The organism is Anaeromicrobium sediminis, from assembly GCF_002270055.1.
In the GTDB taxonomy this organism is placed as follows: Bacteria; Bacillota; Clostridia; order Peptostreptococcales; family Thermotaleaceae; genus Anaeromicrobium; species Anaeromicrobium sediminis.
In genome coordinates this window covers 57672-173014 of the sequence record NZ_NIBG01000002.1, presented here as the reverse complement: position 1 = coordinate 173014, position 115343 = coordinate 57672, and the positions used below count along the sequence as shown (strand labels likewise).

Below are 115343 nucleotides of genomic sequence, written 5' to 3'. Positions count from 1 at the left end.
AATACTCTCCATGGGCTCCTTCATCTACACAGGCAACTGTGAATGCACATCTAGTTCTAGTAGATGGTTTTTCAAATATAAGAGCAATATTTTTCCCCTTTAATTTTTTCTTTACGGAGCCAGATTTTTTTTCATTTTTAACTTCTTTAGCTAAATCTATTAAATATAAAATCTCTTCCTTTGTATAATCCTTAAGACTAATTAGGTGTTTTCCTTTTAACTTCATAATTACCCTCCTCTACACACTTTATGTATATTTATTATACATTTTTAATAATTATACATACATTTTCAGTTATTTTCAATAGTTTTTTGAATTTTTATGCATTTATATGCATAAAAAAACGCTTGCATATTCTGCAAGCATCTAATTAACTTATATTAACATTAATATCTTTCATTAATATATTTATCTATTAATGACTTTTTCTTTTTATCCTCAAATACCCATTCATTTCTCAACTCATCTGCAAGCCATGGACTTATGGAATGTAGTATCACATTGTCATAATCCTTTAAGACTATTTCAAATAATTTTCCATCTAACTCCTTAGATTTTACTTTTATATAATAGGCCTCCACATTTTCAAATTCTAGATACCTTAATAGTTTTAGTGTAGATTTATCCTTTTGCATATAAAAGTGATTTGCCTTTCTCCTAAACTCCTGAGCCATGGTAGGATGCTTCTCTATGATTTTCTTATCCTTTGATTTCATATAATTATATTTTGCAAGCATATTATAATATTGATAATTATAAAGACCCTTTTCAAAGGAATCTATCCTATATTTAAAGGGCTTTAAGTTTAACCTTTGTATAAAATAAAAGTGTTCTTCTATAAACTCCCTTTTGGTCAAATCTCCCTTTTTAAATTGAGCTATAAGATATTCCCTATTCTCAAAGAATTGCTTAAAGACATTATCTTTTTTATAATATGTCATAATCTCACCTAGTTCCTATTTTTATTTTTCACACTATAATTATATCATATGATAAGACCATAAACAGAACCATCCCAAATCAGTCTAAAAGAACCGTACAAAGTATTTGGTATGTATAATTACATGTGTTTAGGAAAAAAGGTTTCAAATGACATACTACTATTAATAGTAGTATCCTTTAAAGGAATTTTACCTATAATATATCTTCGCTCAATTTTTATATTGTGACTGAACTAGGTATATCTAGTATATTTCCCATCATTTCCAATCCTTCTTTATCTATTTTGTCAAACAGTTTTATTGATCTTATAAATTCTTGGTAAGCTAAATTACTATATCCTTTATTGTAATAAAGCTTTGCAAGTTTTAATGAAGCCTCATCATTATCAATAAGATTTAATAGCTGTCGTGATTTTTCAAATATTTCAGGCGTTGAAACTTTAATAATAAGATTTAATAGAATAAAAATAATATCTAAAAACTCTTTAGATTCTTCTTTGTCGTTGCTTATGATTTCACACTCCTTATCCTCTACCAAGTTTTTAAAAGATTTATACACAATTGTCATATTCTTACTTTCGAAAGTATTTGCAATACCAAGTAACTTTTCAGCATTCTCCATATTATTAGAAAGAATATCACAAAGTATCATTTTATATATCGCCTGTTCATAACGGTCTCCTTCTTCAACTTTTTCAAACCATTTATAGGCTTCTTCATAATTTTTAAGATGCATCTGAGTTAGTCCTAAACAATAATATAAGTTTTTATCTGTATTTACAATTTCTTGGGCCTTCAAGAAATATTCAAGGGAAACATCATATTTTTCAATTCCATAGAATATATCCCCAAGTTTTGCATATGCACCTTCATTTAAACTTTTACCAAAAAATCTCTCTAATCTAGCCTTCATTACATTTATCTCTTTTCCCCTTTTCTCTAAATTTTCAGCAATTCTATAAAGGGGCATATGATAGTTAGACTTTGCTTTAATTGTTTCTATATAATAATTATAAGCTTCATCATAATCTCCAAGTTTAGAGTAAATCTCTGCTAATGCATAATATGCCCTATAACCACCAACATCATTAAGGGTCTTTAGACTTACAGGAGGCTCTCCCATCTTTATACATTTTTTTAATCCTTTAATAGCTAGTGAATATTTCTTTTGTTTATGAAACAAACATGCCCTTTGATACTCTAAATCAGTAAATTTAGGATAATACTTAAGACCAGTATTTAATACTTCCATTTCCTCCTCATACATCTTCAATCTATCTAAAGCCAACATCATCTTTGCTAATAGTTTAGGAGTATAGAAAAGATCTGGGTTAATCTTTTTATATACTTTTTTATAATATTCTAAAGCTTTTTTATATTTTCCAAGTCTAAGATATTCATTTCCCATATTATATAAATGAAAATTATTGTTAGGATCCTTTTCTAAAATATTTTCCAAAATTTTCATATTTCTACTAGGTTTATTTTTTTTCATAGTCATAGTATTCAAATATCCATAATGATAAACTACGATTTTCTCTATTACAAATTTTTTTTGTTCAGCGCTATCCATGCTCTTATATAGTTGTTCATGAATTGCATTCTTATATTTATAGCCTTTATGATTTCTTATTAAGCGAATATTCAAATTGGTAATTGTCTCAATGCCTGAAATATTGTCAGTATAGTTTAATGTCTGAAAAACGTAAACATCTACATCAGAATTATTCAATAATGGTAGAACTTTTTCTCTATCAGTAGCACTCAATTCTTCATCTGCATCCATTCTCATAATCCAATTCCCTTTTGCTTTTTCAAATGCATAATTTCTTGCATCACTAAAATTACCATTCCACTGAAAGTAAAATACTTTTGCTCCATAGCTTTTAGCTATTTTTACCGTATCATCAGTAGAACCTGTATCTACAATGATCATTTCATCTACTATATCTTTTACACTTTCAAGACATCTTTGAAGATTATCTTCTTCGTTTTTTACAATCATACATAAGCTTAACAGCAAGTCTATTCCCTCCTTAATACATATAGACTACCGTAACAAATCCAATAGCCGAATGAGACAGGATTATTAGGCATTACTTTCCTCTTTCCTTGATTTTTCCTACGATTAGTAGTTGTCTACCTAATCATAGTTTATATTATGTAAATTTATTACACTTGTGACAAAACTGGATATGAAAAATATACTGTATTAGAAAGAATACAAAAATCTTATTAGAAGGATTGAGGGTCAATGAAAACAAGTATTATCATATTAACTTTTAATCAATTGAATTATACAAAGCTTTGTATAGATAGTATAAGAAAATATACAGACAAAGACACATATGAGATCATTGTTGTAGATAATCATTCTACTGATGGAACCGTTCAGTGGCTTAAAGAACAAGAAGATATTCAAGCCATATTCAATGAAGAAAATTTAGGATTTCCTAAAGGCTGCAATCAAGGAATAGAAATAGCAAAAGGTGATAACATACTCCTTTTAAATAATGATGTAATCGTTACGCCAAATTGGCTTACAAATTTAAATAAATGTTTATACAGTTCTAATGATATAGGCGCCGTAGGAGCCATTTCAAATTACGCTTCTAATTATCAAACAATCAAAGCTAACTACAAAACTAATGAAGATATGATAGAATTTGCGGAAAGAAATAATGTTTCTAATAAAGATGCATGGGAAGAAAGACTAAGGTTAATTGGATTCTGTATGCTTATTAAAAAAGTAGTAATAGAAAAAGTAGGCCTATTAGATGAAAGATTTTCACCTGGAAATTTTGAAGATGATGATTACTCCTTTAGAATGAAAAAAGCTGGATATAGGTTAATGCTTTGTAAGGATGTATTTATACATCATTTTGGTAGTGTTTCTTTTAATAAGAATAGAGGGGAATTTAATAACCTTCTTTCCCTTAATAAAAAGAAATTTGAAGAAAAATGGGGCTTATCCAACTCTTATTATTTCAATATTCAAATTGATTTAATTAATTTAATGGATCATTTTAAATTTGAAAAAATTAATGTATTAGAAATAGGTTGTGGTTGTGGTGGTACTTTACTTCAAATAAAAAATATTTATAAAAATGCTAATTTATATGGAATAGAATTAAATGAAAAAGCTGCAGAGATTTCAAATACCTTTGCAAATGTCAAATGTATAAATATTGAAAATGATGATCTAGAGTATGAAGAAGAATATTTTGATTATATTATATTTGGAAATGAACTTAAACATTTAAATGCTCCATTGGATGTCTTAAACACTATAAGAAAATATCTTAAAAAAGATGGAAAAATTTTAGCTACCTTTCCTAATATTATGCATTATATAATTATTCGAAATTTAATATATGGAAATTGGAAACATGATACTCAAACATCTATTAAATTCTTTACATTAGATGAAATTCATAATATGTTGAAGAACGCAAATTTTAAAATCGAAAGAATAACTGGAAATACTAAACAACCAACTGAAGATGATAAAAAGTTTATAGACTCATTAAATAATATAACAGAGAAAGATATGACTAACCAATACCAATTTCAAAGATATTTTGTAAGAGCAAAAAATACAGAAATCTTTACAGATACAAATAATGGTAGTAGAAACATCAAATTCTTATTAAGAAGAATTGAAAATGACATATTGGTTGAAGAAAGTCTGAAATCTTTAATAGAAATGATTCATGATGCTAAATTAAATTTAAATACTGCTATAGAACTAATTGATACTAATATCATAAGAAAAGAAAAAGTATTAAATCAATTAGCATTATACCTTTCTAAAAAAAACATGTATGAGTATGCTAATATTTTATCATCTAAAGCATATGAAATTAAGTCTGCAAATATTGAAACTCAAAACCCATTAAAAAACATAGAAGGTGACAATTAATGGCTGATAACAAAAAAGTATGCTTTATAACTTGTGTTCATAATGAAGATATATATAAAGAAACATTATTATATATTAATAACTTAAATGTTTTAGAAGGTTATCAAATTGAAACTTTATGTTTTAGAAATGCAGAAAATATAGCTAAAGCATATAACAAAGCAATGAGAGATTCAGATGCCAAATATAAAGTTTATATTCATGAAGATGTATTTATTACCAATAAAAATTTTATAAAAGATTTTATAAATATATTTGAAAAATACGAGAATATAGGCATGATAGGTGTAGTAGGTTCAAAAAAGATACCTGTTAACGGAATATGGAGCGAATCAACTGACAAATATGGGAAGGTCTACGATAGTCATACTGGAAAAATGCAACTTTTACAGCTTCATGAAGTAGAAAATGAATGTGTAAGCGTAAAAGCTATAGATGGGCTAATCATGATCACCCAGTATGACATTACATGGAGAGAAGACATTTTTGACGGGCAGCATTTTCATGATATTTCTCAATGTGTTGAATTTAGTAAATCAGGATATGATATTGCCATTCCAAAGCAGAATGAACCATGGTGCATACATGACTGTGGAATCGTTACTATTAATAACAACTATGAACACTATAAGAAACTTTTTTTAGATCATTATTTAACAGAATATTCTCCTAAATATAATAAAGAAAAAAATAAAAAAATAAGATTCGTTGTATTATCACCAGAATGTGCAAATCACTATCTAATTAAGGATTATGGAATGATTCCATATGTCATGCATAAATATTTTGGATATGATTCACGTATTGCAGCCTATAAGGGAGAGAATCTTCCTTATTTATATAAAGAAGTCAAAGGCCTAAAAATTGACTATATAGGCAAGTATGCTGATGGTAGCAATTTCTGGCATGATACCAATATAAATGGATATTCTTATCTAGCTCAAAATGCAAAAAAAATAGATATATTACAAATTTATTGGTTAATTCCAAGAACATTTAATTGGATAAAAATTTATAAATATATAAACCCCAAAGGTAAAGTTTACTTAAAATTAGATGAAAATGTAAGAATTAAAAACAAAAACTTTGATAAAATTTTCAATAAAACGAATATAAATATACTAAATCAATGTGATTTAATAAGTGTAGAAACAAAAGAACTATATGAATATATAAATAAAAATTGGTCTTTGAAAGTAGCATACATTCCCAATGGCTTTTTTGCTTATGATTATGAAAATAGAATGGATGTTAAATATGAGGAAAAAGAAAATATTATCTGCACTGTTGGAAGAATTGGAAATAATTTAAAAGCTACAGAAATATTAATGGAAGCTTTTAAAATTGCAAGTACTCATATTCCTAATTGGACACTAAAAATAATAGGTTCAATTGAAAAGGGATTTGAAACCTATATTGAAAATTTTTTTAAAGAAAGCCCCAACCTCAAAGACAAAATAATATTTACTGGCAAAATAATAGATAGAGAAAGACTGAAAAAAGAATATGACAAATCAAAAATATTTTGTTTAACCTCAAGATCAGAATCCTTTTGTATAGCATTAGCTGAGGCTATAAGCTCAGGATGTTATATTATAAGTTCAAATATAGTATCTGCAAATGATATTACAGATAACCAAAAATATGGAGATATATTTGAAATAGATAATATTGAGCAATTATCACAACTCTTAATACATGCTTGCCACAATGAAACAAAATTAAAAAGAGTATGTAATGAAGTACAAAATTATGCATATGAAAAATTTAGTTGGGTAAAAATTTGTGCAAAAATTGATAAATTGCTGTAAATTAATTTACAGCAATTTTAAGAAAAGGGTGAAAATTAATGGCTGATAACAAAAAAATCTGTTTTATAACTTATGTTGATAATGAAGATATATATAAAGAAACATTATTATATATAAAAAATCTAAATGTTCCAGAAGGCTATCAAATTGAAACTCTATGTATTAAAAATGTAGAAAGTATAACTAAAGCGTACAATAAAGGGATACAAGATTCCGATGCCAAATATAAAGTTTATATTCATGAAGATGTATTTATTATTAATAAAAATCTTATAAAAAATTTTATGTCTATTTTTGAAAATAACAATAATGTAGGAATGATTGGGGTATTAGGTTCAAAAACAATACCAACAAGTGGCATCTGGAATAAATCAAAGCATAAGTACGGTAAAGTTTATGATAATCAAACTGGAAAACTTGAACTTTTACAGTTTAATGAAATAGAAGATGAATATGAAAGTGTAAAGGCTATAGATAGCCTTATCATGATCACACAATATGATATTCCATGGAAAGAAACCATTTTTGATGGACACTGCTTTTATGATATTTCTCAAAGCCTTGAATTTACCAAATCAGGATATAAAGTTGTTATTCCTAAACAAGATGAACCATGGTGCATCCATGAATGTGGCGCTACTCATATTAACGATGAAAATGAAAAATATAGAAAAATCTTTCTAGGTAACTATTCTAAGGACATATTTCCATTAGTGAGTATTTTTGTAGAAGCATGTGGTAGGATCAGTTATTTTAAAACTGCTCTTGATAGTGTGGTAAATCAAACTTACAAAAACATTGAAATAATTGTAATTGACAGAAGCTTAAATAATGAATGCAAGGAAATAACGAAACCTTACTTGAAAAAGTATCCTAATATTAAATACTATAAATGTAATATATTCCAAGATACAAATATTTTAAATACCCTTTTAAAATTAAGTTCAGGTGAATATATTAGCTATATATCAGATACTGATATATATCATAAGGATAGAATTAATATAATGATAAATTATTTTCTAGAATGTGACAATGTATCTTTGGTAACATCCTATAGAGAATTAATAGATGCAGAAGGAAAACAATTAAAAAATTCTGATATACCGAGAAAACTATTTGATAAAAGTTCAATAACAAAAGGGAATTTTATGTTTAATCTTATTTTGAAAAAAATATCTGATGTAATTGATGAAATTATCAGCCCCTTATTTAGCCGAAAAATTATAGAAAATATTGAAAAAGATATACAAAATAGTAAGTTTGGTATATATAAAGAAAAACAAGATAAAATTATTGCTAATTTACTTACATGGATTAGTACTATTGATAAAGAAAAAGTCATATATATATCAGATCCTTTAAGTTACTTTAGAGTACATGATATTCGTGATCAAAGAAAAATAAATACCATATTGCATAAAATATTAGAACATTTAATTAATAAGAATGACGAGATAAAAAATGAACAGTACTCTGTATCAATCAAGGAGTGAAATAAATTGGACGATAATAAAGTAATTTGTTTTTCATGCTTAACTGCATATCATATATTTGTATCATATATATTATCTAAAACAGTATATAAAAGTAACTATAAAATCATCATACTTTCTGATTGGCGCAGTGATGTTAGAAAAGCATATGGGAATTTAAAAAAATTAAATATTTGGGATGAAATTATTTTAGCAAAAGAAAATAGTCAAACATTAAATATTGTACTTCAACAAATAAATGAACTAGATTTAAAAAATATTGATGTATTACATTCTTTTTCATGGTGGGGATCTAATTTTAATTATCATTTAATAAATTCTGTATTAGATAAAACAAAAGTTATTTTAACTGATGAAGGATTAGGGACTTACTTTGTAAAAGAATTTGATGAACATTTGAACAAGAAATTTAACTATCATACATTAGATTTTAATAGAGTCTCTGAAATATGGTTGTTTGATAAACAACTTTATATAAGTAAATTAAATAAACCTTTGAGAGATATTCAATTTAAAAAATATATTGATAGTGATTTAAAATTTGAAATATGTGATGAATTAAACATAATATTTGACTATAAACATGAAAAGAAAGATTGGGATATTTTATTTTTAGATCAGTCTCTTACCCCTTCTAATATAACATCTTATATTGAAGAAAAATATTTGTTAATGAGTATAATAAAAGCAGCAAAAGATTATAAAGTACTATTAAAAAAACATCCAATTCATAGTAATCTTAAATTTGTTGGATTAGATGTAAATATTATAGAACATAATATACCATGGGAAGTAATATATTTAAATGAATATATTGAAAATAAACCCCAAAAGCAAAATAAAATAATCATGACATATAATTCATCATCATTTCTTAATACTCGAATTATATTTAAAGATATAAACAATAATTTCATTTCATTAAGTAACTTATTAAATAACTTTGCTAGTAAAACTGAAATGAATGTAATGTTTGAAAAATTTTATGAAAAATTCAAAAAATCATATAGAGAAAATTTTTATGAGGTTAAATCACTTGTAGAACTCCAATATGTTTTAAACAACATATCTAACACTCAAAAAATTATATAGATTTCATGTGTAAACTCATCCATTGGCATAATATGAGTTTACACATTTTATTTTAAACTTTAATTTATCTATACTACTTATTTTATTTTCCTTAATAATCGCTAAAAATATGACAGAGAATCCTTCTCTGTCACTATACTCTTCCATAAATATCTTGATATCTTATAATATCATTTTCTCCAAAGTATTCACCTAGTTGTACTTCCGCAATCATAAGAGACTTCGTTTCAGATGGATTACTTATCTTGTGCTTACAGCCTTTAGGAATAAATATATAACTACCAGTTGATACTTTCTTTTTCGATTCTCCTAAAATTACATCGCCTATATCATAAATTACTATCCAATGCTCTTCTCTATGCTTATGTTCTTGAAGACTTAATTCACCCAATGGGTTTATTTTAATAATTTTGGATTGGGAGTATGGATTTGAGAAAGTAGTTTTATAAAAACCCCAGGGTCTATTATATATCTCATTCTCTAATATAGAATCATCTATAGATAAAAAATTATAGTTTAAATCAAATTTTATATCTTTCATTAATAATTTATGCATATTTTTCTTGGTAATTATGTTTATTAAAATTCTTATTATAAATGTTGATAATACTATCAGTAATATTATTATCACTAATAAATGCTCTTCTTATATCTCCATCAGTTAATGTTCCTAAAACCTTTTTGTTTAAATCTACAATTATTAAGAAACCTTTTTTATTTAGATCTATTTTCTTTAGTGCATTCATTATTGATTCATTTTCTATTATAATGAATTGATTTACACTCATATTAAATTCCCTTCCAATTTTGCTTTTAGTATTAACTCTGCTACTTCTCTTAATGCACCTTGCCCACCTTTAGTTTTGGTTATATATCTAGCAACATTTTTTACTTTTTCCATGCCATCACATATAGAACATCCAAAGCCTACTATTTTTATAGCTTCTAAATCATTTATATCATCTCCAATATAAGCTATTTGACTCAATTCTATATTATGCTTTTTAGCTAATTTCCTAACCAAAGGAGCTTTTTCCTTTATCCCCAGATATATTTCTTCAATATTTAATTTTTTACCTCTTCGTTTAACCATTTCAACATTTTCACCTGTTATAATAATGGTTTTTATCCCATGTTCTCTTAAAAGCTGTACTCCCATACCATCTTTGGTATTAAATTTTTTTAATTCATCACCATTTTCAGAGTAATACATTCCACCATCTGTTAAAACGCCATCACTATCTGTTATCAGTAATTTTATATCTTTCAAAACTTCTTTGAATTCATCTTTGTTTATTTTTCTTTTTTTCAAAAGTTCTTCTACTATAATCCAATCACTTAACTCATCTATTTCAAAATATGTTTCTTCTTTCATTTCAACAATTCCTATGTTACCCGAAATCCTACATTTTGAAGCTAATAATCTTTCTTTTGAAGTTATATAAAATGCACCATTTTCAACTAAGTATCCTTCAAAGTTTTGTCTTAACGGTCTATTCTGAAAATCATAATTCTGAGGATAGTAGTTTTCATCAGTATTCTTTGACCAAATGAACCTTTTTTGTCTTACTGCTGAAAGAATACTATCATATTTTCTATTTAAAAGCATTTCAAATCCTTTATCCAAATCTCCTGTTTCTAAAAGTGGTGAAGTGACTTGAATGAGAACAATATTTTTGAAACTATACTGATTTACAAATTCCAGCATAGCAGATTCGGTAGAAGAATTGTCTTGTGCAGTCTCCTTAGACCTTCCTACTACTGCTATCTTATTAGAATCATAATCTTCTACAACCTTTTTTATTTCTTCACTATCTGTAGAAACAAATACTTTCTCAATATATTTACAAGTTGTAGCAGCATCAAGGGTCCAATAGGCTAGTGGTCTTTCATTTATTATCTTAATATTCTTAAGAGGGATTGATTTGCTTCCTCCTCTTAATGGTATAAATGCTATATTTTCATAGTCCATATCTAAACTCTCCTTGAGCATTCTTAGTCTTTTATAATAAAACAAGGTGTCTCATTAAGGGGTAATTTTTCAATTTTAACATTCTTTCCTATAAAATAGTCATCGACTGCTTTTGTTTCACCTGGAAAAACTCCATAATCATCCAGCATGAGAATTCCACCTTTAACTATTCGTGGATATAAATACTCTAGAATTGTGACAGCAGGCTCATATATATCTGTATCAAGATTCAGTAAAGATATTTTCAATTCTGGATGTTTATCTAGATATTCAGGTATTGTTTTAGTTATATCTCCTTTTATCAATTCAATATTTCTATCTATTCTTTTATATTGTAAAATCGCTTCTAATTGTTCTACAGAAATACTTTCTCCTCCAGCATTTTTTATAAAATGTTCTCTCTTTATTTTATCCTCTTCATATTCTGTTTCAGGAAAACTTCCAAAAATATCAAAACCTATTAATTTTCTTGAGTTTGAATTTTCAATCAGATCTCTAAATGCCCCAAATCTAGTAAAAGATGCACCTTTAAAAACACCACATTCTACTACTTCACCTGGCAGCCCAAGTGTTTTTTTATATATTTCATAATGTGCTAAAAGTTTTCCAATCCTTGATGTAGCACAAGATAGATAAAAGTCATTTTCATAATCAAAACTTTTTTTAAAATCAGGCATTTTAATCATTTCGCTCACCAACTTTATCTGAAATTTTACATATGGCAAATACGGTATCTGATTTACCTTGTTCAATTAGCATGTTTTCATAACTTATTTTAAAATTCGATGTAAATAAATGATTATACATTCCTTGCCCACCTGGAACTTTGTTCTTTAGCCATTGAATATGATTAGAAATATCATACCTTTGTATATAAGGATATAAAAAATGCACTCCACAATTCATACACTTATATACCTTCATATCTTTACTGTCTATACTTCTTATTTTAGCGTCAATCAATTCTATATTTTGATTATCACACAATGTACATTTCATAAAGCATACCTTCTAACCTTTTTATATTTGTTAAATAATGATCATCACAATTACTCATTATTTCTCTATTCATTTAATTATTTATCATTGAAGAAACATTTGTTATTTTTTTCGAAATTTTAATTTCTCTCTTTGTGGTTTTTCTATTTCAAGCAATTCACTGGCCTTATATCGTAATGCTTTATACGCATTATTTAAATCCCTATTTAATCTTCTTAATCCATCAGGCTCTAAAGATGCTGCATGATCTGTTCCTTTCCATGTTCTATTTAATGTAAAATGTCTCTCTATAATAGATGCACCTAATGTGTATGCAGCTATATCCACAGAAATGCCATTATGATGTCCTGAAAATCCAATTTCTTTAACTAAATGCCCATAATTTTCTTTAAGTCTTGTTATTTCTAACAAACATATATCCTTAACAGGAACAGGATATCCTGATGTACAGCTGTAAATAATTAAGTCCTTATTTCTATTCTTTACTTTAAATAAATCAATAATAGATTGTTCTTCTTTGTGTGTTGTCATCCCCAAAGAAACATGAATTTCACCATTGTAATTTTCGCAAAGCCATTCTAGAATCTCATAATTATTATTACATGCAGATGGAATTTTAATATATTTAGGTGTAAGTGATGCAATCTCTTTAGCAGACGTCATATCCCAAACTGAACAACCATATACTAAACCAAACTCCTCACAATAATTTTTCAATTTTTTATGTTGTTCTAAATTAAATTCTAGGTATTCACGGTGTTCACCATAAGTTTTACCATAGGAATTATGTGGGTTAGGATGAGGTGCACCATACTGTTCTGGTGTCAAAAGTTCTCTATTGTTTCTTTTTTGAAATTTTACAGTTTTAACCTCACAAAAAACTGATGCCATTTTTATAAATTGTTTTGCTATTTCCATATCCCCCATATGATTACATCCTATTTCAGCTATAAGTTTAGGTTTTTTATGTTCCAATTTTTTTCTCCTCCTACCATTCTTTATAAAGTCATTAAATATATTGGATCTATGAACTGCCTCTTGAAAGTAGTTCTTTATTTTCCTTATAATACTCATCAATTAACTGACTTAATAAATCCATGTATTGATAAACTTCTGTTTTTTAATAATCTAGCCACATCTAAATCTTCTTTAAAAGTTTTATTTATTGCTCTCTCTATACGCAAACCACCTTCTGTGGCTTCGATAAACTCAATCTCAGAATAATCTTCAATAATACGTTGGAAAAGATATTTCATTCCTAAAAAAGCTGCGCTAGTACTCACATCTTTGCCAAATATATCTACTGCTTTTGTATCTTAATGAATTAACAGTATTTCTATATTAACTTTTCATTTATAGCTAATTCCCTAACTTCATCTTTTAATATGTGCTCCATATTGTGTGAACTATAACTTCCCATATTTTACTTTAGTTAATTCAATATCATATTTTTTACAGCTTTCTTCAATAACTACTTCTGCTAAATCTTTCAGTTTAGCCTCTTGAACCCATAACATCTCTCGACAAGTTCTCTCTACTCTATCGTAATCTCTTACATCTCCTATCAAAAATCTAATGTTTTCTCTATTCCCTATTTCACTGGCCATAATATACTGCTTATACTCATCTCTACTAAGAATTCTAACTACACTAGGGTCTTGCTTTAAAATTTCTTCAATAATTTCTTCACAATAATTCCAGTTATACCCATTATTGATACTTTTTTATTTTATAATTCGCTTTAATCACCTCTTAATCTATAATCAAGATAAGTTTCTTTATGGCTTGTATCAAATATCTTTAACTTCTCTTTCTATAATCATTTATATGTATGCGGCAATAATAGGTGCTACATCTCTTTAAGTAAATTTCCAGTTTTGACCTACTTCTATCATGTAATCGTTTCACACACACGCACATAAAAGTAAAGTAGTAACTATTAAATTATTTAATAAGTAGAACAAAAAAATTATAACTTACTATAATAAATCAAGAAGATAAATACATTGGCTAATAACAGGAAGTAATGTTATGTCTCATACATACACTATATGGCTTACTAGATTAAGCTGTTCAGGTAAAAATATATTAGCAAAAGAAATTGAAAAAATTCTTGTAGAAGAAGGAAAAAAAGTGCAGGTATTAGATAGTGATATTATTAGAAATTCTATCCGAAATATATTTGGATATTCTAAAGAAGAACGCATGAAAATGAATAAAGTTAATAACATGATTGAAGATATTGAGCAAAAATGAGAATATGATTTCATATTAAAGAAACAGTACAAAAAATCAAAGAGGCGATATATAAGATACATATAAAAAAGAAAAAGCCAAATAATCAATACTTTTCTCTTGTTGTAAATGAAAAAACACTTATTGGAGATTTTAAGGAATGTATAAAGTTTTGTGTAAATGGCCAATAATTCCAATTAAGTACTAATTAAGTAGATGACTATTTATTCAAAACTTTATACATTCCTAGAAAAAAGATTAGCTATTTCTGGCTAACCTTTTTTCATTTATTCTCTTAAAGTTCCACTAAATTTTTCTTCTAGAGCTTTTGATATTTTTTCATAAATCCTTGATACTTCTTCATCTATCAAAGTTATGTCCTTTGCACGATAAACTAATGCATATACAACACGCTTATATCCTTAAATTATTTCCTAGAGCTATCCAACAGATTTTCAACTCATAGCTAATTCTTTAATCTTCATATTTTTAAGGTTTTGCATAAATGATATTTCCTTAGAATCTAGTCAGAATTTTATACATTTACATAAAAACCCCTATACATACCCTCTTCTCCCTTTTTCATTTTATAAATAAGGTGCTGCAAATTGATTGAATACTTGTTCAATATAATTTTCTAGTTTCATTACTACACTGTTTTCTATTGCAATTTCAAAAATATTTTCCATCGCAAATTGCTTTGCTCGTGCTAATAAGTCTAGCATCTCTTCATTTTTTTTATTTTTTATTTGTTTTATGATACTAACATTATAAATCAATTTATAACACAGAAATGCATATAAGTTTACTTTAGTGACAAAATCAATTTCTATACCTTTTACTATTTGTGTAAAATCTCTATGTTGCTCTAATCTGGGTTCAAAATCATTAAAGTTCTTACCTTTTAGCTTATCTATATAACTCTCTTTTTCTTGTTCTGCATAAAAGCAAATTGGATTAGCTATGGTATGCACATCTCCTTTTAGACACAATAAAACTTCTACACATAAATTAGGATATGCCTTACATACATATAAATCATTCCATATATTATCAAAATCAATAAGTTCTTTATTGTAAATAGATCCCGAAAAGTAATTTTTCTTAAATGCAAAACCTAATAGTGCTTGTGATCCTTTTTTAAAAAATGAATTTTTATATCTCCAATAATATTTTTGAGACTCCTTAAATTGTATGGACCCCGTTAATATTGATAACCCTTTGTTTGATTTTAATATTTCTAAAATCTTTGGAATAAGTTCAATATTCACAAAATCTTCATCACTCATTAAAAAAACATATTTTCCTTTTGCTTTTTTAAATGTATTTATTACATTTTTTCCGACTCCTAAATTTGAATCATTTCTATAATAGAAAAAACGACTATCAGATATTTTTTTTAAATCCTCATAAGTTGAATCTGGCGAATTATTATCTGAAACAACTACTTCAATTTCATTTCCTTTGTATTTTAAAATTTCATTCACGCACTCACACACGCGATTAGCTCTATTATATGTTGGAATACAAAAACTTAATATTACATTTTCATCCATTAATTATCCTCCTATTCTACTTTCCATAGCAAACTTCTTATATTCATCTCTACTAAATATTCAAACTACTGCTGGCATTCTTTTAAAATTTCCTCAATTATTTTCAATTGTTCTTTATACAATCATTTATATGTATTTGCCATAAAGTTGTGAAAAGCCGATTTTTCCCCTCTGATGGCTTGGTTTTGCCAAAAGTTTTCTCTAACACTCATGATAAAACCTTAAAGATACTTTAAAAATAATTTAAACTGATTCGATACAAATCTTTATTGCCCATAAAAAATTAATCACTACACATTCTATAATTTTTTTGAATATACTAAAGCAGAACGATATAACAATTCAAAAATGGCAGGTGATATTATGAAAGTGGTAATACTCTGTGGTGGCAAGGGCACAAGAATGCGTGAAGAAACTGAATATCGTCCTAAACCTCTCGTCAATATTGGTGGAAAGCCGATCATATGGCATATAATGAAAATATACTCATATTTTGGATTTAATGATTTTATATTATGCTTAGGCTATAAAGGAGAAATGATCAAACAATATTTTATGGGAATGTATTGGAAAAATAATGATTTCACTATAAATACCAGTAATAATAATTTAGAATATCATTATCTTGAAAAAGAAGAATGGAATATCACAATGGTAGATACAGGCTCAGACACCCTTACTGGAGGTAGAATAAAAAAAATAAAAGATTATATTAAAGAAGATAAATTCATGCTAACTTATGGAGATGGATTAAGTAATGTGAATATTAATATGCTTATACAACACCACAATAAAAAAGAAAGGCTTGCAACCCTTACTGGTGTCCATCCCACCTCTCCTTTTGGGATCCTAAAAATAGAAAATGGTATAGTAACCTCCTTTAGTGAAAAACCCGTATTAAAAGACCTAATAAATGGAGGTTTTATGGTTTTAAATAAAGAAATTTTTAATTATTTTCCTGAGAATGATTGTCCATTTGAAAAAGATCCACTAAAAAATTTATGTAAAACTAATGAACTTGCTGTATACGAACACAACGGTTTTTGGACATCAATAGATACTTTTAAAGATGTTCAAAGAGTAAATAAACTTTGTGAGAGTGGTGATACCCCTTGGAAGGTATGGATATAAACAATAAATACTCCCTTAAAGGCTTTTACAGAGGAAAAACAGTTTTAGTTACAGGTCACACAGGATTTAAGGGTTCTTGGCTCTCCATTTGGCTTAAAAAATTAGGTGCAAAAGTAATAGGTTATGGTTTGGACCCTTATACCACTAATGGTAATTTTGTTGTTTGTAATTTAGAAAACAAAATGGTAGATATACGTGCTGATATTAGAGATGAAGAAAAGCTTAAATATATTTTTAATAAATATAAACCTGAAATAGTTTTTCACTTAGCTGCTCAGCCCCTAGTTAGATTATCTTATAAAATTCCAAAAGAAACCTATGACGTAAATGTTATAGGCTCATTTAATGTTTTAGAATGCATTAAAAATACAAACTCTGTTAAAGTTGGAGTTATAATAACAACTGATAAATGTTATAAAAATAAAGAACAAATCTGGGGCTATAGAGAAACTGATCCATTAGGGGGCTATGATCCTTATAGTTCCAGTAAAGCCTGTGCTGAAATTCTTATAGATTCATATAGAAATTCTTTTATTAATCCTAATAAATATAAAGAACATGGTAAAGCTATATCATCTGTTAGAACAGGCAACGTCATCGGAGGTGGTGATTGGTCAAAGAACCGCCTAATTCCTGATTGTATACGCTCATTGTATAGTAATAAAAAAATAGAGATTAGAAATCCAAATTCAATAAGGCCCTGGCAGCATGTACTTGAACCCTTATATGGGTATTTACTTTTAGGTAAACAAATGTATTTCCACGGCGTTAATTATTCCGGTGCCTGGAATTTTGGTCCTGATTTTGAGTCAATTGTTACTGTTGAAACTATAGTAAACACTATAATCGATAAATGGGGAAGTGGTACATGGATAGACTTGTCTCATAAAAAGGAGCCCCATGAAGCTACTCTATTAAATTTAGATTGTACTAAAGCTAAAACTTATCTTCATTGGAAACCAAAATTAAATATTGAAGAAGCATTGGCATATACAGTTTATTGGTATAAAAACTACAAAAATGAAAATATATATAAATTATGTTTAGATCAAATAAACGAATATTCTAAATGATAGATAGAGTTACTGTAAAACCTTACAGAGTAACTTATAGGAGGTTTTTAAACTATGAAGAAGGTTTTAATTACAGGTGCCAGTGGTTTTATTGGGACAAATACTCTAAATTTATTGATTGAAAAAGGATATAAGGTTCATGCAGTAAGTTCAAGAACTTTTAAATCAAAGAACAATAATGTTGTATGGCACTGTGTAGATTTAACAAATTTACATGAAATAGATAAATTATTTAGAGAAGTGATGCCTACACATCTATTACATTTAGCTTGGGATCTTACTCCAAATAAATATAGAAATTCGCCCAATAATTTAATATGGGTTCAATCTAGTATTGAAATTATTAAAAATTTTAATAAATACGGTGGTGAAAGAGCAGTATTTGCAGGAACTTGTTTTGAGTATGATTTAAATTATGGTTATTTGAATGAGCATTTAACACCTCTAAAAGCTTGTTCATTATATGGAACTTGCAAAGCAAGTCTTCATAATATTGTAGGAAGCTATTCTATAAAGAATGGTTTAAGTTTAGCTTGGGGCAGAATTTTTTATTCATATGGCCCACATGACAACTCTAATAGAGTTATATCTTATGTAATAAGTAATCTTTTGAAAGGAGAAGTAGCTCACTGTTCTCACGGCAATCAAATAAGAGATTATTCATATGTTTATGATGTTGCTTCTGCATTAATAGCACTGCTTGAAAGCAGTGTGGAGGGAGCTGTAAATATTGGTACAGGTAATCCTGTGAAATTAAAAGATATATTTATGAAAATTAGTATGAAAATTGGTAAGCAAAATTCAATTTATTTAGGAGATGTTAAGACATTACCAAATGAAGCACCTTTAATTGTAGCAGATATTAAAAGACTTAAAGATGAGGTAGGATGGATTCCATCTTATGATTTAGATAAAGGATTAGATGAAACAATTGAATGGTGGAAAAAAAAGATTAAAGTTTAATTTTGAATTTCTAAATCTTAAATATTTTATTTAATACATCTTAAACAGGATGTAAATAAATTAGAGATTATATATATGATATAGTCAATGCTTATATATGTGCTTATAAAAATTTTACTAAAGATAGTACTTTTTTTGAAGTATAGCTTTATAGGAGGATTCATTACTATGAAAACTGAACAAACAATAAGGAATGAAATAGTTAATAGAGTTGTTGAAATCTACAAAATTAGAAAATCAAAAGAAGGATTTATTCCTGGTAAAACTAAAATTCATTATTCTGGTCGTGTATTTGATGAAAATGAAATGGTTGCATTAATAGATTCAGCCTTAGATTTTTGGCTCACATTAGGTAAAGAAGGTCGTAAGTTTATTAATGATTTTACTAAATATATGAATATGCAATATGGGTTAGTTACAAACTCTGGTTCATCGGCTAATTTAGTTGCATTGAGTGCCTTATGTTCTCCTAATATAGAAAATCCAATCAAACCTGGTGATGAAGTTATAACTACAGCTATGGCTTTTCCCACAACCTTTAACCCTATTATTCAAAATAACTTAACCCCTGTATTGATTGATGTTGAAGAAGGAACCTACAATATAGATGCATCAAAGATTAAAGCAGCTATTTCAGATAAAACTAGAGCAATTGTATTCGCTCACACGCTAGGAAATCCAGCAGAAATGGATAAGATCATTCAAATAGCTAAAAAATATAATCTTTATATAATAGAAGATACTTGTGATGCTCTAGATTCTAAATATGATAATAAACTTTGCGGAACATTTGGTGATTTTTCAACCTATAGCTTTTATGCCGCTCACCATATGACTATGGGAGAAGGTGGAGCTATTCTTACTAATAATATAAATTTATATAAGCAGGCTTTATCTATAAGAGATTGGGGAAGAGCTTGCTATTGTCAAACTGGAGAAAGTAACCCTAACGGTGTTTGTGGCAAACGTTTTAAACACAAATATGAAAATTTACCCTATGGATACGACCATAAATATGTTTATACCAATATAGGATATAATTTAAAACCGCTTGATATTCAATGTGCTATTGGCATAGAGCAATTGAAAAAACTTCCCGCTTTTACTGAAAAACGGAAATATAATTTTAATATTCTATACAACTTTTTTAAGAAATATGAAGATAAATTTATCCTTCCAATAACTTTGCCAAAAGCTGATCCTTCTTGGTTTTCATTCCCTTTAACTATAAGAAAAAATTCTGGTTTTACACGAAAAGATTTGGTTACCTATCTTGAAGATAATATGATAGAAACAAGAATGTTGTTTACAGGTAATATCTTAAAACATCCTGCTTATAAACATATAGATTATAGAATTGCAGATAAATTAAATAATACAGATAATGTATTGACAAATACCTTTTTCCTAGGTATTTATCCTGGATTAACAGAAGATATGCTTCAGTATATAATTGACGTTACGGATAGATTTATGACTAAATTTAATTAAAAACCTAGAAGTCTAATAGACTTCTAGGTTATGTTTTTTTAATATATCTTTTGCTTTTTCTACCGATTCCTTACTTGGTGAGGTTATACCTTTTAATGGATAGTCCATGTTCATACTTTCCCATTTAGATATACCCATTTCGTGATATGGAAGTACCTCTACCCTCTGAATATTACTTAGTGTTCCTAAATATTTCCCTAAATCTTCAATATCCTTTGTATCATCCGTATGCTGGGGAACTAATACGTATCTGATCCATACGGGGATATTTTGTTCTTCTAGGTATTTTGCAAATTGTAAAGTCTTTATATTTTCTACTCCGGTCAATTCTCTATGTTTAATGTTGTCTATCTGCTTAATGTCTAATAAGACTAAATCTGTATTTTCTAAAAGCTCTTTAACATCTTCTATTTCACAATAGCCCGATGTATCTAAACAAGTATGGATTCCTTCTTCCCTACATTGTTTAAACAGTTCTCCTACAAAATCAGCTTGTAGGGTGGGCTCCCCACCAGATACGGTTATACCGCCACCAGAAGCTTGAAAATAACTTTTATATCTTCTCACTTCTTTCATAATCTCATCCACAGACTTTTCTTCTCCGTCCTCATTAATCCATGTATCTGGATTATGGCAGTATTTGCATCTTAGTGGGCATCCTTTTAAAAATAATATATATCTAATTCCTGGTCCATCTACTGTTCCACAAGTCTCTACAGAATGTACATAAGCAGATTTACTCATTTTAATCACTCCTACATTTGGCTATGGAATGTACGGCTAATTACATCTAATTGTTGTTCTCTAGTTAATTTAATAAAGTTTACTGCATATCCTGAAACTCTTACTGTTAATTGAGGATATTCTTCTGGGTGCTCCATAGCATCTAATAATGTTTCCTTATCAAATACGTTAATATTAATATGGTGTCCATCTTGGATAAAGTATCCATCAAGTAAACCTTTTAAGTTGTTAATTCTCTCATCTTCAGACTTTCCAAGAGCTCCTGGAACGATTGAGAATGTATATGAGATTCCATCTTCACTGTGTTCATATGGTAATTTAGCCACAGAGTTCATAGATGCAATGGCACCCTTTTTATCTCTCTTGTGCATTGGGTTAGCTCCTGGTGCAAATGGCTCTCCTGATTTTCTTCCATCTGGAGTGTTACCAGTTTTCTTACCATATACTACATTTGATGTGATAGTTAATATACTCATAGTTGGAGTTGCATTTCTGTAAGTCTTACGCTTTCTAATCTTATCCATGAATATCTTAACTAAGTCTCTAGCTATATCATCTGCTCTATCATCATCGTTACCGAATGCTGGATATTCTCCTTCGATTTCAAAGTCTACAGCTAATCCTTCTTCATTTCTTATAGTCTTAACTTTAGCATGCTTAATTGCAGATAATGAGTCAGCAACTACTGATAATCCAGCAACTCCGCAAGCCATAGTTCTTAATATGTCCCTATCATGTAGAGCCATTTCAAGTTTTTCATAAGAATACTTATCATGCATGTAGTGGATAACGTTAAGAGCATTTACATAAGTCTTAGCTAACCAATCCATTAATTTGTCAAACTTTTCCATTACTTCGTCATAGTTTAAGTACTCAGATTCAATTCTTGCAAACTTAGGTGCAACTTGGATATTTAACTTTTCGTCAACTCCACCGTTAATAGCATAAAGTAATGCTTTAGCTAAGTTAGCACGAGCTCCGAAGAATTGCATTTGCTTTCCTATTCTCATGGCAGATACACAGCATGCAATACCATAGTCATCTCCCCAATATGGTCTCATCAAGTCATCATTTTCGTATTGAATAGATGAAGTATCAATAGAAACCTTAGAACAGAACTTCTTAAATCCTTCTGGCATATCCTTAGACCATAAAACTGTTAAGTTTGGCTCTGGAGCTGGTCCTAGGTTATATAATGTATTTAATATTCTAAAGGAGTTCTTAGTTACTAATGTTCTTCCATCTGTTCCCATACCACCAATAACTTCTGTTACCCAGTTAGGGTCTCCACTGAATAATTGGTTATAAGCTTCTGGTCTTAAGAATCTTACCATTCTTAACTTCATTACGAAATGATCCATCATTTCTTGTAACTCATCTTCATTGTAAATTCCATTATCTAAATCTCTTTCCATGTAAATATCTAGGAAAGTTGCTACTCTACCAATACTCATAGCAGCACCATTTTGCTCTTTAATAGCTGCAAGATATCCAAGATATGTCCACTGGATGGCTTCCTTAGAATCTACTGCTGGTTTAGAAATATCGAATCCATAAGATTTCCCCATTTCTATTAATTCTTTTAAAGAAGCAATTTGTTCTGAAATCTCTTCTCTTAATCTTATTGTATCTTCTAACATGAAGTCTAATTCAAGAGAAGCTAATTGATCTTTTTTATCTTCAATTAATCTATCTACTCCATATAGTGCTACTCTTCTGTAGTCTCCTATGATACGTCCTCTTCCGTATGCATCTGGAAGACCAGTTATAACTCCAGTTTTTCTAGCTAATTTAATCTCTGGTGTATAAGCTTCGAATACTCCTTGGTTATGAGTCTTTCTATACTTAGTAAAAGTTTCTTCTATTGTAGGATCTAATTCATATCCATATTCTTTACAAGCATTAGCCATCATTCTAATTCCACCAAATGGCATAATAGATCTTTTAAGAGGTTCATCCGTTTGAAGACCTACTATAACTTCTAAATCCTTATCTATATATCCAGCCTCATGAGATACGATTGTTGATACTGTTTTTGTATCTATATCTAATGTTCCATTTTTCTTAGTCTCTTCTCTAAATAAATCCCTTACTTTATAAAATAGTCTATCTGTTTTATCAGTTATGCCTACTAAGAAAGAATCATCTCCCTCATATGGCTTATAATTTTTTTGAATAAATTCTCTCACATTAATTTCTTTTTGCCATTTTCCTGTTATAAATCCTTTATATGGGTTCATAATCCATATCCTCCTTTTATCCTCGCGGGAAGGTATATTGTATACAATGTCGAGTTTTTGTATACAGTGTTTTGTTCTTGTATACATGATACTACATATGAGAATTATTCGCAACACATTTTTGTGTTTTTTTTGATATTTTTTTATCAATGCCTTTTCGACCTTTTTCCTTGTTTTTATGTAGTAATTAACTTATATCCCCTTCCGATCTATGATAAATATAATCATTTCTCTATATTATATTTGATATTGTTTAATTTATAACTAACTTTGATTTATTTCTTTCATTTTTTATAGACAAAATTAATAAGGACAGTTGCAAAACCTGCAACTGCCCTTATTAATCTTCATTATAATATTTTAACTGGATTAAAATCCAAATAATCACAAGATGTTAATACATATTCCACATTGTTGTAATTTCCTTTAAGTCCCGTATTATATGAATGTCTTCCGTGAAGATGACCATATATAACTTTCTCTACATTATATTCTTCATATATTTTAGTAAATCCTGAATCTTGTAATTTATCATTAGTTGGAGGATAATGAGTCATAACTATGATCTTATCCCTTTTAGTTGAATCTAGTGATAACTTTAATCTATGTAATTCCCTGTCATATATTTTTTGATCATGATCTGTAAATTTATTATCATTAGGACAAAGCCATCCCCTAGTACCACATATGGCATAATCCTCATATTCAACATGGTTATTTTGTACAAATACCATACTTTCAAATAGGCCATTCATCTTTTTTAGGGATGTCCACCAATAGTCATGATTTCCCCTAAGTAATATTTTCTTCCCAGGTAGCTTATCTATCCACTCTAAATCTATCTTTGCATCTTCTAAACTCATGGCCCAAGATATATCTCCTGGAATCAACACCGTATCTTCATTAGTTATTTTACTTCTCCAGCTTTCCTCTATTTTTATATGATGATCTATCCAATTCTTACCAAATATATCCATTGGTTTTTCAGTGCTAAAACTTAAATGTAAATCTCCTATAGCATATAAAGACATTGCCTCACCTACTTAATCTTTTTTTCAATTCTAACTTATACATTATATTATATCCTAAAAGCTATAACAACCTATCATTAATATTATGTCTATAGATTTGTCAAATTAGAACTTTCCTTATACAGTAATTTGTCTATGAGGGTAAATATATTTTAATTTTTAGGAATCTGGAGCGTCACTATATCCTAAGTATAGTAAACATGATACATGAACCTAATTTTAAAATTCACACTTTCTCATGTGACAGGCGACTTAGATGGATAAAAATTCAAATATATTTTCCTGAAATAGACTCTCATAAAGCTAGCTTAGACATGATAAATCTATAACTTCTTAACAATTCATTAGAAAAAATAAAGTTTGAATTAATTTTTTCAATAATATATAATGTGACTTGAAAAACTAAATAAATGGAGGTAATGTCTCATGAATAAAAGAAGTTTGTTATTTGAACGTCATAGCGTTAGAAAGTTCTCTGAAAAGGAAGTTCCTATGGAGGATATTAAAGAAATAATCAAGTGTGCCACTAGTGCTCCATCTGGTAAGAACATTCAAAACTGGCATTTTGTTGTAGTAAATGATAAGGAAAAAATAGATCATATTGCAAAATTAGTAGAAGAAAGAAATGCTGAAATAGCTGATGAAATGACAGATGAAAAGGCAAAGGCATCCTTTACTAAATTTTTAAGATTTGCAACTTTATTTAGAAAGGCTCCTGCTCTTATATTAGTATATGGAGGACCATATGAGCCAACAGGACTTAATATACTACAAGATATTAATGCACCACAAGAAGAGATAGAGGCTTTAACAAAACCTAATCCAGCTGTTCAAAATATTGGTGCAGCTATTCAAAATTTAATGCTTGCAGCTACTGATATGGGCTATGGTACTTGCTGGATGACTAGTCCAAACTATGCTGTAAGAAAAATAGAAAATTACATAAACTTAGGTAAAGAAGGATTCTCCCTAATGGCTATGACTCCTCTAGGAGTACCTGAGGGTGAAGTGAAATTCCCACCTAGAAAAGATATTGAAGAAGTTATGACTGTACTTTAGGAGTGATATAATTGTCTAAAACTACTTGGAAACCAGGTAATATGATATATCCTGTTCCAGCAGTCATGGTTAGTTGTGGTAATAATGAAGAAAATTATAATATAATTACTATTGCTTGGACAGGAACCATATGTACTAATCCACCTATGGCTTATATATCCATAAGACCTGAAAGACACTCTTATGACATTATAAAAGAAACAGGTGAATTCGTAATAAACTTAACAACAGAACAACTAACTCGTGCCACTGATTATTGTGGTGTAAAATCTGGACGTGACGTAAATAAATTTAAAGAAATGAACTTAACTCCAGAGAAAGCCACCCAAGTATCGGCTCCTCTAATAGGAGAGAGTCCCGTTAATATTGAATGTAAATTAAAAGAAATTGTAAAACTTGGATCCCATGACATGTTTATAGGAGAAGTTGTTGCCGTTAATGTGGATGATTATTATATGGATGAGAAGGGTAAATTCCATCTAGATAAGGCTAGGCCCATCTGTTATTCCCATGGTCAATATTATTCTTTAAAAGAATCTATTGGTCATTTTGGTTATTCCATAAAAAAGAAGAAAACTAAAAAGAAGAAAAAGAAATAAGGGGCAATTATTGTTGCCCCTTATTTTTATTCACAAACTATTCATATTTAAAAGTTGAAATAAATCATCTTATTATGTACACTTATAATTCTATTGCAACCTTAATATCTTCATTTAACTTATTTAAATTTATTAAATTAGTATCTAACCAATACTCATCAAATTTTTCTTGAAAATATTCGGCTTTATCGTGTCTCCCTAAGGTTCTAAGCAATTGAATATTGCTTACTATGGTAGATACGGTATTGGATTTTAATTCAAATAATTTTTGTGCATTTATTACTTCATCTCTAATTTTTAACATTTCTTCATCTAATCTATGGGCTGCCTCAGCAGATTTTTTCAATCTAAGTTTGATGTTTTCTGGAATATCGTTTTTGTACTTATAGTTTACAGAATGTTCAATTGTAGCCCAAAAATTCATTGCTAAAGTACGTATTTGTATTTCTGCTAATATGTTTTTTTCTCCATAGGCAGTTTGAACTGGATATCTAATAATCACATGATAACTTCTATATCCACTATCCTTTTGATTATTAATATAATCCTTCTCATATACTATAGTTAAATCCTTACCATCTCTTGCTTTTATCAATTCTAAAACCCTATAGATATCATCTTCAAATTGGCACATTATTCTTATTCCAGCTATATCTTCAATCTCTTGTTCAATATTCTTTTCATCTATTCCATATTTTTTTGCTTTCTCTATAATACTAGAGACTCTCTTTACCCTTCCTGTCACAAACTCTATAGGTGAATATTCGTTTCGTTTTCTATACTCAGCGCGAATGGCTTTGAACTTAACTTTTAGCTCCCCTATTGCCTGTTCATATGGTATTAATATATTTTTCCACTGTCTCATTCTTAGCTCACCCCTAATTCACTTAATGCAATTTTCCATGTACAACCTATTTATTATATGCCAATTTTTTTAAAATATGTACGTAATTCCTAACCCTAATTCTCAATCTTAATTAGAGCTGACCTAGTTAATTATTTTTTCTATCCAATATCCCCCAATAATTATATCATATTTTTACAATCTATACTCTCATATTTTCCTATTGTCAACTTGACAATCTATTGTATAGGAGATTACCTAGAGCAAATGGAAAAATCCCTTTGTCTCAAGAAGATCATGAAAAATGTAGTCTGGCTCATGTTCTTTTAGTACTTCATATTCATAATTTCCAGTGGCCACTGCAATAGATTTTGTTCCTAATATTTTTGCACATTCAATGTCCCTAGGAGTATCACCAACTATATATATGTTTTCCTTTTCATATTTTGTGTTATAGTGTCTCTCTCCTTCTTCTATGGCCATTTTAATAACTTCCCATCTCTCCATTAATTGGTCTCCAAATCCCCCTGTTGGAAAATATGAATTTAATTCATGGGAGCTCAATTTAATTCTAGCCCCATCAATCATATTTCCAGTTCCCAATACATGATGGATTTTTTTATACTTTACTGCATTTTCTAAGATTTCCCTTATTCCAGGTAGTACTTCCACACTTTCTTTTATCTTTACTACTTCTTTTAGGATTTCTTTATATATAATAAAAAATTCTTCTTTAAGTTCTACTCTATGTTTTTTTAGTGCATCCCCCACTATGGCTGCATCTATTCTTCCTGCCATATCTATATCTAAAAAAGCATCCTCTATTCCATAGACCTGAAAAAAAGCCTTATCTAGAGCCTTTCTTCCACTGCCATGACTTTTTATTAGTGTTCCATCAATGTCCCATACTAATAATATATTATCCATACTAATCCCCCCCAACTATTAGTATACCTTATCTACAGGAGAAAATAAAATAAGTAGATACAAAAGTATCTACTTATTTTAAGGCTTTACCACCTAAGTAATTAAATTTTTTCCCTTGATAAGAATCTTCCTTTTCCATTTTCTCATCTATATAATCTTTAATCTTCCACCAACTGGTGTTCCAATTACAAAATAGAGTTTCTTCCTTAGGAGCCCTTCCTACCAATCTCTGAAGGGCAATGGTAGGATTTAAATATTCTAAGAAGGATACTACCCTATCCACATACTCATCTAGTGGTATTATTTTAAACTCATTATTTTCATACATATTACCCATTACACTATCTCCTACAATATATAGGGAATGTAATTTCACCTGATTTACTCTTAGGGCTGATAATATTTTAGCTCCCTCAATAATATCTGCCTCAGTATCCCAAGGTAAGTTTAATATCATGTGAACACAAACTTCAAAATCATATTTTTTAATCATCCACATGGCATCTATAAACTCAGCAAGAGTATGGCCCCTTTCTATTTTCTCCAATGTTTTATAATTAACACTTTGAAGGCCTAACTCAATGGTTATATTTATATTCTTTTCTTTTTTTATCTCATTTAAAAAACTTAAATACTCATCTTTAATACAATCTGGCCTTGTAGATATGGCTATTTCAACAATATCTTCTCTACACACATCCATTATATACTTTTTGAATTCATCTAATGGTATATAGGTGTTAGTGAAGTTTTGAAAATATGCTATAAACTTCTTGGCTTTATATCTCTTTGATATATATTCTATATTCTGCTTTAATTGATCTTTCACAGGAATGGAGCTTTCTAAATTTTCAAAACCTGCTCCCTTTTCCCCACAAAATATACATCCCCTATTACCGAGTAAACCGTCCCTATTAGGGCATGTTACGGAGAGTTGTATAGGTATTTTATATACCTTCTCACCGTATTTATCCTTAAGATATTGAGAATATACTCTGTATCTATTTTCTAACATGTACTTTAATACCCCTTCGTATCAAGGCTAATTAGCTAGCTACTGGTACTATTTCAATACCAACTCCATCTGGAAGACTTTCTTCTAACATATTAACCATATTCTTTTCTTGCTTATTTTCGTAGGATTCTCCTAATATAATTAAATCAATTTCATTTTTTACTGCTAAATCTCTTAATGTTCCCAATATATCCTGTGCCCTCACTACTGTTAAACTAGCTCCATGAGATTTTGCCACATCAAATAGAAATTCTAAAGCATCTCCATCTTCTTTTTTATTTAAAAAATGACAACCTTCCTTAGCAACATGTATTACAAAAAGATTTCCATCATGTGCGTCTCTAATCTTTACACCTTTTTTTATAAGTCTCTTACAAGTCTTTTGTTGAGTAACACATACCATGATGTTTTTTATAGTATTCATTGCATAACCCCTTTCGAGAAAATAATCTCACTCTAATTATACTATAAAAAGTCTATCATCTACTATAGATTGTACAATAATTAAGGTTTAAATAAGAAAATAATTTTTTCCAAAATTCATAAAAAATGCATAGGCCCTATGGGACCTTATAGTTCCCCCAGGCGTCTGACAAAGCTATATAGATTTATCAAATCAAAGCTTTCATTATACAGTAACTTGCCTACGAAGGTAAATATATTTTAATTTTTAGGAATCTAGAGCGTCACTACATACTAAGCATAGTAAACATGATATATAAACCTAATTTTAAAATTTACATTATATCATGTGACAGGCGACTTAGATGGATAAAAATTCAAATATATTTTCCTGAAGTAGGCTCACATAAAGCAAGTTTTTAATTGACAAATCTATAATTTCCTCACAAGTAAAAAATAGTTTTATAATTTTTTTACTATAAATATGGTATACTAATTATTGTGTATTTATACTATATATACCAACATATGTAGGAGGAATAAAATGAAAAGATATACAAAGGTTATTTCAATGACTGGTTATTATTTTACTAAGGAATTTGTAAAAAAGGGAACTAAAAAGAACAAAGTAAGGGAAGTAACAGAAAATACTGTGGCAAAGTTCTTTTTAGATGGAGATACGGAGGTTTTAGTTTACTTCCTTGAAAGTGACAGAGAAGTCCTTTTGACACCTTTTAGTGATGAGTCAGATATAAAAAAATACCTAGGTTCAAAATTCTTAAAATAATAAAGAAAAATCAAAAGGGTAATAGTAGTAGAATAAAATAAATATATTTTATCTAGTTCCTATTACCCTATATTTTTATATTAACTGGCTAATTCTTTTAAGGATTCTGGTAAATTATCTTCATTACAACTTAAGCTAATAACAAAGTTTGTATCAAACTTCTCACTTAAAGATTTTATGTTATCTATATTATCTAGTATGTCATTCATCTCAATGGATTTTAGTTTTAAAAGACCATCTATAAAGATACTATCTATATCATGGTCTCTACACATGATACCACTTATGAAGCTCATTAAGTTTTCCATGTCATTAACATTATATTCTTTAATATTTACAAATCGAATGTCATGCTTAAGATTATACATATTTTTATTATTCACATCTACAAATACTACATTCCCTAAGGTGCTTTCCACCATTTCATTAGCCATGTCTATCATTTTTTTAGTTTTTCCTGAACCCTTTTCTCCTGCAATTAGCTTTATCATTTTTATCGCCCTCCTAGAAAAGTGTCAATTCTTAGAATTAAGTTAATTTTCTAAAAATTGCGTTATATTTAACATTCTACATCATTCGCTAAATTCCTTCTAGGATTAGGTTATTTTTAAGATTTTTCTTTTAAATATTTTCTTCTCAACTGACCACAAGCAGCGTTAATATCGCCACCTAGTTCTCTTCTTATAGTAGCTTCTATTTTACCTGCTTTTAAGATATCACGAAATTCCTTAGCATTCTTAGAAGTCTCATAGTTCATTTCTTCCACCTTATTAAGGGGAATTAAGTTTACGTGACACATGATACCTCTTAGTAATTTAATCAAACTCTTTCCATGTTCCTTCGTGTCATTCACTCCATGAATTAGAGCATATTCAAAAGTAACTCTTCTCTTAGTCTTTTCAATATAATATTTACATGCATCTATTACTTCTTCAATAGGGTACTTCCTATTTATGGGCATAATCTTACTTCTATCTGAGTTATTAGTAGCATGAAGAGAAATAGCTAAGGTTACAGGCATCTTTTCATTGGCCAGTTCCCTAATTTTAGGCACAATACCACAAGTGGATACTACCACGTTTCTAAGACTTAAATTAAGTCCTTCTTCACTATTTATTAGCTTAAAAAACTTAACTATTTCATCATAATTGTCAAAGGGTTCTCCGCTTCCCATTATAACTATATTAGATACTCTCTCACCGATGTCCCTTTGAATGGAAAGAATCTGATCTAGTATTTCTCCAGCAGATAAGTTTCTAACTACACCTTCTATAGTAGATGCACAAAAGGTACATCCCATTCTACATCCAACTTGTGAAGATACGCATACGGAATTTCCATGTTCATATCTCATTAAAACACTTTCTATTATATTATCATCCCTTAAGCTAAATAGGTATTTTCTAGTACCATCTACTTTAGAAACTAATACCTCTTCTATAGATACATTCTTAATATAAGCATTTTCTTCTAATTTCCTCTTTAAATCCTTTGAAATATTTTTCATTTCATCAAAGGAAGAAACACCCTTATACATCCAATTATACACTTGTTTAGCCCTAAACTTTTTTTCTCCTATTGAAACTATAAATTCTTCTAATTCTGAAAGACTCATATCCTTCAAATTTACCTTTTCCATCTATTAATTGCTCCTTTTAGAATAATGACTCGTATTCTTCTAGCACTCTCTCAAATTCATCATCATCTTCTACACCTTCGTAGCTCTCTTTTCCATCTTCAATAGTCACCCTATATACATAAGCATCATCATCTTCTCCAACTGGAGCAAATAATACATACTCATCGTCTTCAATCTTTAATCTCTCCACTAATTGTAATTCTACAGCCTTTCCATCTTCACCCATAAAAGTTATTATGTTCTTCTCTTCCATTTTATCCATCTCCTTATTTTTTTATTTGGTTTAGATCTTTCCTCTAGCTATAAATTCCCTCAATGAAAATTGTATTTATTATAGAAATTTGGTTAGACGTAAGTCGTTGGTAGTTGTTGGTTTTAACGAAAAACGACTTACGATTAACGTCTAGCCTGATTTTTTAAATAACTAAAGTTTTTATTTAACAAATCTATATAGATTTGTCAGTTGAAAACTATATTTATTAAAATGCAGTAGATCCACCCTATATATATGATTAACCTATTTTACCCTTACAATACTTAATAGGGCCAATAAGATATTATCTTAATGGCCCCTTTAGTAAAATTATGTATTACTTGATTTTTTCTTCGTCAAAATCGATTTCAACTTTTCCTCTTAACGCATCTACATAAGTCTTATATGCTTTTTCTTGCTTAGCAGTTAATAAGTATTGTGCAATTTGATCTTTTACAGCATCAAATTCCATAGTAGATTTTTCTTGCTTCTCTTCAGTTAAGATTATGTGATATCCAAATTGAGTTTTAACTAAATCACTCATTTCACCAACATTTAACTCAAATGCAACCTTTTCAAACTCTGGTACCATTTGTCCACTTTGGAATAATCCTAAGTCTCCACCATTTTGCTTTGAAGGACACTCTGAATACTTGTTTGCAGCTTCTTTAAAGTCTAATCCACCCTTAACTTCTGCTAACACTTCCTTAGCCTTTTCTTCATCTTTAACTAATATATGTCTAGCTCTAACTTGTTCTTGCTTTACAAATTGTTCTGGGTTTTCATCATAATAAGCTTTAACTTCTTCATCAGTCATAGCAATGTTTCCGATTAATTTCTTAACTGCATATTGCTTTAAAAGATTGTCTTTTAAGATCTCTAATTCCTTTAAGAAATCTTCATTTTTGTCAAATCCCTTTTCCTTAGCATCTATGAATAATAACTCTTGAGAAATCATTTCATTAACTAAGTATTTTTTTCCTGCTAATGTTTGAAATTGCATAGCCTGTTGTTGTGGTGCATGGCTAATTGCAAAATCCAATTGTTCTTTAGTTATTTCTCTGTCGCCAACTCTAGCTATTACGTTTTTTTCCATCTTTACATTTCTCCTTTGTAAATAAACTTTCTCATACCTAACTATAATATCATATAGTTTTAATATAGTATAGGTTGTTGAATAATTATAATTACTATAATCCCCTCACATGACTTTCCCACTGTACAAAACTTACTCCCTCAATGAGTTTAATATCTTCAAATAAATTTGTACATTCATACTTATAAGGAAGCTTTATGGCCATATCTATATGAATGTTACCACCTATTTTAATTTCATCAGCCACTGGTGATAACTCAATATGTTTAATTATTATTTTTTCATTTCCTAGTAAGGTTCCTATCTCTCCTATGAGCCCTGGTTTTTCATATCCTATTATATGAAGGGTTTTATAACTACTTTTAAGAACCCTTTTCTCAAAGAAACCTAAAGTCATTAAAGTAAATAGTACTATTAAAAAAGTTACTATTCCACCCATATAATACCCATTTCCTATGGCTAGGCCAATACATGCACATACCCATAAACTAGCAGCTGTAGTTAGTCCATGTATAGATTGTCCTTGTACCAATATGGTTCCTGCTCCTAAAAAACCTATTCCACTTACAACTTGTGCTGCAAGACGTGCTGGATCTCCCCCTAAAAAGCCATCCATTGATATGAGCATTACTAATGCTGCTCCTACAGTAACTAATATATGGGTTCTAAGGCCAGCAGGTCTATTGTTTACTTCCCTCTCCATACCTATGATTCCACCAAGTAGTGCAGACAAAACAAGACGTATTATAACCTCCGTGTTAATGAGCAATCATATCCCCCCTTATATCTTTACCTTATCTTCTTTTTACAACTTTCTTCTCTGATACAACCTTATTTCTTATAACATGAATTGCTTCCACATGGATGTTTAATTTCTTCATCATCTTGTATAATACAAATTTTTCCCTATCTCTTACTATATTTATAACAAGTCCGTCCTTGTCCATTCTTCCTGTTCTACCTGCCCTATGTAAATAATCTACACTATCTAATGGTAAATCCATATTAAATACATGAGTAACATCTTCAAAGTCCATTCCCCTAGTAAATAAATCTGTAGTAACTAATATTTTTATTTTTCCCCTGTTAAATTGACTTATATAAGTTTGTCTTTGTTGATTCTTAGTTCTAGTTTGAATTCCCTCAACTAAATATCCCATTTTTCTTATGCTCTTTACAAATCTCTCCACATTTTCATTTTTATTTATAAAAACTAGAGATTTTTTAGGCTTTATTATTTTTAATAGTTCATCTAAAGTATTAGTCTTAGTTGGCGCTTTGCTCACTATATATTTATGCTCAATGTTTTGTGGTACGGGCTTTGCATGATCTAAGTATAGTCTAGTTGGATTTTCCATAATATCCTCTAAAACCGTCTTGGCCTCTTCTGATAGAGTAGCTGAAAAACTAAGAATTTGTCTATCCTTTAATGTACTTTTCATTATTTTATAAACCTTCTCTTTAGATCCCTTTTCTAGTATTTGATCCACTTCATCTAAAGCTACTATCTTTGTATTATGAATCTTAATATTTTTATCTCCTAATAAATGAATAAGTCTCCCTGGAGTAGCCACTATTAATTGTGGTTTTTCCTTTACTTTCTTGATTTGCTTATTCATATCCTGCCCTTCCACAAAAGAATGACATCTTATATTAGTATCCTTTGTAAGTCTTTTAGCTTCTTGTAATATCTGCATTGCAAGTTCCCTACTAGGTGATAGGACTATCATTTGAACATTCCTGTTATCTTCATCTATTTTTTCTACCATAGGAATTAAATAACTTAAAGTCTTCCCCGTTCCAGTTTTAGCTTTCCCTATTACATCCTTACCTGCTAAGGTAAATGGTAGACTTTTCTCTTGAACCTCCGTAGGCGATTCTATATTCTCAGCTTTTAAATTTTCAATTATAAAATCCTGTAACTTATAGTCTGTAAACTTATTCATATTTATTTCTCCTTCGTTAAAATTTCAATTCAAGTACTACAGGGCAATGGTCTGATCCCATTACATCATTTAATATTTCTGCCCCCAGTATATTATCTTTTAGTTCTTCAGATACAAAATGATAGTCAATTCTCCATCCTGCATTATTTTTTCTAGCATTAAACCTATAACTCCACCAGGAATACTTTATGGTTTCTGGATTCAAATACCTAAAAGTATCTATATATCCATTAGCTACTAGCTTGTCTATCCAATCCCTTTCAATTCTTAAAAATCCAGATCTTTTTTCATTTGATTTTGGATTTTTTAAGTCAATCTCATTATGGGCCGTATTATAATCTCCTGATATTACTACTTTTATGCCCTTTTCCCTTAAATCATTACAATAATCTAGTATGGCATCATAAAATCTAAGTTTGTAATCTAATCTCACATCATCCTTTTGTCCATTTGGGAAATATATATTTAAAAAGGTGAAATTATCATACTCAAGTATAAGTATTCTGCCCTCATTGTCAAACTCTTCTATACCAATACCATATTTCACACTTTTAGGTTTGAATTTAGTATATACGGCCACGCCACTATATCCCTTTCTCTCTCCACTACAAAAAAAAGATTCATATCCATCTATATGTATTAATTCTTCATTTAATTGTTCTATATGGGCTTTAGTCTCTTGAATACCTAGTATATCAGGATTTTCTTTTTTTATCCAATCTATAAAACCCTTTTTTTCAACGGCCCTTATTCCATTTACATTCCAAGAATATATTTTCAATGTTTGATTCCCCCTATTACTATTTTATTTATATAAAATATTTTCACAAACTATATTTTTCTTTTATAAGGTTAAGAGTTAAGGGTTTAGAGTTAAGAGATTTTGCCACTAAACCCTTAACTCTAAACTCTTAACCTTATCTATGAATAACCGTCCCTACTCTTTCATTACTTAATGAACATATATACATTATAACCATAAGTTTCTAACTTAAAAAGTCATTTAAAAATATTGTGGCATTTTTTTTTCACACTCATAAGATGATATTATAAGCAATTAGGTTTTTATTAAATTTATTTTCCAGGGAGATGGTTATTTTTAACCTTCCAACTAATAATCATTTCCTAATATTAAGTGAGGTGAATAGCCTGTGGCATTTTCTGAGAGAGAACTTTTAGCAAGACTAATAAAATGTGAAGCTGAAGGTGAAGGCGAAAATGGAATGAAGGCTGTTGCCACTGTTGTTATGAACAGAGTAAGGGTACCCTTTGGTGAATATCAAAGAGTTAACCAAGGAGATATAAGAAAAGTTATATTTCAAGAGGATCAATTCACCTGCCTAAAGACATCTATAGGTGGTGTTCCTAATCCTCAAAACATCTACAATATGGCACCAGATCAAGTTCATTATGATATTGCAGATTGGGCCCTTGCTGGTAACAGACTATATAATGTAGGGTATTCTTTATGGTATTTTAATCCCTTTAGACCCGTATGTCCTTATCACTTTCCACCAAACAAAGTAGGTAGCTTTCAAGTTCACATAGCTCTACATTGTTTTTACAATCCAACAGCCAAGTATTATGATACTTAAAATATAATTAAGGGGGAAGTTATATGTTTCAAAATAAGTTTTCAAGAAGTTTTAATCCTATGAGCCCAAATATGTATGCAGATTATATGGATATGGCAGATAATAAACAAGCAAAGCGCATGGCCATGTCAAAATATGCAAATCAACCACCTTCTGGTCGTCCAGTGCCTCCTCAAAGGCCAACTGTTCCAGACAGAACCACACCTCCTCAGCCTGAACCCATTCCACTCCCCGGTGCTGATAAGGGTTACTTACAAAATGTTTTAAACCGCTATATAGGTGAACAAGTTAGAGTAGAGTTTCTTATAGGTACTAGTATCATAGTGGATAAGGCTGGTACTCTGTTAGAAGTAGGTATTAATTATATTATACTTCAGCCACCAGAAACAGATGACCTTTTAATATGTGATCTATATTCTATCAAGTTTGTTACAGTCTTTAGATAAAACTCAGCCAATGGCTGAGTTTCTTTTTTGTACCAAATCATTACACATTAGCATATTTATATTATGAAAATACTTTTTTGGAGTTGATAATATGTACGATGACTTAACTTATTCTTCTATGGAAGCCCCATCATATATTCGTTTTTTTCATGCTTCTCCAGGTGCTCCTGCAGTAGACATATATGCCAATGACGTTAAAGTTGCTTCCTCTCTCAAATATGAGGCATTTACTCCTTATAAGAGATTAAAGCCAGACAGATATTATATAACTGTCTATCCGGCAGGCACTAAGACTGATCCTATCCTAAGCTCTTATGTAGACCTAAGACCTAATATGGATTATACGGCAGCTGTTATAGGTACACCAGATGACATAAGTGGCTTAGGAATCCTTGATACTGCTAGAAGAATACCTCCTAATACAACTCAAGTAAAGTTTGTTCACTTGAGTCCTAATGCACCTCCAGTAGATGTATATGCCAATGATAGATTAATTGCCAAGGATGTTCAGTACACTGAAAGGGGTAGAGACCTAATAATTCCTGCAGACACCTATACTATTTCTCTAAATTTAGCAGGAACTCCAACTACAGTTTTAGTAGCTCCCCGCCAAAACTTAAAAGAAGGTAACTACTACACCATATATGCAGTAGGTTTAGCAGGTGAAAAACCACCACTTCAAATCATAAGTGCTCTAGATAAGGCTTCATATTAAAAAAAATGTGACAAAAGGTCTATCGCCTTTTGTCACACTCTTTAATTTTTTGTATAAAGTCTTCTTTACTTATGGGTCTTCCTGTAAAATATCCTTGTATACACTCACACCCATGATTTCTTAAATAGTCTAGCTCCTTTATGCTCTCCACCCCTTCAGCTAGGGATATTAATCCTAATCGCTTTGTCATATCAATTATGGAAAGAACTATTCCTTGACTATTTTTATCTTTAATAATATCCCTTATGAACGATTGGTCAATCTTCAATTTATCAATTGGAAAGTCCTTAAAATATGAAAGGGATGAATATCCTGTTCCAAAATCATCTATGGCAATTCTAACTCCCATTTCCTTTAGTTCTTCTAAAATTCTTAATACTAATTCTGGTCCTGTCATAATATGAGTTTCAGTGATTTCTAGTTCTAAAGATTTAGGAGATAAATCATACTTCCTTAATAATTCTTTTACTCTTGATACAAAGGTCTCATCTCTTAATTGAACTGCTGATATATTAACAGCCATAGTAAACCCATCTTGTGCATCTTTTTCAAATTCCTTAGCATCCTTAATTGCCTGTTCTAATATCCAGTACCCTAGAGGCAGTATAAATCCAGTTTCCTCAGCTAGAGGTATGAACTTCATCGGCCCTATATATCCCATTTCATCATGATACCATCTTATTAAAGCTTCTGCTCCCACAACCTGATTAGTGATAGAATTAACTTGAGGTTGATAGTGCAATGTAAATTCTTTCTTTTCTAAAGCCTTTATCATGTAATTTTCAATTTTAAGTTGCTCAGTAATTTCATGAGACATAGTAGCTTCATATAACTCATAGTTGTTTCTTCCATTTTCTTTAACCCTGTACATGGCCACTTCTGCACTTCTAAGAATATTATCAATTTCATCCCCATCAGATGGGTAAATGCTAATACCCACACTTATGGTCACATATATTTCGTAATCCTTTAATTTAAAAGGATGTCTTAATTCCTTAAATATACTTTCTATGTAGTTTATAACTTCCTTTGGCCCCTTCACATCTTCAAATATTAATACGAATTCATCTCCACCTTGCCTAGCTATAGGCACATCTTCTCCAAAGATATTTTTAAGTCTAGAAGAAAAAACTTGTAATAATTTATCCCCTACATTGTAGCCTAGTGTATCATTTATCCTTTTAAATCTATCTATATCTAAAAATACTATGGCTAACTTTTCATTATTTCTCTTAGCATGGGCCATAAGTAAATCTAATCTATCCTTTAATAAATACCTATTTGGTAATCCAGTTAAGGCATCATAATAGGTTTTGTATTTTAAGTCTTTCTTATTTCTATATTTTTTAGACAAATCCTTAAACAAGGATACATATTTATTTATCTCATTATTTTTGTCTTTAATAGCTTTTATAAGAAGCCATTCTGGATATACTTCTCCACCTTTTCTTCTATTCCATATTTCCCCTTCCCAATATCCCTTTTCTTTTATACGATCCCACATTTCCTTATAAAAATTCCGATTGTGTTTATTTGACTTTAATATTCTCGGATTTTTCCCATATACTTCATGAATACTATATCCTGTAATTTGGCTAAAAGCTTTATTTACCCATAAAACAGAACCTTCATGATCTGCTATTGCGATTCCCTCTGATGTATTCTCTAAGATGGTCTTTGCCACGTCATTTTCGTAAATCATATTATCTATATATATATTATCTAAGCACATATTAGCCCCCCGTAGGAATAATTAAATTCTATTTTCAGTTTAACATAATTATCAAATTCCTACAATATTAGTCAAATTTGAATTGTAAGGATTTTTGTAGCATTAGGAAAAAAATAAGGAATGGGCACAAGACCCATTCCTTTACATACTACATTTTTTCTAATTTTATTCCCGTATCATGTCCGTTAATGTTTTGAATTTCTAACTCTTCATCAACCTTAACTAATTCTTCTGCTAATACTTCTTGCATAATATAGTCTCTGTGAGCTTCTATAGCAGTTGCCACTTCATCATTAGCATTGAAGTAAATTTTTATCTTATCCATCATTTCATATCCATTGTTCTTACGCATTTGTTGAACTTTAGAAATAAACTCTCTAGCATATCCTTCATTTATTAACTCTTCAGTTAAGTGCGTATCTAGGATTACAAATAGGTTGTTCATCATTTCTACTGTAAAACCTTCTTTAGCAGCTATGTTAATTAATACTAATTCCTTGTCTACTTGTAGGGTTTCTCCATCTAAATCTATTTCAATAGCCTCTCCAGCTTCAAGTTTAGGAACTACCACTTGTGAATCTAATTGACTTAAAGCTTTACCGAATAATTTTATATTCTTTCCAAGCTTAGGTCCTGCAACCTTGAAGTTTGGTTTTAAACTAAAGTTCATAAATTCACTTAAGTCCTTTTCAAATGAAACTTCTTTGATATTTAACTCTTCTTTCATAAGAGGAACTAAATCACTTATTAGACTTTCATATTTTCCATCAACTAATGCCTTTTGAATTGGTTGACGTACCTTTATCTTAGATTGAGCCCTTGCAGCACGACCAAGACCTACTAAATCTCTTACTAAGTCCATTCTCTCTTCAACCTTTAAGTCGATTAAACTGTCATTAACTGTTGGATAGAATGCTAAGTGTACAGATTCATCTTCAGTTAACTTTTGATAGATTTCTTCTGTTAAGAATGGTGCAAATGGTGCGGCAAGCTTTGCTACTCCCACTAATATTTCATAAGTAGTATTGTAAACTGCCTTTTTATCATCATTTAATTCAGTAGCCCAAAATCTTCTTCTAGCACGACGAATATACCAATTAGATAAATCTTCATTTACAAACTCTTGGATCTTTCTTACAGTTTTAGTTAAGTCATATACTTCAAGCTCTCCTAGTACGCTCTTAACTACACTGTTAAATTTAGATAATATCCATCTATCTAACTCTGGTCTTTCATCATATGGTACGAAGAAAGATTTTGGATCTATATTATCTGTATTTGCATATAATGTGAAGAAGTTGTATACGTTCTTAATAGTTCCAAAGAACTTAGATTGAACTTCCTTAAGTCCCTCTTCATCAAATCTAGTTGGAGTCCATGCAGGTGATACATATAATAGGTACCATCTTAATACGTCAGCTCCATACTTATCAAATAATTTAAATGGATCTACTGTATTTCCTCTAGACTTAGACATTTTTCTTCCGTCCTTATCTAGTAATAAATCATTTACCAATACATTTTTGTAAGGAGAAACTCCCTTAACAAAAGTAGATATGGCAAGTAATGAATAGAACCATCCACGAGTTTGGTCAATACCTTCACAGATAAAGTCTGCTGGGAATAATCCACCATCAAAATCTTCTTTGTTTTCAAATGGATAATGATGTTGTGCATAAGGCATAGCTCCACTATCAAACCAACAGTCAATAACTTCTGACACTCTAGTCATTGTACCTTCACATTTCTCACACTTTAAATGAACATCATCCACATATGGTCTATGAAGTTCAATAGACTCATCTATATCTTCAATAGCACGCTCTGCAAGTTCGGCACGTGATCCTACTGAATCAATATGTCCACACTCGCATCTCCAAACATTAAGTGGTGTACCCCAATATCTGTTTCTAGATAATGCCCAGTCATTTAAGTTCTCAAGCCAGTTTCCAAATCTCTTTTCTCCTACATAATCTGGATACCAGTTTACTGTATTGTTATTTTCAATAAGCTTGTCTTTAAGCTTAGTCATTTCTATATACCAACTTGGCTTAGCATAGTAAATCAGTGGAGTTGAACATCTCCAGCAATGTGGATAGTTGTGCTCCATTTTTTCTTTTTTGAACAATTTACCTTCAGCATGTAACCACTTTATAATGTCTACGTCACAATCCATTACGAATTTACCTTCCCATGGAGTGGCAGTATATTTACCTTCTTCACTTACAGGGTTTAGTACTGGAAGACCATACTTTCTTCCTACTTGGTAATCATCCTCACCAAAGGCTGGTGCTATATGAACGATACCTGTACCATCTTCTGTAGTTACATAGTCTGCACAAGTTACATAGAATCCTTTTTTATCCACATCTAAAAATGGCATTAATTGTTCATATTCCATGTACTCTAAGTCTTTACCCTTTAATTCTTCAATTACTTCAAACTCTTCCCCTAAGACTCGTTTTGATAGAGATTTTTCCACATAGAATATATTTCCTTGTGAATTAGCTTTAATATAAGTCTCATTAGGATTTACAGCTAATGCTACATTTGACGCTAATGTCCATGGAGTAGTAGTCCATACTAGGAAGTGCTCATCTGCATCTTTTCTTTTAAATGCAGCTATAACTGTGTTAGTCTTTACTTCCTTATATCCTTGAGCAACCTCATGGGATGCAAGACCAGTTCCACATCTAGGGCAGTATGGAAGTATCTTATGTCCTTCATACATATATCCTTCTTGGAAGAACTTATTTAAAATCCACCATACGGACTCAATATAATTGTTATCTAAAGTTATGTATGGGTTATCTAAATCAATGGCATATCCCATTCTTCTAGTCATTTCTCTCCATTGCTTTTCATAAGAGAATACAGACTCTCTACACTTTTCATTGAATTTATCAAGACCATAGGCTTCTATTTCAGGTTTGCTTGATAATTTAAGTTGCTTTTCAACTTCAATCTCAACAGGAAGACCATGAGTATCCCATCCAGCCTTTCTCTTTACTTGGTAACCCTTCATAGTCTTAAATCTACAAACAGAATCCTTTAAAGTTCTTGCCATAACATGGTGTATTCCAGGTCTACCATTGGCAGTTGGAGGCCCTTCGAAGAATACAAAAGATTCTTTATCAGCTCTAGTTGTTATACATTTTTCTAATACATCCGCATTATCCCAAAAGTCTGATATTTGACTTTCATTCTCTGCCACTGGTAGAGGTGATAATGTTTTAAACTTTTCCATTAATATCAATCCTTTCTAAACTATTTTATCCAAAAATAAAATCCCTAAGCAAAAATGCTTAGGGACGATTATTCACCGCGTTACCACCCTTGTTATAAAACAAAAGTTCTATCACTTTATGCATGTAACGTATGCAGACGGAAATCCTTACTAAAATTTTGGGGATTTCAACTCAAAGGTGATCTTCATAAAAAGTTTGGTAATAATCTCTCAACTAATGATTATCTCTCTGTAACCAAGTTTATTTTTACTACTGTCCTTATCACAGTTTTTTACATATTTGTTTACATCCTATTTTAATAAGAAAAGTCCCTTTATGTCAAGGAAATTCTACAAATTCATCCTTTTATTTTTACATTATTGCCACACTTTAGAATTTTAATACGGGACCTTCATTATAATTAGCATATAAAAAATCCTAAAGGATTTTACCCCTTTAGGATTTCTGTATTTATCTAATTATATTCTTAATCTCCTCAGCTAATATTTCAGCCTTTGTTCCTACGATTACTTGCATATTCTTTTTATTAGGTCTAATAACTCCTGATGCTCCTAATGCCTTTAACTTAGAATCATCAACCATAGAGCTATCTGTTAATACTAATCTAAGTCTAGTTATACAAGCATCTATCTCTACTATATTTTTAGCTCCACCTAATCTTTCCACATACTCTGCTGCTAAACCATCTATCCCCTTTTCTTCTATGATAAAATCTTCACTTCCATCAGATTCCTCATCTAATCTACCAGGCGTTGGTAAATCCATCTTCTTTATAACAAATACAAATAAGAAGTAGTAAATCACAAAGAATACAGCTCCTATTGCCACTAACATCCATCCGTTAGTAGCATATTTCATATTTAGGAAAAAGTCTATAGCACCGCCAGAGAAACCAAAACCATGTTTAATTCCCATCACATAACAAATTGCCATAGCCGCACCTGTAAGTAACGCATGAACAAAATACAGTACTGGTGCTAAGAACATGAACATAAATTCGATAGGTTCTGTTATACCTGTTAAGAATGAAGTGAATCCTACTGATATTAAAGCTCCTGCTACTGCCTTTCTATTCTTTGGCTTTGCAGTAGTATACATGGCTAATGCTACAGCAACTAAACCAAACATCATTACTGGGAAGAAACCTGCCATAAATCCACCAGCAGTTGGATCTCCTGCAAAGTATCTATTTAAATCCCCTGTTACTACAGTTCCATCAGCCTTAGTAAATTCACCAAATACAAACCATACTATAGTGTTAAGAACGTGATGTAGGCCTATTGGAATCAATAATCTATTTAAGAATCCAAAGGCAAATACTCCAACAGCTCCTGCCCCTATCATCCAGTTACCAATTCCATCAATTATATTTTGAATAGGTGGCCAAATATAACCAAATATTCCTGCTAATACAATACAGATAAAAGATGTCATAATAGGTACAAATCTTTTTCCACCAAAGAATCCTAACCAATCTGGTAATTTAATATTGTGATACTTATTATACACATTTCCAGCCACAATACCTGCTATGAAACCTGCAAGTACACCCATATTTATCTCTTCATTAATAGTTGTTGCTCCAGCTGTTAGTGTAAAGTAACCTACAGCTCCTGCCAATCCTGCTGCTCCAGTATTTCCCTTAGATAAACCTACGGCAACACCTATAGCAAATAATAGAGCTAGATTAGAGAATATGGCACTTCCTGCTGCTGCCATAAATGGTAGATTAAATACATCCCCTTGGCCTAACCTTAGAAGTAATGCTGCTACAGGCAATACTGCCACAGGTAACATTAAAGCTTTGCCGAGTTTTTGTGCTTTTGAAAATAAATTCATAATTCCTCCTCCTTTATTTTAAGATTGCTAGATATTAAATAGATTTAAAATTCCTCGTTATTACTTATGCTTTCTAGCAATCTTTTAATAGAAATAAAAAAGGCATGAACTAATAGATTTGTATGTTAATACAAAACTAATAGCTCATGCCTAATATACATTAGTAACACGCGAAAAATATTTTATTTGAACTTATTTTATCAAACAGGGAAATCGTTGTCAACACTTAATTTAATGAATGTACTTTCTTCTCATATGACTTAACTCCCCGTTTTAGATCAAAGTTTCCATAATTTTGGAACAATTTCCTTATAAATACATAAAATATTAGTGCAAAGAAAAATTCCGGGAGGTGAAGTCATGAAGGATATGTCTGCTCATGCTTTTGCTTATGTTTTAAATTCTAGTCTATTGTCCCCTGAAGAACAGGAGGAATTTGAAAAGTTTCGTAAGGACTATGAAAATAAAAATAAAAGACAAATTTCTAGAGAAATTCTGAGAATAAAATCTAGAGTTAGCCCAGAGGTAATTGATCAACATATACACAACTTAGATACGCTAGCCCAAATGAAAGGTTTCGTAACGGACGAAACAAAAGCAAATATAGAGTATGTAAAGAGGCTCCTTTCTCAAAATACTAGAGTTAGATCTGCTGGAAAACCCTATCCACCGCAACCACAATATGTAAGTGGTTCAAGTTTACTATTGTGGTTCTTAGTATTAGTTGCCATTTGGTAAAGTAATTTATACAACCATACTTTAATTTTAGAAATATCCTACTTCTGTAATACTAATAGTTTCCTATAGGATACGATCGAACATACCTAAATATAATTTACACAGAAAAATGGTGTAATAAAGACTTCCCTTTATTACACCATTTTAATTTTAGCTATTAACTTCTAAAAGGATGGTGGGCAAGATACCCATATGACCTTTGCAACTCTTTTAAAAGAGTTTTCCAAATAATGATCCTTATCTGCCTTAAAATAAAAACTTTCACCCTTGTTTACTTTGTATTTAGATTTTCCCAATACTACATATACACTTCCTGATAATACATATCCAAACTCTTCCCCTTCATGGGGTTTATCCACATTTGATTGGCCTCCACTTTCAATAGTCATAAGTATAGGCTCCATTACATTTTTTTGTGCATTTGATATTAACCAATCAATAGAATGTTTAAATTTGTCGTTTTCACTGGATATTATTTCTTCCTTAGTATACACTACCTTCTTTTGAATAGGGTTACTAAAAAACTTTTCAATGTCCGTCCCTAGAGCCTCTAGTATATCCATTAAAGTAGCTATAGATGGAGAAGTTAAATCTCTCTCTATCTGAGAAATAAACCCTTTTGTCAGGTCTGACCTTATGGCAAGTTCTTCTTGAGTAAGGCCATTTACAGTCCTTAATGATTTTATTTTTGCACCAATTTCCATACGTACCAATCCCCACAGTTTTTTTTATTCTTTAAATTATTATTTTTTTATCTACTACAGTTTTTTACATTTTTCTAATTATTAATTTGGTATAATCATTCTATGCTAGTATTACAACACAAGGGGGAATTATAATGTCTTTTGAAACACCTTTCACAGACAATATAAAGTCTATCAAATATGACTTAAGCGAGAAGATTTTAACAATAGAGTTTTATGACGGAGAAATGTATAAGCATTATGGAGTCCCCAAATGTATCTATAGTGACTTAACTAAAGCTCCAATTCGTGGATATTTCTTACATAATAGAATTCGTAACAATTATCCTCATAAAAGAGTTACTAATTTTTAGAATAACTAAATGATTATAAAGCAAATATATATTTGCTTTATTTTTTTATTCAATTATTCCCAGCCAGTTATATTCCTATGTTTAATAATACTTAATATTTTTTTCCTTGGCAACAGGAAATTATTATTAAGGGCCTTAACAAACCTTTAAAATCATTCCTTATTATAAAATTATCATCTAATTACATGACTATAATTAAAGTGGTAAGATTAATAATTTTCACAATTTTCATTCTCCTACATAAAATGAATATTATTGGATTATTTATACGGGAGGTAAATTATATGAGAAATATGAAAATAAAACCACCAAAATCTCCTCCATCATTAATACCAACCCCTTCAAAATTACCAGAAAAAATAGATTATAAAGAACTTTGTAACTGCTTTAACACATGTACTTATGTATGGGATAAAAGAGGTTCATCCTTTTGGGCTTGGATAAACTCTATTCAAAATGATTCTGTAAGCTGTCAAATTTGGGAAAAGAATAAATGGTATAACAGGCAACTTCCTAAAGATGCCATAAAGCATTTTGTATCTGTAAAACCAAAATCTTTAGGATCACATGAAAGAAATAGAATTAAGAATACAACTACCGACCAAATGTGGAGGTTCTTTCCCCAGATAGATCCTAATTGGTTCTATGCAGGATTCCCTTCAAAAATAGTAGTTGATGAGACACCTGGATCGCTCCTAGACTATGTTCCTATTAGTGTATATGCTAAAATGAATACTCCTGGTATATTTTTAATATTGCCTAAGTATGAAGATAGACTTGGATACTTAGATATTAATGGAGCCTTTGTGAAAGAATATAATAAACCCGTATCCTTTAAAAGGGGACAGAGAATTTTTACTATACTAATAGATAAAAATTCAGAGATAGCAAGGGATTCTTATCTACTGTGCAACTCCTATTGGAGTCTTTTATCCGAAACTAGTGGTATAGAGCCAGATACCATTACTAGTAAGACTATCAACTTAAACTTTGGCATTAATAAATCAGAGTTTTATAAACTTGGAAATAGTACAGGTATCTATAGCCCTGACCCAGAAAAGGAAAGAGAATACTTTCATGAATTAAGAAAAATCGATTCTACCCTTTATACCCAAGCCTTTAGGAAGAACATAGAAATTCATTCTAAACAGGAATTAAATCTTCACATGGAATTTGAACCTCAGTCAAAGGCACAAAAAATTGCTGCCTATCAATTCTGTCAACAATTTTCCATAAAGCCTGGTAAGAGACTATTAGAATATGTGGATAAATTAAATGATAGAAAATATAACCCCTATGCATCCTTCAGTATTGCCAAATTTGATTGTAATCCATATAGTTATAAAACCAAGTATTGTAAGGAAGCTGTAGTATTGGAACCTTAGAATTTAACTCCTTTTATTTCTTCCAAATAAAAAGGCAACAATAGATTTCAAATCTATTGTTGCCTTTTTTTATAATTTTACTACTTAAGGCATAATAACTATATTATTTACAACAGGTCTTTCATGACCATCTGAAGGTCTATTTAAAAGAGTCCCATTGTAGTACATGGCACTTGAACCACCACCATCTAAGTTATATGCTTCCTTTACTCCTAATTCTAATAACTTATCTTGTAATCTTTCAAGGCTAACACCTTTACTCCACTTTTCCTGTCTTCCGTCTACTACAATCATAATTAAATCATCATTAGAATATTTTCCTATAATAGTTCTAGGTTGATTAGTTTTAGCCCATTTAGAAGGAATTTGTACCTTTTCAAAATCCTTAATTAAAACAGGGGTAAAACTAACTCCCTGATAAGGATCTAGATTCATTATATCATCTTCTGTTTTAGGTACAGTTCCTATAACTTGTCCCTTTTTATTAATTCCTGTAAAGAATAAATCTCCAGGATATCCATTAAAAGGCTCCACTAGTTTTCCATCAATTACTGTATTTCCTATTAACTGAGCATAACTCTTCCCATTTCTATTTTCCGTATAAAAACCGCCACCATTAATAGCTAAAATCCCACCAGTTCTCTCAGCTGCCTTTGATGTAGTCTCTAGTTGACCTAATGTGTCCTTTCCCAATACAACCTTAAATGCATTAGGATCAAATAATTTGACCTTGGCAATATATCCTCTGTAACCTAATTCAGCCAATTTAAATACTTTTATTTCTGTCTTACTACTTATATGTGTCTTCACTGCTGGACCTAACATCTCTAGTATTTTTTGTTCATATATATCATTTGATAATTTTCTTTGATTATCACTTTTATCTGACAACTCTGTTATCAGTTCATTTTGTTCATTAAATACTTCCTTTTGTTCTTCCACTAAAAATCCAAATTCTTCTATAGATTCTTCTAACCTATCTACACTTTTCCCTAAATCTTCCACTGATTCAATAATGCTAGTAGTATTCATAACTAAGTACTTACTCTCATCTACAAATTCTTGACTCACCATAAAAATTCCTATGAAAGGTGCCAATAAAAACAAGAAAAATATATTAATTTTTGACATTCGGTGCCTCCTGAAGTATTTTTAAGCTACTTTCTAATTTCTTTAGCTGAGAGTCAAGAGACTTTAATTTATCATCTATCTCTTCTTGTACTTCCGCAGAATCACTAATAGAATCATCCGTGTCTCTTATGTTACTTCTTAAATCCTTTATTTCACCAGTTAACAATTGTATTTGTTCATTTACTCCTTTTATGTTCAAAGCATTTTCTTGTTGAACCTTTTGTATAGAAGTATCTATATAGTCCTTAGCATATGTGTATCCATAATAAGCAACGGCTGACCAGACACCCGCACTAACTATGAATATTAAAATACTGATCCATATGCTGCTCCCTTTTTTCTTTTCTCTTCTGCTCTCCATAATACCATCCTTTCATATGAGGTCCACATTTTATAATACTATCATAAGGGATTCACATTATCAATTTAATAAAGGTTACAGTTTTCTTAATTTTTTATTACCAAAAATATTTGATATAAACATGTCCCATATTCTAATTATTATGGATAAAACTAGCAAAATCTACGTGGTAACCTCTTGCCTATAATTTGCATAGTATATAGCAAAATATTTCATAAGGAGGATTTTACAAGTGTTGATTATCCCCTTGGAGATTGAAAGCATATTCATTATGTAAAAGGTGCGACTGATGTTTTAAAAAAACATATCCATTGTATTAAAGATCACACTAGCCTAAACATTAATTAAAATGATTCCCATTAAAATAGACCAGAATCTATTCTGGTCTACTTCTATAATCCACTAGAATACAGTGGACCTTTTGTATCTTATGTTATTTTCCTAGGTTTTAGTATCCACCAAAGCCACCAAAGATGCCACAGTTACAGAACAATATTACTAGTAATAGGAAGAAGAATAGTAATTCACTACCAGTATTAAACAATCCAAATCCTCCACATTGTTTATCAGCCATTTAATACACCTCCTTTGTTAGATATGTAAATTTATCATTTATCTGGATGGTATATTTGTCCTCTCTTTAATATAGATTATGCATGGCCAACAATATTTGTTATTAAAAATATAGTTCTATTTCAAATAATTTAATAGGATTGAGAAATTAAGTATGTCTATCCTATAGCTTAGCTAATAATTTCATGAGTAGTGGCCTATGGATCAATATGGCCTTAACAGGACATAATTCTTGACAGCAAAAACATCTTATACATTCATCTAAATTTACTACAGGTTTATTATTAACCATTTCTATAACTCTTGGAGGGCAATTATCTGCACAATCGGAACATCCCACACATTCATCATGGTTAAATACAGGTTTTGGCTGTAATAAATCGTTTAAAATATCCCTTATGAACTTTGGTAGTTTCCCATCTAATAAATCTAGACTCCTAATCTCTGGAATAACAAAATCATTTAATATAAATTTATTTATATCTTCTCCCATAAGCTTAATATCTTCTAGTTTACCACTACATAAATTTCTCTCTACACATCTTTTTATAGTAGGAACCTTTAGCGGACTTAATCCTATAATAGATGTGGCAACCACATCTAACTCATAGGGACTAGTAGAGCCAATTATTGCTCCTACTTCTCTAGGTTCTCCAGCGCTAGGACCTGCTCCTTCCATACCTACAATTCCATCCATGAATGATAAAATAGGCTTTGCCGCTATACATATATCTACTAATGCATTGGAAAAGTCCACGTTATTTGGCATACGCACATGATATTCAGCCTTTTCAAGACCTGCAACTATACCAAACATATTCTTAACAGCTCCTGTAAACATCATCATACCATGGGTCTTTAGCTTAGATACGGATATTACCTTATCCACTTCATTTAGCACTTCTATTCCTACTATCTTCTTTAAAATTAATCCATCTTCATTCTTTATGTCTATTGTATTAGTATTATAATTTAGTTTAGCTCCCACTTCATCTGCTATTTTTTCAATACCACAGGCCCTATATATCCCCTTTAATATGGAAGTATTAAAGGGACCTCCTGGACTGTCACCAATGATCACTTCTGCACCATGGTCTATAAGAACTTTAGCTAATGCCTTTGTGAAAATAGGGTGCGTAGTTGTGGCTTCCTCTGGTTTTTTCTTCATAAGTAAATTTAACTTTAATAAGACCTTATCACCCTTTTTTATATACTTATTGACCCCACCTAAATTACGAAAAGTTTTTATTATACCTTCTTTTACTTTTTCATATTCATAATCTTTACATTCTATTAAAGATACTATTTCCATTTTTATCCTCCTACCTTCAACTCTCATTATATTATACTACTTTTTATATAGTTGAATTATTTAAAAGTAATTTTAATTGATAAGGATTAGAGAATAATGTTAAAATATATTTAGAAGGAGGAATGTAGATGTCAAAGTATTTTCTTATAATTGGTCTTAGTTATTTAATCGGTAGTATACCGTTCTCTTATATTACAGCAAAAGTAATGGGAAATATTGATATAAGAAACTATGGAAGTGGAAACACTGGAGCTACTAACGTTTATAGAACCCTAGGTGCAAAGGCAGGCTTTACAGCCTTTTTCTTAGATTTTTTGAAGGGATTTGTCCCTGCTATATTAGCAAAGAGGTTCTTTGATGTAGACATGGCTGTATTAGCTTCAGTTTTTGCAGTAGTAGGCCATTGTTATTCATTCTGGTTAGGCTTTAAAGGTGGTAAGGGTGTTGCTACTACAGCAGGAACTATATTTGCTTTATCCCCTATATTAGGACTTATTTTACTAGTACTGCAATTTGTACTTATATTCACTACTCGTATAATGTCCTTAGCGTCCATTAGCACAGCATTTTTGTTCCCTATAATGTCCTATTTCATGGCTACAAGCAATGTTTTTGTCTTATATGCAACTGCACTTGGAATTTTTGTAATATATAAGCATAAAGCTAATATAAAAAGACTTTTAAATGGAACTGAATCTAAAATGAGCTTTAAGAAAAAATAAAAAAGAAGTAAAATGGAAAACCCATTTTACTTCTTTTTTATATTTCATCCATTTCTTTGGTAGCTACCACATCTACTCCCAATCCTAGTAAATTCTTTATAATCACATCTCCAATTTTAACAGGAGCCTGAACTTCCACTTTATTTATTTCTTTCATACAATGAAATATTTTGTCCTTAGGAACGGCCTTACTAGTTTTAACGGGAAGTCTCCTTAGAAAAGCTCCCTTTATCTTAACTGTTGTAGGGATTATTCTAGTGGGATTGGTCATTTCTTTTATGCCATAGGCTTCGCCACGTTTACATTGATTTCCACTTACTATTAATTTTCCGTCTATGTTCTTCACAGTAAGTCTACATCCTATAGGGCATGTTATACATATTAACTCTTTATTCATGGTTTTCACCTTCTATTTTTACAGATATTTCTGATATATTCTCACCTATTAAACCCCTTTTTATAGTTACTCTCTCCATTTCACCAGGAGTCATATGAAGTCTTTTTATTTCTTTAATCACTTTATTATTAGATTTTACAACTATCTTTTTATTTTTATACTTATCCTTAACCCTCATAGATAGAATAATATCTTCATCTATGCTATCTATTTTTTCAGGTACTATATAGGAAATTCCATCCTTAGGAATAGTTTTTATATTTAATTTTTTCATTCTTTTATTTTTATTTAGATATTCTGCTGCTCCCTTTCCTGCCCTAATACTCTCCTCTGTAACAAAGTCCACCACATCATGAACATGAACCACATTACCGCAGGCAAAGACACCTTCCACACTAGTTTCTAATTTTTCATTTACTACGGGGCCTCCCGTTTTACCTATTTCTATACCCATTTTTTTAGACAATTCATTTTCAGGTATAAGTCCCACAGATAAAAGTAGTGTGTCACATTCATATTCCTTTTCTGTCCCCTTAATCAATTGTTTATTTTCGTCAACTTCTCCAATTAGCACAGAGTTCACCCTATTCTTCCCCTTAATATCCACCACCGTGTGATTAAAGTATAGAGGAATATTATAATCATCCAAACACTGGGCTATATTCCTATTCAACCCACTAGAATAGGGCATAATCTCAAATACACCTATGACTTCTCCCCCTTCTAGGGTAATTCTTCTAGCCATTATTAAACCTATATCACCAGATCCTAATATGGCTACCTTGTTTCCAACCATATAACCTTCCATATTTATATATCTTTGAGCAGCTCCAGCTGTTAATATGCCCGATGGTCTATATCCTGGTATTTGGATATTTTCTCTGGTTCTTTCCCTACATCCCATGGCCAATATGATAGCCTTTGCCCTTATAGAGAAAATCCCATCCTTACTATTAGTAACTTTAAGTACTTTATCTTTGCTAATATCTAAAACCATAGTATCTAGCACATACTCTATATTCTTATCTTCTATTTTTTTAACATATTTATGAGCATACTCAGGTCCTGTAAGCTCCTCCTTAAATATGTGAATACCAAAGCCATTATGAATACACTGACCAAGTATTCCTCCTAATTCCCTGTCCCTTTCTATTATTAGGATACTACTTATTCCATTCTCCTTTGCACTGAGTGCTGCTCCCAAACCAGCTGGTCCTCCGCCTACAACTACAACATCATACTTCATCATTTTATCACCCCCTCTTTTATAGTTCCTTTGTATGACCTGTCAAAATGTGAGACCCTATATTTTCCTTTAATATTTCTTTCCTATCTACACCCATTTCCCTAGCCAATATTTCAATTACCCTTGGTCCACAAAATCCACCTTGACACCGTCCTGCTCCTGGTCTAGTTCTTCTCTTTACACCATTTAGTGTTGTAGCTCCTGCATTTCTATTTATGCAGTCTACAATTTCTCCTTCTGTTATGGATTCGCATCTACATATTATTCTTCCATATCTATTGTCCTTTTTAATTGTTTCACTCTTCTCTTCATCCGTTAATTCCATGAATCTAATTACCCTTTTTCTCATAGGATTAAAGTCTTCTTTTTCTTTCACAGATCCTATAATATCCCTTAGCAACTTTGACACATATACACTAATAGCCGGTGCAGAAGACAATCCTGGGGATTTTATTCCTGCCACATTTATAAAGCCCTTATTTTTCTTTGACTCCTCTATTATAAAATCCCCTGTAGAAGGTTCTGCCCTAAGGCCTGCAAACATGGTTATGGTCTTATGAAATGGAATTTTTTCGCAAGACTTCATGGCACACTCTTCAATAAACTTAAGTCTGTCCTTTGTTGTAGATATGTCATCCTTATTGAAAATATCCTCTGCATCTGGTCCAACTATTATGTTTCCATCTACAGTAGGAGCTACTAAAACACCCTTTCCAAGTTTTGTAGGACATTGAAATATTACCCTATTTACTAATCCTTCACATTCCTTGTCTAATAAATAATATTGACCTCGTCTTGGTATTATTTCAAAATCACAATCTTCTACCATAGAGCAAATTTTATCCGAATAAACACCAGCACAATTTATAACATATTTAGCCTTTATAGTTTCTAGATTAGTGTTTATCTCATAATATGTCCCATTATTTTCTATACTCTCAACCTGATTATTAAGAAGTAATTCTACCCCATTATCCATGGCATTTTCAGCTGCTCCTATGGCAAGCTCCCAGGGTACTATAATACCAGCAGACTTAGCATGAAGGGCTCCTAATATGTTTGGATTTAAATTAGGTTCCATCTCTAAAACCTTATATCCATCTATAATTTCCATACCCTCTACGCCTACCTTTTGGCCATTTTCATATAAGTCCTTTAGTGTTTTCATATCTTCCTTTTCAAAGGCAATTACCAGGGAGCCTATTCTCTTGAAAGGTACATCTAATTTGAAACATAATTCATCAAACATCCTATTGCCTTCCACATTAAATCGTCCCTTATTCGTCCCATATTTAGAATCATATCCTGCATGAATTATGGCACTGTTAGCTTTAGTGGTTCCATTTGCCACATCATTTTCCTTCTCGATTATCACAGTTTTCAGTTCATACTTAGACAATTCTCTTCCAATTAAACACCCAATCACACCAGCCCCTATAATAGCCACGTCATACATAAAACTCCTCCTTTCTTGACAAATAGATCACTTCAAAATTAACAAGCTATATAAACTACTTTCAAAGTATATCTACATAAACCTATTTCAGCCCACCAAATCAAATTTTCTTTCACCTTATAAGTACAAGAATCTATAGCTACCTACAAGTTTCTATGGATGAAAAATTTTTCACAGGTGGAGCATCAGAACATCCTATGATGCAAACATTTATGAATCTTCTATATTTCCTATAAAATTTACACTCTCTAGTCTGATAGCGACTTACCTACGAAAATATTTTTCATCCATAGAAACGTAGTAGGCTAACATACACTAAGCTTAAATATATCCCATCTATAATTCCATAATATTAAAAAAGGCCATATAAGGTTATGCCTAATTAAAGGCTCCCTTATATGGCTCTCCAAGACTCCTGCCTTAATATTTGATTTTTAAATAACTTCTATTCTTCTTCCACTTTAATTCCTTTTTTATTATCTTTAAATCTTTTTCTCGATTTTTTCTAACCTCTCACCAATATTTTTCAATTCCTTCACTATATCCCCTATTGCATTTTCCATTTTTCTCATTCTTTCATTTTTAAATTTTTCTTTGTCTTTCATACGATCTATACCATATGGATTATTATAACATTTCATAATGTATCCCCCTTTTAACATTATATTAATTAATAACTAATCCTATGAAACATTAGATTACTTAATTCATTTATTTTTCAGTATAGTTTACTAGCCTTTGAATTTCCTTATAGATATCTTTACTAGACATTCCACCAAATAATCTCATCTTTCCATTAATTTGTATATATGGCATACTAAATCCGTCTTTTATCATTCTGCTAACTGTCCAACTTTAAATTGAATTTATTTACTCCAATCCATTGGAAGTTCAAGCCATCTTAGTGTATGTCCTGTAGGTGTAGTATCAAATACAATCACTTCGAAACCTTCTAGATTTGCATATTGGATAAAATTTTAGAAAGCTGCCATTTCTTCTGTACATGATGAATATAATTCTTCTTCCATTGCCATTACTGTTATTTTATCAAACTTTTCTCTAGCATGTGATAATATCATATTTTTATATTCTTCGGTCGCTTTCTTTTGATTAATCTTTACCACATATAAATTATCTGTCTCATCTATTTTTGTGAAATTTCCTCCTAATCTTTTTATTAAATCAAAAAAGGTGAATTGATTATCAATTCACCCTTTTCATTCCTAACCTGCTATTCCTTCTAATGGATTGTGTTTATATTTTCTATCTTTAACTATAAGTGTAGTAGTTGGTGCTTCACTCCACTTGTTAAATAATACATCATGGCCCATACAGAGCCCTACTAACACATTTAACTCTGTATTTCTCTCATTTAATTTGTGCGCCTGGCCAATAGGATTACAAGATGTTTCTCCCTTATCAGCTCTTCTCTTTGGCATGTTAAGTTCTGATTTGTCTACTCCTGCATTTCTACAGCAAATGGAACTCACCTCAAAATGTTCACTTAAAATTTCATGAATTATCTTAGCTTCATTTTTAAAAGCTATACAAAAGGCCACACCAATCTTTTTATAGTTCATAAGCTTTCCAAACTCTATTAATTCTTCTAACCTTCCAGCGTTTTTATTCATTACTCCTGTTACTTGCATCATTTTTAAATTTTCATCTTGATATAATGCTACCTCTTCTTCCCTATCGTTTGTACAATCCTTTCCCTTAAAACATTCTTTGTTTTCACATAATGCACATTTCATATTCCCTCTACTCCTTTTCAAATACTAGTTTATATGCTTTAAAAGCCTTTATTGGATTCAATTCCTCATCTTTTTTAATATATCTTTTTAACCTTGGTTCAATTTTATAAGATGTTATAATGTCTTTTAAAGCTCTGTCATATAAGTTTATATTTATATAAAAACAAGCCCTATTGTAGTATAATACTGCCACATGAGGATTATATTCAATTCCTCTAGATATCACTTCTATGGCATTTTTATAATCCCTATTCTCCTTGTATATTATACTTAAATTTAAATATCCATAGGCATATTCTTCATTTTCCATTATGGATTTTTCATAATAGTCTATTGCCTCATTTATTCTTCCTAGTTTCTTCAATATGACCCCCATATTAAAAAGGGCCATATAGTGATTAGGAATTATTTCTAATGCCCTTTTCATGTGGTAATAGGCCTGCTCGTTTTCATTATCTTCTTCATACATGGAACCTAAATTAGTATGAGACCAAAAATCCTTATTATTAATTTCTATTGCCTTTTTATAGGATTCTTTTGCCTTATTTCTTTCATTTATTTTTTCATAAGAATCTGCTAAGAAAAAATATGCCCTATCATATATAGGGTTTAATTCTATGGCTTTTTTGTAATATTCAATGGCCTTATAATATTCTTCTTGTCTGTCATATATGGTACCTAATCCATAATAGGCTCTACACTCTTCTTTATCCACAGCAAGAACTTCCCAATATTTTTCCTCTGCCATAGCTTCATTTTCAAACTCATCATAATTTATGGCCATATCTAGTAAAAGTTCCACATCGTCCTTTGCCCCTGGCTGTTTATACGCCTTTTCATAGAATCTTAAAGCCTTTATAAGTTGTCCTTCTATTTTAAATTTACGTGCCAAATTTTTATAATTATCTATCATATATTTTTTCATAATTAAATGCCTTTCTAATAAAAATTTCCATTATGATTTTAGCATACTTTTAGTATTAAAACTAGTTTGTGAAAATTATTTATATTTCAGTATAAATTATTGATGAATTTAATTTTAAAAAGGGAACTAGCCTTATAAGACTAATTCCCTTTTTATTTTAATCACTAACTACCTTATCCAAATTTCTACAACGTCTTCTTATTAAGTAAGATGCAGTTGCTCCTACAAGACCAACTCCCATAAGGAAGGTGAAAATATACGTATATCCTCCATTACCGTATTTATCCAACCAAGAACCAAACATGGCAGACATGAATAAATCTGGAGAATAACCTATAATGGACGCTATACCAACTGCCGTAGCAGTAACACTTACAGGTATTTTCGCTTCAGTAATTATGGAGAACAATACACCATAAAGAGCAAGACCAAAGGCCCCTGGTAGAAGAGTAAGTATACTTATGAAGGTTGGATTTACATCTGCTGGAACATTTATTACACCTATAAACAATAGGGCAAGAACTGAAAATGCAACCATAAACCATTTACTTGTGGATTTAAATACTTTATCAGCAAGATATCCGCCAACAGGAGCAAGTAACATAAACAGGTATGTTCTTATGATTGAATATACTCCAGATTGCTCAGGCGAAATGCCTACTACATTTGTAAGATATGGTGTGAAGTATGAAGTACTACTATATACACTGTATCCACAGAATATTACTAAGGAAAATATCCATACAATTGGATTTTTAAGTAATTGTACTACATCTTCCATTTTAAATTTATCTTCTTTTGAAGTTTCAACATTTTCATTTTTATCATCTTTTAGAAATAAGGCAACCATTATTGCTGCAACTCCAGTACAAATTGCATAAACTAATACAACATTAAATAAACTTCCTTTGGCATCACTTGCAAGACCAGCTGCCCATAAGGCTATACCATTACCTACTGCACCTGTTATACCATTACCTGCATAGTAGATACCGAAAATTCTTCCCTGGTCATTTTCATCACCAATCATTCTTAGAGTCTTCATTAAGGCAGACCAGAAAACAAAGGCTGTAGTTATTGCCAGTAACAGCCAAATTACTAATGCTACTGTATAGTTATTAGTAAAACCATATATTAAGGTTAATATGGTTGTACTTATGAGTGAGTATAAGAGACACTTTTTAGGTGAAAATTTATCAGCAACTATACCTCCAGGTACATAAAGCAACATACATCCTATTCCGTACATGGTTAAAAGTAAACCCGATTGTTGATTGGTTATTCCCATGGCTTCAATTTGATAATCATAAAATACATATTTTAGAAATGGAATTAAGTATATGGATCCTCCAGCTATAGACAATGAAAAAATAGCTAAATATTTTCTTGCTTTATCGCTCATATTATTCCCCCATAAAATTTATTTTTTTACAAATAAAGCATCCACTGCACAAATACCCTTTTCATATAGAAAAATAGGATTTATATCCAGTTCTTTCATTGTGTCTTTATGTTCGCAAGCAAGTCTTGATACATTTACTATAGCCTCCACATATGCACCTATGTCTGCAGGCTTATTTCCTCTGTATCCTTCTAATAGCTTTATTCCTTTTAAAGATGTGACCATTTCATATGCTTCATCATAAGAAACAGGAGCAATTCTAATGGCAGTGTCCTTAAATACTTCTACAAATACACCACCTAAACCGCATAATATACATGGTCCAAATTGAGGGTCATTATTTACGCCAATAATCATTTCAATACCACTATCTACCATATTATTTATTTGTACTCCAGAAATTCTAGCATCTGGACAATGTTCTTTTGCATTCCTAATAATATGATTATATGCTGATCTTACCTCTGTCTCACTATTAAGATTTAGTTTAACGCACCCTATATCTGATTTATGAAGAATATCAGGACTGTCTATTTTAGCCACAATAGGGTATCCTACTTCTTCAATTGCCTTAACTGCTTCCTCTTCAGATTTGGCCACTACACACTTAGGAAACGGTATTCCATATTTCCCTACTATCTCCTTGCTTTCAGACTCAGTTAAAACTCCTCCACTACCTTCAATTTCATTAGGGATTTCCACTTTTAGATCATGTTTTGATGGATCATAAGACACAAAGTCTGCAATATTCCTTAGAATTTTGAAAGCGTAATTAGAAGTTGGAAGAACAGGCACACCTATTTTCGCTAGCTTTTCTCTATATTCATCATTTCTAGTATTTTCTGCAAATGGTATCATTACTAATGGCTTTGACTCAGGTTTAGCACAGACTATTTCCATACTTTTAGCCATGTAATGGATAGCAGGATCAGCTATTTCCTGAAGTAAAGTATATCCTACAGCCACAAGACCTACTGAAGGATCTGACATAACTGTTTCAAGGGCCATAGCAAATTTTTCAACATCATAGGAAAGTGTTGCTGTCATATCAAGGGGATTATTTGGTGTGGCATAAGAAGGCAGTAGTTCATTTAGTTTTTCTAATGTTTCACATGAAAAGTCCATAAATTTTACACCGTGTAGTTCTCCTAAGTCAGCACATATTCCTGTCTCTCCCCCAGATAGACTCATAGCTGCAAAATTTGGTATTTGTGGCATTTTCTTAAGTACTGCCATGGCCATTGCCGTTGACATTAATTCTTCTAAATCATCAACCCTAATAACTCCAAATTTCTTAAAGAGTGCATCATATACCTTATCAGCACCTGAAAGACTTCCCGTATGTGATGCAGCTATTTTCTGTCCCTTTTCAGATCGACCTGTTTTTAATACAACAACAGGTTTTCCTTTAATAGCTGCTTTTTTAAGTCCTTTAATAAAATGTTCTGTATCTTTTACACCTTCAAGGAACATGGCTATTACCTTTGTATCTTCATCATCCACAAGGAAATCTAGATAATCTTCCATTTTACATACAATGCTGTTACCTGATGAAATGGCATGGGAAAATTTCATTTTGGGATTATCCATCATGGAAAGAATCAGTTGGCCACTTTGTGAAACGATTCCTACTGCTCCCTTTCTATCCCTTTCCTCTGATATGAAAGCAAAGGATGAAACCCCCTTTATGAAATTAACATAACCTGCACAATTAGGTCCCATAAGGGCAATATCAAGTTCTTTACAAAGGTTAATAAGTGATTCTTCAGCCTCTTTACCTTCTTTTGTTCCCACTTCTGAATACCCACTTGCGTATACAACTGCTGCCTTTGCACCTTTAATAGAAGCTTTTTTAATCAAACCTTCAACGGTACTCTTTGGAGTACATAGAACAACAAGATCTATATTTTCAGGGATTTCATCAATAGAATGATAACATTTTTCCCCTAAAACCATATCCCTTTTAGGATTAACAAAATAATATGAACCTTCCTTCATATAAGTAATTACATTACGGCAGGTATCCCCACCAAAACCATCTTTCTCACTAGCTCCAATAACTGCAATCCTATCAGGACTTAATAATTTTTTTATATCCATCTTCATCCTCCATCTATAGAAATACCTCTTCCAAACTCAATAAACTCTAGCTACTTACAAGGGAATATGAATGAAAAATTTTTATAAGGTGGAACAACAGAACATCCTAAGCTGTAAACAATTGTGAACACTCTATAATCTGATAGTGGCTTACCTTATAAACGTTTTTATTTATATGACCGAAGTAAGTTCACATACATTTAGATTTGACATGGTTAATCTATATTATTACACTTTCAAAACCCTTTATAAAACATTCTCCATTCTTAGGATTATCTTTACCCTTTGAAACAAAAAATTCTTCAATACCCTTTTCCATCGTATCCTTATCGAACAATTCACCTGTTTTTGCTAAAGCTCCAAGCATAACAATATTTGACCCTTTAGGATTTGCCATTTCATCTGCTATAGTTGTAGCATTAACCTCTACAACTCTAATGTCACTTCTAAAATCCCAATCCTTAACAATACTTTTATTAGAGATAATAATGCCTCCTGGTCGTAACATGGGTTCAAACTTTGCAATAGATGGCATGTTCATAGCCACAAGAATATCTATTTCCTTAACAAAGGGACTGGATATCTTACTATCAGATATTTTAACGTTACAGTTGGCCGTACCACCTCTCATTTCTGAACCATAAGATGGTATCCATGTGACATTTTTATTATTGTTCATACCTGTCTTTGCAATTATTAACCCAGCTGTTAAAACCCCTTGACCACCAAAACCTGCACATATAATATTAGGCATTTTTTTCACCTCTCTTTACGAATTCACCTAACTCGTAAGTTTTTATAACATTATTTTCAATGTGCTCCATAGCCTTAAGAGGATCCATCCCCCAATTAGTTGGACATGGAGAAAGTATTTCTACGAATGAATATCCCTCATTATTTTGTTGTGCCTCAAAGGCATTTCTTATGTATTCTTTAGTTTTCATAATATTTCTATTATTACTTACCGACCCACGAGCTAAGTATGCAACATTAAGATTTTCCATCATCTGAATTACATTAAGAGGATGTCCCGTTGTGCCTATATCGCGTCCATAGGGAGAGGTTGTTGTTTTTTGACCTTCTAATGTGGTAGGTGCCATTTGGCCTCCCGTCATACCAAAGTTTCCATTATTCACGAATATAACAGTAATATTCTCATTTCTTATGGCTGCATACATGGTTTCAGAAAATCCAATAGCTAATGCATCACCATCACCCTGATATGAGAATACAGTTTTATCAGGGCGACATCTTTTTATGCCAACAGCAACAGCTGCTGCTCTACCATGTTGTGCTTGAATACAATCTATAGCAAAAGTTTCAGGCATAAGGGAAGAACAACCTACTGCTATAGCACCTATAGCATCTTTGTCAACACCCATTTCTTCAAGAACTTCTCCAACAAGACGGTTTACAGTACCATGTCCGCATCCAGGACAATACTTATTATCTACAAAACAGGCTGCAGGTTTTTTCTTAATCATAATCTAAAATACCTCCTTTGCATTTCCCTCAATTACTTCATTTATTTTTGCATATACGTCAGAGGCTTCATAGATTACCATTCCACCGCCTAGGGAATAAACTGGATTTTTCATTTTACATGCTAAAGCAACATCTTCTGCCATTTGTGCAAGGGCAGTCATTTCTACTGAAATAAAAGACTTTACATTATTTAGTTTTTCAAAGGCTTTAACAGGGAATGGATATAAGGATATGGGCCTTATAAGTCCAACTTTTAAACCATCTTTCCTTGCCATTGATACAGCCTCTTCACAGATTCTTGAAGATATTCCATATGACACTAAAACAATTTCCGCATCTTCCGTTTGAAACTCTTCCCAAAGCTGTTCATTTTCTTCTATCTTTTTATATTTTGAAGCTATATAATCATCATAATTTTCTTGAAAATACATAACTGAAGTTACTCTTCTAAATTCTCCGTCCCCTTTCCCCTTTAATGACCATTGAAATTTATCTGGATCATGTTCTTTCATTGCTGGTAGTTCTACAGGTTCCATCATCTGACCGATAGATGCATCTGATAAAATAGTAACTGGATTTCTATATTTTTCTGCTGTATCAAAACCTGAAATAACAAGTTCTGCAGTTTCTTGAACAGATGCTGGTGCATATACAATAGAACGATAGTCACCATGGCCACCATTTTTAACTGCTTGCCAATAATCACTCTGGCCTACAAATATATCCCCAAGGCCAGACCCATATCTCATTACATTCACAATCAGGCATGGAAGTTCAGCAGACGCAATATAAGAAATCCCTTCTTGAAGTAAGCTATATCCTGGTCCTGATGAACTTGTCATGGTTCTAAATCCAGAAGCTGCTGCACCATAAACCATTGAAATACCTGCTATTTCTGATTCACTTTGTACAAATACTCCATCTGCTTGAGGAAGCCTCCAAGAAAGATATTCAAGTATTTCACTTTGTGGTGTGATGGGATAACCAGCGAAAAATTTACATCCTGCTCTTACTGCCGCTTCGGCTATTGCCTCATTACCTTTCATAAGCTGTTTTCCCATTTACTACACCTCGCCTTTCTGAATTTCAAACACATAGTCTGGACAAACATTGTAGCATATACCACAACAGACACACTTTTTTTGATCAACCGCAACAGTGGCATATCCTTTATCATTTATATGGGTTGTTACTGAAAGGGCCTCTTTAGGACAAGCATTTATACAATATTTACAACTTTTACAACTTTCCCCATGTACTATTAATTTTTCCATATTACACCTCCACAATTTACATAAAGGTTGTTGAATAACTATATTTAATGATTCTCTTTTAAGCAAAGTCATCCTAGTTATTCAACAACCTACTCACTTATATATCTGGTGTATCAAATACATCAGGAGTAAAGATTTCTCGGGCAACTTCACGTTGAGTTTTACCTTGTTTTTTAGCCTCTTCAAATATTAATTTAGTCTGTCTTCGTATTATGGATGTAGTGTCATCAACAATATCTTGAGGAATTTTATCAATTATACCGAATACTAGCGCTTCATAAATCCTTATTCCACCAAGGTTAGCTACAAAATCAACACAGATATCCACGTCTTTTTTGGCAAGAATTTCATCAGCTTCTTCTGTTACAGGAATGTTTGCCGCTTCAACAATTAGAGATGCTTTAACCTTATGTGCATTATCTTTGTTAATAACATCTTCAAGGGCAGCAGGTACTAAAATGTCACAATCCACATCCAACCACTCAGTATTTGATCTAACAACATAGTTATCTTTAAAATATTCAGGATCCATTTCTCCTTTAGGCTTTTTAGTTTCTACCAACTTTTTAACATCAAGGCCATCTTCACAAGTAACAAGACAATTAGCATCAGCAATACCAACAATTTTGTAACCCATTTCATCTAAACAATAGGCCATACTTGCACCAACACAGCCAAAGCCTTGTAATACTACACGGGCTCCATTCTTACCATTTCTAAACTTCCAAGCTTCATCAAGGGAATGGGCACAGCCATATCCTGTTATCATATCGTACATTTTAAATCCATCATAAGTAAGATCACAAGCATCATCATGATTTTGTATATATTTTTGAATTTTAGGGTCATTTCTCATTTCTTTTGTTTGAGGTAAGCCTATGTCAAGATCATCTAATATTTCTAAAACATCACCGTAATCAACACCTAAATCTCCGCCAATTGATACACCTGCATTAATATACGGAGCCATTGCAGTAAGATATCTTCTTAAAACATCTTTAGCATCAGGTGCTTTATAATCATATGCTATTCCACCTTTGCATCCGCCAGTAGTTTGAGACTCACAAGCTTTGTACTTATATCCCATTGTTGTTGCCAGTCTTACAACCTCTTCCTTTGTAACTGTAGGATGCATCCTTGTTCCTCCACCACAGTAATGGTTTACGAAATTGTACGCACATAACCACCCCTTTGCAGAACTTTCAGTGTCATTCCATTCAACTACTATGTACGGCTTTTTATTCATTTTTTACCCCCCTCAAAATTTCATGTGATCAAATTATGTTCTTAGTAAAATATATTGTATATTATATTTTTTATTACTATATTTAAGCAAAAAACATCGTTAAGTTTTCCACAAATATCCAGATTTTCACTATGAAATAGTAATATTTAGTTTAAAAAATATATAATATATAATATACAAATTGAAAAGATAGGAGATAAAATGCCATGCCTAAGTATAAATCTTTAAAAGATCATGTGTATGAATACATATCAAAGAAAATTCAAAATGGAGAATTGCTTTCCGAAGAAAAAATAAACGAATCAGAAATATGTAGGGAACTAGAAATTAGTAGAACGCCTGCAAGGGAAGCATTAATTCAATTGTCTTCAGAAAATTTACTTGAATATATACCTAGAAAGGGTTTTATTGTAAAAGAATTTGATATTACTAAAAAACTTGAAATATATCAAATTATTGGTAACTTAGATGCTCTAGCCGCTTCTTTGTCAATAGACAATCTAACAGAAACTGAAATATTAAAAATGGAAGAACTTCTTGAAAAGATTAATATTTCAATTAAATACACCAATTTCTCTGACTATTCCCAATTTCAAAATGAGTTCCATGATGTATATATTAATAAGTGTAATAACAATACCCTAATAGAACTTCTAAATTCCTATAGATTTAATTTCATTAGACAAACCTACTTAAGTGATGATAAGGAAAAACTTTTTAAAGTACTTGCCCAAGTTAATAAAGAACACAAAGAAATGCTTAATTGCTTTAAGAATAAGGATAAGGAAGGTGTTGAAAGAATTCTTAAAAATATTCATTGGCACACTTCTTATAAAGACATGATTTAATCTTCATTTAAACACCATAGACATAGATATGGTTTTCTACAAAATAAAAGGGATATAACTCTCGTTATATCCCTTTCTAATTATTTCTTTGGATAATTTTTAGCATCCTCAGCAGCAGTTATTACTTCCTGTAGGGTTGCTCCTATAGATGCTTGACTTACGGCAGCAATAGACCCTTCCACAATAGGTGCGTCAGCTATATGTACATTTTTAGCCACCACATCACCTAGAAATTCTATGGCCAACTCTGCACTCATAATGGCACTACCTAAATCTACCAATATAACTACGCCATCACCTGTATCTACCTCAGTAATTGCCTCCATAATTCTATTCGCATCTGTTCCAAACCTATTGTCAAAAGTTCCTCCAGCTGCTGCTATTTTAAGCTCATTTGATTGACACATCTGCATACTTATTTTAATTACTTCCTCTGCAAGTTTATTACTGTGTGATACTACAACTATACCTACCATTTTTTAATTCACTATCCTTCCTTTATCACATCATTAATTGCATTTATTATAATGAAGCTAGAAGTTGCACCTGGATCCACATGGCCTATACTTCTATCTCCTAAGAAGCTTGCTCTTCCTTTAATAGCTTTAATCCCCTTAGTATATTCCATACCTTCCTTGGCTGCATCGGTAGCCTTTTGGGATGCTATCTTTAAATCTTCACCTGCCTCTATACTCTCTTTAAAAGCTTCATAGGCTGGAATAATGGCATCTAACATGGTCTTGTGACCACGTTCAGCATGTCCTCTTTGCTTTATACCACTAATAACATTTTCATGAATTTTTATAAAGTCTTCTCCTACCAAAACTTCCCTATCCTTAACTGACATGGATGCTTTTAGGAAAGCTGTTCCATATAGTGGCCCTGAAGCTCCGCCTACAGTGGAGATTAAAGTCATGGCTATGGTCTTTAGTATAGTACTAAAATCCTTATCCTTAACCATATCTATCTTCTTCTTAGCCTCAGTAAATCCCCTGGTCATGTTTGAACCATGGTCTGAGTCTCCTATTTGAGTATCTAAATCATTTAATAATTCTTTACTATCTATTATTCTATCAGATAAAAGCTCTAATGCCTTTAAAAACATTTCCTTATTCATTAAAATAACATCTCCTTTTTTATTACTAAGTCTATTGGCCAAGTCTTTAACACTTGGCCAATTCATAGTAAATAGACTTTTATTTATAAGCAGGTGTATCTGCAGTTTTTTCTAATAATTCTTTTAACTCTTTATCTAATTTAATAATACTTACTGAGAATCCTGGCATTTCAAGAGATGTCATAAAGTTTCCTACTATAGTTTTTACAGTCTTAAGCTTTCTCTCTTCTAATAACTCAGCCACTTTTCTATTTGCTATATATAATTCCATAAGTGGAGTAGCCCCTAGTCCATTAACTAATACGGCCACTTCTTGACCTTCATCAAATGGTATATCACTTAATATTTTTTCTACCATATGAGTAGTAATTTCATCAGCACTAGAAATACTTTCTCTATGAGTTCCAGGCTCTCCATGGATACCAAGACCCATCTCTATTTCCTCTTCTCCAAGCTCAAAGCTTGGCTTTCCTGCCGCTGGAACTATACATGGCCCTAAAGACATTCCCATAGTTCTCGTATTAGCTATTACCTTTTCTGCTACTCTCTTAACTTCTGATAATTCCATTCCTTCTTCAGCTGCAGCTCCTGCAATTTTATGTACAAATATAGTTCCTGCAACTCCTCTTCTACCTGTTGTATACGTACTATTTTCAACAGCCACATCATCATTTACAATAACTTTATCAACTTTAATGCCTTCCATTTCAGCCATTTCTGCTGCCATTTCAAAGTTCATTACGTCTCCTGAATAATTCTTTATTATTAATAATACTCCCTTACCTGAGTCAATGACCTTAATACCTTCAAACACTTGATCTGGAGTAGGTGATGTGAATACTTCTCCTGCTACTGCACCATCTAACATACCCCTTCCTACAAATCCACCATGGGATGGTTCATGACCACTTCCACCGCCACTGATTAAAGCTACCTTTCCAGCTACTGGAGCATCCTTTCTAACTAAAACATTAAATCCTTCAACTCTCTTTAAGTGATCTGGGTGAGCCTTAACTATTCCTTTTAGCATTTCGTCAACGATATTTTCCACTTGGTTAATTATTTTTTTCATAATTAATCCCCTCTCTTTTAAATATAGTTACTTAATCTTAAAGGTTTCTATTATAATAAGGTTAATCTTTAAAGTCCAAAATTAGATTCAACTAAACTAACTAATGCCTTTACTGCCAATTCTTCATCTTCACCATTTGCCATAATAGTTATAGCTTCATTCTCTTTAACGCCTAGAGCCATAACACCCATTATGCTTTTAGCATTTATCTTCTTTCCCTTATATTCAATTTCTATAGTACTTTTAAATTGACTACATTCCTTAACTACAATTCCTGCTGGTCTTGCATGTAATCCATTCTTTTCCTTAACTATTACTTCTCTCTTTACCATTTCTTTTCCTCCTATTTTTTTCCATATTCCTTCATTTTTTTATCTTTTTCACATTCTATTTATAGATAACGTTTTCCCTAAAGGGAAATTCATTGTCGTTAATATGTAATGCAAACCACATGCCAATTTCATCTTTTTTCTTTATCCACTTCTATATGTAAGTTATTTCAATCCTTCTAGGCATTATATTTTACTTTACCCCTTAATATGCTCTCTCTTATACATGTATATAAATAAAAAAAGTTGATAAATTTTATCAACCCAAGATAAAATTTATCAAACATTCTAAATTAAATTATATTTTTTAGCCTTTAATGATATGGTTCTATGGGTAAGACCTAAGGCCTTGGCTGCTTTATTGAAACTTTTGTGCTTTTTCAAAGCTAACCTTACTATTTCTCTGTCATATTCTTCCATTCTAGCCAAATCTCCATTGATAAAATTTATCAACCCATCATTTTTTCTTTTCTCATTCTTCATGTAACTAGGAAAAGTATCCACATCTATCTGTTCACTATCACTTAAGGTTATAGCTCTTGTAATAATATTTTCCAATTCCCTAATATTTCCTGGCCAGCAATATTCCTTTAGATGACTTAAGACATGCCTAGATATTTGTTTTCCATCCATTCCCTCTTCCTTACAAATTTTTTCTACAAAATGTTCTGCTAATAATCCAATATCCTCTTTTCTATTTCTAAGGGGTGGTAATACAATGGGAATTACATTTAATCTATAATACAAATCTTCCCTAAACTCATGATTATTTACCATATCTTCTAAATTTCTATTTGTGGCACAGATTATTTTAATATCTATCTTGATCACTTCATTACCACCAAGACGCTCTATTTCCTTTTCTTGTATAGCCCTTAAAAGTTTAGCTTGGAGATTATAATTTATTTCTCCTATTTCATCTAAAAACAAAGTCCCACCATTTGCCAGCTCAAACTTACCTATCTTTCTTTTAGCAGCTCCTGTAAATGCTCCCTTTTCGTATCCAAATAATTCACTTTCTAATAAATTCTCCGGTATGGCAGCACAATTCACTTTAATAAAGGCTTCTTCCTTTCTTTTACTAGCTCCATGTATAGCCTTAGCCACCAATTCCTTTCCAGTACCACTTTCTCCCCTAATCATTACATTAACAGAGGTTCTAGCGGCCTTAGAGGCTAATCTTTTCACGTCCTTTAAAAGAGAACTATTACCTATGATTATATTAAAGGCTTCGTCCACATAATTATTTTTATTAAGTTCTTCTTCATAATATTTAATCTTTTCTTCTGCCTTATGGAGTCTTTGAATTACTTCCTCTAATTCTGTCACATCCTTATAAGTAGTTATTACACCCTTAAATTTATTTTGGGCGAATATGGGGACTGAACTAGATAGTATTCTTTTCCCATCCTTTCCCCTTATTAAAATATCTATTATCTTTTCTTTAGTATCTAATAAACCTATGCTTGGTCTACTTGGACAGACTTTTTTTACATCACGTCCTATTAGATCGTTTTTTTTAATATTAAATATATTTTCATAGGCTGGATTTAAATATGTTATTATACCTCTATTATCCATAAGGCAAATCCCATCACCCATGTGATTTAATATACTTCCAAATTTATTTTTAATCTCCCTTATGGATTTTAACTCACTAGTAATATTTATGGTATGCTCTTCTAATAATTTATCTATTTCATCTATATTATTTACCCTTTGATCTATCTCGCCAGATATATAGTTGCTAATCTCTTCAATAGCCTCTTTTCCATTTTTTCCCTCTGCAATTACATATAATACATCACCTTTTTTAATTCTTAAAGCAGCTAAAGTTAACATATTAGCAAGAGGGAGTCTACTTTCATCATTCTCCTTTTGAATATATAATTTCACATTATACTTTGTCCTAATATTATTTACAAATGAAGTTATCATTGCAGCAGTCCTTGCATGAATACCTTTTTTATTAGATATTACCACTCGTCTTCTCTCTTCTATCATGACCACTCCACCCTTTCTTTTTTCCATTATATCACAATCCCTATCTTTGCCTGGGAAATATATATATACTTATGAAATCCGAATCTCATTTATAAATTTAGTTTTATTAAATAACATACTAAAGTTCTCACAAGGTTTAGAGTTTAGGGTTTGGGGTTTATTTTTTCAAACTCAATAAACTTTAGCTACTTACAAAGGAATATAAATGAAAATTTTTTAGAAGGTGGAACATCAGAACATCCTCTGCTGTAAACAATTGTGAACCTTCTACCCTACTTATAAGATTCACACTATTTAGTCTGATAGTGACTTACCTTATAAAATATTTTTTATTTATATGACTGAAGTAAGTTCACATACCATTAGCTTACAAAAAAATAAGAGAAGGTTATCAAAATAGATAACCTTTTCTTATTTAGCCATACCTTCTAATCTGTATATTTTAAGACCTTGAGCCACAAACTTGTCCTCATACTCTGTAGTAATATTTTCTTCAAATTCGCTATTATGTAAATCTAAAGAAATATTCTTCAGTTTCCAATCTGCTCCTGCAAATTCATTCAATGAAAATTCAAATAGTTTTTCATTATCTGTTTTAAAATGTACTTCTCCACTTTCTTTTAATAGGGTCTTGTACATATTTAAAAAGCTATGATGAGTTAATCTTCTTTTTGCCCATCTCTTTTTAGGCCATGGGTCACAGAAATTTATAAAAATTCTGCTTAACTCATTTTCATTAAAATACTCTTCTAATTTATTAGCATCCTTCCATAGAAAGGCAATGTTTTTAGAATTAGCTTCATGGGATTTTTCAACGGCCTTTAAAAGAACTTCTTCCTTCATTTCCATAGCAATAAAGTTTATATGAGGATTATTTTTAGCCCAAGTAGTTATAAACTGTCCTCTGCCCGTACCGATTTCTATATATATTGGATTATCATTTCCAAAATAATCTCTCCATCTTCCCTTATAGTCCTCTGCATTTACTACTACATACTCTTCATAACTAAGTAGCTTTAAATCTGCTCCCTTTTTCTTTCGTCTTCTCATCTTCTACTCCTTTTACTATTATATTTTCTCTCATTACTTTTTTAATAGGATGAGTTATGTCCATTGGTATTATTCAAATGATTTCATCAAAAAATAAGACCTAGAATAAATCTAGGTCTATTTTATAACATATTCATCTTTTAGACTATCCCCTATATTTGAAATTTTTATAGGAAATTCTATTATTCCTGCCGCATAAGGACCAATTTCATACAAATCAAAGTATATAACTATAGAATCATCCTTAAAGTAGAATCCATGATCATCTCTTATGGATTTAAAGCCCCTATGTGGTAAATAAATATCTTCTACTTTTTCACCCCTACTTATACCCTCAGCCTTTGCTTGTTCCTGTATTTCTCTTATTTGCTTATTGATTTCATCATTGATTACTTTTTTATAATCTACTTCATTTTTAAATATATCATTTAATTTTAATATTTTCCCGTTAGTTAAATCCACATTATAAGCCACATCTTGGTGATTTCCATGGGCACCACCTGTATAAGTATAGTAAACAGTATATATACTAAGTAAATTTCCCTTATTATATTTTTCATCAAAGGTCACATTTGCCACATATGGTCTTAACTTATACCCTATTTTTTCAGACTCTTCCATGGCAACTTTAGCATCTTCGTACATTTCTTCCCTAAACTCCATTGCTTCCTTTTCAAATAAATTATTTAGATTATCTTGTATTTCTTTATAATCTACACCCTCTATGTTTAGTTTTATATCCTTTATAACAGGAATATTTACAATACTTTTTAAACTCCTATCGTCTATTGCTATTTGCTTTCTATCTACAATTACAGCTGAACTTTCTATTTTAATATCAGTACTAAAATCATCTCCAAAACTTTTAATAGGAATTTTAAATTCCCTATTCCCCTTACTATAAGATGCTATCATTCCTGGTTTAAATACTATTACAAGGTTGTCCTTTTCTAAGTAATAATCTCGTCTTAATGAATTATTCACACTACTAGTATTGTAATCTTCTGGATTTTTAGCTATTTCATCTTCAACATATTTTTGTATAACATCTACATAATTCTTGTTTTTAAACAACTTATCTAATTCAATATTTTGTCCAGTTTTTAAATCTATGTTGTAAGTATTCTTAATTTCATAAGAATAATTTGCACTTTCTCTCGTATTAATATGAGTCACAACAGATAATATATTGTCTTTATTGTATGTGCTCTTAGTGGTTACTTTAACTTCTTTAGGTTCATAGTCCTTATCATCCTTATTAAATTCATCATAAATATATTTTTCATCCTGTACTTTTAAATTAATATAGTCCTCTAACTCATATTTTATATGGTTATTAATCTTTGATTGTACATTTTCATCAGATAGTCCCTCTAATTTAATAGAATTCCCATTAACTTTTATATAGGGTTTATCTATATTTATATTTTCATTTATTACTTTACCTTTCTCTGTTGAAACTGCCGAAATACTGGCCGTTATTTTAGTACTTCCACAAGCTGTAGTAAATAAAAGGACTCCCCCTAGCATGGCAACTGCCATAATTTTTAGCACTTTATCTCGCAACATTTTTTCTTTCGCCTCCTAGCTTTATCTTAACTCTAGTGTACTCCTTTTAGTCATAAAAGTAGTTACGAAAGATTTACAAAGGTTTAACAGAAAAAATATATAATTTAATACTAAAACCCCTAGATTTAATCTAGGAGTTTTAGTATTACTTCTTTTTATTATTCTTTTTATCTTTCAAAAAATCGTCTATTAGAATCACACTTATAGCTGTAATAGGAATGGTTGCAGCTAGCCCCACACTTCCCGATAGAGCCCTTATAATTTCTACAGCGGCCATTTCCAGATTGACTATTTCCTTAGTAGTTGCACCTGATGCTAAGAAAAATAGCATAAGCTGCATGGCTCCACCTGTATAAGCTAATATTAAAGTATTAGCCATAGATCCCATAATATCTTTACCTATATTCATACCAGATTTAAATAAACTCCCCTTCTTAATATCTGGTTTAATACTCTTTATCTCAAACATGGATGATGCTATGGATATACTCACATCCATTACAGCACCTAATGCCCCTATGATTATGGCAGAAAATAATATGCCCTTAAAATTCATATTATAATTTTTAGTCATATAAACTAAAGACTGAATGTCCTCATCTGCAAGACCTGTTATCTTACATAGATTACCTACAATCATAGCAAGTACTCCAGCCACTATAACTCCACCTAGGGTTCCTATAATAGCTGATAAGGTCTTTTTACTCATATCTCCTATTATTAAAAGAGTTATGGCTATTATAACGCTACAAACAAGTACAGTAATAAGTATAGGATTATACCCCTTTAATATTAGTGGAATTAAAAGTTTCACTATCATAAAACCTGTAAATATTAAGGTAAATATGGATTTAACTCCACTTTTTCCTCCTATAACCAATAGAATTACAAAGAAGAAACAGACAAATAAATATATGTATATTTCCCTAGACTTATCATAAATATGAAGATTCTCCACCTTCTTATTCTCATCCTCCATCAAAGTAAGAACTATATTCTCTCCCACTTCAACCTCTATATTATATACATCCATCACTTCTATAGTATTTCTCATAACATAAGTCTCGCCCTTATGTCCTGCACTAGTTATTTCCACCTCAAACTCCTGAGTCCTATAACTCCTAGTAGATTCCTTATCATCCCTATCATCCAAATACATCTTTATTACCCTAGCATCCACAGTCTCTCCCCTTTTCGCTAAGGCCCTATCATAATACTCACTGCCCAAATTCATAAATCCCACTATGACCATTATAAGTACAGCTACTCCATATACACCTATTTTATATTTGTTATCATTCATCATTTTCTTCATAAACAATTATCCTTTCTTCAAAAGTAAAAAATAAAAAGCTGTATAAGTATACTTCTTTCAAATACTACAAACTACTGCTACCTACAAGTTGAGATGAATGAAAAATTTTTCAGCAGGTGGAACATCAGAACATCCTCTGCTGTAAACAATTGTGAGCCCTCTACCCTGACTATCACATTCACCCTGTCTAGCCTGATAGTGACTTACCTCTGAAAATATTTTTTATTTATCGAAATGCAGTAGGTTCACCCACCTCTAGCTTACACACAATACAACTCTCTATTCTTCACTTTTAAAAAGAGGATAAGACAAATTGTCTCACCCTCTTTATTATTAATTACATAGCAGGAATTAATAATTTTTGTCCTGGTACAATTACATTAGGATTTTTTAAGTTGTTTAACTTAATAATTTCCTTGTAATCCACACCATGAGCTTTACCAATTTTCCATAATACATCATTAACCTTAACTACGTATACAGCTTTAGATTTAGCTGCAGGCTTAACTTCTACCATAGGCTTTTGCTCAACCTTCTTATCTAATGTTGCTGCAAAACCTTTAACTACTGCTTCTCTCATATCATCCTTAGAAATTTCCACATTCATAGCTCCAGCAAAGTCAAAACCATCTCCACCCTTAGCTGGGTTATCAATGTTGTAGATAAAGTCATTAGTAGCTACACTATATACCTTATCCATTTCTACTTCTACTCCATTAACTTTCATAGAAGAGATCTTTTGTCCAACTTCTTTAGTAGCATCATATGTTACATCAATACCTGAGTATTGAACCATACCAATATCTTCATTTCCAATACCATGTTCAAGTAATGCCTTTATATGAGATCCTTTTAAGTCCATCTTCACTAAGAAGTTATCAAAAGGTAATACTTCATATAATTCTCCTAAAGTAACGTCTCCAGCATTTAATGAAGTTCTGATTCCACCACCATTAGTGATAGCAATATCAGTACCTGCAGCCTTACCTAAGTACTCACAGATTAAAGTTCCTAAAGCTGAAGGCTCCTTAGAATATCTTTCATGTGGTAATTCAGTAGCTGTGTATCCAACAACCTTAGAAGTGATTGGCTCAAGCTTTTGATCATACTTATTGTAAATTGAATCTCCAGTAGTATCTGCAATTAATTCAGATTTTCTCTTGTATAAAGTATCTACTGCAACATCAATCTTTTCTAATTCCTTATTTTCTCCAAATACTAAAGACATTTTTCCAAGTGCCCTTCCGTATTTGTATCCTTGTACAATAGCTTTTCCATTTACATGTCCTGCAACAGATTGATGAGTATGTGCAGAAATGATTCCATCTAAGTTATCAATACTAGTTAATCCCTTCTCCACTACTTCACCAGTGATAGCACCAGTTTCTCTATCTTGGAAAGAACCAACGTGAGTTAAAGCTAATACTACATCTGCTTTACCTTCAGATTTTAAGTAATTAGCCCAGTGCTCAGCACTCTCTTTAACAGGTCTAAATTCAATACCTTTAATATTTTCTGCTTTAGTAGTATAAGCAGTTCTTACTGTAGTAAGTCCAATAAATCCAATTTTAATACCATCTTTTTCAATAATTTCATATGGCTTAGCCCATGCTACAGGCTCATTAGTTTTTGTGTCATAAATGTTTGATGCTAAGAACTTAAATCCGCCATCCTTAGACCAGTTCTCAATCTTATCAACACCCCAATCAAACTCATGGTTACCAACTGCTGATACTTTAGTATCAAGTGCACTAAACATTTCTGATACTACTGAACCATAAGTTAAGTTTGACATGGCACTACCTTGATAGTTATCTCCAGCTGCTACGAAAATAGTATTTGGGTTCTTTTCTTTGTAAGTCTTAACAGCGTTAATTACTTTAGACATACCCATGTTTTTACCCTTTTCTCTAGCATCTTCCTTCACGTTTCCGTGGAAGTCATTAATAGTAATAATGTCTACTACTGTTTTTCCATCTAGAGCAGTACTAACGTTTTCCTCAGAAACAGTAGTTTTTGTGCTTTGCTTAGTTTCTTCAGCATATGTACCTACTGGGAACATGGCTAAAGTTAACATAAGTACTAACAATGTCATAGCTGTGATTCTTCTTAGTTTCACAAATATACCTCCCCTTTTATTAAAAAAGTTAATGCGTGTACTATTCATTATATAATATATTTTTTTAATAATAAAGGAAAAAAAAACATAAGTTACCACCAATTTTAGCAAATACTATATTTTTCTATTTTTTACACATAATGCTTTAGATTTATCTTATAAATCCATAATTCATATATACAAAAATGGGATGTGACCCTTTTAGCCACACCCCATCTACATTATCTTTATATTATTTAAATTTCTTACAGCTTCTACTACAAATTCCTTTGTCTCATAAGTTACCGTATTAAATTTCCACTGGTCCTTATACTTATATATCTCTCCAATTACAAAGGTCTCATTTTCTAAATTTAATTTTTCCTCTATGGAAAATACATTAGATTTTAAAATCCTCTCAATTGCTTCTACTTTTAAATCTAACTCATTAATATCTAAAACTTCTTTATAATAAGATAGGGCTAATATGATTTTGTCATAGTCTTTGTCTAAATCCTTTAAATTCACAAATAAGGATTTCACAGATTTATTCTTATTATAGTCTTCCCTTAAAATAATATTTTTATCTTCACTAGAAGGCTTATTAAAATAAACCATATTTTTTTCCTCTAAAATATTATCTTTTACAGGAAATACATAAAAATCTAAATCCATATTTCCACCTAAAATATCATGTACAATTTCTATCTTTAAAGGATTATCCCTATCTATTTTACCTATGACAATTTTTTGTCCCCTTATTAAATTGTTTTGCAAGGTTATCTCCACCTTTTAAAAGAAAAATCTAAGTTAACATATACAATCTTACCATTCTCCCTACTATACTCTAATAGATCATAAGGAGTAATATTATTTTTATTTAAAGCTACTTTGTCAAAAGAAACTTTTATTAGAGTGTTTAGTTTACACATATTGTTAACTAAACACACATTTTTATCGTAACTTTCATTTAGCATGTTGATTAAAAACATTTTTACTTCTTCAGTAGGTTTTTCATTTATCCTTAAAAAATTACTAATATACTTTTTTACAAACTTCCTATCTAATAAAATAGATTTAAACTCATCCATTTCCATATTAGATATGCTTATTCTATTTTCTTTTAAAGCTTCTTCAATTTCATTATCCTTACTAATTTCTTCCATACTGTTCACATTTAAAGAAACTAAATAGACCTTTAAAAATTCACTATTTCTGTATAGATAATAGAAATATTCTGCCAAATCTGTAGTTATTCTGCTTACTCCCTCAAATAATTTTTTACCATTTGAAGATTCAGGTTCCATCTTAAAGTATCCATTGCAAAGACCATTAAATTCATCAGATATGAAGTATATATGAAAGACAATGTCATTACCAATGGCTTTAGATTTAACTGTGGCAATCTTAATTTTACCCGCATTTCTAAACATATCTCTATAAAAAAGCATATGACTTTTCATCTCAAAATCCACATATTTAAGAGTGTTCACTGTACTTTCTATGATGAAGTTTTGTGTCACCACATCTATGCATTGTTTTTTATCCATCTAATCACCTACGCATTTTTAAATGATAATAATTTTCTCTTTTGCTCATTTTCAAGTTCAATCAATTCTTTCTCTACGTTTTGACGATTAGCTCTTCCCTCTTCATATATTTTCATACTTTCATCTATAGTCTCTAATAATTTATTATGAGTCTCCCTTAATGTTTCAATACTAATAACGCCTCTTTCACTTTCCTTAGCAATTTCTATGGAATTCACCTTTAACAACTCTGCATTTTGTTTTAACATATTCTCTGTTGTGTCTGTAACTTTTCTTTGAAGCTCTAGGGCAGTCTTTTGCCTATTTAAAGATACTGTTAAGGCTATTTGATTTTTCCAAATTGGAATAGTATTTAAAATACTGGATTGGATTTTATTAGCTAATATTTTATCATTACCTTGAATTAATCTTATTTGGGGTAATGTTTGAATTGCAAGCTCTCTACTTAATTTTAAATCATGGATTCTCTTCTCAATCTCTCCAAGCATTCTTGAAAAATCATTGTACTTTTGAATATCTAGCATATTTCCACTAGCTTCTGCTTGCCTTTTTAAATCTACTAATACAGTTTCCTTAAGTTCCTTATATTTAACTTCTCCTGCTCCAATATATAGCTCTAACTGTCCTAAATATTCCATATTTTTATTGTATAATGCATCTAATACATTTACATCTCTTATTAATTCTTGCCTAGCCTTATCTAGGGATACTACTATTTTATCTACCGTATCAGTAACGCTTTGAAGTTTATTTCTAACATTATTAACATTTTTAGCTAGCTTACCAAAGAAAGGAATTTTCCCCATTACGGATTTTTTCTCACTTAATGAATCTAAATCTACACCTTGAATAGTAGTAAGTAAACTACCAAGACCTTCTCCCACTACTCCTGCATCCTTATTTTTCACGCCTTCTAAAATACCATCTGCAAACTTTGCAATACTTCCTTGAATTTCAGCACCATAGTGACTTATTCCATTAGAAGTAGTAATATCCATTTCATTTTTAACCGTGTTTAATTGTTGTGGATTAAACTTAGTTAAATCTACAGTAATTTGAACTTCTTCCACTGGTATAGGAGCAACCTCTGCTTTTTTGGGCACTAAACTACTTCCACCACCTGGAACTAAACTGCTTCCACCTCCAGGCACTAGGCTACTTCCACCACCTGGGACTAATCCTTGTCCACCTTTTTCTTCCACTATAGTTTTTTTCTCAATTTCCTTATTATTAGCACCTGCATCCGTATCGATAGTATTTAATAAATCTTGAAATCCCATACTAAGTCCTCCCTTAATTAAAATCTGATTTTACTAGATCATTAATAGTTTTTAAATCTATCTTTAAGTTAGAAGAATTTTCTTCCTTAGTTCTTTTTATTACTTTATATAGTTTATCATTTATAGTGTTTAAAGTTTCCACAAATTCATTTATTTCATCTTCCGACCAATTGTTCTCATCATAACTTTCTAAAACTTTATTTATCATATCAATATACTTCAATAGTAATAACTCATCTACAGATACTATAGATTCTCCATTTCCTTTATGGAAATCTATAATATTCATATAGTATGAAACAAACAAAACCAAATTTGAAAAAACTTTATTTTCTTTCACCTTTGGTATATGTTTTTCAATCTTCCTTAAGGTTTTAAGTTCCCTGTCTAATTGAGATTCCCTCTTCACAGGAACATTTTCCGTTTCAGGTTCTGTAGCTCTTTTGAATATGTTAAAAATACAAATCACTTCCTTCATTGTATCATTTCATCATCATATATATATACCACGTCCAAACCCAATAAATTCTGCATACTTGCAAGGGAATATGAATGAAAAATTTTTATAAGGTGGAACATCAGAACATCCTATGCTGCAAACAATTGTGAACCTTCTATGATCAGTATAATATTCACAGCCTGTAGTCTGATAGTGACTTACCTTATAAACGTTTTCATTTATATGACCGAAGTAAGTTCACATAAGTTTAGTTTGGACATAATTTGCCTGTATAGCTAATTAGAATTCACCTATCTTTAATTCCACTTTCCTTATTATTTCTTCTGCACATAAAATACCTGACCTGTCCGTGAATTCTATTATCTCTATTTTATCATAACTTTTGAATATTTCTCCATGGGTTGGAGCTATTGAGTAATTTGCCATGTTAAGCATAGGCATATCCAGTAAGGAATCACCAGATGCAAATACGGTGTTTTTCCTCTCCTTATTCTTTATATATTCAATAGGACTCCATTTGTTTATACAGTTAGGAACAAAATATAATTTTCTTCCTTGAAGAGACATATTCCAATTCACTCGATCTAACCACTTTCTAAACATACTTAGTGTTTCTTCATTAACATTCTCTTCATCCACTATATAATATAGGAATAAATTATCAGCATCATAGCCCCTAAGGACCCAATCACCCTTTACCTTTTCAAACTCTTTTCTAACTTCATCTATTGGTGCACATTTATTTAGCTTACCTTCAATAATATTGCTCCACTGCTCATCCACTTGTCCATCTATCAATATATTTCCCCCATTACTTACTACTGCATACTTAGGAGAAATAACTTCATTTAACATGAATATTCTTTTATATTGCTTAATAGTTCTAGTAGTTACAGGTACAAATAATAATTGGTCCTTTAATTTAACTAAATGGTCAAGAGCTTTCTTAGTCATATAAGAAATCTCTTTTTCATCAATTTTCTCCACTAGAACTATTTCTTCCCTACATATATTTTCTATAAATCTTTTAGAATATATTAGTGTTCTATCTAAATCGCTGGCAAAAATCATGACTCTTTCCCCTTTAAATTCTTAATAATCCCACAACATAAGTATGACATATTTTCATATATTTCTACAGGCACATTTTTTTCTTTTGCCAAAATTAAAATATGTTCTAAATTAGGAGACTCCTCCCTTATAAGAATTTTCCAAGGAACTCGTCTTAATAATACCCTAGTGGTCTCACCTATTCCAGGCTTTATTAAATTAATATCATCCACGTTAAATTCGCGAGCCATTGCCTCAACAGCTTTAAGTCCACTCCAATTAGGGCTACTTATTTCTGCTTTCAAACCTTCCATTATTTCATTGGAAACCTTAGGGAATTCCCCTTCTACACTACTTATATAAAAATTAGAAAGATCTGTACCCTTTAATTCTTCATAGTATTTTGCCCCATGAAAATCATTAGGTCCTATTAAGTCCGTTCTATGAACCGTTCTACTTACCAGGCCAGATACGGTAGAATTTAGACAAGCACTTGGTATTAAAAAATCTTCCCTAGTTCCACAAAGGGATACACAATAGGCTGGGTCTGCTAATACGGCCAGGTCATCATCTAATATATAACCATACTTTTTCTCAAAGTCTATTTTAGCCTTTTTAAGAACCCTTGTTATGGCCCCTTTTCCTGTCCAACCATCTATAAACTGAATATGGGCCCCTTCATGGCTTTCTACTATATATCTAATGGCATTTTCATCAATGCCCTTCCCCCTTATTATAGATACACTATAGTGGGGAATGTCTATATTATGAACATCTTTCATATATGTTCTTACCAGTACGCCTATGGGAGTTCCAGCCCTAGCTAGGGATACTAATACTAAGTTTTTACCCAATTTATTTAATATTTTTTCACTAACTATGCCTACTGCAGAGGCTACTTTTTTACTATATGAATCTAGACTTTTATAAAATAAATCTATATATTCCTTTGACGGTTCATATTCTACAGGTAACATTTCTGAATAGTGTACTCCACTTTGAATGAGTTTTTCCCTTTCACTAGTCTCCTGTTCCTTTACTAAATCATTTATATTTTTCAATAAAAAAGTTACATCATCATCTTTATAACTGCCTAGTTTGTTAGTTTTAACACTTCTTTTTCCCATACATATGATTATATTTATTTTAGATACGGGCAGTGTTTTTAAAAAGGACTTTAACTCCTCTAGTCTTTCTTCTGATATGTTCCTCTCTAGGAATAAGAACATGTCATCATATGCATCCTTGTGTAAATTGTATATATAGTTTTCCACAGAATTATTATTAAGACTTTTATGTGGGTACTTGCTTTTTATGGCATAGGATTTTTCACCATTTACATATATGGGACTTCTAGTGGTAGAATGATATTTTATGCCCTCTCCCATGTATGCGCTAATCTTCATAGGTATATACATGAACTCTTCCGTTCCTAGGCATAATGTATTTTTACCAATCCTCTTTTTTTCTAGAAGTTTACCTATTTCCTTAAATGTATCTGACACGGAAAACTCATCCTTTGTACTTATTCCAAATCTTCCACATTGACGAATATAAGGAGTATGATTTATTAGTTTTCCATTAAGAGAAGGATAATAAACAGGTGTAAAATGACTCTCCTCAAATAAATTTATAATTTCAATTTCACTATCTTTGTTATTTTCATATTCATGGGCAGTATCATTTATTTCACCATTTTGTTCCACATTCATTGAACCACTTATTAAGGATACTACATTTATTTTTATATTTAATTTCTTTTCAAATTCTTCATATAACAACCTATCCTCATGGTTTCTCCAATCTAGAATAGTCAGAATTGTATACTCTTTTCTTGCATATTTACTATTTATATCTTTTATTATATTTAAGGCAGTTTTTCCCGTAGTTATTTCATCATCTATCAATACTATTTTCTTTTCATTATTAAGTAAATTTTTATCTATGGAATAAAACCTATGGCTAGTGGCATGGGAATGTTCCTCTTCAAAGCTTATTAGGGATTCCTTTTTATGAATGAGTTCCCTTGTAGTGTGGATATAAGTATGTTCTCCCTTAAAGGAACTAAATACTCCATGACCTAGTGCTGTGGCCGTTTCGGCGAAACCAATAAATATGGTAGGATCATTTAAACTTATTGGATTTTTTTCATATTCTTCATATGTTTCATCTATATTCTCATGATAATTTATAGAAGTACAGATTTTTTCTATTATATTATTATGCTTTTTGTATATTTTATCCATATAACTATTGGCTAGTATACTTGAAGTTAATATGCCTAATTTAGGATTAAGGGCTATATGCTTACCTAGTAGTTTACTTACAAATAGAAAACTTCTCTTTTTATTCTTCCTAGCAGCCATATTCATAACCTTCTTAAGATCTAAACCATAGGGATTTTCATCTATTTTAATATTAACTTGTAATTTATCTTGTATTTCATATTTATAATTTTCTTTTAAGGAAACTTTCATAATCTTCTTCTCCATTAAACACCCCGTATATATTTGACTTTTTTATAATTTTATTTGCCCAATTCAAATGTGGCTTAATTTCATTCATCTTATTTCCAAATTGACTCTTTACTACACCTGTAACACCGTTATTATTTTTAATAATATTTAAGGCATCCAAATATTCTTCTTTCTTAACTATTAAAGTACTTTGCACAGGCATAATATGAGACGGATGAATTACAGTCTTTCCCATAAAACCATTTATCTTATCCATGTAAGCTTCATTAATTAGACCCCTTATAAACTTAGAATCCTTTCTATCTTCCATAGAAGAAAAGTATTCCCAAACAGGTCCTGAAATTACATAGTTTTCTTCTTCCCTAATAAAGTAATTTAATATATCAAATAAACAATCATTTATCATACTAACATCGTATATGGTCTTATCATAAGGCCTTCTAATTCCAAAGCTACTACAAAAATCTGTAGCGCCTACCCTTATGTTTAAAACCCTTTTTTTGTAATCACCAAGTATCATTCTTACCTGTTCTAATTCATCATATCTACTATCTTTATAAAGTATTTCCTTTGTTTCCAATATTGGCATTCCATATAATCCCTTATATTTAAAATTCTCTATAATACTAAAAAATTCATACCCATTACGTGAGGAGAACTTAGGAAAAACAAAACCTGTTATTAAATTTATGTTTTCATCTAACAATTCTATTATATACTTTAAATGTTTAGGATTTCTTACCCTTATAAATAGAAGAGGAATCCTTTCATAATCTATTGTTCCTTCTTTTAACTTATCGTTTATATTTTTTAAATGCATAAGAAGATTTTCCTGGGCCCTCTTAACCATATTATCTCCAATGGCATCTTCCAAACATATTACCATGGATACTAGGCCCTCAATTTTTCTATGTATAATATAATTAGAAATTTTTCCATTTACTGCTGGTACATATAAGGTTGCACCTAATGAGTATGATAAGGTATCCTTATGATCCTCCCTACTAAAATCTTTAGGTGGTAAATAAAATATCTTCTTTTCTTCATCTTCTCTTAAGTAATCAAAATACCTCATAAGCACCCCCCTAGCGTTTCTCTTTTTTCTTCTTTATCTTTACTATATATATGTATATAAACTTAAACCTAATTTTATTCAACAAAAAAAATATTATATAAATAACCTAAAAAAGGCTGTATTATAACAGCCTTTTTTTAAGCCCTATTTATTAATCTACTTGTAGGCCATAATTTTTACATAATGCATATAGGCCACCTTCAAATCCACTTCCTACAGCTTTAAACTTCCATTCTCCATTATATCTATAAAGTTCACATACTACTAAAGCTGTCTCTACAGAGAATTCTTCTCCTAGATTATATCTCAATATTTCATTTCCCGTGTCTTCATTTACTACCCTCACATAGGCATTAGAAACCTGACCAAAATTTTGTCTTCTCACTTGGGCGTCATGGATAGTTACTGTAATACCGATTGTATGAACATGATCTGGAACCTTTTTAAAGTTAACCTTTATTTCCTCATCATCTCCGTCACCTTCACCAGTTCTATTATCTCCTGTATGAATTACAGAACCATTCCCACCTTCAAGGTTATTATAAAATATAAAATCCTTATCATTTAATACCTTTCCATTTTCCCCAGCTAAGAAAGCTGATGCATCTAAGTCAAAATCATATCCACCAGAATATTTATTCGTATCCCATCCAAGTCCTATTATTACCCTTTCAAGACCTGGTTCTTGCTTAGTTAAATCTATCCTTTGCCCTTTACTTAAATTAATAGACATAATCTCCACCCTTTCTATATTATCAATAGTATTTTTTATTTATATCTTTTAACAATTTGACTTAAAGAAGAATCCATAGTTCCTTCTCCAATAGCACCAAATTTCCATTCCTTGCCACTTCTATATATTTCGCCTACCATTAAAGAAGTTTTACCGGCATAATTATCTGTTAAATTATAACGAAGAAGGTCTTTTCCACCTTTATTATCTTCTATTCTAATGAATGCATTTTGAACTAATCCAAAATCTTGCTTTCTTCTTATACAATCATATATATTTACTACAAATACTAATTTCTTTATCCTCTCAGGAATTTTTTCAAGTTCCACAAATATTTGCTCATCATCTCCGTGACCACCACCTGTAAGGTTATCACCCGTATGACGTATTGCTCCACATCTACTCTTTAAATTGTTAAAGTAAATCAAGTCATCCTGATATCTGAATTTATCATTCTCTTCTAGCATAATTACAGAAGCATCACAGTCAATATCTGCTCCACCTCCACCAAATAATGCTGATAAGAATCCACTACTTTTCTTAACTGGATCCCAACCTAATCCTACAAGTAATTTAGATAGGCCTTCATTAGACTTAGTTAAATCAATTCTCTGTCCTTTTGTTAAATTAATAGCCATAACTCTCACTCCCTAACCCTTAATTCAAATTATATATAAATAAACCCTTTACGCCTGCAAGTTCCACTTATTGAGACCCAGTAGGCTTACATAAATCTAGTTCAAACATAGCTATAACTCAATAAACTTTAGCTACTTACAAGGGAATATGAATGAAAAATTTTTATAAGGTGGAACATCAGAACATCATCTGCTGTAAACAATTGTGAACCTTCTGCCTTAATTATAAGATTCACAGTAACTAGCCTGATAGTGACTTACCTTATAAAATATTTTTCATTTATATGACCGAAGTAAGTACCTATACATTTAGCATGTATATAGTTTATCTTATCCTACATCAATACCAAAGTTAGAGCAAAGTGCTCCTAATCCACCTTGGAAACCACTTCCTATGGCGTTGAACTTCCACTCTCCATTGTGTCTATAAATCTCCCCTACTACAATAGCTGTCTCTACACTAAAATCTTCTCCTAAGTCATATCTTAATATTTCCTCATCCGTATCCATATTTACTACCCTTATGTATGCATTAGATACCTGGCCAAAATTTTGACCCCTTTCATTTGCCTCATGAATTGTAGCTGAGAAAGCCAATCTCTTAATATTAGCAGGAACTTTACTTAAATCTATCTTTACCTGCTCATCGTCCCCATCACCTTCTCCAGTTCTGTTGTCTCCTAAATGAGTTACAGAACCATTTCCACCTTGAAGATTATTGTAGAATACAAAATCGCTATCACTAGAAACCTTATTATCTTCTTGTAGTAAAAATGCTGCCGTGTCTAAGTCAAAATCACGACCACCATCATATTTATTCGTATCCCACCCAAGACCTACTAACACACGAGTTAGGCCTGGATTTGTTTTAGTCAAATCTACCTTTTGTCCCTTTTGTAAACTAACTGCCATATTAATCACTCCTTACTATCTATGTTCTTAAAATTCTTACTTTTCAATATTATTTAATCTTATTCTACATTTTTTATTAAAATCCTTCAAGGTCTATTAGGACTAAAAAAAGGGTATATTTAAATATTTTAGTGTATTTTTACATTTTTTAGCCTTATGCTCACTTTTTTGCCATTTTTTTAATTTGATTTATCTTTACATATTAACTATAATTATCTTTATAAGTATATTTAAAGTATGTTTATAATTGAGAGGGAGGGAATTTTATGTTCCATTGGATAAACAACATCTGGCTTGCCCTGCTAATGTTAGGGGCAATGACTTGGGTAATTAACTTTGCATCAGATAAATTAGGAGATGCTCTACACATATTAGGAGTAAAGCTTAATATTCCTACATCAGTAAGGGGTGCTACCTTCGATGCGGTAAGCTCTTCATTCCCAGAATTTTCAACAGCCATGGTTGCTGTGTTAGTGTATAAGGAATTTGCTGATATTGGTATTCCTGCAATTGCTGGTTCTGGAATATTTAATGTATTACTTATTCCTATGCTAAGTATTATCGCTTATAAAGGAAAGGACTTACTAAAAGCTGAAAAATCTGTAGTATATAGGGATATGTTCTTTTATTCTCTAAGTGTTATAACTCTTATGGTTATGGCCTATAGTGGTAAATTCACTGCCCTATCTGGTGTAATCCTTATAAGTATTTATGTGTGTTACGTATTTGTATTATACCTTCAAACTAAAAAGTATAGACGTTCTCAAAATGAAACTGCTGCTGCTGTTGAAGAAGAGGACGAAGAAGAAGAGGATATGAGTTATGGTCAAATATTTATTACAGTAGCTTTAGCTATTGGAGCCCTATGGGTAAGTTGTGATGCCATAGTTCAATCTGCCATAGTTATTTCAGCAACATTTAATATTCCTACTATTATAGTATCTGTTATCATCCTAGCAGCATGTACATCTATACCAGATACATTATTATCTGTAAAGTCTGCTTCTATGGGAGATGCTGATGGAGCCGTATCAAATGCAGTTGGATCTAACATATTTGATATTTGTATTTGTTTAGGTTTCCCAATCTTAATAGCAGGAAAAGACATTGTTGTTAGCTTTGGTAATAACCTGGTAATTTTCTCTTTCTTATTAATATCCATGATCACAACAGGAAGTTTACTTTTAAAGAAAAATGGAGTTTCTAAGAAGGATGGTTTCATAATGGCTAGTGTATATGGATTATTCTTAATATACATTTTAGGGGTAGCCTTAGGGTTAATTCCACTTAATATATTAGCATAAAAATTAACCCACCAAATGAAATTTGGTGGGTTTTATTATTACATATATTTCTTTACTATACTGCTTATAGAAGTATCTCTAGTACCTTCTCCTACAGCTGCAAACTTCCACTCTCCGCCATGTCTATATAGTTCTCCAACTATTAGAGTAGTTGATCCTGAGTAATTCTCTGTAAGGTTATACTTTAAAATTTCATTTCCCTTATTCATATCTACAGCCCTAATAAATGCATTTTGAATCATGCCAAAGTCTTGCTTTCTCTTTTCACAAGCATATATGTTTACTACAAATACTAATTTACTTATTCTAGGTGATACACTACCCAGTTCTACAAATACTTGCTCATCGTCTCCGTCTCCATCTCCAGTTAAGTTGTCACCGGAGTGACGAACCGCGCCACACTTACTTCTTAAGTTGCTAAAATATATAATATCCTTTTTATCTGTTATCTTTCCATTTTCATCTAACATAAGTACAGATGCATCACAGTCAATATTAGGTGATCCTCCACCACCAAATATTCCTCCTAGTAGGCCTCCCCCGCCACTTTTCTTTACAGGGTCCCATCCTAGTCCTATCATTAATTTGCTAAGTCCTGGATCATTCTTAGTTAAGTCAACTCTTTGACCTTTTTTTAAACTAACAGCCATTTTCTTCACTTCCCAATCTTAAATTATTATTTATCCAACATTAATTCCAAAGTTATTACATAAAGCTCCAAGACCACCTTGGAATCCGCCTCCTACTGCATTAAATTTCCATTCTCCACCATGTCTATAGATTTCTCCTACTACAACAGAAGTTTCTACACTAAAATCTTCTCCTAAATCGTATCTTATTAACTCTTCATTTGTGTCTGCATTCATTACCCTTATATATGCATTAGAAACTTGACCAAAGTTTTGTCCTCTTACATCAGCTTCATGGATAGTGGCACTAAAGGCTACCCTATGTACATTAGCAGGAACCTTTCCTAAGTCTATCTTAATTTGTTCATCATCTCCATCACCTTCTCCAGTTCTGTTATCTCCTAAATGATTTACAGAACCAGCAGGATCCTTTAGATTATTGTAAAATACAAAATCTGTATCAGCAGATACTTTATTGTTCTCTTGTAATAAAAAGGCTGCCGTATCTAAGTCAAAATCAGAGCCACCATCATATTTGTTTAAATCCCAACCTAATCCTACTACAACATTAGTAAGACCTGGATTTGTTTTAGTTAAATCTACCTTTTGACCTTTTTTTAAACTAACTGCCATATTATATCTCTCCTTTTTTAAATAACCTAGAGTTATTTTTATACCATTCTTTACTTCATTTTACATTATTTGAAATATACCTTCAACCATATGATTATACATACCTTATATTCTATACTCTTTAACTAATTCATAGAACTCATCACCAGATAAACATTCCTTTTCAAGTAATAAATTAGATACCTTATCTAAAAGTTCTATATTATTAACTAAAATGTCCTTAGCTTTCTTATGGGCCCTTTTAATAATACTTAAGACCTCTTCATCTATTTCTTTACCCGTCTGTGAACTATAGTTTTTCACAGGAGTTCCATCCATATATCTACCAGAAGGAGATTCTAATCCTACCATATCAAATTTATCACTCATACCATATATAGTTATCATTCTTCTTGCCATTTCTGTAGCCTTTTCTATATCATTAGAAGCACCTGTGGATACCTGATTTAATTTTACTTCTTCTGCTGCCCTTCCAGCTAACATTACTACTATTTTCTCTTCTAGCTCTTCCTTTGAAACTAAATATTTTTCTTCTGTAGGCAATGACAAGGTATAACCTAAAGCTCCCATAGTAGTAGGAACTATAGTAATTTTAGTAACAGGATCAGTTCTTTCTTGTAGAGCTCCTGCTAGAGCATGTCCGGCTTCATGATAAGCTACAGATATTTTCTCTTCTTTAGACATTATCCTGTCTCTCTTAGCCTCACCTGCAAATACGGCTTCTATAGATTCTTCCAACTCTCTCTGGCTCACCTTATCTTTACCATGTCTAACAGCTCTTAGGGCTGCCTCATTTATTATATTAGCCAAATCTGCTCCAGATGAACCGGCTGTCATCTTGGCTATGTTATCTAGATTCACATTATCTTCTAATTTAACTTTTTTCACATGAACCTCTAATATCTTCCTTCGTCCTATGAAGTCAGGCTTATTAACTATGACACGTCTATCAAATCTACCAGGTCTAAGTAGAGCCTTATCTAATATCTCTGGCCTATTAGTGGCTGCAAGAATTACTACAGGTTGTTCTGATGAATCAAAGCCATCCATTTCTGTTAACAATTGATTTAATGTTTGTTCTCTTTCATCATTTCCCCCAATTCCCCCTGTATCTCTAGCCTTTCCTATGGCATCTACTTCATCTATAAATATTATACAAGGGGCCTTTTTCTTTGCTTTACTAAATAGATCCCTAACTCTAGCCGCTCCCATACCTACAAACATCTGTACAAATTCAGATCCAGATATGGAAAAAAATGGAACATGAGCTTCTCCAGCTACAGCCTTTGCAAGGAGAGTTTTTCCTGTGCCTGGTGGTCCAACTAGCAATAGTCCCTTTGGTAGCTTGGCTCCTATTTCCCTATATTTTTTAGGATTATGGAGATAATCTACAACCTCCTCTAAGGATTTCTTAGCTTCCTCTTGTCCTGCCACATCTTTAAAGGTGACTCCCGTATTTTTCTCCATATTATATTCCTTTGCAGTGCTCCTACTCATGGACATGGGATTCATATTTTTCATTCCCTTAGACAGGGTCATTCCTATTATTTTGCCTAATCCTATAAATATGAAAAGAGGAATTATCCAGGATAGCAATATTTCTCCTAAGGGGCCCTTACTTTCATCTACTCCTCCATATTCCTTAACTCCCCAAGACTTTAAATCATCCAATAGATCTATATCCATTAACCTTTCTGTGTAATACATCTTTACATTATTATCTTTGTCCTTTGCCATTATGTAGAGGGTATCTGCTCCTATTTGCACCTCTTGAATTTTCCCTTCTCTCCCCAGTCTTTCAAAGTCACTATAGCTTATTTTATCTGGCTTAAATGGATTGAAAAACATATTGAATATAATAAGGCAACTTATCATTAATAATCCATAAAAAAATAAATTTCTATATATTTTATTTTTATCAGGGTCATTATTAGAACCATTAACGCTACTCATATTGCACATCCTTTCCTCATTTAATATATATAGTATATTTCATATTACTAAATAAAATACTTTCTATCATTTAGGCTCATTTAAAAAATAAAGTAGTCAGATCGCGCAGTAATTTTGTTCATTTTATTGATTACAAAAGCCCGCGCATATATGTATATGTAAGGGTTTACGTAATTAATAAAATGGACAAAAGGACAAGTAAGCTGGCTGATTTATTTTTTCAATGTACCTTAACTCTATTATAGGTATAATTTGTTAAATCTCCATGAATAAAAACTAAATTATTTCTTAACAAAAAAGAACTCTTAGTTAATAACTAAAAGTTCTTATATATACAATTTATGCTTCTACTACTTTTACCTTTTTATCAGCACTTTGAATTAGTATTACGGATATTAATACCAATATTACTCCTAAAAATTTAGATGGTCCAAAATTTTCATTAAAAGCCATTAGGGATATGATAACTGCCACTACTAATTCTGTGGTTGCTATTATACTAGCCTTTGATGGCTCTATACCAAGGGAGAGTCCCTTGTAATACAACCCAAAGGGCACCACACTTACAATGAGTCCAAATAACATAATAGTAGCCCATCCCTTAATGCCGATTCCAAGGTTCATTAAATCTGATGGTCCTGCCATAAAGAATAGTACTATGGATGCAAATCCAAATACATATAAGAGTATGGTCCAATTATTATACTTACCCATAATAGATTTACTAAGAACTGGCATCATTCCATAACAAAAGCCTGCTCCTAAACCTGCTATTAACCCAAAGGAATTGGCCTCTAATACATGTATATCTCCTCCTGTAGCTGTAAAAAAGCAACCTACTAGACATATAAGTAAGGAAATCACCTTTAATTTAGTTATATTTTCTCCCAAAAACATGCCTGATGCCATAAGAGAAAATGCAGGTGCCGTATATAATAATACAGCAGAAGTGGCTACCCCCACATTCTTTACTGCATAAAAATATAGACTATTAAATACCACCTGACATAATATCCCTATTGCTAGGGTATAAAGCATTCCACGCTTATCTATTTTTAGTACTTGTCTGTTTACAATTAAAAAACATATGAATATAATAAAAAAACCTATAAATGTTCTAAAAAAAGCAACTTCTAGTGAAGTTAGATTATAACTTAACAATATCTTTGCAAAGTATCCAATGGTTCCCCAACATATACCTGCCAATAAAATAAATATATATGACCTATTCTCCATCCCATCCCCCTCTTTCCACTAAATTCCATCTACATTATAACAAAAAAACTTTAGGCCAGTCATTCTTTATTTCTGTAAACTGATAATTTTTAAGGAAATTTTATTATCATTAAATAAAGCACCTATTCTAAGAATAGATGCCTTTTAATCTTAATTTATTATCTTCTATTATTTTGCTTTCTAGTGTCTCTACATGGCTTACATCTCTTAGGTTCGTTGTCGAATCCCTTTTCCTTATAGAATTCTTGCTCTCCAGCTGTAAATACAAAGTCTTCTCCACAGTCCTTACATACGATTTTCTTATCTTCCATCATACATCCTCCTAATTCCTTTAAAAATTTTAAAGCATAACCATAAACTAACATATTTCTTCTAAAGTGTAATTAGAAGGAATACCTAGATACATTTGCCATACTTTTATTATGCCTAATATATTCATATATGTCAATATGAATATTCTGAATTATCGTGCATTTTCAAAGGTTTATTAGTAAATGTATAAACCAAAATCATAGGGGTAAAATGAACCTCACCAAGGGGAAATATAAATAATTATACCTTAGTTTTTGTATAAAATTTTTAATCTAATAAACACTAATAACAAATATATTATAAGGAATGATTTCATGGTAACTAAACAGGCCCTTCATCTAAAAACTAGAATGTTTTTAATTAATATTGCCATATTTTTAATATTATTTACAGGACTCTTTTACATTTTAATAGGAATTCCCCATGTAAGATACTATATATCATTTATAGGTGAATTTTATTCTGGCTTTTTATTAGAAGAAGTCTTTCTTATACAAATCCTATTCCAAGTAATAGGCCTTATTTTATTCATTGTAAGCTATAAACTTCATAAGGGTTTAAGAACTGCTAAAATATTAGCTATTATCATATGCCTTATTAGTCTGGCTCTAAACTTATTAATTAGTAGGGGCAGATTTAGTTTAATAAGTGTCCTTCAAATATATGTAATTTCAGTCCTTATGGTCTATGGAAAACATTTCAGGAAAAATTCTAATCCTCCTACGAAAAAAACAGGCCTTATAGTGGGAGGTTTCATCGTATTATTCCTTATTTTCAATTCATCTTTAAACATATTGTTTTTTAAAAATTACTATGATAATGTGAGTAATTTCTTCCATGCCCTTTTACATACATTATCATTAATATTTTTAGGACATATATCAGATCCCTATAAACTCCCTAAATTCATAATGATAATGGAAGATTATATTATGATCATTAATTGGATAGGTATCCTAATAGGTTTAGTATTAATTTTAAAACCCTTCATATACAAACCTAACATAAATACGAGAGAAAAAAACTCCATAAGGGAACTTTTGACTCTATACGGTACAAATCCCAATAGCTATGTGGCCTTAGAAAAGGATAAAACATATTTCTTTCCTAAAAATAATTTTTCTGCCATAAGTTATAAAATAGCATCGGATGTGGCCGTATGTGCCTGTGATCCCCTTTGTGACAGACAGGATTTTAATATTTTAATAGACTCCTTTAAATCCTATTGTAATCGTGAACACCTTAATATATGTTTTTTAAACGTAACTAATCGCTTTATAGATAAATTTAAGAAGGCAGACTTTGGTGTAATAAAAAGTGGAGAAGATCCCATGTTTGATTTAAGTTCTTACGAATATGAAGGAAAAAAGGGAGCTAAGCTTCGTCAAAATTTAAATAATGCCCATCGTAATAATATTCAAGTCTTTGAATATGAACCTTTAAAAAGGAGAAATTTATTTATTGAAGAACAAATAGATGATATTACTAAGGAGTGGTTATCTATTAAAGAGGGTAATGAACTGACTTTCATGTTAGGCTCCACAAGTTTAGATAATCCCATGGATAGGAGATACTTTTTAGGTAAAGATAATAATGGTAAAATCCAAGGTTTTGTAGTCTTTGTACCCTTTTTAAACAAAAGCGGATATTATGCAGATGTGATAAGACGTCGTATAGATGCTCCTACAGGGACTATGGAAAGCATAATAATAAGTGCCTTTGAGAAGCTAAAAAATGAAAAGGTAAAATGGGCAAGTTTAGGCGTATGTCCCTTAAATGATATTTCTTCAACTCATACTAAAACTACAGGGACCCTTCTTCAATACGTATATGAAAATTTAAATAAATTTTATGATTATAAGAATTTATATCAGTATAAAAAGAAATTTGCCCCAACCCATTGGGAAGATAGATATATAGTTTATTATCCTGGAAAATTCACTCCTAAGATGGCTTATTCCATTATGAAAACACAAAATCCTAAGGGAGTTTCCGATTACATGTTAACTCAATTAAAGGAACTTTATAGTCATCTTAAGGAGAAGGAAGAAAGGAAAAACATAAGTTCTAGTATCAAGTAAAAAATGAACGTAAACATGAATGTTTCAATAACAGGAACAGAATCATACTGTTTAAATCACGCAAGACTTAAGAGGTGAATTGATTAATCTTATGAAAATAAATGTAGAACAGGGTTTTAAAACCTTAGTACAAGAGGTTGAAAACATATTACTTCCAGTGGAAGGAAAAGTACCAGAATGGCTTTCGGGAACTTTAATCCGCAATGGTCCAGCAAAATTTGAGGTGGGGAAAGAAAAATACAACCACTTATTTGATGGTTTAGCCATGCTTTATAAGTTTTCCTTTCGCAATGGGAAAATTTCATATACCAATAGATTTCTAAAAGGCCATACTTTTAAAAGTATAATAGAAACAGGAAGAATTGTATATCCTGAATTTGCCACTATCCCTAAATCCTCATTACCCCATAGGATTTTCTTAAATGCCACCAGACATTTTACAGATAACGCCAGTGTTAATGTTACGAAAATAGGGGAAAGCTATATTGCCATGACAGAAACTCCTCCTCGTGTTGAATTTGATCCTGATAGTTTACGTACTCTAGGGCGATTTCACTATGGAGACCAGGTTACCGGGCATTTAACAACCGCTCACCCTCAGTTTGATTATGATAAGAAGGAACTAATTAATTATATAACCCGTTTTTCCTTAACCAGCAGTTATAATATTTACAGTATTAAACAAGGGACCACCAAAAGACAGATAATTTCATCCATACCCGTAAAGCAACCAGCTTATATGCATAGTTTTGGTATGACCAAAAACTATGTAATTCTAACTGAGTTTCCACTTTTTATAGACCCTTTTAGATTATTGCTCACTGGTAGTCCATTTGTAGATAATTTATTTTGGAAGCCAGAATATGGTACAACCTTTCTGATAATAGATAAAAACAGTGGTAAGCTTGTCGGCAATTTCAAGTGCGAACCATTTTTTGCTTTTCACCATATAAACTGCTTTGAAGACATGGGCAATGTTATTGTTGATATTGTTTCATATAAGGATTCATCAATCATTAAATCCATGTACCTGAATAAATTACGCCAAGGGGATTTATTACTGCCCACACCAGAAATACGGCGATATTATTTGGAGTTAGGTAGTAATAAAGTCACAACCCATATTCTATCTAAAGATTTCATTGAGTTCCCTAGGATAAACTACAGAAAGTGTAACACCAAGAATTATAACTATGTATATGGAGTAAGCGCCCATAAATCCAATGGTTTTTCTAACAAATTAGTCAAGTTCTGTATTAAGAGCAAATCATATAAGTACTGGTACAAGGAAAATAATTTTCCAGGTGAACCTGTATTTGTTCCAATGCCAGGTGCTTGTGGGGAAGATGAAGGAGTTATACTCTCTCTAGTGATTGATACAATAAACTGTAATAGCTACTTGCTAATTCTTGATGCCACTTCCTTTTCTGAAATTGCAAGAGCATATCTACCATTTGCTATTCCCTTTGGCTCTCATAGTCAGTATTTTGAATAGTGGTAAAAAAGCCACATAGTTCCTCTTCTAAAGGCCAATATACCTTAGCAAAAGTATTTTTTTTAATAAACATTTGATTAAATGATATTTTATTACATTAAGAAAGACGTTAGAAATGGAATTTGATTCCTAATTTCTAACGTCTTTTTCTTGTAGAATTTAAATATTTCCCTAAATGCTACATTAAAAGTATATACATAAGATTTTTTAGCTATTTTTTCTCATAGCCTTTATTCTATCATTCTCATTTAATATTTTCTTTCTAAGTCTTATTGCATCTGGAGTAATTTCTACTAACTCATCATCTTCAATAAATTCTAATGCCTCTTCTAAAGTAAACTCTTTAGCTCTAACTAATTTTATAGCATCATCAGAACCAGAAGCTCTTACGTTAGTTAACTTTTTATTTTTACAAGGATTTACTACCATATCGTCCTTTCTACTGTTCATTCCCACAATCATACCTTCGTATACATCTACAGCAGGATTTACAAACATAGTAGCTCTATCACTTAAGTTGAACAGTGCATAAGACATGGTACTTCCCTTTACTTGAGATATTAATACTCCATTAGCTCTACCTGGAATTTCTCCCTTGTAAGGCTCATATCTTTCAAAGGATCTTACTATAGTTCCTTCTCCACGAGTATCATTTATGAACTGACTTCTATATCCTAATAATCCCCTTGTTGGAACTAGGAATTCAATTTTAGTATATCCATTGTCCGTTTCCATAAATTCAAGCATACCTTTTCTAAGGTTTAATCTAGATATTACAGTTCCAGAATAATCCTCAGGTACATTTATAATTACCCTTTCAACGGGCTCATGTAATTGTTCATCTATTCTTTGCATTAATACTTCTGGCTTAGATACAGATACTTCGTATCCTTCTCTTCTCATGTTTTCAAGTAATATGGATAAATGAAGTTCTCCACGACCAGATACTTTATATCCATCTTGACTTTCTAACATTTCTACCCTAAGACCTACATTTACTTCTAATTCCTTTTCAAGTCTTGCCTTAATATGTCTTGTAGTAACATACTTACCACTCTTACCAGCAAAAGGTGAATCATTTACTATAAAGTTCATAGCTAGGGTAGGTTCTTGTATTTCTATCATTTCCATTGGCTTTGGCTTATCCTTATCGCAGATAGTCTCACCTATAGATATATCACTGATTCCAGCAATAACTACCATATCTCCACTCTTAGCTTCCTTTTTCTCTACTCTATTTAAACCTTCGTATACGAATAATTTAGCTATTCTTCCATTTACCACACTTCCGTCACGCTTACAAACAGATAGAGTAGATCCAGATTTTATAGTACCACTAGTTACTCTACCAATTCCTAGTCTTCCTATATAATCATCATAAGCTAAAGAACAAATCTGTAATTGAAGATCATCTTCATCCCTATCTTCATAAGTGTCCACATGTTCTTCTAAAAGATCAAATAATGGACTTAAATCATTACTTTCATCTTCCATTTCTCTTTTGGCTATTCCATCTTTAGCTATACCATAAACGATTGGGAAATCTAATTGCTCTTCATTTGCATCTAATTCTGCAAATAAATCAAAAGTCATATCCACAACTTCTTCTGCTCTTTGATCCTTCTTATCAATCTTATTTATGAATAGGATTGGTCTAAGACCTCTTTCTAATGCCTTTTTTAATACGAATCTAGTTTGAGGCATTGGTCCTTCACTTGAATCTACTAATAATATTGCCGTATCCACTGTCTTTATAATACGCTCAACTTCAGATGAGAAGTCAGCATGTCCTGGTGTATCTACTATATTTATTTTAATGTCATTATGCTCTATTGCACAGTTTTTTGAATAGATTGTAATTCCACGTTCTCTCTCAATGTCATTACTATCCATAACACAGTCTACTACTTCTTCATTTGCTCTAAACACTCCACTTTGACTAAGTAGTGCATCTACTAAAGTAGATTTTCCTGCATCAACATGGGCCATCACTGCTATGTTCATTATTTTCTTTTTAGCCATATTAAATCAATCGTCCCTTCTTTGTTATCAACCTTATAAATATAACATTTTATTGGACATATAACAACCTTAATTAAAATTTAAAAAAAATAAGGGATATGAATTTATCATATCCCTTATAACTTCATCATATTCCTCTTAGGAAATAATCCAAATAAACCACCAGTATGAATGAACAATATATTTTTGTGTTCACCTAAATTGCCATCTTTTATTTCCTTAGCAAGTCCATACATGGCCTTTCCTGTATAAACAGGGTCTAGTATTACCCCTTCAAGCCTTGCCAAATATTTTATAAACTCCAATTCTTCATCTTGACTAATGGCATATCCAAGGCCTGCATACCCATCTATAATGTTTATATCCTCTTCACTAATATCTATCTGTTCTTCCACATACTCTAAACTTTCATCTATAATTTCCTTAATTACTTTTTTAAAGTGGTAGGCATTGTCGCATATGTTTATACCATATACCTTAGAATCCCTATTCTTATATTTGTTATATAATAATAATCCACCATAGGTACTACCAGAACCTACCGTTGCAACTACTGCATCAAACTCTATTCCCAGCTCTTTTTCCTGCTGTTCAATTTCCTTCATACAATTAAAATAACCAAAGTTTCCGATTCCATTAGAAGCACCCATAGGAATTATGTAAGGTTTATAACCATTATTTTCTAATTTTTTCTTTAAATTATCTATTATTTCTTCTCTATCATATTGATACTCTTCTTTACTTATGAACTTTATTTTAGCTCCCAATAACCTATCTAAAAAATAATTACCATCTAAATCCTCTTCTTCATTTCCCCTTAATACTAAATAGCACTTAAGTCCAAGCTTTGCAGCCACTGCTGCTGTGGCCCTACAATGATTAGACTGAACGCCACCACAAGTGATTAAAGTATCACAACCCCTATCAATAGCCTCTTTCACTGCAAATTCAAGCTTTCTCACTTTATTACCAGATACTTCAAGACCCGTTTGGTCATCCCTTTTTATGTATATATTAGGTCCGCCTATTACTTTAGATAATTTTTCTAAGGGTTCTATTTTAGTTGGTAAATTTCCTAAACTTAATTTCTCTGGTATATTCATACCTACATTCCCCCTTTTATAATTGATCATATGCCCTTTTCATGCTATCTAATGCCATCTTTATAAGCTCCCTTGAGCAGGCCACATTGATTCTCATATATTTTTTTCCTTCCCTGCCAAACCAAAAGCCTGAATCTAGGGCTACCTTTGCCTTATTTATCATAAAGTCATCTAACTCTTTAGTAGTCATATTAAGATTACTACAATCTAGCCAAACTAAGTAAGTACCTTCCGGTTTATTAGGAACAATCTTTGGCATATGGTTTTTACAATAGTCTATTAAAAATTCTATATTTTCTCCTAAGTATACTAGTAATTCTTCTAACCACTCTTCACCATGGGTTAGAGCTGCTTCCACAGCCACCAAACTAAAACAATTATTTCGGCTCACATCATATAATCCCATTACCCTATCTAGTTTTTCAAAATCCTCCTTATCAGGAACAACTATGAAAGATGCTTGAACCCCTGCTAAATTAAAAGTTTTACTAGTAGATAAACAAGTTATAGTATTTTTCCTAAATTCTTCACTTATACTTCCTAATGGAGTATATCTTCTCCCCCACAAAGTTAAATCTCCATGGATTTCATCTGATACTATCTTTACTCCCTTTTTAATACATATATTCCCTAACTTTTCTAACTCCTCTTTAGTCCAGACTCTACCTACTGGATTGTGAGGGTTACAAAGTATTAATAATTTAGTGTTCTCATCTATTTTTTCTTCTAAATCCTCATAGTCCATATAGTATTTTCCATCCACCTCTTTTAATGGATTTAATACAAGCTTTCTCCCATGATTTTTTACAACATTGGAAAAAGGATAATATACAGGAGGTTGGATAATAATCTTATCTCCTGGCTTAGTAAATTCTTGTACCATAAGACTTAAAGAACTTACTACCGATGGACTGTGAAGTACTAAATCTTTATCTATATTCCAATTATATCTTCTATTATACCAATTAACCATACTACCATAATAAGAGTCAGGTCTTGATGTATAACCATATATACCTTCCTTAACCTTATCCTCTAGGGCCTTTTGTATTGCTGGTGCCACCTTAAAGTCCATATCTGCCACCCAAAGGGAATATAGATCTTTCCTTCCAAACATACTATCTAACTCATCATATTTTAAAGAATTATTTTCACTTCTGTCTATTATCTCATGAAAATCATATTTCATCTCATCGCCCCCTTTAATTAATATTCTATTCTCATTTACAGTTTCCTTTATAAAATGACACAAAAATAAGACAGTAATAAAACCATCCTATGTCGTAAACAAGCAAATAAACTTTAGCACCTACAAGTTGAAATAATTCAAAAATTTTTCAGCAGGTGGAACGTCAGTATATCCCCTGCTGCAAACAATTATGATCATGTACCTTAACTATAAGATTTACACTCTGTCATCTGACAGTGACTTACCTCTGAAACGTTTTGAATTATTTCAACGTAGTAGGTTCACATACTCTTAGATTATAATTAATCTCCTCTGCCCACAAAAATAAGACAGCCCCAAGGCTGCCTCATACTATATTCTATTATTTTAATTTCATTCCACCTTCAATAAACTCTATCTTATTCTCCTTTAAAAGTTTTCCTACAGCCCTTTTAAATCCCTTTTTACTCATTTGTAACTCGTCCTTAATATGTTCTGGGTCACTTTTATCATGTAGATACATAGTTCCACCATATTGCTTTAATCTTTCTAATATGGTATCTGCATCAGTTCCCATTTGTTTAAAGGCTAATTTTCTAAGACTAAGTCTAATCTTTCCGTCTTTTCTAGTATCCACTACCCTAGCATTTATCTCATTACCACATCTAAAGTCTCCATATAAGTCATGACCTAATATAACACCATGATACTTCCTATCTATAGCAACTAAAGCCCTTTCCCTAGTAACCTCATAGATAATTCCATCTACCTTATCTCCCGGATTAAAAGGCCCTTCTAACTCTAGGAAATCACCTATATTCATAGTGGCAGAAAGTCTATCACTTTTATCTATATATAAACTTACTAAGTACTTTCTTCCCTTTACAACCTTATTAGTCATTTCATTAAAGGGTAAGAATAAATCCTTCTCAAGTCCCCAATCTAGGAAAGCTCCTATTTTAGAAGTATCAACCACTTCTAAATACTCCATCTCACCTAATGTTAACTTTGGACTATTAGTTGTACAAATTATTCTATCTTCTGAGTCTCTGTATACAAATACTTCTATCTCATCACCAATTTCAGTTCCCTCTGGAATTTGCTTCGTAGGAAGAAGTACTCCCGTATCATCTAGTTCATCTTTAGCATTTAAATACATACCAACGGATGTATCTCTTAATACCTCTAACTTTTGTATTTTACCTAACTCTATCATAAATTACTCCTTTTTATTCTTAAATTTCTACTCATTATAACATGGAAAATTTTTTTAATAAAGGGTTTATATAGTAAACTGCATGAAAACCTTAATATCTATATTAATTTAAAGTTTTTCCATTCATAAGGAATCATATTCTGATACTTACCAGTTAAAAATCTATCGTCCATTAAAAGTAAAAATCCCTTATCCCTTTCAGTACGAATTAGCCTTCCTCCAGCCTGTAAAACCTTATTCATTCCTGGATATACATAAGAATAATCATATCCCCATTGTTCATTAGAGTCATAATACTCCTTAATAATATTTCTTTCAAAACATAATTGCGGAAGTCCCACTCCTACAATTATTACCCCTTCTAACTTTTCTTCCCTTAAATCTATTCCTTCAGAAAAGATTCCTCCTAGTACGGCAAAACCTATTACCCTTTCATCCTTACTAAATTCCTCTAAAAACTCTTCCCGCTCTTCTTCACTCATGTGATTGTCCTGAACTATAATATTCATATGACCATGCTTTTCTATGAAAATCTCATATATCCTATACATATAACTATAAGAAGGAAAAAATATTAGAGTATTTCCAGGTTCCTTATTTAGAGTATCACTTATAGTATTTACTATTTTTTCATAAGTATTTTCCCTATCCTTATATCTTGTAGAAACTTTATTTATATATACCTTTATATTGTCCCTATCAAAGGGAAATGGTAGCATCACATTATAATCATCCTCATCTGAGCCTAATACTTCCTTATAATATTTCATGGGAGACAGGGTGGCTGAAAAAAATATGGTTGCTCTATTATTTTTAGTAATCTCCCTTAATAAATGGGATGGATCTAAGCAAAATAACTTTAAAGTAACTTCACTTTTACTTTTCTCCACATAGGTTATATATCTTTCATCATACAACTTTAGTATTCTTACAAAGGAGTTACAATTAAAATACAAGTCTAATACTTCCTTATAATCTTCATCTCCCTTATTATCCATAAGCCACTTTTCAGCTTTACTTACAAACCCATTTAGAAATCTATTAATATCCTTTGGCTTGTCCTTCTTAGTAAAGGATTTCTCTTCCCTTTCCTTTCTCAAATCTATCATGTAAGAATTTATTTTATTCAAATGTCTGTGCATATCCTTATCCTTATTTTTAAACTTTCTCTTTAAATCTAAGAAATCCGATTTATTTAAAGATGCAGAAAACATTTCCCTTGACCTATCCACCAGATTATGAGCCTCATCTATTAATACTCCATAGGAGTTTTTATTTTCTTCATTTAATCTCTTCAAAGATGCTCTAGGGTCAAAAAAATAATTATAATCACAGACCACTATGGGAGATAATAGAGATAAATCCAGGGAAAATTCAAAGGGGCACACTCCGTGCTTCTCACTATATTTTTCTATAGTTTCCCTATCCATCATATTTTCATTTTCAAATATATCTATAATTGCCTTATTTAACTTATTATAATATCCATCTGCATAGTGACAGTGTTCCTTATTACAATTAACTTCATCCATAAAACAGATTTTCTCTTTAGCCGTAATAGTTGTACTTTTACAACTTAGCCCCTTACTCAATAATATATTTAAAGTTTCCTCTGCCACCTTTTTAGTTATGGTCTTAGCAGTTAAATATATGATCTTTTCTATCTTATTCTCCCCTAATGCCTTTATGGCTGGAAACAGGGTAGATATGGTTTTACCTGTTCCTGTAGGGGCCTTTGCAAATATTCTCTTTTCATTTCTTATGGTCTTATAAATGCTCACGGCCAATTCCCTTTGACCTTTCCTATATGAGGGAAATGGAAAGTCTAAATCCTTAATGGTATTTTGCCTTTTTTCTTCCATGTCCATTCTAAGATCTGCATATATCTTATATTCTTCCAATAGATAATAAATAAACTCTTCTAATTCATCTATAGTAAATTCCTTTATGAACCTCTTTTCCTCTTCCGTATTTATATTCATATAAGTTAATTGAACTTTTATATTTTCAATATTATTTTCCTTAGCATACATATAAGCATAAACTTTTCCCTGTCCCCAATATACTTCATTGTGGTCTTCCTCTATATACTCAAGTTCTCTCCTTGTGGACTTTATTTCATCTATAATAATTACATCTTCCTTAATTATTCCATCACAACGTCCTTCTATCTTAAAAAAAGAATCCTTATAGGATATGTCCATCTTTAAAGATACTTCACTTTCATAATTATCCCCTTGCTTACCCTGTATCTTCTGATGGGCACGAACTCCCTCTACTAACACACTAGTTCCCACAAAGGTAGAATCTATACTCCCTCGTCTTAATACATATTCAACTAACCCTCTTACAGATATCTTCACAAAATTACCCATTTTATCACCTTTTCACTGGCACAATTCATATTTTTTAATACTTATGCCTCCATGAAATTATATCATACATATATGGATAAACGACTTTCAAACTCAATAAACTCTGCTCACCTACAAGGTGAAATAAATCATAAATTTTTCACAAGGTGGAACATCAGAACATCCTATGCTGTAAACAATTATGAACCTTCTATCCTAACTATAAGATTTACACTCTATTATCTGATAGTGACTTACCTTTGAAAATATTTCTGATTTATTGAACTGAAGTAGGTGCCTATACATTCGGCTTAGATATAGTTTCTCTATATATTTTTTCTTTTTAAAAAGAGGTTCTATGGAAAATTCCATAAAACCCCTCTTTATTTTCATATGTAGATTACAATAAACTTTGTCTAAAATATATTCCTGTGTTAGGATAGTTGTCAGATGAAAGTATTTCGTATATATTTAATTCAACAGAGACAATATGATTTAGTATAGCAGATGAGCTAGGTTATATATGGTTCCATAAGGAAGGTAGTGAGCTTTTATTCACATATTTCTCTCTACGCTTAGAGAAAAAGCCCACTATAGTAACATGAAATTTATCCTTTAATAAGTAGAATTAAAGAAACTAAAGATTGGATTGAAAGTAACACTTAATTTTTTTATGCAAAGTGGCTCAATTTTGAACTTGATAAATACAATAGCCAATATATTACAAACTGAGTTAACTAAAATTCTATTCTCCATCTAATGTAAATCATTCAATGTTCTGTTACAGTATCGGGCAGTAACTATTTCTTAAAGGTTATAATATTTACAAGCACCTTTCAGACATGTATCATTACTGTTTGAAAACCCACATACAAACTTTGACCCATAATTATTTATCCTATTACCCGCTAATTGGAACTGTTCTTCAAGCCAGTTGTGAGTATCCTCTAAAGCAACATATGTAGCTCGCTTACAACAACGAGGTCCCATATAGTTTGCTATTTTTGATTGACTCCTCAATGTAATTTTACCTAGTGCCATTAACTCTTTTTTCTTATATGGAGTCACATTTTCAATCAGACTAATAGCACTACCTACAGCCATTGAAGCGCCACAAACACCAAAATAACCACAAGATCCAGGTTGAATAAGATTTGCTCGGTGCAACGCCTTATCTAACATCTTCTGTTTTAATGCTTCTTTCTTTGTACCGTTGCAGTAAACTGTTATAACAGCTGCTGATATCAAATAATGATGCTCTGGACCATGCATCCTTACACAATCTAAGGTTAACAATTTATTCCCTAGTTCAAAAATACTCAATGAATTGCTCGTTAGACATATCTCATTTATTTTCTCTACACATTCCATTGGCGTAAAATCACCCATCATACTCACCTTATCTTTCGATTTTTTCAAAATGTAAAATACGTTTTTTTTCATACACAAATGGTTTCAAACTGTTTGGTTCTAATAATTCTATACTAGGTTCATGGCTATTTTTAAAAGCTTCCAGCTGTAAAATTTCTTCTATAAGTTGCTCCTTAACTTTTACTTCATCAACACCCCATTCGTCTAAATCCACTGTTTCAACTTTCAGGTAAAGTCGATCTTCTTTCATAAAAGCTTGATAATCAACAATTTCTTCTACATTGAAAATGGCTTCCTCTAATATAGGTGGATTAATTTTCGTTCCCCCAGGAAGTTGATAACTACCTTCAAGACGAGACACTATATGCTTCATAACTTCTAAGTCATAACCACACTCTGGTTTTTCTAAAGCAGATATATCACCTGTTCTAAAACGAATAAGGGGCATAGCATCTCTTGCAATAGATGTTAAGACTAGTTCACCTATTTCGCCTTCAGGTAGCAATTCTCCTGTTTCGGGATCGACTACTTCTGCAATAACATCTAACTCATTGTAATGATATCCATCACAAATATCACAATCAACGGCCAGTCCCCATCCCATTTCAGTCAAACCATAATGTGTTGATACACGGCAATTCCATGTTTTTTCTAGATACTCCTTCATAGGACTAGAGATGTTACCCATTGTCAAAAATAGAACTTTAACGCCTAAACTTGATAAATCTATTTTCTTTGCCATTTGTTTTGTCACGCGATAAATTGTAAATGCATCGCCAAACCACACATTAGATTTGTTTTCCTTACAAACCTTTATTGCATCTTCTGCTGATGTTGACATGTCAGATATGCAAGCTCTCATGCCAAAGCTCATAAGACCTGACGCCAACATGGCTGCAATCCCTCTACCTTCTCCATTAGGTAAAAATATTTGGGCACAACATTTATCTCGATCTTCCACAGTTTCCATCCCTCGTGGCAAGAAGTCTAAGATTTTTTGTACATCTTTTTTAGAAAAATAAATCCTCTTTTTGATTCCTGTTGTCCCTGAACTATGGAATGTAACAGGTTTTTCCACATCTCTTTGGGATGTACATAAAAATTGAAAGTTCTGTCCTTCACTTCTTAAATCATTCGGAAAGGTAAACTGTAATTTAGAAATATCTTCTAAACTCTTAATATCTTCTGGTTTAATACTAAGTTCATTTAATTTATTACGGTAAAACTTGCTGTTCTCATAAACATGTTTCACTGTTCGTTGTAATTGAAACAACTTATATTCTTGAAACAAATCGTAAGTTATTTCATCAAAATTTTTATTTGATACAATGGCCTGAAACTCATCATCTTTTTTTATTCTATTTGCACACAGTTCAAATAATCCTTCTTGTAAATGTACACTCATCATCTATCTCCTTTGACAAATCTATAATCAACATTAAATTTATGAAATTCCACTATATAGTTTTTCTCCCTTTGTACTTGTCACATATTTAGTACAAAGAGGAATAATTCGTTCATCTTCACTTATAATACAAAGACGACATTGTCTAAGTCTTTCAACATCTATATTCCAAACATCCTGAAAATGCATACCACCAATGGTTAGGGTTTTCATCTTAGAATATCTCCAGGATCTCTTATTAAATTCACTTACTTTTTTCGCACTATCTTCGTTTATACCTCTTGGCCCATACTTAGTCACAGCTTTTAATGTATTGTCCTTATTAAGCGCATAAAGTGCATTAAAAGAACATAGGGCATGTTCACTTCCTGCCGGCATAAAATGTACCTTCTTAACTTCGCCACAGGTCTGTTCTTCCAAGCAACTTAACACACCAGGAATGGTGATACGCTCATCATTTGAAGGTGCAGTGGGATAATTGCCAAAAAAGCTCACAGGCTGAAAATAAACCCCTCTTACCGTTGGCATATTCTTCTTAGCAATCTCAATGATTTCCCCAAGACTACTATCATTAACCCCCTTCATGACAACAGGAACTAAAACAACACCAATCTCAGCAGTCTTACAATTCTCAATGGCTTTAAGTTTTACATCCAACATTTTTCGTCCATATTTTTTTTCATAAACTTTATCACTAAATCCATCAAACCCTAAGTAAATGACTGTTACACCGCTTTCTTTAAGTGCTTTTAAGAAATCTAAATCCTTTGAAATGCGAATCCCATTCGTATTCAATTGAATATGGTCAAATCCCATTTCTCTTAATCCTTTAGCCAATTCAGGTAAATCATCTCTAGTGGTAGGTTCTCCACCACATAACTCAATAGGATGTTCTGATGAAAAAGTGTCTTGATAGTGACTAGCCATATTAAGCAATTCTTCATTAGACGGCTTGTAAACACCTTGTTGGCCATCTTTTGTAAAACAGATTGGACAATTCACATCACAAACATTAGTTGTCATCAACGCAGCAGTAGAAATATTCTGAACATGATCACTGCAAATTCCACAGTCATGAGGACAATTGTGAGTGGTAGGTCTAGGGTTACTATTTACATTTTGATCCCTTGCCTCTCCACCATACTCAATCCATTCTAAATAATTTTCTTTAGTGTCCTCCCATACAAGGGTATGAAATTCACCATGTTCTTCACAAACTTTATACATATACATGGCACCGTTTTTCTCATAAATGGAAGCCTTTATTGTCTTTAAACAATCAGGACAAAGACTTTTAGTTTCTCTAACAACATTATTTATTAGACTCATAACAACAAACCCCCTCTTCATACAGCCTTCTACCCTTAGTATCTGTTAGGTAATTTAGGCAAAGAGGTATAGTTGTTAAGCTTTCATGAATCACACTTACACAGCACCCTTTCACACGATTAATATCGATATTCCATACATCCTGAAAAGGCATAGCAGAAATACTTAAACTATAAGTTCTTAAACGCTTGCTAAATGTGGCAAGTTCACTGTCTTTATTACTAGCCTCTACACTATTTTGCTTCCAATATTTCTCTGTGAAATTATTAGTATTACGTGCAAATTTTTCCATTTTAGAATTAGACATGACTGGTACCTTAAGACTAATATTTCCGTCTCTTCTTGTCAAAGCCACAAGATTGTTATCAAAATTCAAATAGTAAGTCGAACTGAAAGAACAGTAAGGACTCTTTTTCTTACGTGGTACAATATAATCAGCTATAATTTCCCTATCCGTTTGAGTTTCTAAGTCATGAATCAAATCAGGAATTGTATAGCGATTTTCGTGATTTTCTGTCATTTCATAACGACCAAATGTACTTGCTGGCTGAAAATGAATCCCTTTTACCGTAGGCATATGTGCTTTTGCAAATTTAACAATCTTTCCGATTTGATCGTCGTTCTCTTCTTTAATGATGACCGGAACAAGCATGACACCAATTCCTGCTTTTTCGCAATTCCCAATACAGCCTTTCTTAACATCTATCATTTTACGATTTCTAATTTTTTCATATATTCCATCATCAATGCCGTCAAACCCAAGATAAATCAAATCCGTTCCCGCATCTGCTAAACTCTTTACATAGGCTAGATCAGAAGCAAGACGTATACCATTACTGTTCACTTGAACATGTTTGAAACCAATTTTCTTAGCATAGCTAACAATCTCAGGTAGATCATCCCTCAAGGTTGGCTCCCCTCCAGATATCTGTAGAGAGCAAAAGCCTTGTGTCTCTGCAACATAATCAATCATTTCTTGAATTTTAGATAAAGAAAGGTTGTCGCCTATAGCATTAGCACTTGCAAAGCAGACACTACAATTCATATTACAACGTTTAGTCACTTCAATAACTGAAGTACAAGTAGAACCTCTATGTTCATTACAATATCCACAATCATAAGGGCATTCTTTTTCGGTAGGATGACCACCCTCATTACGAGGTGCATGTTCTGAATACTTTCCCCACTCTTGATAAGTAGATGCATCTGACCAGATAAGTACTCTTACTTTACCATGGTCGCTACAGGTCTTATCCATATATATCTTTCCATTATCTTCAACAATATCTGCATCGATACGTTTAAAACAATAAGGGCATAAGCTCTTCGTTACATCCAATATTTTCATTAGTCTTTACATCCTTTCTTTTATGACCTCTACCAAACTCTCTAGCTTCATTGAATGATTGAGCCCCATCTTTTGCCAGTTATGAATTGATAAATAATAGGCTTTATTCTTATGATCCAAGTTCTCCATAATTAAAGTTTGGTTGCCACCTAGAGCCCGGTCATTCTCAAACTGTCCAAATAAAAAAACATCTAAACTATAATCTTCAATAATTTTATCTATAAACCGACGTTTATCTTCTAATTCTGTCAGCATTTTATATCTAAAAAAAGGACTAAGACATCTATCAAAGATGCTCGCAGAAGGTATAGGCTCAGGGTCACTCGCATACATACTCGATACAACAACTGCTGCATTATGTTCTCTAAAAATACGATCCATATGGGCATTAGTAAATGGAAGATGCATACATCCAATTCTAATCGGATTTTTCATAATATATGCATCCCCCTTCATCTTTTCCTTTAGCTCCCTTACGAACAATTTCAATATATTTTTTGCTTTATTATGATGATCTTCTAAGTAAATGAGATTTAAAATGTTCAGGATCGAGATTTCATTAAAGGTCACATATACATGTGGTGACTTTAGCGTCAGTGTCTGAATCTTATTTAATAAAAGATTAATTTCAAGATTGCCTTGATTCATTTTCTCTAAAGATTCTATTACCCCTTCTTCCGATGCCCCTGTCATCTCCATTAAAAAACCGGTTAATGCGGTCTTCAAATACTCTTTTTGATTTTCATAGGTTATACCATGAATCTGAGTAAGATTATAATGAGGTATCCCATGTTCAATTTCTAATAGCTCCCCAACTTTGTGAATTTCATCACAATATCCTAGACACGTGATGATACCATTTGGTTTCAAATAAAAAGGATTATGATAAAGGGTTTCTCTCGATAAATTTAAACCACAACGTTTACAGTGATTAGGCCCTTCTCCACCTATTTGATGATATACATCAAAAATGATACCTGCCAAATAAATTAGTATATACTCTGATGAACTCACATGAAGCTTCTCAGTCAATTGACTCACCACTCCAGGTATTGCATTAGGCATAGGAATTGCTATCTGAATCACGCTCTGCTCCCCATCTTCAATTTTCCTAAAATCTGAAAACACACATGTAAACAACTCTTTTAAGAGCATCCTAATACTTTTAAAAGATAAATCAAAATTAACATTCAAATTCTTTGCACATTTTTCAATATGATCTTCTGTTAAACTAAGTATCTTTTGGAACCTACTGATTTCATTACTATATAAAATTATCTCTTCATCATTAAATCCTAACTGTTTTAATAGTCTTTTCATATTCATCACACTTTTTTAAATATTAGTTGCCCATAGCTTACTTTTGCTCGATTAAAAAAACATTGACTTCTTTGCACAGAATCTTCAGAATTCCCAAGAATTTGTGCAAATAAAGCTGCCATCTCCATTGGTGTACATTTATATTCTTTAGACAAATGCAAAGTTGTACGGACAATCTCACTGTAACGGTCTTCAGCCAGCACAACCTTAAACCCTTCCTCTTTGAAATAATTAACATATTCTTCAATAGTTCCGATTGAATTGAAGCAAGGAATAAAATCCATTTCTTCCATTACCATCCCCTCAACCTTTTCCTTAATAACAAAATCATTAATAATAACATGTCCACCCGGTTTTAGAGTCCTATAATATTCTTTAATTGCCTTATCCTTTTCTTTTAATAACGAAAAGGCCGCTTGAGAAAAAACAAGGTCAAAAAAGTCATTATCATAAGACAAACCATAAACACTACCAACTTGAAAATCAATGTTTTTATGTTTTTCCCTAGCTTTTACAATATAATCTTCTAATAGATCAATCCCATATCCTGATGCACCTGTATACTCACAAGCGTAAGCGATACCGTCACCAAATGAACAACCTGCTTCTAGAATTCTACTTTCCTTAGTCAGTTCAATTCTACTGATACTGTCTTTCAGTAAATCCATACGTGTTGGTCGTTCTCCAAATATTTTTATAAGTTTCTCTTGTCCCATAATCTATACCTCTATTTCAAAAATCCATTAATAATGGTCTCTTCTGATTCTTTTTCAGTCATTCCTAAAGTCATTAGCTTAATAATCTGTTCTGCTTCTATTTTTCCTATAGCCGCTTCGTGAACTAAATTTGCATCTGCATGAAATGCTGATACTACAGGTTTTGAAATGACTTTAGCCTTATCCATAATGATTGCATCACATTCAATATGACCTCTAGATGCATTATTACCTACTAAATCAAAGGTATATGTCTGCTCTGAATTGTTCCTTGCTACGGATCTTGAAACAATCTGTGCAGATGAGTCTTTACCATCTAAATTTACAACAATATCTGATTTAGCAATCTGATCATCTTCAGTCATTAACCGTTCACTAATGATCAACTTAGCACGATCTTTAAGTATAACTTTAGTGTCTCTATCGGATTTATTGACACCACCTAATTGAACCATTTCAAGGGTTACTGTGGCATCCTTTTCTATATGAAAAATTGTCTTTGGATTCAAAACCTTTGAAGTTTCCACCGTTCCACTTGCATAATGGGTCTCAATATAAGTCACTTTGGCCCACTTTCCTATATGAAACTCATGGATACCATTATGTTCTGACTTGTTGCTCTCATTGCCCTCATTATGAAGACCACATCCTGCTATAATAGTCACATCAGCACCACCACCAATATAAAAAGTATTATATACAGTCTCTGAAATATCTTCATTCTCAATGATTACAGGCATATGAAGACTTTCTTTCTGACACTCACTAGATATGCGAATATCTAAACCTTCTACATCCTCTTTCGAAGTAATTAAAATGTGCTCCGTACTATTCATTGAAACAACTTCACCATTTTTACGTATACTATGAGCTCCCTGGGGTATTTCATGCAGTTGCGCTATTTTTTTCATTAAATTAGTTGTTACATTATTAATCATAAAGCAGCTCCCTGTTAATACATTTTATTTTATCTTCATAATCACGTTCACCATTCATATGTTTGGTAAATGACTCTTGATTATAAACATGTTCAATTCGGCCATTTTTCATATAAATCACATAATCAGTCATTGCTAAAAGTCGTTCCTGATGAGAAATCATAATAATCGTTGTTTCAAAATGCTCATGTATATTATTGATTGTCTCTATGAAACGTTTGAAGCTCCATAAATCAATGCCCGCTTCCGGTTCATCTAAAATAAGAACTTCAGCATTCCTCGCTAAAACAGTGGCAATTTCTATTCGCTTAAGCTCTCCACCAGAAAGAGTGCCGTCCATGCTTCGATTTAGATAAACCCTTGCATCCAAACCAACAAAGGACAATAGCTCCACTTTGTTGTAAGGATTTCTGCTATTTTTCATAGCAATATCTAAAAGTTCCGAAACTGTGACACCTCTAAATAGGACCGGACTTTGAAAAGAATAGGCAATATGCTCTCCTGCTCGTTTTGTAATGTTTAGGGAATCAATGCAGTTCCCATCCAAATATATATTCCCTGAACTTTGTTTATGAATACCTGCAATAATCTTTACCAATGATGATTTACCACTTCCATTAGGTCCAGTTATTGCATACATTTTATTTTTTTCAAAATTCATAGAAATGTTATTTATAATTTTCTTTCCATCTGCCTGCCAGCAAATATTATCTAATTCAAGCATTACGTACTCCTTTATATAAGTATTCATTAAGATTATTCATAAATTATATAATTATTTCTGTTCTTTGTATTTTGCAATGGCAATCATAGCAGCACCTAGTGCAGCAGTATTCTGTGGGTTTTGAACCGCAATAACCTCTTTATTCAATATGTCTGAAAAAGCTTTTCTAACCCCTTCATTATTGGCAACACCACCAGAAAAAATGATAGGCTCCTTATATCTGATTTGTCCTGCCTTACCCATAGCTATAACTCTTTTGGCTACAGACAGTGCCATACCCATGGCAATGTCCTCACTGGGAATACCCGTTGACAACATAGATATAATTTCACTTTCTGCAAAAATGGTACACATACTACTGATTGCTGGAGGATTTGTCGCCTTTAAACACATAGGTCCTAATTCATCCATATCAATACTTAATAAACGATTTGTCAAAACTTCAAAAAAACGCCCTGTTCCTGCAGCACATTTGTCATTCATTTCAAATTTCTCGATAATTCCTAAATCGTCAATTGCTATAACCTTACTATCCTGACCACCAATGTCAATAATCGTACGTGTTCCCGGATATAATTTAACAGTCCCTTTTGCGTGAGCTATAATTTCTGGTGTAACATCATTTGCCATTGAAAATGAACGTCTACCATATCCAGTGGATACGATATAAGCTATATCTTCTTCTTTAATCCCTGATTCTTCCAAAGCTTCATAAAAAACTATTTTACCACTTTTATCTCTATCAAATAATGTATCTGTTAACTTAAAGGCTAACATATTACCTGCTTCATCTGTAATAACACACTTACTTGTTGTTGATCCAATATCAACACCTGCAAAATATTTTCCCACAAAATCACCTCTTTTTTTTCAGGCAGCCTACATCTGCAGACTGCCTGAAATAATTACTTACTTGCTTCTTTCTTAAGTTTTATAACCTGTGCAATACTTTCAATACGTGTTCTAAGGGCTTCTGGACTGTAATCACGATCATCCCAGAAATCAGATTCCATGTAGAAAGTAGGAACACCTGTTTCTTTTTCAATTAACTTAGCAGCCATCTTATGATGAGCTCCTAACCATCTATCAAAGTCAAAGAATCCAAGTAACAGACCATCAAAAGGTTTATTTGATTCAACCTTATCAATCATATTGGCTACTTCATAACCCATATTTTGTCCAAATGACATCTTTAACCAAGCTTCTGCTGTTTGCTTGAATGGATCTTCAAAGCGTGAAGGCTTTAACTGGCTCTTAGCAGGTGTAAATGTTAAACTAAATGTTGTTCCTATACCATTTTCATCAAAAATTTTATCAACCCATGGCACAGCGAATGGTACAAAGTAAGAACCTAGTTTTGGTGCATCCTTAGGTAATACACCAGTACCTGCTTTACGAGCTTTCTTACATTCTCTAATCATAATATCCATTGCTTCTTCCATATACTTTTGTCCTGAGTTAAATGGTATAGCCATAGGTTGGCCGAAATTTGTAAGGGCACTTCCGTGAATAACCTGGGGGTTACTCTTACATACTAATGATACTAATTGGCTATATTTAAACGAATATTTAGCTTGATCTTTAACTGCTTGAGCTAAATGTTCATCACTAACATCAATACCGATAATTTTTTCGATTTCCTTTTGTCCGTCTTTTAATACTTCAGCTAAATATTCAACTCTTTCGTCATCTTCATCATCAACAT

The 115343-nt window shown here is 31.4% G+C and carries 113 protein-coding genes, 1 pseudogene and 1 other annotated feature (2 of these 115 cut by a window edge); of the genes and pseudogenes, 23 read left to right on the top strand and 91 right to left on the bottom strand.

The window, feature by feature from the left end; translation table 11 throughout:
* The 3 genes from argF to CCE28_RS03735 all read right to left on the bottom strand — a co-directional run.
* Positions 1–226, bottom strand: the beginning of a protein-coding gene (argF, locus tag CCE28_RS03745) for an ornithine carbamoyltransferase (protein ID WP_095131132.1). 719 nt of this gene lie to the left of the window's left edge; 226 of the gene's 945 nt are visible here — the first part of the coding sequence; it begins with the start codon at positions 224–226; its stop codon lies off the left edge, out of view.
* Positions 227–387: 161 nt separating this feature from the next.
* Positions 388–942 (bottom strand): DUF6648 family protein, encoded by a 555-nt coding sequence (locus CCE28_RS03740; protein ID WP_095131130.1) that lies wholly within the window; start codon positions 940–942, stop codon positions 388–390.
* Between the two features lie 217 nt (positions 943–1159).
* Positions 1160–2965, bottom strand: a complete 1806-nt coding sequence (locus CCE28_RS03735; RefSeq protein WP_141228312.1) for a tetratricopeptide repeat-containing glycosyltransferase family 2 protein — start codon at positions 2963–2965, stop codon at positions 1160–1162.
* A gap of 231 nt (positions 2966–3196) precedes the next feature.
* Between CCE28_RS03735 and CCE28_RS03730 the strand changes: the two genes are divergently transcribed.
* The 4 genes from CCE28_RS03730 to CCE28_RS03715 are packed head-to-tail and all read left to right on the top strand — an operon-like array spanning position 3197 to position 9263.
* Positions 3197–4864, top strand: coding sequence for a bifunctional glycosyltransferase family 2 protein/class I SAM-dependent methyltransferase (locus tag CCE28_RS03730; RefSeq protein ID WP_095131126.1), 1668 nt, complete (start codon positions 3197–3199; stop codon positions 4862–4864).
* Positions 4864–6675, top strand: a complete 1812-nt coding sequence (locus CCE28_RS03725; RefSeq protein ID WP_095131124.1) for a glycosyltransferase — start codon at positions 4864–4866, stop codon at positions 6673–6675. The genes CCE28_RS03730 and CCE28_RS03725 overlap by 1 nt, the downstream gene beginning before the upstream one ends.
* A 38-nt stretch (positions 6676–6713) precedes the next feature.
* On the top strand, positions 6714–8171 hold the full coding sequence (locus tag CCE28_RS03720) for a glycosyltransferase (protein WP_095131122.1): 1458 nt from the start codon (positions 6714–6716) through the stop codon (positions 8169–8171).
* Positions 8172–8177: 6 nt separating this feature from the next.
* Positions 8178–9263 (top strand): hypothetical protein, encoded by a 1086-nt coding sequence (locus tag CCE28_RS03715; RefSeq protein ID WP_095131120.1) that lies wholly within the window; start codon positions 8178–8180, stop codon positions 9261–9263.
* A gap of 15 nt (positions 9264–9278) precedes the next feature.
* On the opposite strand, the gene CCE28_RS22690 is transcribed toward CCE28_RS03715, so the two are convergent.
* The 9 genes from CCE28_RS22690 to CCE28_RS22845 all read right to left on the bottom strand — a co-directional run bounded on the left by CCE28_RS22690 (position 9279) and on the right by CCE28_RS22845 (position 13913).
* Positions 9279–9410: a hypothetical protein gene (locus CCE28_RS22690; RefSeq protein ID WP_278277517.1), complete on the bottom strand. Its 132-nt coding sequence runs from the start codon at positions 9408–9410 to the stop codon at positions 9279–9281.
* A complete protein-coding gene (locus tag CCE28_RS22520) occupies positions 9397–9804 on the bottom strand; it encodes a phosphomannose isomerase type II C-terminal cupin domain (RefSeq protein WP_242972885.1) in 408 nt (135 codons plus the stop codon). The genes CCE28_RS22690 and CCE28_RS22520 overlap by 14 nt, the downstream gene beginning before the upstream one ends.
* 7 nt (positions 9805–9811) lie before the next feature.
* The gene (locus CCE28_RS22515) at positions 9812–10051 is read right to left on the bottom strand and encodes a CBS domain-containing protein (RefSeq protein ID WP_242972884.1); all 240 of its coding nucleotides are present in this window, start codon (positions 10049–10051) and stop codon (positions 9812–9814) included.
* Positions 10048–11235 (bottom strand): acylneuraminate cytidylyltransferase, encoded by a 1188-nt coding sequence (locus CCE28_RS03705; protein WP_095131118.1) that lies wholly within the window; start codon positions 11233–11235, stop codon positions 10048–10050. Before CCE28_RS03705 ends, CCE28_RS22515 begins: the two co-directional genes overlap by 4 nt.
* A 23-nt stretch (positions 11236–11258) precedes the next feature.
* Complete coding sequence (locus CCE28_RS03700; protein WP_242972883.1) at positions 11259–11912, bottom strand: TylF/MycF/NovP-related O-methyltransferase; 654 nt, start codon at positions 11910–11912, stop codon at positions 11259–11261.
* Position 11913: 1 nt separating this feature from the next.
* The gene (locus tag CCE28_RS03695) at positions 11914–12234 is read right to left on the bottom strand and encodes a hypothetical protein (RefSeq protein WP_095131114.1); all 321 of its coding nucleotides are present in this window, start codon (positions 12232–12234) and stop codon (positions 11914–11916) included.
* A gap of 102 nt (positions 12235–12336) precedes the next feature.
* Positions 12337–13209, bottom strand: coding sequence for an N-acetylneuraminate synthase family protein (locus tag CCE28_RS03690; protein WP_330396808.1), 873 nt, complete (start codon positions 13207–13209; stop codon positions 12337–12339).
* A 98-nt stretch (positions 13210–13307) separates the two neighbouring features.
* Complete coding sequence (locus CCE28_RS03685) at positions 13308–13517, bottom strand: hypothetical protein (protein WP_095131112.1); 210 nt, start codon at positions 13515–13517, stop codon at positions 13308–13310.
* Positions 13518–13640: 123 nt separating this feature from the next.
* Positions 13641–13913: a polysaccharide biosynthesis protein gene (locus CCE28_RS22845; RefSeq protein ID WP_330396817.1), complete on the bottom strand. Its 273-nt coding sequence runs from the start codon at positions 13911–13913 to the stop codon at positions 13641–13643.
* Between the two features lie 352 nt (positions 13914–14265).
* On the opposite strand from CCE28_RS22845, the gene CCE28_RS03675 reads away from it, so the two are divergent.
* A complete protein-coding gene (locus CCE28_RS03675; protein ID WP_095131108.1) occupies positions 14266–14490 on the top strand; it encodes an adenylyl-sulfate kinase in 225 nt (74 codons plus the stop codon).
* A gap of 266 nt (positions 14491–14756) precedes the next feature.
* Here CCE28_RS03675 and CCE28_RS22900 read toward each other — a convergent pair.
* Positions 14757–14879 (bottom strand): annotated as a pseudogene (locus tag CCE28_RS22900) (hypothetical protein); the annotation flags it as partial.
* 177 nt (positions 14880–15056) lie between these two features.
* A complete protein-coding gene (locus CCE28_RS03665; protein WP_095131104.1) occupies positions 15057–16025 on the bottom strand; it encodes a glycosyltransferase family 2 protein in 969 nt (322 codons plus the stop codon).
* 363 nt (positions 16026–16388) lie between these two features.
* Here CCE28_RS03665 and rfbF point away from each other — a divergent pair, with 363 nt between their 5' ends.
* The 4 genes from rfbF to rfbH all read left to right on the top strand — a co-directional run bounded on the left by rfbF (position 16389) and on the right by rfbH (position 20683).
* Positions 16389–17156, top strand: coding sequence for a glucose-1-phosphate cytidylyltransferase (rfbF, locus tag CCE28_RS03660; RefSeq protein WP_095131102.1), 768 nt, complete (start codon positions 16389–16391; stop codon positions 17154–17156).
* Positions 17147–18229, top strand: a complete 1083-nt coding sequence (rfbG, locus tag CCE28_RS03655; RefSeq protein ID WP_095131443.1) for a CDP-glucose 4,6-dehydratase — start codon at positions 17147–17149, stop codon at positions 18227–18229. The genes rfbF and rfbG overlap by 10 nt, the downstream gene beginning before the upstream one ends.
* Positions 18230–18283: 54 nt before the next feature.
* A complete protein-coding gene (locus CCE28_RS03650; protein WP_095131100.1) occupies positions 18284–19192 on the top strand; it encodes an NAD-dependent epimerase/dehydratase family protein in 909 nt (302 codons plus the stop codon).
* Positions 19193–19360: 168 nt separating this feature from the next.
* A complete protein-coding gene (gene rfbH, locus CCE28_RS03645) occupies positions 19361–20683 on the top strand; it encodes a lipopolysaccharide biosynthesis protein RfbH (RefSeq protein ID WP_095131098.1) in 1323 nt (440 codons plus the stop codon).
* Between the two features lie 12 nt (positions 20684–20695).
* Here the strand turns inward: rfbH and pflA are convergent, their stop codons facing one another.
* From pflA to CCE28_RS03630, 3 genes are all read right to left on the bottom strand, one after another.
* Positions 20696–21427 (bottom strand): pyruvate formate-lyase-activating protein, encoded by a 732-nt coding sequence (gene pflA / locus CCE28_RS03640; protein ID WP_095131096.1) that lies wholly within the window; start codon positions 21425–21427, stop codon positions 20696–20698.
* 11 nt (positions 21428–21438) lie between these two features.
* A complete protein-coding gene (gene pflB / locus CCE28_RS03635; RefSeq protein ID WP_095131094.1) occupies positions 21439–23667 on the bottom strand; it encodes a formate C-acetyltransferase in 2229 nt (742 codons plus the stop codon).
* Positions 23668–24017: 350 nt separating this feature from the next.
* Positions 24018–24698: a metallophosphoesterase gene (locus CCE28_RS03630; RefSeq protein WP_095131092.1), complete on the bottom strand. Its 681-nt coding sequence runs from the start codon at positions 24696–24698 to the stop codon at positions 24018–24020.
* A 426-nt stretch (positions 24699–25124) separates the two neighbouring features.
* On the opposite strand from CCE28_RS03630, the gene CCE28_RS03625 reads away from it, so the two are divergent.
* A complete protein-coding gene (locus CCE28_RS03625; RefSeq protein ID WP_095131090.1) occupies positions 25125–25757 on the top strand; it encodes a nitroreductase family protein in 633 nt (210 codons plus the stop codon).
* Positions 25758–25768: 11 nt separating this feature from the next.
* Positions 25769–26356, top strand: coding sequence for a flavin reductase family protein (locus CCE28_RS03620; RefSeq protein WP_095131088.1), 588 nt, complete (start codon positions 25769–25771; stop codon positions 26354–26356).
* 82 nt (positions 26357–26438) lie between these two features.
* Here CCE28_RS03620 and CCE28_RS03615 read toward each other — a convergent pair whose 3' ends face one another.
* From CCE28_RS03615 to CCE28_RS03600, 4 genes are all read right to left on the bottom strand, one after another.
* Positions 26439–27221 carry a GTP pyrophosphokinase gene (locus CCE28_RS03615; RefSeq protein WP_095131086.1) on the bottom strand — a complete coding sequence of 261 codons (783 nt, stop codon included), beginning with the start codon at positions 27219–27221 and terminating at the stop codon, positions 26439–26441.
* Between the two features lie 237 nt (positions 27222–27458).
* Positions 27459–28127: an HAD family hydrolase gene (locus CCE28_RS03610; protein WP_095131084.1), complete on the bottom strand. Its 669-nt coding sequence runs from the start codon at positions 28125–28127 to the stop codon at positions 27459–27461.
* Between the two features lie 73 nt (positions 28128–28200).
* On the bottom strand, positions 28201–29142 hold the full coding sequence (locus CCE28_RS03605; RefSeq protein WP_095131082.1) for a TIGR01212 family radical SAM protein: 942 nt from the start codon (positions 29140–29142) through the stop codon (positions 28201–28203).
* Positions 29143–29173: 31 nt separating this feature from the next.
* On the bottom strand, positions 29174–29566 hold the full coding sequence (locus tag CCE28_RS03600) for an adenine nucleotide alpha hydrolase family protein (protein ID WP_095131080.1): 393 nt from the start codon (positions 29564–29566) through the stop codon (positions 29174–29176).
* Between the two features lie 522 nt (positions 29567–30088).
* On the opposite strand from CCE28_RS03600, the gene CCE28_RS03595 reads away from it, so the two are divergent.
* Positions 30089–30331 carry a hypothetical protein gene (locus tag CCE28_RS03595; RefSeq protein ID WP_095131078.1) on the top strand — a complete coding sequence of 81 codons (243 nt, stop codon included), beginning with the start codon at positions 30089–30091 and terminating at the stop codon, positions 30329–30331.
* Positions 30332–30411: 80 nt separating this feature from the next.
* Here the strand turns inward: CCE28_RS03595 and CCE28_RS03590 are convergent, their stop codons facing one another.
* The 7 genes from CCE28_RS03590 to CCE28_RS03560 form a co-directional block, all read right to left on the bottom strand.
* Positions 30412–30822: a DNA/RNA helicase domain-containing protein gene (locus tag CCE28_RS03590; protein WP_095131076.1), complete on the bottom strand. Its 411-nt coding sequence runs from the start codon at positions 30820–30822 to the stop codon at positions 30412–30414.
* A gap of 116 nt (positions 30823–30938) precedes the next feature.
* Positions 30939–31970: a 23S rRNA (adenine(2503)-C(2))-methyltransferase RlmN gene (rlmN, locus tag CCE28_RS03585; protein WP_095131074.1), complete on the bottom strand. Its 1032-nt coding sequence runs from the start codon at positions 31968–31970 to the stop codon at positions 30939–30941.
* 16 nt (positions 31971–31986) lie between these two features.
* Positions 31987–32223: a DUF1292 domain-containing protein gene (locus tag CCE28_RS03580; protein ID WP_176461647.1), complete on the bottom strand. Its 237-nt coding sequence runs from the start codon at positions 32221–32223 to the stop codon at positions 31987–31989.
* A gap of 337 nt (positions 32224–32560) precedes the next feature.
* Positions 32561–33319, bottom strand: coding sequence for a peptidylprolyl isomerase (locus CCE28_RS03575; protein ID WP_095131070.1), 759 nt, complete (start codon positions 33317–33319; stop codon positions 32561–32563).
* A 94-nt stretch (positions 33320–33413) separates the two neighbouring features.
* The gene (locus CCE28_RS03570; protein ID WP_095131068.1) at positions 33414–34088 is read right to left on the bottom strand and encodes an MgtC/SapB family protein; all 675 of its coding nucleotides are present in this window, start codon (positions 34086–34088) and stop codon (positions 33414–33416) included.
* 25 nt (positions 34089–34113) lie between these two features.
* Entirely contained in the window at positions 34114–35265 is a 1152-nt protein-coding gene (locus tag CCE28_RS03565; RefSeq protein ID WP_095131066.1) for a DEAD/DEAH box helicase, read from the bottom strand.
* 16 nt (positions 35266–35281) lie between these two features.
* Positions 35282–36046, bottom strand: a complete 765-nt coding sequence (locus CCE28_RS03560) for an exodeoxyribonuclease III (protein WP_095131064.1) — start codon at positions 36044–36046, stop codon at positions 35282–35284.
* A 370-nt stretch (positions 36047–36416) separates the two neighbouring features.
* Between CCE28_RS03560 and CCE28_RS03555 the strand changes: the two genes are divergently transcribed.
* The 3 genes from CCE28_RS03555 (at position 36417) to CCE28_RS03545 (ending at position 38021) form a co-directional block, all read left to right on the top strand.
* A complete protein-coding gene (locus CCE28_RS03555; RefSeq protein WP_095131062.1) occupies positions 36417–36860 on the top strand; it encodes a cell wall hydrolase in 444 nt (147 codons plus the stop codon).
* A gap of 23 nt (positions 36861–36883) precedes the next feature.
* Positions 36884–37306: a hypothetical protein gene (locus tag CCE28_RS03550; RefSeq protein WP_095131060.1), complete on the top strand. Its 423-nt coding sequence runs from the start codon at positions 36884–36886 to the stop codon at positions 37304–37306.
* Positions 37307–37397: 91 nt separating this feature from the next.
* Positions 37398–38021 (top strand): DUF4397 domain-containing protein, encoded by a 624-nt coding sequence (locus tag CCE28_RS03545; RefSeq protein WP_095131058.1) that lies wholly within the window; start codon positions 37398–37400, stop codon positions 38019–38021.
* 19 nt (positions 38022–38040) lie between these two features.
* Here CCE28_RS03545 and CCE28_RS03540 read toward each other — a convergent pair whose 3' ends face one another.
* The 3 genes from CCE28_RS03540 to nagE all read right to left on the bottom strand — a co-directional run bounded on the left by CCE28_RS03540 (position 38041) and on the right by nagE (position 44840).
* Entirely contained in the window at positions 38041–39753 is a 1713-nt protein-coding gene (locus CCE28_RS03540; protein WP_095131056.1) for a sensor domain-containing protein, read from the bottom strand.
* Between the two features lie 148 nt (positions 39754–39901).
* On the bottom strand, positions 39902–43000 hold the full coding sequence (gene ileS, locus CCE28_RS03535) for an isoleucine--tRNA ligase (protein WP_095131054.1): 3099 nt from the start codon (positions 42998–43000) through the stop codon (positions 39902–39904).
* A 57-nt stretch (positions 43001–43057) separates the two neighbouring features.
* Positions 43058–43275 (bottom strand) — a binding site (T-box leader).
* Positions 43276–43451: 176 nt separating this feature from the next.
* Entirely contained in the window at positions 43452–44840 is a 1389-nt protein-coding gene (gene nagE / locus CCE28_RS03530) for an N-acetylglucosamine-specific PTS transporter subunit IIBC (protein WP_095131053.1), read from the bottom strand.
* A 360-nt stretch (positions 44841–45200) separates the two neighbouring features.
* Between nagE and CCE28_RS03525 the strand changes: the two genes are divergently transcribed.
* Positions 45201–45578: a hypothetical protein gene (locus CCE28_RS03525; RefSeq protein ID WP_095131051.1), complete on the top strand. Its 378-nt coding sequence runs from the start codon at positions 45201–45203 to the stop codon at positions 45576–45578.
* A 164-nt stretch (positions 45579–45742) separates the two neighbouring features.
* On the opposite strand, the gene CCE28_RS03520 is transcribed toward CCE28_RS03525, so the two are convergent.
* Positions 45743–46282 carry a helix-turn-helix domain-containing protein gene (locus CCE28_RS03520; RefSeq protein WP_095131050.1) on the bottom strand — a complete coding sequence of 180 codons (540 nt, stop codon included), beginning with the start codon at positions 46280–46282 and terminating at the stop codon, positions 45743–45745.
* A gap of 134 nt (positions 46283–46416) precedes the next feature.
* On the opposite strand from CCE28_RS03520, the gene CCE28_RS03515 reads away from it, so the two are divergent.
* On the top strand, positions 46417–46635 hold the full coding sequence (locus tag CCE28_RS03515; RefSeq protein ID WP_095131048.1) for a KTSC domain-containing protein: 219 nt from the start codon (positions 46417–46419) through the stop codon (positions 46633–46635).
* Positions 46636–46919: 284 nt separating this feature from the next.
* On the top strand, positions 46920–48020 hold the full coding sequence (locus CCE28_RS03510; protein ID WP_095131046.1) for a hypothetical protein: 1101 nt from the start codon (positions 46920–46922) through the stop codon (positions 48018–48020).
* Positions 48021–48104: 84 nt separating this feature from the next.
* On the opposite strand, the gene CCE28_RS03505 is transcribed toward CCE28_RS03510, so the two are convergent.
* From CCE28_RS03505 to CCE28_RS03495, 4 genes are all read right to left on the bottom strand, one after another.
* Positions 48105–49151: a phosphodiester glycosidase family protein gene (locus tag CCE28_RS03505; RefSeq protein ID WP_095131044.1), complete on the bottom strand. Its 1047-nt coding sequence runs from the start codon at positions 49149–49151 to the stop codon at positions 48105–48107.
* Positions 49138–49512: a hypothetical protein gene (locus tag CCE28_RS03500; protein WP_095131042.1), complete on the bottom strand. Its 375-nt coding sequence runs from the start codon at positions 49510–49512 to the stop codon at positions 49138–49140. Before CCE28_RS03500 ends, CCE28_RS03505 begins: the two co-directional genes overlap by 14 nt.
* A gap of 448 nt (positions 49513–49960) precedes the next feature.
* On the bottom strand, positions 49961–50086 hold the full coding sequence (locus tag CCE28_RS22685; RefSeq protein ID WP_278277514.1) for a hypothetical protein: 126 nt from the start codon (positions 50084–50086) through the stop codon (positions 49961–49963).
* A gap of 162 nt (positions 50087–50248) precedes the next feature.
* Positions 50249–51397, bottom strand: coding sequence for a DUF362 domain-containing protein (locus CCE28_RS03495; RefSeq protein ID WP_095131040.1), 1149 nt, complete (start codon positions 51395–51397; stop codon positions 50249–50251).
* 128 nt (positions 51398–51525) lie between these two features.
* Between CCE28_RS03495 and plsY the strand changes: the two genes are divergently transcribed.
* Positions 51526–52119 carry a glycerol-3-phosphate 1-O-acyltransferase PlsY gene (plsY, locus tag CCE28_RS03490; RefSeq protein ID WP_095131038.1) on the top strand — a complete coding sequence of 198 codons (594 nt, stop codon included), beginning with the start codon at positions 51526–51528 and terminating at the stop codon, positions 52117–52119.
* 37 nt (positions 52120–52156) lie between these two features.
* Here plsY and CCE28_RS03485 read toward each other — a convergent pair whose 3' ends face one another.
* From CCE28_RS03485 to CCE28_RS03425, 16 genes are all read right to left on the bottom strand, one after another.
* Positions 52157–52516: a DUF1667 domain-containing protein gene (locus tag CCE28_RS03485; RefSeq protein ID WP_095131036.1), complete on the bottom strand. Its 360-nt coding sequence runs from the start codon at positions 52514–52516 to the stop codon at positions 52157–52159.
* Positions 52509–53765: an NAD(P)/FAD-dependent oxidoreductase gene (locus tag CCE28_RS03480; RefSeq protein ID WP_330396807.1), complete on the bottom strand. Its 1257-nt coding sequence runs from the start codon at positions 53763–53765 to the stop codon at positions 52509–52511. The genes CCE28_RS03485 and CCE28_RS03480 overlap by 8 nt, the downstream gene beginning before the upstream one ends.
* Before the next feature lie 16 nt (positions 53766–53781).
* Positions 53782–55218 carry an NAD(P)/FAD-dependent oxidoreductase gene (locus CCE28_RS03475; protein ID WP_095131034.1) on the bottom strand — a complete coding sequence of 479 codons (1437 nt, stop codon included), beginning with the start codon at positions 55216–55218 and terminating at the stop codon, positions 53782–53784.
* A 482-nt stretch (positions 55219–55700) separates the two neighbouring features.
* Positions 55701–55859, bottom strand: coding sequence for a hypothetical protein (locus tag CCE28_RS22100; RefSeq protein ID WP_176461646.1), 159 nt, complete (start codon positions 55857–55859; stop codon positions 55701–55703).
* A gap of 70 nt (positions 55860–55929) precedes the next feature.
* Positions 55930–56055 (bottom strand): hypothetical protein, encoded by a 126-nt coding sequence (locus tag CCE28_RS22680; RefSeq protein ID WP_278277513.1) that lies wholly within the window; start codon positions 56053–56055, stop codon positions 55930–55932.
* Positions 56056–56084: 29 nt separating this feature from the next.
* Entirely contained in the window at positions 56085–56189 is a 105-nt protein-coding gene (locus CCE28_RS22895; protein WP_278277523.1) for an ArsA-related P-loop ATPase, read from the bottom strand.
* 6 nt (positions 56190–56195) lie between these two features.
* On the bottom strand, positions 56196–56342 hold the full coding sequence (locus tag CCE28_RS22500; RefSeq protein WP_242972882.1) for a hypothetical protein: 147 nt from the start codon (positions 56340–56342) through the stop codon (positions 56196–56198).
* Between the two features lie 99 nt (positions 56343–56441).
* Positions 56442–56972: a DUF1847 domain-containing protein gene (locus tag CCE28_RS03465; RefSeq protein ID WP_095131032.1), complete on the bottom strand. Its 531-nt coding sequence runs from the start codon at positions 56970–56972 to the stop codon at positions 56442–56444.
* 7 nt (positions 56973–56979) lie between these two features.
* Positions 56980–57864 (bottom strand): tetratricopeptide repeat protein, encoded by an 885-nt coding sequence (locus CCE28_RS03460; RefSeq protein WP_330396806.1) that lies wholly within the window; start codon positions 57862–57864, stop codon positions 56980–56982.
* 190 nt (positions 57865–58054) lie between these two features.
* A complete protein-coding gene (locus tag CCE28_RS03455; protein ID WP_095131028.1) occupies positions 58055–59299 on the bottom strand; it encodes an MFS transporter in 1245 nt (414 codons plus the stop codon).
* Between the two features lie 18 nt (positions 59300–59317).
* Complete coding sequence (locus CCE28_RS03450; protein ID WP_095131026.1) at positions 59318–61399, bottom strand: acetate--CoA ligase family protein; 2082 nt, start codon at positions 61397–61399, stop codon at positions 59318–59320.
* Positions 61400–61619: 220 nt separating this feature from the next.
* A complete protein-coding gene (locus CCE28_RS03445) occupies positions 61620–62153 on the bottom strand; it encodes a 2-oxoacid:acceptor oxidoreductase family protein (RefSeq protein ID WP_095131024.1) in 534 nt (177 codons plus the stop codon).
* Complete coding sequence (locus tag CCE28_RS03440) at positions 62146–62883, bottom strand: thiamine pyrophosphate-dependent enzyme (protein WP_095131022.1); 738 nt, start codon at positions 62881–62883, stop codon at positions 62146–62148. Before CCE28_RS03440 ends, CCE28_RS03445 begins: the two co-directional genes overlap by 8 nt.
* A gap of 3 nt (positions 62884–62886) precedes the next feature.
* Entirely contained in the window at positions 62887–63945 is a 1059-nt protein-coding gene (gene vorB / locus CCE28_RS03435) for a 3-methyl-2-oxobutanoate dehydrogenase subunit VorB (protein WP_095131020.1), read from the bottom strand.
* A 3-nt stretch (positions 63946–63948) separates the two neighbouring features.
* Positions 63949–64158, bottom strand: coding sequence for a 4Fe-4S dicluster domain-containing protein (locus CCE28_RS03430; protein ID WP_095131018.1), 210 nt, complete (start codon positions 64156–64158; stop codon positions 63949–63951).
* 97 nt (positions 64159–64255) lie between these two features.
* Entirely contained in the window at positions 64256–65404 is a 1149-nt protein-coding gene (locus CCE28_RS03425) for a Glu/Leu/Phe/Val family dehydrogenase (RefSeq protein ID WP_095131016.1), read from the bottom strand.
* A 206-nt stretch (positions 65405–65610) separates the two neighbouring features.
* On the opposite strand from CCE28_RS03425, the gene CCE28_RS03420 reads away from it, so the two are divergent.
* Positions 65611–66252 carry a GntR family transcriptional regulator gene (locus tag CCE28_RS03420; RefSeq protein ID WP_095131014.1) on the top strand — a complete coding sequence of 214 codons (642 nt, stop codon included), beginning with the start codon at positions 65611–65613 and terminating at the stop codon, positions 66250–66252.
* 80 nt (positions 66253–66332) lie between these two features.
* On the opposite strand, the gene dhaM is transcribed toward CCE28_RS03420, so the two are convergent.
* From dhaM to CCE28_RS03325, 19 genes are all read right to left on the bottom strand, one after another.
* Positions 66333–66728, bottom strand: a complete 396-nt coding sequence (gene dhaM / locus CCE28_RS03415) for a dihydroxyacetone kinase phosphoryl donor subunit DhaM (RefSeq protein WP_095131012.1) — start codon at positions 66726–66728, stop codon at positions 66333–66335.
* An 11-nt stretch (positions 66729–66739) separates the two neighbouring features.
* Positions 66740–67435, bottom strand: coding sequence for a dihydroxyacetone kinase subunit DhaL (dhaL, locus tag CCE28_RS03410; protein WP_242972881.1), 696 nt, complete (start codon positions 67433–67435; stop codon positions 66740–66742).
* A gap of 13 nt (positions 67436–67448) precedes the next feature.
* On the bottom strand, positions 67449–68441 hold the full coding sequence (dhaK, locus tag CCE28_RS03405) for a dihydroxyacetone kinase subunit DhaK (RefSeq protein ID WP_095131010.1): 993 nt from the start codon (positions 68439–68441) through the stop codon (positions 67449–67451).
* A gap of 68 nt (positions 68442–68509) precedes the next feature.
* Positions 68510–68773, bottom strand: a complete 264-nt coding sequence (locus CCE28_RS03400; protein WP_095131008.1) for an HPr family phosphocarrier protein — start codon at positions 68771–68773, stop codon at positions 68510–68512.
* Positions 68774–69058: 285 nt separating this feature from the next.
* The gene (locus tag CCE28_RS03395) at positions 69059–70801 is read right to left on the bottom strand and encodes a sigma 54-interacting transcriptional regulator (RefSeq protein WP_242972880.1); all 1743 of its coding nucleotides are present in this window, start codon (positions 70799–70801) and stop codon (positions 69059–69061) included.
* 384 nt (positions 70802–71185) lie between these two features.
* Positions 71186–71824, bottom strand: coding sequence for a tRNA (guanosine(46)-N7)-methyltransferase TrmB (trmB, locus tag CCE28_RS03390; protein ID WP_095131006.1), 639 nt, complete (start codon positions 71822–71824; stop codon positions 71186–71188).
* Positions 71825–71941: 117 nt separating this feature from the next.
* Complete coding sequence (locus CCE28_RS03385; protein WP_095131004.1) at positions 71942–73393, bottom strand: DUF3298 domain-containing protein; 1452 nt, start codon at positions 73391–73393, stop codon at positions 71942–71944.
* 145 nt (positions 73394–73538) lie between these two features.
* Positions 73539–74708: a YibE/F family protein gene (locus tag CCE28_RS03380; RefSeq protein WP_095131001.1), complete on the bottom strand. Its 1170-nt coding sequence runs from the start codon at positions 74706–74708 to the stop codon at positions 73539–73541.
* A gap of 337 nt (positions 74709–75045) precedes the next feature.
* Entirely contained in the window at positions 75046–76827 is a 1782-nt protein-coding gene (locus tag CCE28_RS03375) for a 5'-nucleotidase C-terminal domain-containing protein (RefSeq protein WP_176461645.1), read from the bottom strand.
* A gap of 216 nt (positions 76828–77043) precedes the next feature.
* Complete coding sequence (locus CCE28_RS03370; RefSeq protein WP_176461644.1) at positions 77044–77583, bottom strand: TerD family protein; 540 nt, start codon at positions 77581–77583, stop codon at positions 77044–77046.
* Positions 77584–77585: 2 nt separating this feature from the next.
* Complete coding sequence (locus CCE28_RS03365; protein WP_095130995.1) at positions 77586–78356, bottom strand: hypothetical protein; 771 nt, start codon at positions 78354–78356, stop codon at positions 77586–77588.
* Between the two features lie 8 nt (positions 78357–78364).
* Complete coding sequence (locus tag CCE28_RS03360; protein ID WP_095130993.1) at positions 78365–79636, bottom strand: toxic anion resistance protein; 1272 nt, start codon at positions 79634–79636, stop codon at positions 78365–78367.
* A gap of 13 nt (positions 79637–79649) precedes the next feature.
* A complete protein-coding gene (locus tag CCE28_RS03355; protein WP_095130990.1) occupies positions 79650–80114 on the bottom strand; it encodes a hypothetical protein in 465 nt (154 codons plus the stop codon).
* 261 nt (positions 80115–80375) lie between these two features.
* On the bottom strand, positions 80376–81167 hold the full coding sequence (locus tag CCE28_RS03350; protein ID WP_095130988.1) for an HAD family hydrolase: 792 nt from the start codon (positions 81165–81167) through the stop codon (positions 80376–80378).
* Positions 81164–83623 carry a phosphoribosyltransferase gene (locus CCE28_RS03345; RefSeq protein WP_176461643.1) on the bottom strand — a complete coding sequence of 820 codons (2460 nt, stop codon included), beginning with the start codon at positions 83621–83623 and terminating at the stop codon, positions 81164–81166. The genes CCE28_RS03350 and CCE28_RS03345 overlap by 4 nt, the downstream gene beginning before the upstream one ends.
* Entirely contained in the window at positions 83595–84698 is a 1104-nt protein-coding gene (locus CCE28_RS03340) for an HpcH/HpaI aldolase/citrate lyase family protein (protein ID WP_095130984.1), read from the bottom strand. Before CCE28_RS03340 ends, CCE28_RS03345 begins: the two co-directional genes overlap by 29 nt.
* A gap of 151 nt (positions 84699–84849) precedes the next feature.
* Entirely contained in the window at positions 84850–85431 is a 582-nt protein-coding gene (locus tag CCE28_RS03335) for a TerD family protein (RefSeq protein WP_095130982.1), read from the bottom strand.
* A gap of 35 nt (positions 85432–85466) precedes the next feature.
* Positions 85467–86069, bottom strand: coding sequence for a TerD family protein (locus CCE28_RS03330; RefSeq protein WP_095130980.1), 603 nt, complete (start codon positions 86067–86069; stop codon positions 85467–85469).
* A 330-nt stretch (positions 86070–86399) separates the two neighbouring features.
* A complete protein-coding gene (locus tag CCE28_RS03325; RefSeq protein ID WP_095130978.1) occupies positions 86400–86981 on the bottom strand; it encodes a TerD family protein in 582 nt (193 codons plus the stop codon).
* A gap of 266 nt (positions 86982–87247) precedes the next feature.
* On the opposite strand from CCE28_RS03325, the gene CCE28_RS03320 reads away from it, so the two are divergent.
* Positions 87248–88285 carry a sodium:calcium antiporter gene (locus CCE28_RS03320; RefSeq protein WP_095130976.1) on the top strand — a complete coding sequence of 346 codons (1038 nt, stop codon included), beginning with the start codon at positions 87248–87250 and terminating at the stop codon, positions 88283–88285.
* Between the two features lie 38 nt (positions 88286–88323).
* Here the strand turns inward: CCE28_RS03320 and CCE28_RS03315 are convergent, their stop codons facing one another.
* From CCE28_RS03315 to CCE28_RS03295, 5 genes are all read right to left on the bottom strand, one after another.
* Positions 88324–88935, bottom strand: a complete 612-nt coding sequence (locus CCE28_RS03315; protein WP_095130974.1) for a TerD family protein — start codon at positions 88933–88935, stop codon at positions 88324–88326.
* A gap of 30 nt (positions 88936–88965) precedes the next feature.
* On the bottom strand, positions 88966–89547 hold the full coding sequence (locus CCE28_RS03310) for a TerD family protein (protein WP_095130972.1): 582 nt from the start codon (positions 89545–89547) through the stop codon (positions 88966–88968).
* Between the two features lie 105 nt (positions 89548–89652).
* Positions 89653–91500, bottom strand: coding sequence for an ATP-dependent zinc metalloprotease FtsH (gene ftsH / locus CCE28_RS03305; RefSeq protein ID WP_242972879.1), 1848 nt, complete (start codon positions 91498–91500; stop codon positions 89653–89655).
* 339 nt (positions 91501–91839) lie between these two features.
* Positions 91840–92736, bottom strand: a complete 897-nt coding sequence (locus CCE28_RS03300) for a DMT family transporter (protein ID WP_095130970.1) — start codon at positions 92734–92736, stop codon at positions 91840–91842.
* A gap of 158 nt (positions 92737–92894) precedes the next feature.
* A complete protein-coding gene (locus CCE28_RS03295) occupies positions 92895–93047 on the bottom strand; it encodes a zinc-ribbon domain-containing protein (protein ID WP_095130968.1) in 153 nt (50 codons plus the stop codon).
* Positions 93048–93362: 315 nt separating this feature from the next.
* Between CCE28_RS03295 and CCE28_RS03290 the strand changes: the two genes are divergently transcribed.
* Entirely contained in the window at positions 93363–95129 is a 1767-nt protein-coding gene (locus CCE28_RS03290; RefSeq protein ID WP_095130966.1) for a bifunctional lysylphosphatidylglycerol flippase/synthetase MprF, read from the top strand.
* 91 nt (positions 95130–95220) lie between these two features.
* Positions 95221–96624, top strand: a complete 1404-nt coding sequence (locus CCE28_RS03285) for a carotenoid oxygenase family protein (RefSeq protein WP_095131435.1) — start codon at positions 95221–95223, stop codon at positions 96622–96624.
* 207 nt (positions 96625–96831) lie between these two features.
* Here the strand turns inward: CCE28_RS03285 and typA are convergent, their stop codons facing one another.
* The 15 genes from typA to CCE28_RS03205 all read right to left on the bottom strand — a co-directional run.
* Positions 96832–98646, bottom strand: coding sequence for a translational GTPase TypA (gene typA / locus CCE28_RS03280; RefSeq protein WP_095130964.1), 1815 nt, complete (start codon positions 98644–98646; stop codon positions 96832–96834).
* A 116-nt stretch (positions 98647–98762) separates the two neighbouring features.
* Positions 98763–99749 carry a D-cysteine desulfhydrase family protein gene (locus tag CCE28_RS03275; protein ID WP_095130962.1) on the bottom strand — a complete coding sequence of 329 codons (987 nt, stop codon included), beginning with the start codon at positions 99747–99749 and terminating at the stop codon, positions 98763–98765.
* 16 nt (positions 99750–99765) lie between these two features.
* Complete coding sequence (locus CCE28_RS03270) at positions 99766–100938, bottom strand: MalY/PatB family protein (protein ID WP_095130960.1); 1173 nt, start codon at positions 100936–100938, stop codon at positions 99766–99768.
* Between the two features lie 361 nt (positions 100939–101299).
* Positions 101300–102133 (bottom strand): CvfB family protein, encoded by an 834-nt coding sequence (locus tag CCE28_RS03265; protein ID WP_095130958.1) that lies wholly within the window; start codon positions 102131–102133, stop codon positions 101300–101302.
* 98 nt (positions 102134–102231) lie between these two features.
* Complete coding sequence (locus CCE28_RS03260) at positions 102232–104508, bottom strand: ATP-dependent DNA helicase (RefSeq protein WP_095130956.1); 2277 nt, start codon at positions 104506–104508, stop codon at positions 102232–102234.
* Between the two features lie 786 nt (positions 104509–105294).
* Entirely contained in the window at positions 105295–105876 is a 582-nt protein-coding gene (locus CCE28_RS03250) for a DUF5714 domain-containing protein (RefSeq protein ID WP_095130953.1), read from the bottom strand.
* A 10-nt stretch (positions 105877–105886) separates the two neighbouring features.
* Positions 105887–107263, bottom strand: a complete 1377-nt coding sequence (locus CCE28_RS03245) for a DVU_1553 family AMP-dependent CoA ligase (RefSeq protein ID WP_176461641.1) — start codon at positions 107261–107263, stop codon at positions 105887–105889.
* A gap of 39 nt (positions 107264–107302) precedes the next feature.
* On the bottom strand, positions 107303–108592 hold the full coding sequence (locus tag CCE28_RS03240; protein ID WP_176461640.1) for a radical SAM protein: 1290 nt from the start codon (positions 108590–108592) through the stop codon (positions 107303–107305).
* Positions 108576–109940 (bottom strand): radical SAM (seleno)protein TrsS, encoded by a 1365-nt coding sequence (gene trsS / locus CCE28_RS03235; protein ID WP_095130947.1) that lies wholly within the window; start codon positions 109938–109940, stop codon positions 108576–108578. The genes CCE28_RS03240 and trsS overlap by 17 nt, the downstream gene beginning before the upstream one ends.
* 6 nt (positions 109941–109946) lie before the next feature.
* The gene (locus CCE28_RS03230) at positions 109947–111260 is read right to left on the bottom strand and encodes a 2-hydroxyacyl-CoA dehydratase (RefSeq protein WP_095130945.1); all 1314 of its coding nucleotides are present in this window, start codon (positions 111258–111260) and stop codon (positions 109947–109949) included.
* Positions 111261–111265: 5 nt separating this feature from the next.
* Positions 111266–111976: a class I SAM-dependent methyltransferase gene (locus CCE28_RS03225; RefSeq protein WP_095130943.1), complete on the bottom strand. Its 711-nt coding sequence runs from the start codon at positions 111974–111976 to the stop codon at positions 111266–111268.
* Positions 111977–111987: 11 nt separating this feature from the next.
* Entirely contained in the window at positions 111988–112914 is a 927-nt protein-coding gene (locus CCE28_RS03220) for a SufB/SufD family protein (RefSeq protein ID WP_095130942.1), read from the bottom strand.
* Positions 112907–113638: an ABC transporter ATP-binding protein gene (locus CCE28_RS03215; RefSeq protein WP_176461639.1), complete on the bottom strand. Its 732-nt coding sequence runs from the start codon at positions 113636–113638 to the stop codon at positions 112907–112909. Before CCE28_RS03215 ends, CCE28_RS03220 begins: the two co-directional genes overlap by 8 nt.
* A 51-nt stretch (positions 113639–113689) precedes the next feature.
* Positions 113690–114490 carry an acyl-CoA dehydratase activase gene (locus CCE28_RS03210; RefSeq protein WP_095130938.1) on the bottom strand — a complete coding sequence of 267 codons (801 nt, stop codon included), beginning with the start codon at positions 114488–114490 and terminating at the stop codon, positions 113690–113692.
* Positions 114491–114543: 53 nt separating this feature from the next.
* Positions 114544–115343, bottom strand: partial view of a 2-hydroxyacyl-CoA dehydratase family protein gene (locus tag CCE28_RS03205; RefSeq protein WP_176461638.1) — the 3' portion only. 442 nt of this gene lie beyond the right edge of the window; the window shows 800 of its 1242 coding nt (coding positions 443–1242); its start codon lies beyond the right edge, outside the window; it ends in the stop codon at positions 114544–114546.

Excerpts from the sequence above, each read along its gene's own strand:
- CCE28_RS03610 (WP_095131084.1), bottom strand. The coding sequence starts at position 28,127 with ATGGATAATATATTATTAGTATGGGACATTGATGGAACACTAATAAAA.
- CCE28_RS03215 (WP_176461639.1), bottom strand. The coding sequence starts at position 113,638 with ATGCTTGAATTAGATAATATTTGCTGGCAGGCAGATGGAAAGAAAATT.
- CCE28_RS03395 (WP_242972880.1), bottom strand. The coding sequence starts at position 70,801 with ATGGAAAAAAGAAAGGGTGGAGTGGTCATGATAGAAGAGAGAAGACGA.
- CCE28_RS22680 (WP_278277513.1), bottom strand. The coding sequence starts at position 56,055 with ATGATAAAAGACGGATTTAGTATGCCATATATACAAATTAATGGAAAG.
- dhaK (WP_095131010.1), bottom strand. The coding sequence starts at position 68,441 with ATGAAAAAAATAATTAACCAAGTGGAAAATATCGTTGACGAAATGCTA.
- CCE28_RS03665 (WP_095131104.1), bottom strand. The coding sequence starts at position 16,025 with ATGGATGAAAATGTAATATTAAGTTTTTGTATTCCAACATATAATAGA.
- CCE28_RS03430 (WP_095131018.1), bottom strand. The coding sequence starts at position 64,158 with ATGGAAAAATTAATAGTACATGGGGAAAGTTGTAAAAGTTGTAAATAT.
- nagE (WP_095131053.1), bottom strand. The coding sequence starts at position 44,840 with ATGAATTTATTTTCAAAAGCACAAAAACTCGGCAAAGCTTTAATGTTA.
- trmB (WP_095131006.1), bottom strand. The coding sequence starts at position 71,824 with ATGAGAAGACGAAAGAAAAAGGGAGCAGATTTAAAGCTACTTAGTTAT.
- rfbG (WP_095131443.1), top strand. The coding sequence starts at position 17,147 with ATGGATATAAACAATAAATACTCCCTTAAAGGCTTTTACAGAGGAAAA.
- CCE28_RS03425 (WP_095131016.1), bottom strand. The coding sequence starts at position 65,404 with ATGAATAAAAAGCCGTACATAGTAGTTGAATGGAATGACACTGAAAGT.
- CCE28_RS03725 (WP_095131124.1), top strand. The coding sequence starts at position 4,864 with ATGGCTGATAACAAAAAAGTATGCTTTATAACTTGTGTTCATAATGAA.
- CCE28_RS03625 (WP_095131090.1), top strand. The coding sequence starts at position 25,125 with ATGAATAAAAGAAGTTTGTTATTTGAACGTCATAGCGTTAGAAAGTTC.
- CCE28_RS03695 (WP_095131114.1), bottom strand. The coding sequence starts at position 12,234 with ATGAAATGTACATTGTGTGATAATCAAAATATAGAATTGATTGACGCT.
- dhaM (WP_095131012.1), bottom strand. The coding sequence starts at position 66,728 with ATGGTAGGTATAGTTGTAGTATCACACAGTAATAAACTTGCAGAGGAA.
- CCE28_RS03240 (WP_176461640.1), bottom strand. The coding sequence starts at position 108,592 with ATGAGTCTAATAAATAATGTTGTTAGAGAAACTAAAAGTCTTTGTCCT.
- CCE28_RS03330 (WP_095130980.1), bottom strand. The coding sequence starts at position 86,069 with ATGGCTATTAATTTAACAAAAGGACAGAGAATTGATTTAACTAAGTCT.
- pflA (WP_095131096.1), bottom strand. The coding sequence starts at position 21,427 with ATGAGTAAATCTGCTTATGTACATTCTGTAGAGACTTGTGGAACAGTA.
- CCE28_RS03485 (WP_095131036.1), bottom strand. The coding sequence starts at position 52,516 with ATGAATAAAGAGTTAATATGTATAACATGCCCTATAGGATGTAGACTT.
- CCE28_RS03245 (WP_176461641.1), bottom strand. The coding sequence starts at position 107,263 with ATGAGTGTACATTTACAAGAAGGATTATTTGAACTGTGTGCAAATAGA.
- CCE28_RS03315 (WP_095130974.1), bottom strand. The coding sequence starts at position 88,935 with ATGGCTGTTAGTTTAAAAAAAGGTCAAAGAGTTGACTTAACTAAGAAT.
- CCE28_RS03270 (WP_095130960.1), bottom strand. The coding sequence starts at position 100,938 with ATGAAATATGATTTTCATGAGATAATAGACAGAAGTGAAAATAATTCT.
- CCE28_RS03320 (WP_095130976.1), top strand. The coding sequence starts at position 87,248 with ATGTTCCATTGGATAAACAACATCTGGCTTGCCCTGCTAATGTTAGGG.
- CCE28_RS03230 (WP_095130945.1), bottom strand. The coding sequence starts at position 111,260 with ATGAAAAGACTATTAAAACAGTTAGGATTTAATGATGAAGAGATAATT.
- CCE28_RS03705 (WP_095131118.1), bottom strand. The coding sequence starts at position 11,235 with ATGGACTATGAAAATATAGCATTTATACCATTAAGAGGAGGAAGCAAA.
- trsS (WP_095130947.1), bottom strand. The coding sequence starts at position 109,940 with ATGAAAATATTGGATGTAACGAAGAGCTTATGCCCTTATTGTTTTAAA.
- rfbF (WP_095131102.1), top strand. The coding sequence starts at position 16,389 with ATGAAAGTGGTAATACTCTGTGGTGGCAAGGGCACAAGAATGCGTGAA.
- rlmN (WP_095131074.1), bottom strand. The coding sequence starts at position 31,970 with ATGGAAAAGGTAAATTTGAAGGATATGAGTCTTTCAGAATTAGAAGAA.
- CCE28_RS22100 (WP_176461646.1), bottom strand. The coding sequence starts at position 55,859 with ATGAAATGTTATAATAATCCATATGGTATAGATCGTATGAAAGACAAA.
- CCE28_RS03400 (WP_095131008.1), bottom strand. The coding sequence starts at position 68,773 with ATGGTAAAGAGAGAAGTAATAGTTAAGGAAAAGAATGGATTACATGCA.
- CCE28_RS03345 (WP_176461643.1), bottom strand. The coding sequence starts at position 83,623 with ATGAAAGTTTCCTTAAAAGAAAATTATAAATATGAAATACAAGATAAA.
- CCE28_RS03575 (WP_095131070.1), bottom strand. The coding sequence starts at position 33,319 with ATGGAAAAAAACGTAATAGCTAGAGTTGGCGACAGAGAAATAACTAAA.
- pflB (WP_095131094.1), bottom strand. The coding sequence starts at position 23,667 with ATGAACCCATATAAAGGATTTATAACAGGAAAATGGCAAAAAGAAATT.
- CCE28_RS22685 (WP_278277514.1), bottom strand. The coding sequence starts at position 50,086 with ATGGCTGATAAACAATGTGGAGGATTTGGATTGTTTAATACTGGTAGT.
- CCE28_RS03440 (WP_095131022.1), bottom strand. The coding sequence starts at position 62,883 with ATGATTAAGAAAAAACCTGCAGCCTGTTTTGTAGATAATAAGTATTGT.
- CCE28_RS03510 (WP_095131046.1), top strand. The coding sequence starts at position 46,920 with ATGAGAAATATGAAAATAAAACCACCAAAATCTCCTCCATCATTAATA.
- CCE28_RS03335 (WP_095130982.1), bottom strand. The coding sequence starts at position 85,431 with ATGTCTATTAATTTAAGTAAAGGGCAAAGGATAGATTTAACTAAGCAA.
- CCE28_RS03325 (WP_095130978.1), bottom strand. The coding sequence starts at position 86,981 with ATGGCAGTTAGTTTACAAAAGGGACAAAAGGTAGATTTGACTAAAACA.
- CCE28_RS03545 (WP_095131058.1), top strand. The coding sequence starts at position 37,398 with ATGTACGATGACTTAACTTATTCTTCTATGGAAGCCCCATCATATATT.
- CCE28_RS22520 (WP_242972885.1), bottom strand. The coding sequence starts at position 9,804 with ATGAAAGATATAAAATTTGATTTAAACTATAATTTTTTATCTATAGAT.
- CCE28_RS03520 (WP_095131050.1), bottom strand. The coding sequence starts at position 46,282 with ATGGAAATTGGTGCAAAAATAAAATCATTAAGGACTGTAAATGGCCTT.
- vorB (WP_095131020.1), bottom strand. The coding sequence starts at position 63,945 with ATGGGAAAACAGCTTATGAAAGGTAATGAGGCAATAGCCGAAGCGGCA.
- CCE28_RS03595 (WP_095131078.1), top strand. The coding sequence starts at position 30,089 with ATGAAAAGATATACAAAGGTTATTTCAATGACTGGTTATTATTTTACT.
- CCE28_RS03675 (WP_095131108.1), top strand. The coding sequence starts at position 14,266 with ATGTCTCATACATACACTATATGGCTTACTAGATTAAGCTGTTCAGGT.
- rfbH (WP_095131098.1), top strand. The coding sequence starts at position 19,361 with ATGAAAACTGAACAAACAATAAGGAATGAAATAGTTAATAGAGTTGTT.
- CCE28_RS03615 (WP_095131086.1), bottom strand. The coding sequence starts at position 27,221 with ATGAGACAGTGGAAAAATATATTAATACCATATGAACAGGCAATAGGG.
- CCE28_RS03495 (WP_095131040.1), bottom strand. The coding sequence starts at position 51,397 with ATGGAAATAGTATCTTTAATAGAATGTAAAGATTATGAATATGAAAAA.
- dhaL (WP_242972881.1), bottom strand. The coding sequence starts at position 67,435 with ATGAATTGGCCAAGTGTTAAAGACTTGGCCAATAGACTTAGTAATAAA.
- CCE28_RS03515 (WP_095131048.1), top strand. The coding sequence starts at position 46,417 with ATGTCTTTTGAAACACCTTTCACAGACAATATAAAGTCTATCAAATAT.
- CCE28_RS03355 (WP_095130990.1), bottom strand. The coding sequence starts at position 80,114 with ATGAAGGAAGTGATTTGTATTTTTAACATATTCAAAAGAGCTACAGAA.
- CCE28_RS03590 (WP_095131076.1), bottom strand. The coding sequence starts at position 30,822 with ATGATAAAGCTAATTGCAGGAGAAAAGGGTTCAGGAAAAACTAAAAAA.
- CCE28_RS03455 (WP_095131028.1), bottom strand. The coding sequence starts at position 59,299 with ATGAGCGATAAAGCAAGAAAATATTTAGCTATTTTTTCATTGTCTATA.
- CCE28_RS03310 (WP_095130972.1), bottom strand. The coding sequence starts at position 89,547 with ATGGCAGTTAGTTTAAAAAAAGGTCAAAAGGTAGATTTAACTAAAACA.
- CCE28_RS03250 (WP_095130953.1), bottom strand. The coding sequence starts at position 105,876 with ATGGGTGATTTTACGCCAATGGAATGTGTAGAGAAAATAAATGAGATA.
- CCE28_RS03720 (WP_095131122.1), top strand. The coding sequence starts at position 6,714 with ATGGCTGATAACAAAAAAATCTGTTTTATAACTTATGTTGATAATGAA.
- CCE28_RS03360 (WP_095130993.1), bottom strand. The coding sequence starts at position 79,636 with ATGGGATTTCAAGATTTATTAAATACTATCGATACGGATGCAGGTGCT.
- ileS (WP_095131054.1), bottom strand. The coding sequence starts at position 43,000 with ATGGAAAAGTTTAAAACATTATCACCTCTACCAGTGGCAGAGAATGAA.
- CCE28_RS03290 (WP_095130966.1), top strand. The coding sequence starts at position 93,363 with ATGGTAACTAAACAGGCCCTTCATCTAAAAACTAGAATGTTTTTAATT.
- CCE28_RS03480 (WP_330396807.1), bottom strand. The coding sequence starts at position 53,765 with ATGATGAAGTATGATGTTGTAGTTGTAGGCGGAGGACCAGCTGGTTTG.
- CCE28_RS03220 (WP_095130942.1), bottom strand. The coding sequence starts at position 112,914 with ATGATTAATAATGTAACAACTAATTTAATGAAAAAAATAGCGCAACTG.
- CCE28_RS03285 (WP_095131435.1), top strand. The coding sequence starts at position 95,221 with ATGAAAATAAATGTAGAACAGGGTTTTAAAACCTTAGTACAAGAGGTT.
- CCE28_RS03740 (WP_095131130.1), bottom strand. The coding sequence starts at position 942 with ATGACATATTATAAAAAAGATAATGTCTTTAAGCAATTCTTTGAGAAT.
- CCE28_RS03605 (WP_095131082.1), bottom strand. The coding sequence starts at position 29,142 with ATGTTAGAAAATAGATACAGAGTATATTCTCAATATCTTAAGGATAAA.
- CCE28_RS03225 (WP_095130943.1), bottom strand. The coding sequence starts at position 111,976 with ATGGGACAAGAGAAACTTATAAAAATATTTGGAGAACGACCAACACGT.
- CCE28_RS03600 (WP_095131080.1), bottom strand. The coding sequence starts at position 29,566 with ATGAATACTATAAAAAACATCATGGTATGTGTTACTCAACAAAAGACT.
- CCE28_RS03380 (WP_095131001.1), bottom strand. The coding sequence starts at position 74,708 with ATGAAGAAAATGATGAATGATAACAAATATAAAATAGGTGTATATGGA.
- CCE28_RS03445 (WP_095131024.1), bottom strand. The coding sequence starts at position 62,153 with ATGCCTAATATTATATGTGCAGGTTTTGGTGGTCAAGGGGTTTTAACA.
- CCE28_RS03260 (WP_095130956.1), bottom strand. The coding sequence starts at position 104,508 with ATGGGTAATTTTGTGAAGATATCTGTAAGAGGGTTAGTTGAATATGTA.
- CCE28_RS03350 (WP_095130988.1), bottom strand. The coding sequence starts at position 81,167 with ATGATTTTTGCCAGCGATTTAGATAGAACACTAATATATTCTAAAAGA.
- CCE28_RS03540 (WP_095131056.1), bottom strand. The coding sequence starts at position 39,753 with ATGTGCTTAGATAATATATATATAGATAATATGATTTACGAAAATGAC.
- CCE28_RS03340 (WP_095130984.1), bottom strand. The coding sequence starts at position 84,698 with ATGAGGTATTTTGATTACTTAAGAGAAGATGAAGAAAAGAAGATATTT.
- CCE28_RS03650 (WP_095131100.1), top strand. The coding sequence starts at position 18,284 with ATGAAGAAGGTTTTAATTACAGGTGCCAGTGGTTTTATTGGGACAAAT.
- CCE28_RS22515 (WP_242972884.1), bottom strand. The coding sequence starts at position 10,051 with ATGAGTGTAAATCAATTCATTATAATAGAAAATGAATCAATAATGAAT.
- CCE28_RS03385 (WP_095131004.1), bottom strand. The coding sequence starts at position 73,393 with ATGTTGCGAGATAAAGTGCTAAAAATTATGGCAGTTGCCATGCTAGGG.
- CCE28_RS03465 (WP_095131032.1), bottom strand. The coding sequence starts at position 56,972 with ATGAAATGTGCATTATGTGAAAACAAAGAATGTTTTAAGGGAAAGGAT.
- CCE28_RS03420 (WP_095131014.1), top strand. The coding sequence starts at position 65,611 with ATGCCTAAGTATAAATCTTTAAAAGATCATGTGTATGAATACATATCA.
- CCE28_RS03730 (WP_095131126.1), top strand. The coding sequence starts at position 3,197 with ATGAAAACAAGTATTATCATATTAACTTTTAATCAATTGAATTATACA.
- CCE28_RS03275 (WP_095130962.1), bottom strand. The coding sequence starts at position 99,749 with ATGAATATACCAGAGAAATTAAGTTTAGGAAATTTACCAACTAAAATA.
- CCE28_RS03550 (WP_095131060.1), top strand. The coding sequence starts at position 36,884 with ATGTTTCAAAATAAGTTTTCAAGAAGTTTTAATCCTATGAGCCCAAAT.
- CCE28_RS03580 (WP_176461647.1), bottom strand. The coding sequence starts at position 32,223 with ATGGAAGAGAAGAACATAATAACTTTTATGGGTGAAGATGGAAAGGCT.
- CCE28_RS03630 (WP_095131092.1), bottom strand. The coding sequence starts at position 24,698 with ATGTCTTTATATGCTATAGGAGATTTACATTTAAGTTTTAGCACTGAA.
- CCE28_RS03450 (WP_095131026.1), bottom strand. The coding sequence starts at position 61,399 with ATGGATATAAAAAAATTATTAAGTCCTGATAGGATTGCAGTTATTGGA.
- CCE28_RS03265 (WP_095130958.1), bottom strand. The coding sequence starts at position 102,133 with ATGATAGAGTTAGGTAAAATACAAAAGTTAGAGGTATTAAGAGATACA.
- CCE28_RS03295 (WP_095130968.1), bottom strand. The coding sequence starts at position 93,047 with ATGGAAGATAAGAAAATCGTATGTAAGGACTGTGGAGAAGACTTTGTA.
- typA (WP_095130964.1), bottom strand. The coding sequence starts at position 98,646 with ATGGCTAAAAAGAAAATAATGAACATAGCAGTGATGGCCCATGTTGAT.
- CCE28_RS03565 (WP_095131066.1), bottom strand. The coding sequence starts at position 35,265 with ATGAATAAGTTTACAGACTATAAGTTACAGGATTTTATAATTGAAAAT.
- CCE28_RS03700 (WP_242972883.1), bottom strand. The coding sequence starts at position 11,912 with ATGCCTGATTTTAAAAAAAGTTTTGATTATGAAAATGACTTTTATCTA.
- plsY (WP_095131038.1), top strand. The coding sequence starts at position 51,526 with ATGTCAAAGTATTTTCTTATAATTGGTCTTAGTTATTTAATCGGTAGT.
- CCE28_RS03300 (WP_095130970.1), bottom strand. The coding sequence starts at position 92,736 with ATGGAGAATAGGTCATATATATTTATTTTATTGGCAGGTATATGTTGG.
- CCE28_RS03505 (WP_095131044.1), bottom strand. The coding sequence starts at position 49,151 with ATGTCAAAAATTAATATATTTTTCTTGTTTTTATTGGCACCTTTCATA.
- ftsH (WP_242972879.1), bottom strand. The coding sequence starts at position 91,500 with ATGAGTAGCGTTAATGGTTCTAATAATGACCCTGATAAAAATAAAATA.
- CCE28_RS22690 (WP_278277517.1), bottom strand. The coding sequence starts at position 9,410 with ATGGAAGAGTATAGTGACAGAGAAGGATTCTCTGTCATATTTTTAGCG.
- CCE28_RS03500 (WP_095131042.1), bottom strand. The coding sequence starts at position 49,512 with ATGGAGAGCAGAAGAGAAAAGAAAAAAGGGAGCAGCATATGGATCAGT.
- CCE28_RS03525 (WP_095131051.1), top strand. The coding sequence starts at position 45,201 with ATGAAGGATATGTCTGCTCATGCTTTTGCTTATGTTTTAAATTCTAGT.
- CCE28_RS03365 (WP_095130995.1), bottom strand. The coding sequence starts at position 78,356 with ATGGATAAAAAACAATGCATAGATGTGGTGACACAAAACTTCATCATA.
- CCE28_RS03475 (WP_095131034.1), bottom strand. The coding sequence starts at position 55,218 with ATGTATGACGTGGCTATTATAGGGGCTGGTGTGATTGGGTGTTTAATT.